This is a genomic window from Pseudomonas sp. HD6515 (assembly GCF_024971855.1).
Taxonomy (GTDB): Bacteria; Pseudomonadota; Gammaproteobacteria; order Pseudomonadales; family Pseudomonadaceae; genus Aquipseudomonas; species Aquipseudomonas alloputida.
On record NZ_CP079827.1, the window covers coordinates 3,566,700 to 3,681,370 of the forward strand.

At 63.7% G+C, this 114,671-nt stretch carries 102 protein-coding genes, 1 pseudogene and 1 riboswitch (2 of these 104 cut by a window edge); of the genes and pseudogenes, 52 read left to right on the top strand and 51 right to left on the bottom strand.

Annotated features, from left to right (window positions below; genetic code table 11):
- From KW568_RS16485 to KW568_RS16510, 6 genes are all read left to right on the top strand, one after another.
- On the top strand, positions 1–994 hold the final stretch of the coding sequence (locus KW568_RS16485; RefSeq protein ID WP_004574332.1) for a type VI secretion system Vgr family protein. 1,109 nt of this gene lie to the left of the window's left edge; only the last 994 of its 2,103 coding nucleotides appear in the window; the start codon falls outside the window, past its left edge; the stop codon is at positions 992–994.
- The gene (locus KW568_RS16490) at positions 991–1,566 is read left to right on the top strand and encodes a DUF4123 domain-containing protein (protein WP_003247981.1); all 576 of its coding nucleotides are present in this window, start codon (positions 991–993) and stop codon (positions 1,564–1,566) included. The genes KW568_RS16485 and KW568_RS16490 overlap by 4 nt, the downstream gene beginning before the upstream one ends.
- Complete coding sequence (locus tag KW568_RS16495; RefSeq protein ID WP_003247980.1) at positions 1,563–2,405, top strand: hypothetical protein; 843 nt, start codon at positions 1,563–1,565, stop codon at positions 2,403–2,405. The genes KW568_RS16490 and KW568_RS16495 overlap by 4 nt, the downstream gene beginning before the upstream one ends.
- A 94-nt stretch (positions 2,406–2,499) precedes the next feature.
- On the top strand, positions 2,500–4,269 hold the full coding sequence (locus KW568_RS16500) for a hypothetical protein (RefSeq protein ID WP_003247978.1): 1,770 nt from the start codon (positions 2,500–2,502) through the stop codon (positions 4,267–4,269).
- A 422-nt stretch (positions 4,270–4,691) separates the two neighbouring features.
- Positions 4,692–5,213, top strand: a complete 522-nt coding sequence (locus KW568_RS16505; protein ID WP_227743093.1) for a hypothetical protein — start codon at positions 4,692–4,694, stop codon at positions 5,211–5,213.
- A 3-nt stretch (positions 5,214–5,216) separates the two neighbouring features.
- Complete coding sequence (locus KW568_RS16510; protein WP_004574333.1) at positions 5,217–5,489, top strand: PAAR domain-containing protein; 273 nt, start codon at positions 5,217–5,219, stop codon at positions 5,487–5,489.
- A 245-nt stretch (positions 5,490–5,734) separates the two neighbouring features.
- On the opposite strand, the gene KW568_RS16515 is transcribed toward KW568_RS16510, so the two are convergent.
- The 20 genes from KW568_RS16515 to mnxG form a co-directional block, all read right to left on the bottom strand.
- Positions 5,735–5,971 (bottom strand): hypothetical protein, encoded by a 237-nt coding sequence (locus tag KW568_RS16515; protein ID WP_003247974.1) that lies wholly within the window; start codon positions 5,969–5,971, stop codon positions 5,735–5,737.
- Positions 5,972–6,039: 68 nt separating this feature from the next.
- Positions 6,040–6,891 (bottom strand): CsgG/HfaB family protein, encoded by an 852-nt coding sequence (locus tag KW568_RS16520; RefSeq protein WP_012052154.1) that lies wholly within the window; start codon positions 6,889–6,891, stop codon positions 6,040–6,042.
- A 34-nt stretch (positions 6,892–6,925) separates the two neighbouring features.
- A complete protein-coding gene (locus KW568_RS16525) occupies positions 6,926–7,339 on the bottom strand; it encodes a curli assembly protein CsgF (protein WP_003247970.1) in 414 nt (137 codons plus the stop codon).
- Entirely contained in the window at positions 7,336–7,737 is a 402-nt protein-coding gene (gene csgE / locus KW568_RS16530; protein ID WP_003247969.1) for a curli production assembly/transport protein CsgE, read from the bottom strand. The genes KW568_RS16525 and csgE overlap by 4 nt, the downstream gene beginning before the upstream one ends.
- Positions 7,734–8,261: a type II secretion system protein gene (locus KW568_RS16535; RefSeq protein WP_003247967.1), complete on the bottom strand. Its 528-nt coding sequence runs from the start codon at positions 8,259–8,261 to the stop codon at positions 7,734–7,736. The genes csgE and KW568_RS16535 overlap by 4 nt, the downstream gene beginning before the upstream one ends.
- On the bottom strand, positions 8,236–8,610 hold the full coding sequence (locus tag KW568_RS16540; protein ID WP_003247965.1) for a type II secretion system protein: 375 nt from the start codon (positions 8,608–8,610) through the stop codon (positions 8,236–8,238). Before KW568_RS16540 ends, KW568_RS16535 begins: the two co-directional genes overlap by 26 nt.
- A 5-nt stretch (positions 8,611–8,615) precedes the next feature.
- Positions 8,616–9,095, bottom strand: a complete 480-nt coding sequence (locus KW568_RS16545) for a type II secretion system protein (protein ID WP_003247963.1) — start codon at positions 9,093–9,095, stop codon at positions 8,616–8,618.
- A complete protein-coding gene (locus KW568_RS16550; protein WP_003247961.1) occupies positions 9,092–10,957 on the bottom strand; it encodes a secretin N-terminal domain-containing protein in 1,866 nt (621 codons plus the stop codon). The genes KW568_RS16545 and KW568_RS16550 overlap by 4 nt, the downstream gene beginning before the upstream one ends.
- Complete coding sequence (locus KW568_RS16555) at positions 10,954–11,460, bottom strand: hypothetical protein (RefSeq protein WP_004577512.1); 507 nt, start codon at positions 11,458–11,460, stop codon at positions 10,954–10,956. Before KW568_RS16555 ends, KW568_RS16550 begins: the two co-directional genes overlap by 4 nt.
- The gene (gene pilO / locus KW568_RS16560; RefSeq protein ID WP_003247957.1) at positions 11,460–12,023 is read right to left on the bottom strand and encodes a type 4a pilus biogenesis protein PilO; all 564 of its coding nucleotides are present in this window, start codon (positions 12,021–12,023) and stop codon (positions 11,460–11,462) included. Before pilO ends, KW568_RS16555 begins: the two co-directional genes overlap by 1 nt.
- On the bottom strand, positions 12,010–12,552 hold the full coding sequence (locus tag KW568_RS16565) for a hypothetical protein (RefSeq protein ID WP_004577513.1): 543 nt from the start codon (positions 12,550–12,552) through the stop codon (positions 12,010–12,012). Before KW568_RS16565 ends, pilO begins: the two co-directional genes overlap by 14 nt.
- Before the next feature lies 1 nt (position 12,553).
- A complete protein-coding gene (locus KW568_RS16570) occupies positions 12,554–13,333 on the bottom strand; it encodes a hypothetical protein (RefSeq protein WP_004577514.1) in 780 nt (259 codons plus the stop codon).
- Positions 13,317–14,999: a GspE/PulE family protein gene (locus KW568_RS16575; RefSeq protein WP_004577515.1), complete on the bottom strand. Its 1,683-nt coding sequence runs from the start codon at positions 14,997–14,999 to the stop codon at positions 13,317–13,319. Before KW568_RS16575 ends, KW568_RS16570 begins: the two co-directional genes overlap by 17 nt.
- A 60-nt stretch (positions 15,000–15,059) precedes the next feature.
- Positions 15,060–15,593 carry a response regulator gene (locus tag KW568_RS16580; RefSeq protein ID WP_017148304.1) on the bottom strand — a complete coding sequence of 178 codons (534 nt, stop codon included), beginning with the start codon at positions 15,591–15,593 and terminating at the stop codon, positions 15,060–15,062.
- Between the two features lie 249 nt (positions 15,594–15,842).
- Complete coding sequence (locus KW568_RS16585; RefSeq protein ID WP_004577516.1) at positions 15,843–16,484, bottom strand: SurA N-terminal domain-containing protein; 642 nt, start codon at positions 16,482–16,484, stop codon at positions 15,843–15,845.
- Between the two features lie 12 nt (positions 16,485–16,496).
- The gene (locus KW568_RS16590) at positions 16,497–17,987 is read right to left on the bottom strand and encodes an ABC transporter substrate-binding protein (protein ID WP_004577517.1); all 1,491 of its coding nucleotides are present in this window, start codon (positions 17,985–17,987) and stop codon (positions 16,497–16,499) included.
- Between the two features lie 194 nt (positions 17,988–18,181).
- Complete coding sequence (locus tag KW568_RS16595; protein WP_004577518.1) at positions 18,182–18,847, bottom strand: SCO family protein; 666 nt, start codon at positions 18,845–18,847, stop codon at positions 18,182–18,184.
- Positions 18,844–19,500 (bottom strand): SCO family protein, encoded by a 657-nt coding sequence (locus KW568_RS16600; protein ID WP_004577519.1) that lies wholly within the window; start codon positions 19,498–19,500, stop codon positions 18,844–18,846. Before KW568_RS16600 ends, KW568_RS16595 begins: the two co-directional genes overlap by 4 nt.
- Positions 19,497–21,473: a cytochrome D1 domain-containing protein gene (locus KW568_RS16605; protein ID WP_003247941.1), complete on the bottom strand. Its 1,977-nt coding sequence runs from the start codon at positions 21,471–21,473 to the stop codon at positions 19,497–19,499. Before KW568_RS16605 ends, KW568_RS16600 begins: the two co-directional genes overlap by 4 nt.
- Before the next feature lie 18 nt (positions 21,474–21,491).
- Positions 21,492–27,335 (bottom strand): manganese-oxidizing multicopper oxidase MnxG, encoded by a 5,844-nt coding sequence (gene mnxG / locus KW568_RS16610; protein ID WP_004577520.1) that lies wholly within the window; start codon positions 27,333–27,335, stop codon positions 21,492–21,494.
- A gap of 328 nt (positions 27,336–27,663) precedes the next feature.
- Between mnxG and KW568_RS16615 the strand changes: the two genes are divergently transcribed.
- Together KW568_RS16615 and KW568_RS16620 are read left to right on the top strand one after the other, a co-directional pair.
- Positions 27,664–28,737 carry an enoyl-CoA hydratase/isomerase family protein gene (locus KW568_RS16615; RefSeq protein ID WP_004577521.1) on the top strand — a complete coding sequence of 358 codons (1,074 nt, stop codon included), beginning with the start codon at positions 27,664–27,666 and terminating at the stop codon, positions 28,735–28,737.
- A gap of 16 nt (positions 28,738–28,753) precedes the next feature.
- On the top strand, positions 28,754–29,905 hold the full coding sequence (locus tag KW568_RS16620) for an acyl-CoA dehydrogenase family protein (protein WP_003247935.1): 1,152 nt from the start codon (positions 28,754–28,756) through the stop codon (positions 29,903–29,905).
- A 116-nt stretch (positions 29,906–30,021) separates the two neighbouring features.
- On the opposite strand, the gene KW568_RS16625 is transcribed toward KW568_RS16620, so the two are convergent.
- Positions 30,022–30,954 (bottom strand): LysR family transcriptional regulator, encoded by a 933-nt coding sequence (locus tag KW568_RS16625; protein WP_003247933.1) that lies wholly within the window; start codon positions 30,952–30,954, stop codon positions 30,022–30,024.
- Between the two features lie 124 nt (positions 30,955–31,078).
- On the opposite strand from KW568_RS16625, the gene KW568_RS16630 reads away from it, so the two are divergent.
- Positions 31,079–31,339 carry a DUF2790 domain-containing protein gene (locus tag KW568_RS16630; RefSeq protein WP_004577522.1) on the top strand — a complete coding sequence of 87 codons (261 nt, stop codon included), beginning with the start codon at positions 31,079–31,081 and terminating at the stop codon, positions 31,337–31,339.
- A gap of 1 nt (position 31,340) precedes the next feature.
- Here KW568_RS16630 and KW568_RS16635 read toward each other — a convergent pair whose 3' ends face one another.
- A complete protein-coding gene (locus KW568_RS16635) occupies positions 31,341–32,033 on the bottom strand; it encodes a tRNA (adenine(22)-N(1))-methyltransferase TrmK (protein ID WP_004577523.1) in 693 nt (230 codons plus the stop codon).
- 136 nt (positions 32,034–32,169) lie between these two features.
- On the opposite strand from KW568_RS16635, the gene KW568_RS16640 reads away from it, so the two are divergent.
- Positions 32,170–32,550 carry a RidA family protein gene (locus KW568_RS16640; protein WP_004577524.1) on the top strand — a complete coding sequence of 127 codons (381 nt, stop codon included), beginning with the start codon at positions 32,170–32,172 and terminating at the stop codon, positions 32,548–32,550.
- A 214-nt stretch (positions 32,551–32,764) separates the two neighbouring features.
- Positions 32,765–34,765 (top strand): U32 family peptidase, encoded by a 2,001-nt coding sequence (locus KW568_RS16645; RefSeq protein ID WP_259536519.1) that lies wholly within the window; start codon positions 32,765–32,767, stop codon positions 34,763–34,765.
- 458 nt (positions 34,766–35,223) lie between these two features.
- On the opposite strand, the gene KW568_RS16650 is transcribed toward KW568_RS16645, so the two are convergent.
- Positions 35,224–36,549, bottom strand: coding sequence for a sigma-54 dependent transcriptional regulator (locus KW568_RS16650; RefSeq protein WP_003247925.1), 1,326 nt, complete (start codon positions 36,547–36,549; stop codon positions 35,224–35,226).
- A 341-nt stretch (positions 36,550–36,890) separates the two neighbouring features.
- Between KW568_RS16650 and KW568_RS16655 the strand changes: the two genes are divergently transcribed.
- Positions 36,891–37,157 (top strand): hypothetical protein, encoded by a 267-nt coding sequence (locus KW568_RS16655; protein ID WP_003247923.1) that lies wholly within the window; start codon positions 36,891–36,893, stop codon positions 37,155–37,157.
- Between the two features lie 106 nt (positions 37,158–37,263).
- Here KW568_RS16655 and KW568_RS16660 read toward each other — a convergent pair whose 3' ends face one another.
- The 4 genes from KW568_RS16660 to cobW form a co-directional block, all read right to left on the bottom strand.
- Positions 37,264–37,854, bottom strand: a complete 591-nt coding sequence (locus KW568_RS16660) for a VWA domain-containing protein (protein ID WP_003247919.1) — start codon at positions 37,852–37,854, stop codon at positions 37,264–37,266.
- 77 nt (positions 37,855–37,931) lie between these two features.
- A complete protein-coding gene (locus KW568_RS16665) occupies positions 37,932–38,945 on the bottom strand; it encodes an ATP-binding protein (protein ID WP_004577135.1) in 1,014 nt (337 codons plus the stop codon).
- Position 38,946: 1 nt separating this feature from the next.
- Positions 38,947–42,708, bottom strand: a complete 3,762-nt coding sequence (cobN, locus tag KW568_RS16670; RefSeq protein WP_259536520.1) for a cobaltochelatase subunit CobN — start codon at positions 42,706–42,708, stop codon at positions 38,947–38,949.
- Positions 42,709–42,711: 3 nt separating this feature from the next.
- On the bottom strand, positions 42,712–43,779 hold the full coding sequence (cobW, locus tag KW568_RS16675) for a cobalamin biosynthesis protein CobW (protein ID WP_004577133.1): 1,068 nt from the start codon (positions 43,777–43,779) through the stop codon (positions 42,712–42,714).
- 99 nt (positions 43,780–43,878) lie between these two features.
- A riboswitch (cobalamin riboswitch) is annotated at positions 43,879–44,096 on the bottom strand.
- Between the two features lie 100 nt (positions 44,097–44,196).
- Between cobW and KW568_RS16680 the strand changes: the two genes are divergently transcribed.
- From KW568_RS16680 to KW568_RS16695, 4 genes are all read left to right on the top strand, one after another.
- Positions 44,197–44,349 (top strand): hypothetical protein, encoded by a 153-nt coding sequence (locus KW568_RS16680; protein WP_004577132.1) that lies wholly within the window; start codon positions 44,197–44,199, stop codon positions 44,347–44,349.
- Positions 44,346–44,708, top strand: a complete 363-nt coding sequence (locus KW568_RS16685; RefSeq protein ID WP_004577131.1) for a hypothetical protein — start codon at positions 44,346–44,348, stop codon at positions 44,706–44,708. The genes KW568_RS16680 and KW568_RS16685 overlap by 4 nt, the downstream gene beginning before the upstream one ends.
- A gap of 171 nt (positions 44,709–44,879) precedes the next feature.
- Positions 44,880–46,457 (top strand): ATP-binding cassette domain-containing protein, encoded by a 1,578-nt coding sequence (locus tag KW568_RS16690; RefSeq protein ID WP_004577130.1) that lies wholly within the window; start codon positions 44,880–44,882, stop codon positions 46,455–46,457.
- A gap of 136 nt (positions 46,458–46,593) precedes the next feature.
- On the top strand, positions 46,594–47,613 hold the full coding sequence (locus tag KW568_RS16695; RefSeq protein ID WP_003247906.1) for a branched-chain amino acid aminotransferase: 1,020 nt from the start codon (positions 46,594–46,596) through the stop codon (positions 47,611–47,613).
- A 752-nt stretch (positions 47,614–48,365) separates the two neighbouring features.
- Here the strand turns inward: KW568_RS16695 and KW568_RS16700 are convergent.
- The gene (locus KW568_RS16700) at positions 48,366–48,794 is read right to left on the bottom strand and encodes a multidrug/biocide efflux PACE transporter (RefSeq protein WP_004577017.1); all 429 of its coding nucleotides are present in this window, start codon (positions 48,792–48,794) and stop codon (positions 48,366–48,368) included.
- 92 nt (positions 48,795–48,886) lie between these two features.
- Between KW568_RS16700 and KW568_RS16705 the strand changes: the two genes are divergently transcribed.
- The 4 genes from KW568_RS16705 to KW568_RS16720 all read left to right on the top strand — a co-directional run bounded on the left by KW568_RS16705 (position 48,887) and on the right by KW568_RS16720 (position 54,844).
- A complete protein-coding gene (locus KW568_RS16705; RefSeq protein WP_004577018.1) occupies positions 48,887–49,741 on the top strand; it encodes a LysR family transcriptional regulator in 855 nt (284 codons plus the stop codon).
- 154 nt (positions 49,742–49,895) lie between these two features.
- Positions 49,896–51,641, top strand: coding sequence for a hydantoinase B/oxoprolinase family protein (locus tag KW568_RS16710; RefSeq protein ID WP_054889562.1), 1,746 nt, complete (start codon positions 49,896–49,898; stop codon positions 51,639–51,641).
- 13 nt (positions 51,642–51,654) lie between these two features.
- Positions 51,655–53,739, top strand: a complete 2,085-nt coding sequence (locus tag KW568_RS16715) for a hydantoinase/oxoprolinase family protein (RefSeq protein WP_003247897.1) — start codon at positions 51,655–51,657, stop codon at positions 53,737–53,739.
- Between the two features lie 148 nt (positions 53,740–53,887).
- The gene (locus tag KW568_RS16720) at positions 53,888–54,844 is read left to right on the top strand and encodes a helix-turn-helix domain-containing protein (protein ID WP_003247896.1); all 957 of its coding nucleotides are present in this window, start codon (positions 53,888–53,890) and stop codon (positions 54,842–54,844) included.
- A 59-nt stretch (positions 54,845–54,903) separates the two neighbouring features.
- Here the strand turns inward: KW568_RS16720 and KW568_RS16725 are convergent, their stop codons facing one another.
- The gene (locus KW568_RS16725; RefSeq protein ID WP_004577020.1) at positions 54,904–55,797 is read right to left on the bottom strand and encodes a DUF2950 domain-containing protein; all 894 of its coding nucleotides are present in this window, start codon (positions 55,795–55,797) and stop codon (positions 54,904–54,906) included.
- Positions 55,794–57,260: a DUF3300 domain-containing protein gene (locus KW568_RS16730; RefSeq protein ID WP_060538471.1), complete on the bottom strand. Its 1,467-nt coding sequence runs from the start codon at positions 57,258–57,260 to the stop codon at positions 55,794–55,796. Before KW568_RS16730 ends, KW568_RS16725 begins: the two co-directional genes overlap by 4 nt.
- Positions 57,261–57,505: 245 nt before the next feature.
- Here KW568_RS16730 and KW568_RS16735 point away from each other — a divergent pair, with 245 nt between their 5' ends.
- Together KW568_RS16735 and KW568_RS16740 are read left to right on the top strand one after the other, a co-directional pair.
- Positions 57,506–57,757, top strand: a complete 252-nt coding sequence (locus KW568_RS16735; protein ID WP_004577022.1) for a hypothetical protein — start codon at positions 57,506–57,508, stop codon at positions 57,755–57,757.
- Positions 57,758–57,838: 81 nt separating this feature from the next.
- Positions 57,839–58,558, top strand: a complete 720-nt coding sequence (locus KW568_RS16740) for a TorF family putative porin (RefSeq protein WP_003247889.1) — start codon at positions 57,839–57,841, stop codon at positions 58,556–58,558.
- Here the strand turns inward: KW568_RS16740 and KW568_RS16745 are convergent.
- Together KW568_RS16745 and KW568_RS16750 are read right to left on the bottom strand one after the other, a co-directional pair.
- The gene (locus KW568_RS16745; protein ID WP_004577023.1) at positions 58,555–59,427 is read right to left on the bottom strand and encodes a DMT family transporter; all 873 of its coding nucleotides are present in this window, start codon (positions 59,425–59,427) and stop codon (positions 58,555–58,557) included. The two genes, KW568_RS16740 and KW568_RS16745, sit on opposite strands and share 4 nt — an antisense overlap.
- Before the next feature lie 151 nt (positions 59,428–59,578).
- Positions 59,579–60,001, bottom strand: coding sequence for a RidA family protein (locus KW568_RS16750; RefSeq protein WP_003247881.1), 423 nt, complete (start codon positions 59,999–60,001; stop codon positions 59,579–59,581).
- Positions 60,002–60,190: 189 nt separating this feature from the next.
- Here KW568_RS16750 and KW568_RS16755 point away from each other — a divergent pair, with 189 nt between their 5' ends.
- A complete protein-coding gene (locus KW568_RS16755) occupies positions 60,191–60,517 on the top strand; it encodes a hypothetical protein (protein ID WP_003247879.1) in 327 nt (108 codons plus the stop codon).
- A 44-nt stretch (positions 60,518–60,561) separates the two neighbouring features.
- On the opposite strand, the gene KW568_RS16760 is transcribed toward KW568_RS16755, so the two are convergent.
- Both KW568_RS16760 and KW568_RS16765 read right to left on the bottom strand, forming a co-directional pair.
- A complete protein-coding gene (locus KW568_RS16760; protein ID WP_003247877.1) occupies positions 60,562–60,774 on the bottom strand; it encodes a PLDc N-terminal domain-containing protein in 213 nt (70 codons plus the stop codon).
- Between the two features lie 103 nt (positions 60,775–60,877).
- Positions 60,878–61,348: a hypothetical protein gene (locus tag KW568_RS16765; RefSeq protein WP_004577024.1), complete on the bottom strand. Its 471-nt coding sequence runs from the start codon at positions 61,346–61,348 to the stop codon at positions 60,878–60,880.
- Between the two features lie 161 nt (positions 61,349–61,509).
- Here KW568_RS16765 and KW568_RS16770 point away from each other — a divergent pair, with 161 nt between their 5' ends.
- The gene (locus KW568_RS16770; RefSeq protein WP_004577025.1) at positions 61,510–62,517 is read left to right on the top strand and encodes a GlxA family transcriptional regulator; all 1,008 of its coding nucleotides are present in this window, start codon (positions 61,510–61,512) and stop codon (positions 62,515–62,517) included.
- Positions 62,518–62,555: 38 nt separating this feature from the next.
- Here the strand turns inward: KW568_RS16770 and KW568_RS16775 are convergent, their stop codons facing one another.
- Together KW568_RS16775 and KW568_RS16780 are read right to left on the bottom strand one after the other, a co-directional pair.
- Positions 62,556–63,239, bottom strand: a complete 684-nt coding sequence (locus tag KW568_RS16775; RefSeq protein WP_004577026.1) for a TetR/AcrR family transcriptional regulator — start codon at positions 63,237–63,239, stop codon at positions 62,556–62,558.
- Between the two features lie 148 nt (positions 63,240–63,387).
- Entirely contained in the window at positions 63,388–64,284 is an 897-nt protein-coding gene (locus KW568_RS16780; RefSeq protein ID WP_004577027.1) for a hypothetical protein, read from the bottom strand.
- A 259-nt stretch (positions 64,285–64,543) separates the two neighbouring features.
- Here KW568_RS16780 and KW568_RS16785 point away from each other — a divergent pair, with 259 nt between their 5' ends.
- The 4 genes from KW568_RS16785 (at position 64,544) to KW568_RS16800 (ending at position 68,564) form a co-directional block, all read left to right on the top strand.
- Complete coding sequence (locus tag KW568_RS16785) at positions 64,544–65,524, top strand: aliphatic sulfonate ABC transporter substrate-binding protein (RefSeq protein ID WP_004577028.1); 981 nt, start codon at positions 64,544–64,546, stop codon at positions 65,522–65,524.
- A gap of 16 nt (positions 65,525–65,540) precedes the next feature.
- Positions 65,541–66,932, top strand: a complete 1,392-nt coding sequence (locus tag KW568_RS16790; protein WP_004577029.1) for an LLM class flavin-dependent oxidoreductase — start codon at positions 65,541–65,543, stop codon at positions 66,930–66,932.
- 106 nt (positions 66,933–67,038) lie between these two features.
- On the top strand, positions 67,039–67,875 hold the full coding sequence (locus KW568_RS16795; protein ID WP_003247865.1) for a bifunctional allantoicase/(S)-ureidoglycine aminohydrolase: 837 nt from the start codon (positions 67,039–67,041) through the stop codon (positions 67,873–67,875).
- A gap of 89 nt (positions 67,876–67,964) precedes the next feature.
- A complete protein-coding gene (locus KW568_RS16800; protein WP_004577030.1) occupies positions 67,965–68,564 on the top strand; it encodes an START domain-containing protein in 600 nt (199 codons plus the stop codon).
- A gap of 74 nt (positions 68,565–68,638) precedes the next feature.
- Here the strand turns inward: KW568_RS16800 and KW568_RS16805 are convergent, their stop codons facing one another.
- Positions 68,639–69,061, bottom strand: a complete 423-nt coding sequence (locus KW568_RS16805) for an Lrp/AsnC family transcriptional regulator (protein ID WP_003247861.1) — start codon at positions 69,059–69,061, stop codon at positions 68,639–68,641.
- Between the two features lie 187 nt (positions 69,062–69,248).
- Here KW568_RS16805 and KW568_RS16810 point away from each other — a divergent pair, with 187 nt between their 5' ends.
- The gene (locus KW568_RS16810) at positions 69,249–70,301 is read left to right on the top strand and encodes an ornithine cyclodeaminase (RefSeq protein WP_004577031.1); all 1,053 of its coding nucleotides are present in this window, start codon (positions 69,249–69,251) and stop codon (positions 70,299–70,301) included.
- 152 nt (positions 70,302–70,453) lie between these two features.
- On the opposite strand, the gene KW568_RS16815 is transcribed toward KW568_RS16810, so the two are convergent.
- From KW568_RS16815 to pobA, 3 genes are all read right to left on the bottom strand, one after another.
- Positions 70,454–71,335, bottom strand: coding sequence for a LysR substrate-binding domain-containing protein (locus tag KW568_RS16815; RefSeq protein ID WP_004577032.1), 882 nt, complete (start codon positions 71,333–71,335; stop codon positions 70,454–70,456).
- A gap of 44 nt (positions 71,336–71,379) precedes the next feature.
- The gene (ggt, locus tag KW568_RS16820) at positions 71,380–73,170 is read right to left on the bottom strand and encodes a gamma-glutamyltransferase (RefSeq protein ID WP_004577033.1); all 1,791 of its coding nucleotides are present in this window, start codon (positions 73,168–73,170) and stop codon (positions 71,380–71,382) included.
- A gap of 150 nt (positions 73,171–73,320) precedes the next feature.
- The gene (gene pobA / locus KW568_RS16825; protein ID WP_004577034.1) at positions 73,321–74,508 is read right to left on the bottom strand and encodes a 4-hydroxybenzoate 3-monooxygenase; all 1,188 of its coding nucleotides are present in this window, start codon (positions 74,506–74,508) and stop codon (positions 73,321–73,323) included.
- Between the two features lie 172 nt (positions 74,509–74,680).
- On the opposite strand from pobA, the gene KW568_RS16830 reads away from it, so the two are divergent.
- The 3 genes from KW568_RS16830 to KW568_RS16840 all read left to right on the top strand — a co-directional run bounded on the left by KW568_RS16830 (position 74,681) and on the right by KW568_RS16840 (position 76,952).
- Entirely contained in the window at positions 74,681–75,559 is an 879-nt protein-coding gene (locus tag KW568_RS16830; RefSeq protein ID WP_003247849.1) for a helix-turn-helix domain-containing protein, read from the top strand.
- Between the two features lie 75 nt (positions 75,560–75,634).
- On the top strand, positions 75,635–76,033 hold the full coding sequence (locus KW568_RS16835; protein ID WP_003247847.1) for a MerR family DNA-binding transcriptional regulator: 399 nt from the start codon (positions 75,635–75,637) through the stop codon (positions 76,031–76,033).
- Positions 76,034–76,052: 19 nt separating this feature from the next.
- A complete protein-coding gene (locus KW568_RS16840) occupies positions 76,053–76,952 on the top strand; it encodes a hydroxymethylglutaryl-CoA lyase (protein WP_003247838.1) in 900 nt (299 codons plus the stop codon).
- 532 nt (positions 76,953–77,484) lie between these two features.
- Here KW568_RS16840 and KW568_RS16845 read toward each other — a convergent pair.
- The gene (locus tag KW568_RS16845; protein WP_003247836.1) at positions 77,485–78,003 is read right to left on the bottom strand and encodes an MgtC/SapB family protein; all 519 of its coding nucleotides are present in this window, start codon (positions 78,001–78,003) and stop codon (positions 77,485–77,487) included.
- Between the two features lie 169 nt (positions 78,004–78,172).
- Between KW568_RS16845 and KW568_RS16850 the strand changes: the two genes are divergently transcribed.
- From KW568_RS16850 to KW568_RS16870, 5 genes are all read left to right on the top strand, one after another.
- Positions 78,173–78,412 carry a DUF3203 family protein gene (locus tag KW568_RS16850; RefSeq protein ID WP_003247835.1) on the top strand — a complete coding sequence of 80 codons (240 nt, stop codon included), beginning with the start codon at positions 78,173–78,175 and terminating at the stop codon, positions 78,410–78,412.
- Between the two features lie 121 nt (positions 78,413–78,533).
- Positions 78,534–79,937, top strand: a complete 1,404-nt coding sequence (ccoG, locus tag KW568_RS16855; protein WP_004577035.1) for a cytochrome c oxidase accessory protein CcoG — start codon at positions 78,534–78,536, stop codon at positions 79,935–79,937.
- Between the two features lie 50 nt (positions 79,938–79,987).
- On the top strand, positions 79,988–81,397 hold the full coding sequence (gene mapR / locus KW568_RS16860) for a GntR family transcriptional regulator MpaR (RefSeq protein ID WP_003247831.1): 1,410 nt from the start codon (positions 79,988–79,990) through the stop codon (positions 81,395–81,397).
- Between the two features lie 57 nt (positions 81,398–81,454).
- Positions 81,455–83,116: a PAS domain-containing sensor histidine kinase gene (locus KW568_RS16865; RefSeq protein ID WP_004577036.1), complete on the top strand. Its 1,662-nt coding sequence runs from the start codon at positions 81,455–81,457 to the stop codon at positions 83,114–83,116.
- Between the two features lie 62 nt (positions 83,117–83,178).
- Positions 83,179–85,245: a PAS domain-containing protein gene (locus tag KW568_RS16870; protein WP_003247824.1), complete on the top strand. Its 2,067-nt coding sequence runs from the start codon at positions 83,179–83,181 to the stop codon at positions 85,243–85,245.
- A 9-nt stretch (positions 85,246–85,254) separates the two neighbouring features.
- On the opposite strand, the gene KW568_RS16875 is transcribed toward KW568_RS16870, so the two are convergent.
- The gene (locus KW568_RS16875; protein WP_033726893.1) at positions 85,255–86,001 is read right to left on the bottom strand and encodes an SDR family oxidoreductase; all 747 of its coding nucleotides are present in this window, start codon (positions 85,999–86,001) and stop codon (positions 85,255–85,257) included.
- 729 nt (positions 86,002–86,730) lie between these two features.
- On the opposite strand from KW568_RS16875, the gene KW568_RS16880 reads away from it, so the two are divergent.
- Positions 86,731–87,909, top strand: a complete 1,179-nt coding sequence (locus KW568_RS16880; protein ID WP_004575311.1) for an integrase core domain-containing protein — start codon at positions 86,731–86,733, stop codon at positions 87,907–87,909.
- A gap of 310 nt (positions 87,910–88,219) precedes the next feature.
- On the opposite strand, the gene KW568_RS16885 is transcribed toward KW568_RS16880, so the two are convergent.
- The 5 genes from KW568_RS16885 to KW568_RS16905 all read right to left on the bottom strand — a co-directional run bounded on the left by KW568_RS16885 (position 88,220) and on the right by KW568_RS16905 (position 93,678).
- Positions 88,220–89,755: a DHA2 family efflux MFS transporter permease subunit gene (locus KW568_RS16885; RefSeq protein ID WP_004575310.1), complete on the bottom strand. Its 1,536-nt coding sequence runs from the start codon at positions 89,753–89,755 to the stop codon at positions 88,220–88,222.
- The gene (locus KW568_RS16890; RefSeq protein ID WP_003247813.1) at positions 89,752–90,945 is read right to left on the bottom strand and encodes an HlyD family secretion protein; all 1,194 of its coding nucleotides are present in this window, start codon (positions 90,943–90,945) and stop codon (positions 89,752–89,754) included. Before KW568_RS16890 ends, KW568_RS16885 begins: the two co-directional genes overlap by 4 nt.
- 30 nt (positions 90,946–90,975) lie before the next feature.
- Positions 90,976–91,449, bottom strand: coding sequence for a MarR family winged helix-turn-helix transcriptional regulator (locus tag KW568_RS16895; RefSeq protein WP_003247811.1), 474 nt, complete (start codon positions 91,447–91,449; stop codon positions 90,976–90,978).
- 180 nt (positions 91,450–91,629) lie between these two features.
- Positions 91,630–92,262: a response regulator transcription factor gene (locus KW568_RS16900; protein WP_014860281.1), complete on the bottom strand. Its 633-nt coding sequence runs from the start codon at positions 92,260–92,262 to the stop codon at positions 91,630–91,632.
- Between the two features lie 9 nt (positions 92,263–92,271).
- Positions 92,272–93,678 (bottom strand): sensor histidine kinase, encoded by a 1,407-nt coding sequence (locus tag KW568_RS16905; protein ID WP_033726412.1) that lies wholly within the window; start codon positions 93,676–93,678, stop codon positions 92,272–92,274.
- Positions 93,679–93,871: 193 nt separating this feature from the next.
- On the opposite strand from KW568_RS16905, the gene KW568_RS16910 reads away from it, so the two are divergent.
- The 3 genes from KW568_RS16910 to KW568_RS16920 all read left to right on the top strand — a co-directional run bounded on the left by KW568_RS16910 (position 93,872) and on the right by KW568_RS16920 (position 98,643).
- Positions 93,872–95,494, top strand: coding sequence for an acyl-CoA synthetase (locus tag KW568_RS16910; protein WP_003247805.1), 1,623 nt, complete (start codon positions 93,872–93,874; stop codon positions 95,492–95,494).
- 92 nt (positions 95,495–95,586) lie between these two features.
- Complete coding sequence (locus tag KW568_RS16915) at positions 95,587–97,356, top strand: acyl-CoA dehydrogenase C-terminal domain-containing protein (protein ID WP_004575308.1); 1,770 nt, start codon at positions 95,587–95,589, stop codon at positions 97,354–97,356.
- Positions 97,357–97,635: 279 nt separating this feature from the next.
- Positions 97,636–98,643 (top strand): FecR family protein, encoded by a 1,008-nt coding sequence (locus KW568_RS16920; RefSeq protein ID WP_004575307.1) that lies wholly within the window; start codon positions 97,636–97,638, stop codon positions 98,641–98,643.
- Positions 98,644–98,657: 14 nt separating this feature from the next.
- Here the strand turns inward: KW568_RS16920 and KW568_RS16925 are convergent, their stop codons facing one another.
- Positions 98,658–99,977, bottom strand: coding sequence for a Na+/H+ antiporter family protein (locus tag KW568_RS16925; RefSeq protein WP_004575306.1), 1,320 nt, complete (start codon positions 99,975–99,977; stop codon positions 98,658–98,660).
- Positions 99,978–100,545: 568 nt separating this feature from the next.
- Between KW568_RS16925 and KW568_RS31165 the strand changes: the two are divergent.
- The 8 genes and pseudogenes from KW568_RS31165 to KW568_RS16960 form a co-directional block, all read left to right on the top strand.
- A pseudogene (locus tag KW568_RS31165) lies at positions 100,546–101,511 on the top strand (HAMP domain-containing protein); the annotation flags it as partial.
- A gap of 102 nt (positions 101,512–101,613) precedes the next feature.
- Entirely contained in the window at positions 101,614–102,369 is a 756-nt protein-coding gene (locus tag KW568_RS31170) for a methyl-accepting chemotaxis protein (RefSeq protein WP_241792063.1), read from the top strand.
- Positions 102,370–102,464: 95 nt separating this feature from the next.
- The gene (locus KW568_RS16935) at positions 102,465–103,481 is read left to right on the top strand and encodes an ABC transporter substrate-binding protein (protein WP_004575303.1); all 1,017 of its coding nucleotides are present in this window, start codon (positions 102,465–102,467) and stop codon (positions 103,479–103,481) included.
- Entirely contained in the window at positions 103,478–104,326 is an 849-nt protein-coding gene (locus tag KW568_RS16940; RefSeq protein WP_003247791.1) for a proline/glycine betaine ABC transporter permease, read from the top strand. The genes KW568_RS16935 and KW568_RS16940 overlap by 4 nt, the downstream gene beginning before the upstream one ends.
- A 93-nt stretch (positions 104,327–104,419) precedes the next feature.
- On the top strand, positions 104,420–105,283 hold the full coding sequence (locus KW568_RS16945; RefSeq protein WP_004575302.1) for a LysR family transcriptional regulator: 864 nt from the start codon (positions 104,420–104,422) through the stop codon (positions 105,281–105,283).
- Positions 105,284–105,418: 135 nt separating this feature from the next.
- Positions 105,419–106,336 carry an AEC family transporter gene (locus KW568_RS16950; protein ID WP_003247787.1) on the top strand — a complete coding sequence of 306 codons (918 nt, stop codon included), beginning with the start codon at positions 105,419–105,421 and terminating at the stop codon, positions 106,334–106,336.
- Between the two features lie 34 nt (positions 106,337–106,370).
- Positions 106,371–106,982, top strand: coding sequence for a cell wall hydrolase (locus KW568_RS16955; protein WP_004575301.1), 612 nt, complete (start codon positions 106,371–106,373; stop codon positions 106,980–106,982).
- 206 nt (positions 106,983–107,188) lie between these two features.
- Entirely contained in the window at positions 107,189–108,040 is an 852-nt protein-coding gene (locus tag KW568_RS16960) for a CAP domain-containing protein (protein ID WP_004575300.1), read from the top strand.
- Position 108,041: 1 nt separating this feature from the next.
- Here KW568_RS16960 and KW568_RS16965 read toward each other — a convergent pair whose 3' ends face one another.
- On the bottom strand, positions 108,042–109,019 hold the full coding sequence (locus tag KW568_RS16965) for a GlxA family transcriptional regulator (RefSeq protein ID WP_004575299.1): 978 nt from the start codon (positions 109,017–109,019) through the stop codon (positions 108,042–108,044).
- A gap of 104 nt (positions 109,020–109,123) precedes the next feature.
- Here KW568_RS16965 and KW568_RS16970 point away from each other — a divergent pair, with 104 nt between their 5' ends.
- Positions 109,124–109,735, top strand: a complete 612-nt coding sequence (locus tag KW568_RS16970) for a LysE family translocator (RefSeq protein WP_004575298.1) — start codon at positions 109,124–109,126, stop codon at positions 109,733–109,735.
- Positions 109,736–109,782: 47 nt separating this feature from the next.
- Here KW568_RS16970 and KW568_RS16975 read toward each other — a convergent pair whose 3' ends face one another.
- A complete protein-coding gene (locus tag KW568_RS16975) occupies positions 109,783–110,982 on the bottom strand; it encodes an MFS transporter (protein WP_004575297.1) in 1,200 nt (399 codons plus the stop codon).
- Positions 110,983–111,088: 106 nt separating this feature from the next.
- On the bottom strand, positions 111,089–111,994 hold the full coding sequence (locus tag KW568_RS16980; protein WP_004575296.1) for a LysR family transcriptional regulator: 906 nt from the start codon (positions 111,992–111,994) through the stop codon (positions 111,089–111,091).
- Positions 111,995–112,111: 117 nt separating this feature from the next.
- On the opposite strand from KW568_RS16980, the gene KW568_RS16985 reads away from it, so the two are divergent.
- On the top strand, positions 112,112–112,462 hold the full coding sequence (locus tag KW568_RS16985) for a cupin domain-containing protein (protein WP_003247774.1): 351 nt from the start codon (positions 112,112–112,114) through the stop codon (positions 112,460–112,462).
- A 262-nt stretch (positions 112,463–112,724) separates the two neighbouring features.
- Positions 112,725–114,671: the 5' portion of a glucose/quinate/shikimate family membrane-bound PQQ-dependent dehydrogenase gene (locus tag KW568_RS16990; RefSeq protein WP_004575295.1), read on the top strand. 471 nt of this gene lie beyond the right edge of the window; the window shows 1,947 of its 2,418 coding nt (coding positions 1–1,947); its start codon is at positions 112,725–112,727; its stop codon lies off the right edge, out of view.

Sequence of the window (114,671 nt, forward strand, 5' to 3'; positions counted from 1 at the left end):
GCTGGTGCCCGGCCGAATCGAATGGCGACCCGCACCGCTGGACAGGCCTCGTATCGATGGCCCACAGATGGCTACCGTTGTCGGTCCAACCGGCGAAGAGATCTATTGCGACGAATGGGGGCGGGTCAAGGTCAGCTTCCCATGGGATCGGGAAAGCAACAACAATGAGTTCAGCTCCTGCTGGGTACGCGTGTCGCAAGGCTGGGCCGGGGGCAGCTGGGGCTCGATGGCCATCCCGCGCATCGGCCAGGATGTGATCATCCAATACGTCAACGCCGACCCCGACCAACCAATGATCACCGGACGCACCTACTGCGGGGATCAACTGCCGCCCTATGACCTGCCGGAACACAAGACCCGCATGACCATCAAGAGCCAGACCCACAAGGGCATTGGCTTCAACGAATTGCGATTCGAAGATGAACTGGGTCGCCAAGAAGTGTTCATGCATGCAGAAAGGGATATGAACACCAAGGTCAAGCACGACCAGACCCTCAATGTCGGTAACGACCGCGCCACTGCAACAGGCCGGGACCACACCACCAGCATTGCGCGTGACGAATCAATCGAAACAGGCCGGGACCGCCGCGATCATGTTCACCAGGACCGTTTCACCAGGATCGACCGCAACGACATCCACACGGTCGGTAACTCAAGCCGCACCAAGATCACCGCCGACCACAGCCTGAACATCGGCGGCGACCAGTCACTTGTCATCGAAGGCACGCGTGCCATTGAGGCCCGCACGGCGCAACGCCTGTTGACCCGGGCGTACATGCTTCAGGGTACGGAACGGATCCACATCCGTGGTCCGAGCGGCAAGATCATTTTCGATGCCGACGGCATCACCATCGAAGCGCCCAACATCCGCTTCAAAGGCAACGTCACCTACCAGACACCGGTACAGGCCCAACTCGATGCCATCGAAGCCGCTGTCCGCGAGGGCTCGCCGCTGATCGAAGAGTGCCCTTTTGCCGGTGAGGATGACGCATGAGCCTGCACCGCCAACTAACTGAGGGAAGCCTGTGCACGGGGACCGTGAACGCAAGCCTGTTCGTGCTTGCCGAAGCGTCGGCCAATCCGGACCTGCTGGGTAGGCTGGAGTTTCATGCCAGCCAACACCACAGCCTTTGGTATCTGGAATATGACGCCGGGTTGGAGAGGCATGCCCCAATACTCTTCCAACTGATCGCGGGCAGCGAAGTGGACGCGTGGCTAGGCGCACTGAAGGGGCGTTTCACCGGTACCGTGATCGAGGCCGCCTTGCCCCTTGAAGCGCTCGCACGGCACCTGCGCCGCTTTGGCAAAGCTCAGGCAGGACGACGTCGTTATTTTTTGAGGCTTGGTGACCCCCAATCATTAAGCCTGTACGTCGCCTCACTGACCTACCGCCCAGACATCCTGGGCCGGCTGTTCGACAACGGACGGGTACGCAGGCTCTACTTCCACGATGCGCGCACCGGGCTTGCGCTCGGCGCACAGCCGCTGTTTGAGCAAGCAGAACATGGCAGCGAACGGGAGGGCTGCCTGGCTTGGCTGCCACTGCGCCATGAGGTGTCGGGATGATTCTGCAAAGTCTGGATCTGGATGCACTACAAGGGGCGGTACTGTGGTCAACCAACCGCAGGCTGTCTGACTTCCTGCTAGAGACGTTGAATGGTTCGCTTCCACGCTTTCATACCCGCGGCGAGGATGTTCCTCCCTTCGTAGCCAAAGCGGGGGCGCTCGTCAGCAAAAACGGTTACACCTGCGGCAAGGAGTACAGCTTGCTCGTGCTCAGCCATTTATTGTTAGGCTTGGGGTGGTGGGCCGATCCCGCGTGCGAATCGGTGTGGTCAATCAGACAAGCACCTGGCCTCACCCAGAATGAGCAACTTGACCTGCTGACCATGCAGGCGGCAAATCACCGTTCACGGTGGGAGCGTCAGCTTACCCCCATGCACGACATCACACTGGGGATGTTGCGCTGGACCGACGACGACCGCGACCAAGACCGCCGGTGGCGATCGCTGGAACAACTGATGGCCCTGCGTGGCGTACCTGAAGACGCATATCATGCGTGCTATTGCCGCTATGAGTCGGATGCCTGCAGCCGCTATGCGCTGCCCGTCATCGACCACGTGGAGCTTAACGGAAACGAAATCCGCGCCTATCGCTATTACGGCAAACGGCTACCGCAGCCCTCCGACGACCTGCACAAGCTGTCCCAATTGTCCCGCAACCGAGTGCTGCTGCATGTCCTCCTGGCCATAGCATTCGGTCGTTACTTCTTCCTCAACCCTTTGTTCACTCCCTGGGTGAAGTCGCTGGAGGCCACCGACTCGCCCAGCGAGCGACGCCACGCGTTGGCAAGTCAACTTGCAGCTCATCAACAGGCACTCAAGGAGCCGAGCCCGCATGTTTGAATCATCTGCTTTACAAGCCTTGAGTCATGCCGCACTCAACGGAGCGCTACCCATTCCTCCAGACATTTGCGTGCCGTGCTCTCTTCCCGGTGCAATGTTTTCGCTCGACGGTGGTGATGGCTGCGACCAGTTACTGGGCATTCCGTCGCAGAACGGCGTTGGCCCCGCTTGGTTTCGCAACAACCCCTGGATCCGCGACCCAGTACGCAATCACCGCGACACCTTCCTCCAGCAAGTGCTGGAACATGCTGGCGATACGCTGGGCAATGCCTGGCTGGCAGATTTTTACGCCTTTGCCGCTCGCGAAAAGCTGCAATTGGTATGCATCGACGATGAAATCCGCCTGGACGAACTGGCCCCGCCAGTACTCGACCACATGGGCAAGCGCGACCAGCAAGGCTTCGGCTTCACCCTGCACAGCAATTTCCTGTTCACCGACCACAAGATCTACTTCGCCACCTTCACCCACGTAGAGTGGCGCGAAGCGCAACGGGAAGAATACATCGACGAGCACGGCACCCAGCGCATCAGTCCACCCTACACCTGGCACACACCCAGCGGCCTGTACCCAATCAACCTGGCCTGCGAACAGCTGGCCCGCCACTATGCCGAAGCCAAGGGCCGCGCACGCCTGTGGCAAGGCGTTATAGGTGCGGGCGAATTCGCCCTCGGGCTTCTGGCAGTCATCCCGGTGATGCGGGGTGTCAAGGGTGCCCTCACCCGCGGCCGCTATGCTTTCGTCGCCCTGGAAGCCGCCCTGGCAGCAGACGCCATGATCGATGGCAGCAGCCGCATGATCACCGGCGAAGGCCTGAGTATCGGCGAGCAGTTCTTCACCGACCTGGCGCGCCTGGCCGACCCAGGCACCGCCGAGGCACGTGGCAAGCAAGTGTTCATGGCCATCAACCTGGCCTTGCTGCTGCCGGCCGCCATGGGCGGCGCCCGCTGGCTGATGCACAAGCTGCGGCCTGGGAGTATCACTACCGTGCACCTGGACAACGCCGCACTGTCGCAAGAAGACGTCCGTCGCCTGGGCAACCGCAGCGCTGGCGAAGTCACCGTACTGGAAACCCGCATCCAGCGCCGCACCCGCGAAGGTGAGCTATCGGTCACTGCCCGCGAACTGCACTCGGTAGACCGCAATGCCAGCCAGGTCGCACTCGACGTGGTCGGCGGCAAGGCCGACTACGCCTTCATGGCCACCACCCTGCGTGACCGGCTGGTGGCACTGATCCAGCACAGCGTCGGCCCAGTGCGTATGGGCGGTAGCCTGACCCGCGTCGTCGCCGATGCCGGCGAAGAAGCCTTGGCAGCGGCCCTGGTCAGTCACTGGAAGGTCAAGCCCGAAAACATCCTCGGCATGAGTACCCACCCCTCCCGGCCCAGCCAGTTCGGCTTGAAGAACAAGAGCGACCAAGGCATCGACATGCTGGTGTACGTACCGCCTCCGCCTTCGATGACGGTACGAAATCCGACGACGCAGGAAATGCGCCATCACATTGATGGGCTGAAAGGCACGGCGCCGCTGAACGAGCTGAAGTTCGAGGCGGGGACGTTGTTGGTGATAGAAGTGAAGACGACCCTTGGAAAAAGCAGGACGCCTGGATTCCTGAACACACAAATGGCCGGCGGAAGTGCGAATGTGGAGCGTATACAAAGATTGATAGCACGAAGGAAGGGAGGCTGGAACATCGACAACCTGAAGGTAGCAATGCCTGAGATTGCAGCCAAAGCAACACATCTGCGCAATGCAATGAGCAGCGGAAAAATCTCATACCTTCACGCGCAGGTGTTTCTTGCTCCTAGCGGACAGCTAAACAAGGTTGCGGGCAACTCGACCGGAATTCAGATAAATACCTGGTGACGAAAATGGCATCAACCTCTAGATCTCGACTAACCAGTAGCCTCAGAAACATTCGCGATTGGGCATCATCTGACGCATCACTTGAAAGACGCAGAATCACTGATTACATACAAGGGAATGACAGCATCGCTATTGCCGCCGACGAAGTATTCAGGCTCGGCATGAATAGCATAGGAGACAGTCTACTCCAAGCCGCTGAAAACCCATACGCGAAAGCGCCCCAAACACTGGCTACGGGCATATTGAGGCTATTAGTAGGAAACAGCGTAATCATCGAGAATCTTAAAGGCACTTCCCGAACCGGCCTTGATGATCTGGATGGCATCACCCATGTAATGCTATGCGCCCTGGCAACCGGACAATTTACGGTGGTAGTACCTTGCCATGATGCAGTCTTCTCCGGCATTAACAATGGCTACGGTGTGAGAGATGGTCACAATCCACCGATTGGCACCACGCTACGTTACGCCGCCTTTGGCCTGAGCATCATCGGCGACTGGCTAGACAAACCGCTAGACCTCGACAAACACGCCCTGCCCCGCGACCCTGCCTGGGGCCAGCTGGTCGCTCACTGGCGCGAGCCCGACCCCGACAAGCTGATGCCGATGCTGGTCACCGCCTGCGATACCCACGTTGAACGCATCGCCCTGACTTCCCGCGAACTCGACTCCGGCAGCTTCGAATTCGGCTCGCCCTTTGAAGCCGTCTACCCTGCCGAAATCCTCGCCATTCTCAACCTGCGGCGCTCGATGGGCCTGCCAAACCCTTCCATCGACCACCCACTGATGAAGACGCCCTACGCTCAGCTGACCTGCCCGCCAGGCATGCGCTTCGAGCCGGATGAGTTACTGATGCGTTTCCTGGCTGCGGCCTGCAAGTATGATCCCGATGCCGTACCGGCTGGGCTTTACGAAGCCGTCGTGCAGAACAGTGCAGAGGATTGAGCGATGTCCAGAAAAGGCGCAATTCGCAAAGGCGACCCTCACAGTGGCGGAGGCCGGATGGGGGAAGGAAGCGGGATGGTTGTCAACGGGCGGCCGCAATGCATCCTTGGTGATCATGCGCCCTGCCCGCTTCATGGTGGGACATTTGCACTGGTATCTGGCGGTGATCGTGGTGTGCTGTGCAACGGTATTGCGTTGGTGTTCGAGCCGGCAGAGCTTGCGTGTGGATGCAGGGTTTCATCCACCTGCTCGGGACCTTACGCCAAAGATGAATGAGCGCGCAGCGGATCTTCGGGGCTTGTTCCACACATTGGTTTCGGGCCAATTAATCTTTTGCCAATGCGCCCTCACCTGACAATCAGCGGAGCAACCCTCGATATCGGATCGGACAAACGAGGCGGATAAAGATAACCACACAGAAGTGGCCGGACCGAAACAAGTGTGTGCGGGCTTGCCGCGCGGGCGGCATTCGATCTTACAGGCGACCAATCCCGATCGCCAAGCACCTGGACGCCCCGCCCTCAGTCCTGCACCGCATTCCCGCGCCCGGCCAACGGTTGCCTCTCAACCCCATCCAGCAACGCCTCCACCACCGCCTTGGCCGAATCCAACCCATGGTCATTGCTCAACAGCAGATCACGGCAGGTGCCCTTGGCCAGTTCCAGCGCCTTGAGGTTGGTCGCAAACGCCCCTTTCAGCAGCGTGGACAGGTGCACCAGCGCATCTTCGTAATCCACGCCCGAACGAACGGCGAACAACGGTGGATGGCTGCATTATCGCGACACAAGGCCCACACATCGACCGCGCAGGTGCCGTTGAATCTGCTTCAAGGCTGCTGATTCTGGCTCAAGAACTTGTCCACCGTGGCCTTGCCATCAGCTGGATCCCCCGCCACCTGCCACAACCGCCGCTCGATCCCCTGCGCCAGCAAGTGCCCCACCGCCGATTCAATCGCCGACAGCACGCACAACTGCGCCGGTTCATTGGTGGTATACCCCACCTCGGCTTCCAGCAGCTTCTTGAACTCGATGAACTTGAACACGCCGGCACTGCGCCCTACCGAGTAGATGGTCTTGCTGGTCATCACGTTGGCCAGCACCTGCCCGGTGCGCACGTCCACAGCGCGCAGGTTGACGGTGACCTGGTCCACCCGGTACTCGCGGGAGATGTCGATGCCCAGGTAGCGGGCGCCTTCGCCGCCGCTGCGCACGTTGGTGTCGTAGGCAATGATGCCGCCCTCCAACATCAGGTTGGCGGCCTGCAACGGTGGCAGCTCGCCCATGATGTTTTCCGCCACATCAGGCTTTTTCTGCGATGCGCGGATGATCTTGCGCTCGGTCAGCAGGTTCTGCAGCCCTTCACGCTCCAGCACCACGAACCAGCCGCTGGCACTCAGGGCATCCATCAACATGCTGGCCGCGCCTTGGGTGACGCTGGTGGAGAACGAGCTGGCCGGGGTCGGCTTGTACTGCCCGGTCTGGTCGCGGAAGCCATACACCACGGCCATCAGCCGGCCTTTGGGCCGTGGCATGTTGATCAGGTCGTAGTAGGTCGAGGCCCGAGGGGTCAGGGTCGGGGTTTCCGAGTCCTGTTCGGCCGACATGGGTTCGCGCAGGCTGCAACCACTTTGCAGGCCCAGGGCGGTGAGGATCAGCAGCGCGCTCAGCAGACGTTTCATGGTGTTCTCTCCCCAACATAAAAGCCCTTCCCTCTCAGGGGTTCAGGCCGCTGACCTCAATGATCGAAATTTCTCCTGTGGCACGATCGGTGACCTTGATGCTCAAGGCCCCGGAATCGTCGATGACGTCGATGAGAAACGCATCGGTCGCCATGCTGCCGGTGTTGCCGTTACTGATGTTGTCCAGCAACTGCGACAACATCCGCGACTCCAGCTGGTTGCTGAAGCGCTCAAGGGCCGTGGTGCCGGTAAAGGCCGAGGCGCGGTCCTTGAGGTCCGGGTCGTCGTAGTCGTTCTGCGCCTGGGCGTTGTTCAGCAGCCATGTGCCGTTCAACGGGTTGCCGCCAAAGGCCGGGTTGACCGGGGTGTACACCAGCTCGGTGGCCTGGGCAGCACAGGCGCTGGCCAGCAGGCAGGCGGCAATGCAACGGGGTATGCGGTGGTTCATAGCTCGTCCCTCTCCAAGTCGGTGGTGTCCTGTAGCAGGCGTTGCAGCTTGCGTTGAATGATCTGCTGCTTGACCAGGTCGGCAGCGGCGACGGCCTCGTCTTTGAGCTCGGTGGTATTGGGTGGCAGGAAGCGGCGGTACACCACTTCACGCTCGAACTCCACCGTCACCAGGCTGCCCCAGCGGGCATCGGGGCGTTCGCGTACCACCAGGTTGAAGTCCAGACGGCTGGTGGCACGCAGGCGGTCGGCGAAGTAGTAGTAAAAGTCGTGGCCAATGTGCGAGATGGTGTTGTCGACGATAAAACCCTGCATCTCGTCTTCAGCACCCGCCTTGGCGCAGGTAGTCACCCCAGCCATCAGCAGCAGGCTCAGGCACAGCGCAGTCAGGCGCTTCATGGCGTGTCTCCCGGGCCCGCATTCGTCTGCACACCGCGTGCACTTTCGGTAAAGGCCTGCTCGGCGACGAACTGCCAGTCGCTGTAGTGCTCCATCCCCTCGAACCCGCTCCATTCGGCGCTGAAGCCACTGCGCTTGAAAGGGGTGGCGTCCGAACGGCTGTAGACGCCAGTGATACGGCCGTCGATCGAGCGCAGCAGGCCCCATTCGTCGCTGTTGCTGATCGGGTCAGGGTAAAGCCTGCGAATGTGCCGTTTGGCCTGCGGGAAACGGTTGTCCTGCAGCAGGTCGGCCAGGTCTTGCGGGTACTGGGCCAGCCCGGGGGATGCGCGGTAGTAGCTGCGCAGGGCCTGGGCGTACTGGCTGCCGACCCACAGCAACTGGCGTTCGCGGTCGCGCTGGGCGGCGCTCGCCCAGATCGTGCCGGTGGCCGCCAGGGCCACGCTGCTGACCGCAATCAGCAGCAGCACACCCAGGTAGGTGAAGCCACCGTTGGCCTTACCATTCAGCGAAGAGGCTGCCATCACGCGCCCTCCCTGTGGCACCGCTCTTGATATCGGCCACGCCGCCCGCCACGCCCTCGGGGGGCGGCACCAGCTGCCAGGCATCGCTGCGCTCGGTGATCGGGTCGACCGGTGTGTTGCGCAGGTAACGTTGCTCCACCAGTTGTTCCAGCGAATCGGGGTAGTGGCCGGTATCACCGTAGTAGTGGTCCAGCGCTTCGCGCAGCACTGCCAGGCTTTGACGCAGGGTGGCCTCGCGCGAGCTTTCCAGGCTGTTGAAGTAGCGCGGCATGGCGATGGTCATCAGCGTGGCGATGATCGCCATCACCACCAGCAGTTCGATCAGGGTGAAGCCTTTGCTGCGTTTCATGGCTGTCACCATTGCCCGTAAGGGATATTGTTCAGGCCTTTGCCGCGGGCCCTGGAATACACGTCGAACACGTCTTCGCCATCGCGCGGGTTGTCGGGGCTGCTGTCGTAGGCGCGCAGGCCCCAGCCGCCTTCGTCTTCATCCTTTGCCGCCACCAGCGGGTCGTGCGGGATGCGCCGCAGGAAGTAGAACTTGGCGCCCTTGGCACTGCGCACATCGCGCACGCCCTCTACCAGCACCTGCAGGTTCGGCGGGTAGCCACTGCTGTCCACGCGCTTCTCGATGTAGCCGGCGTCGAAGGCCCGCTTGTAGGCATCGATGGCGTCGCGAATCTGGTACAGCGCCTCGCGCAGTTGCTGCTCCTTGCCGCGGCGTACCACCGTTTCGGTCAGCGGCGCGGCCATGCTGGCGAGCAACCCGAGCAGTGCCAGGGTCAGCACCACCTCGATCAGGCTGAAGCCGTGCATGCGACGCCGCGCGTTCATGGCCGTGGGCTCCCGTTGACCGGGGCGACCGCCATCTGGCTGTCCACGACCGGTTCATCGGTGGTCGGCGCATTACCGGGTACGTCCATCGGCGGCAGTGGCGCCATCTGGCGCACCTGCATGGCCGACTCGGTGCCCGTGGAAAACTCCATGTCCGACGGGCTCTGGTACGGCAGGTTACGTACGATGCGCGGGGTGATCGCCAGCACCAGCTCACTCTTGCTCATGTCGTCCTTGTTGCTGCCGAACAGCCGGCCCAGGCCCGGGATATCGCCAAGGCCGGGAATCTTGTTGCCACTGGCGTTGTGGTCGTTGCGCACCAGGCCGGCCAGCACCTGGGTTTCGCCGTCATGCAGGCGCAGGCTGGTCTGCGCGTTGCGGGTGTCGACCTGGACCGGGATGGTGCCCTGGCGGGTGGCCTCCAGCGGGGTGGCGTTGCTGACCTCGAGCGCCACCTTGATCGCCACTTCGTTGTTCAGGTGCACGGTGGGCTGCACTTCAAGCTTCAAACCGACGTCCAGGTAGGTGACGCTCTCGGTAATGACCGGCCCTTGGGTCGACGGCACCGAGGTGGCGCTGATGATCGGTACCCGCTGGCCGATGTGGATGCGCGCTTGCTCGCGGTTGCTGACGCGGATCACCGGGCTGGCCAGGGTGTTGATGTCTTTGTCCTGGGCGTTGATCTTGGCCTGCGGCGCCGGCGCAATGCTGATGCGGCTGGAATTGATGCCCTTGAGCTGGTCGAGCACGCTGACCGGGTTGCCATCGTCGTTCAGCACGCCGAAGGTGTTCGGCCATTGCAGGCCAAGGTCGAGGATGCGCGAGGTGGCCACCTCCATCACCTCCACTTCCAGCACCACCTCGGGGTTGGACTGGTCCTGCGACTGCAGCAGCTTCTCGGCCATGCGCACCGCGTCCGACGTGTCGCGCATGGTCAGGGTGTTGAGGCGCTCGTCAACGAACACGTCGCGGGTCTTGAGCATGGTCTTGACCATGTTCAACGCGGTATTGGCGTCGATGCTGGTCAGGTAGAACGTACGCATGACCAGTTCCTGGTAGTCCTTGGTCTTCTGCGGCGAATCGGGGTAGACCATGACGGTGTTGTCGTTGACGATCTTCTGGCGCAGCTGGTTTTGTTCCAGCAGCAGCGCTATCGCGTCCTCGATGCGCACCTCGCGCACGAAGATGGTGGCTTTCATGTCCGGGCGCAGGTCCTTGTCGAAGATGAAGTTGATGCCGGCCACCTGCGACAGCACTTCGAAGATGGTCTTCAGGTTGGCATCGCGAAACTCCAGGGTGACCGGCCGTTCGAGCTTGCTGCGTAATTGCGGGTACGGCTGCGCGGTGCGTGCCTGCACGTTTTCGATGTCGCTGCGCAGGGTTATGCCCTTCTGGTTCTGCGGGTCCAGACGCAAGACTTCGCGCATGTAACGTTCGGCACCGAACAGGTCGCCCTGGCGCAGCGCCGCCTGGCCAAGCGCTACGCGATCGTCCAGGGTGCGGATCAGCTCCAGCTGGCGAATGCCATCCTGGGCGCGGCGGTTGTTCGGCTCCAGGGTGAGCACCCGGCCATAGCCCATGCGGGCATTGGCGAAGTCATGGCGGACGCGGTCGCTGTCGGCCTGGGTAATCAAGGCCTCGACAGCCGCCTGGCGGCTGTGGGCCAGGGCGATATTCAGCTCTGTGTCACGCGGGTCGTCGCGCAGGGCCTCTTCCAGGCGGGCGATGCCGGCCTCGTACTGGCCCTCTTTCATCAACTGGTCGCTGTCCTGGCGAACCGCACTGGAGCCGCAACCGGCAATGGCCACGCACAGCGCCACGAGCAGAAACGGAGCAGGCTTGCACAGCTTTGACGACTTCATGGTGCGCTCCCGACAGACAAGGTCTGCGACTGGTGCAAAGGCAGGTAGACCAGGTTCAGCTCGCTGGCCGATACCCGATCGAGGCGATAGGTGTCTTCGATCACGTCGCCTTGGCGCACGACGTAGAGTTTTTCGCCGCTCTGCAGGAAGACCTGCAGGTCGTCGCGGTCCCCCATGCGGCCGATGAACTGGAAAGGCAGCTCCGGGGCCGTCGGGGCCGCGGCGACGACAGGTGCGGTCATAACCGGTTGTTCGGTGACCGTGGCCAGGGTTTTGGGTGGCGTCCATTGCTGGGTTGGGAACAGGTCGCGGGCGGCCTGTTCCGGCCCTTTCGCGGGTAAGCCCGCGCCGACCATGGACGCAGCGCTTTCTGTTGCAGGCGCGGGTTTACCCGCGAAGGCCGCGACGCCATCGTACTGGCCAAACCAATGGTCCGGTGCCCAGGCCAGCGCCGCGCTCACGCCAAGGAAGCCGGCCCAGATGACTGCACGTTGTGTGTTCATCATGACCTCGACAGGTAAAGGGTCATGCGCAGGCGGGCATTGAGCTCGCTGTCGCCGATGCGTTTGCGTTGCAGCTCAAGGTCTTCCAGCACCAGCGTCGGCAGTTGCTTGAGCAGGCCCTTGATAAAGCCGCGAATCTGCGGGTAGCTGCCGCGCACTGGCAGCACGATCTGGTAGCGGGCCAGCTGGGTCTTGGGGTCGATGCCCAGCGCGTATTCACCGCGGGCCAAGCTGATGCGCTCGGCGCTGGCCAGGCGGTACAGACGCTCGATCAGCTCGCTGGCCTGGGGCTGACCGGGCAGTTGCTGGCGCAGGCTGTCGAGGGCCTGCTGCTCGGGCTGGACCGCAATCTTCAGCTCACCCCGCTTGACACGCCCTACCTGTTCGCTGGCCTGCGCTTCGCTGGCGCGCAGTTCGCGTACGCTTTGCCATTGCGGCAGCACGCCGGCACACCCCACGCCAATGGCGAGCAGGCCTACGGCTACGGCAGCCAGGCCTACCGGGCCGACAACGCGCAGGCGCTCCTGGAGGATCAGGCGGCTGAACGATTCAAGGGCGCGCATGGCCGATCTCCCAGGTGGCGGTGAGGGTGAAGCGCACCGGGTGCTCGGGCCGCGCAGCGAGCACTTCGTGGTTGAGCAGCGACACGTCGCTGAGCTCGTCGCTGGCTTCCAGCCGCTGGTGGTACTGCAGCATCGCTTCGAGGTTGCGCGCCTCGGCGGCAATGCGCACCTGGCCCTTGCGCGCATCCGGCGTCAGACCGAGCAGCGCGACGTCGTCCTGCGGCATGGCTTCAAGCATGGCGAACAGTTGCTGCCAAGGGCGTTGCAGTTGCTGCGACACACTGCGCATTTGTGCCAGGCGCTCAGCCTGCTCCCGGCTGGCAGCGCTGTTCTTGGGTTGTGCGATGGCCGGGCGCCGCCCCAGTTGCAGTTCCAGGCTATGGACGCTGGCTTCCAGCGCCACGTGCTCGGTCTGCAAGCGTTGCTGCAGCAGCACCAGGCCGGCGACCATGGCGCTGGCAAGGACGAGCAGCGACCAAACCAACGGGCCGCTGCGCCGTGGCTGGAATTCCAGGTCGAGGCGGCGCATGTCAGGCCACCGCCCGCCACATGGCGCACAGCGGGTCGGCTTCGCTGGCCGGCTGGCACAATTGCACGGCCGCCAGTTGCGGCACGTCGCAGCGGCCCGGGGCATGCAGGTACACCCTCGGCAGGTGCTCGCCATACAGCTCACAGGTACGCTCGATCAGTGCTTGCAAGGCCTGGTCGCTGTCAGCGCAGCCTTGCGCCAGCACTTGCTGCCAGGCACCGCCGGCGGCCAGTAGCAATACACTGCGACGCGGCTCGGCCAGCACGAACAGGAAGTCACCCTGCTCCAGCTGTGACCAGCAACGGTTGTAGGCAGCCATCAGGTATGGCTGCACCGAGCGCAGGCTCAGGCGGCTTTCCCGGCCCAGTGCCTGCAGCCGCTGCAGCAAGGCTTCGGGCAGCGCCGTGGCGATGCGGGCGGCACCGGCAGGCTCCGGTGACAGCACGATGCGCCAGTCGTCCAACGGCTGCCCGTAGAGGTTTTCGAAGCAAGCGCGGGCATAGGCGTCCAGCTCGCGAGGGTGGCCGATGGCGTCACTCCAGGGCACCAGGCAGAAGCGGCTGTAGCGGGCCGACAGCAGCACCCGCAACTGGGCGCCACGTACCGCATGCTCGGCCAGCAGTGCGGCCAGCCCGTCGACAGCAGCATCCCAGGTCGGTTGGGTGGCGTCGCTGCTGAACGCGCGGCTGCCCAGCCATTGGTGGTGATTGTTGTGCCAGCGACCCAGGCCGACACCCTCGGCGCCCAATACGGCGCAGTAACGGTCAGATGAATGTGACACGGTTGATCTCCTCAAGGGTGGTACGGCCATCGCGGACCAGGTCCAGGGCCGAGGCTCGCAGCAGGCGCAGGCCGCGCTGGCAGGCAAGCGTCTTGATCTGCGCCAGCGGGCGGCGCTCCACGATCATTTGCCGCAGGTCGTCATCCAGGTGCAGCAGTTCGGCAATGGCACTGCGGCCGCGGTAACCACTGCCACGGCAGTGGCCGCAGCCCTTGACGCGGACGAACGTCCAGCCGGCCACCCCCTCGCGGGTCAGGCCTGAGCCATACAGGGTGTCGTCATCGTGTTCGCAGGGCGTGGCGCAGTGCGGGCAGGCCAGGCGAATCAGGCGCTGGGCCAGCACCGCGTTGAGCGCAGAAACGAAGCTGTAGGGGTCGACCTGCATCTGGCTGAAGCGGCCAATCACGTCGAACACGTTGTTGGCGTGGATGGTGGTGAACACCAGGTGGCCGGTGAGCGCCGATTGCACGGCAATCTGGGCCGTGTCGGGGTCACGGATTTCACCGACCAGGATCTTGTCCGGGTCGTGACGCAGGATCGAGCGCAGGCCGCGGGCGAAGGTCAGGCCCTTCTTCTCGTTGACCGGGATCTGCAGCACGCCGGGCAGTTGATACTCGACCGGGTCCTCGATGGTGATGATCTTGTCCACGCCATGGTTGATCTCGCTGATCATGGCGTACAGGGTGGTGGTCTTGCCGCTGCCTGTAGGGCCGGTAACCAGGATCATGCCGTAGGGTTCTGCCGCCAACCGGCGCAGGGCGCGCAAGGTCTCGTCGGCAAAGCCCAAGGCTTGCAGCTGCACGCCGCTGACCCGGTCGGACAAGTCCTGCTTGTCGAGCACCCGCAGCACGGCATCTTCACCGAAGATGCTAGGCATGATCGACACCCGAAAGTCGATTTGCCGGTCGCCCACGGCCACCTTGAAGCGGCCGTCCTGGGGCACGCGTTTTTCGCCGATGTCCAGCTCGGCCATGACCTTGATGCGCGAGATCACCTGGTCGGCGAAGGCGCTGCCACTGGCCTTGCCGGCACCGTTGAGCACGCCGTCGATGCGGTACTTGATGGTCAGGCCCTGGCCGGTCATGCCCAGGTGGATGTCGCTGGCGTGCAGCTTGAGGGCGTCGTACAGGGTGGAGTTGACCAGCTTGACCACGCGGCTCTGGTCTTCGCTGATACTGGCCAGCGACAGGCGTTGCAGCGGGTCGCTTTCGCTGCTGGCGTCGGCGTCGTGGTCAAGGGCATCGACTGCGTGGAAGCTTTCTTCATGACGGGCCAGGAAGGTGGCCAGGTCGGCGGCGTGGGCCAGGTAAAGCGGCGCGCCTTGCAGTACGTCGTCGATCCAGGCCAGGCGGGCGTGGTCGAAGGGGTCGGCGAACACGCCCAGCAGTTGGCCGCCTTGCTCGATCAGCACACATTCGCGCTTGAGGCACTGGGCCAAGGCCAGCTTGTCGAAGCGTGGGGTGCTGGCCAGCAGGCTGTGGCTGTCGAGTACCGGGTAATGCAGGGTCAGGCCAAGGCGCCGGGTGAAGGTTTGGGGGGTGTCGCAGGCCAGGCGTTCCAGGCAGTCGAGCAGGCGCTCGTCAGTGGCTTGCAGACGGGCCTGGGCCAGGAGGTCGCGGGGGTAGGCGCATAGCGCTTCCGGGGTTGCATCGAATGCTTCTGGCATGGCCTGCGACTCCGCTCAGGGGCGCGTCGCAGGCTGGCTCGGCCAGGGGTGCGGGCGCCGCTATTCCCCTGTGAGCAGTTGATCGTCGTCGGGCCCTGGTGGCTTGGCGCCATTACGGCGGCGGTCGGCCAACACCCAGCTTCCATCGTACAACTGCAGGGGGAACGATTCGTTCCTGTTCTGGCGTCGTTCGACGAACCCTTCGGCCGGGTTGTCCGTGGCCCTGCGCCGGCGCTCGATGCCCAGCAGGTCGAAGATCGCACGCGCCAGCTCCATCAGTGGGAACGGCTTGAACAGGACGTGACTCACACCGAGTTCGGCGGCCCGCTCACGCACCTCGACGGTGGGGTGGGCGGTGATCAGCACGAAGTGGCATTGCCTGTTCTTGCGTACAGCCTCCAGAACCTGAAAACCTTCCATGTCGGGCAGGCGGTAATCCAGCACAACTACTTGCGGTGCCAGGCTATCAGCCTGTTCGATACCACTGGCACCGTCGTGGGCAACATGAACTTCCAGGCCTTGCGCCTGCAGATACGCTTGCAGGTTCTGCGCAAGAGTCTGTTCGTCATCGACTACCAATACTCTGTTCACCAAGGTCGACTCCCCAATACTGCCCGGTTCCCCGGTCTGCGAAGTGCGCCCTTGTAGAGACTTGAGCAGGCTTCGTGCCAGGCGTGAATAGTCATGTTGCACCACTGTAAGCCACTGATTTTACTAGGGTGCTGGCCAGCAACCCACCTACGCTGAGCAGGCGCACCCACCCTGTTCCCCACAAGCGGGGAAAATGATGGCACATTGCCAAACCCTAATTCCCCAGCATTGGGGCAAGCGCCATCAACGGCCTCAGTCAGCGATCTCCACTTTAGCGGACTCGCGCAAACGTTGGCGCACGGATTGGCGCGCCTGCGCCTCCCGCTGCCCGATGAGCGTTGCCCTGGCCAAGGCCAGACCGTGTTCGCGTATGACCGATGGATTATCACTTTGGTTCTGCGCTCCTTGCAGTCTCTGCTGGTTGGCATCATAAAATGCCTCCACTTCGCCCTGGCTCGGCGCGTCGACTGCGCTGAGCAGGGCGTACACTTGTTGGGCCGCCATCTCATGCCGGGTGTACTCAGTGTACTGCGCCCTGTCGAAGCCCGCCTCTGCCAGTCGCCTTTCGAATAACGCCGGGCTGCCAAACGCCGCTTCTATCTCGCCAACCTGTGCCGACACGTGTTCATCGCTGACGGCAATGCCTTGGCGTTGCGCTTCCTGCCACAACAACTCCTTGTCGATCAGCTCGTCCAACGCTTGGTCACGCAGGCGTTTGTACAGGCCTGGGTTGCGGATGCTAGTCACCGCTCGCCCCTGGGCGTCCAGGTACTCGCTGAAGTAGCGCTCCAGGCGCATCAACCCGATCTCGACACCATTGACCCGCGCCGCTGGCACATCGGCCCAGCTCACGCTGGTCAGCACCAGCAACAGGCACAACCACACGATCCGCATGACAACCTCCGCTCAAGGGCTGACCGGCACTGGCCGGTAGGGGGTGACCGCAGTAAAGCGTGGCCCGGGCAGGGCCACCGCCACCACATGGGCACCTGCCATGCCCTGGCGGCGACCAGGGCCAAAGCCCAGTGCCGGGGTCAGGCCGGTGGGCACATCGTGCAAGCCTTCGAGCGCAGCGATCAGTTGCTCGCGGCTGGCATCCCGTCCAATCTGCTTCAGCGCTTCGCTCAGCAGGCGCAACGCGCACAGCGTATTGACCTGCAACGACACCTGGCGCGGGTCCAGGCCCTGGCGCTGCTGCAGCCCGGCGAGCGTTGCCTGGCCTTGCTCGGTCCAGTCCTCTGGCACGTAGGGGTAGGCCAGAAACAGCCGCTGCGACCACTGCGCCGGCAAGCGCGCCACAGCGCCGGCTACCTGACTGGAAGCGGCGAACAGGTAGGGCTCGCGGCCCGCCACCTGCAACGCCGCCGCCAACTCGGCAAAGGCCTGGGCGCGGCCAAGGAAGACGATGCCCTGCCCGTCCACCGCCTGGCCGTCGAACGCCTGGATAGCGGGTGGCACCCAGCCCTGCTGTCGTAAACGCTCGCGCACCTGCTCGGCCAACGCGGCGTGTTCGTTACCGGCATACACCACGCGTAACTCATCCGGCGCCAAGCCCAGCGCCACACGGGCATGGCCTGCCAGGCTCAGCAATTGCTCGGGCAAGCCGGGCAGCGGGTCGAAGATCTGTGCGCTGCCGCCGCTGCGCGGGGTACTGCCGACCATCGGCACGTTCTGTGGCGCCAGCAAGGTCGTCAGGCGCTGGTCGAGCATGGGCGCCAATGGCGCGATCAGGGCGAACACTCGCTTTTGCTCGAGCAACTGTTGCAAGGCGCGTTCGGCACTGACCGGGTCGGAGCCTGGGTCAAGCACCACCAGTTCCAGGCGCCGCCCGTGAATGCCGCCTTGCTGGTTGAGTTGACCCACGCCGTCTTCCAGCACGGCGCGCACCACCTGCCCGGCTTCAGCCAGCGGACCGCTCGCGGGCAGCAGGGTCCCAAGGCGCAGCACGCCCTCTTCCACACCAGGGTCACGTTCTTCGGCCAAGCGTTTGAGATAGGCGGTGAGGTTGCGCTGGTCGGCCAAGGTCAACTCGAAGCGTGGCATGGCCGGGTCGAGGCGATTGCCAGCCGGGTCGATACCCTGCTGGATGGCCCGCGCCAGGCTGCTGTCGGTGTAGGCCGGGTAGCGGCGGCCGTTGGCCTCGCGCGGGCCCTGGCCGAGTGCCAGGCGTTGCCAGTCGAGGCCGGGGGGGCGAACACCGCCTTCGGCACGGCCACGGCCGTCGCTGCCATGGCAACTGGCGCAGGGCAGCACGCTGGCGGGGACTGTGATGTCACTGGCGCCGACCCGGGCTTGCAATTGAGCGTCGCTACTGGAAACGCCCTCGCGGTAGAGGCGTTTGCCGGCTTGTTCGTGGTCGGTCAGGCCCAGGGCCAAGGCTGAGGTCGAAGATGCCATGCCAAGCACGCATGTGAGCCATATCGCAAGCCCTGTGGGCGCGGCCTTGTGTCGCGAAAGGCGCGCGCAGCGCGCCCCTCTTTCTGCGCGTGAGCTGCCACTGCCGGGGCTGCTGCGCAGCCCTTTCGCGACGCAAGGCCGCTCCCACAAAAGCGGATGCCACAGAGGCCAATTCCCCAGGCGGCCCATGATACTCACCGACCGGCCAGCGGCTGGGTCAACAGTTGCATGCGCTGGGCAATCGCCACTGGTGGTGCATCCGGGCGAATCTTGCTCCAGCGTTTACCTGCAACATCACCGGCAATCAGCTGCGTCGAATGCTGCTCGGGACTCGGCAGGAACTGCCCTATACGGCCAAGCACCAGGTCGACATTGGCCTTGTCACCGGTCAGGAACAACCAGTTCGGCCCATCCACCCCTTGCTTGGCGGCGAACGCCTTCAGCGCCTCGGGGGTGTCGTTCAGCGGGTCACTGCTGATCGACACGAAGGTCACCTGGGCGGCCAGGGCTGGCCCCATGGCCTCGCGCACCTCGCGCAGCTTGCGGGTGATCAACGGGCAGGCATCGGTGCAATGGGTGAAGATCACGTTGAGCATCACCACCTTGTCCTTGAGCACGTCACTGTAAAAGCGCAGCTCGCGGCCATTCTGGTCCTTCAGCACGGTGTCGGTGAACCAGGTCTTGGCGTCGCGTGTACCGCCACCACTGGCCATCGCCTGCGGTGCTGGCTGCGGCTCGGGGGGTTGCGGCGCATGGCCTTCGTGGGCGAACGCCACCGACGTGAGGATCCACAGGCAGCCACCCAGTACCAGCCAGTCGAATGCGCGCATGCCAGCGCGGTGGGAGGTTGCAGTGCTCATGGTTGCACCTCGTGATGGTCGGCAATGGCGGTGCTCTTGGCATGTACCCGGCGCGCACTGAGGCGGTTGATTTCTTCGATCAATACGCCCGGGTCGGTGAAGCCGTAGTAACGCGTCCAGTGCCCGCTACGCCCGTCACCCACCAGTATCAGCGGCGGGTGCTGGCTGAGGTCGGCGTTGAAGCTGCCCAGCCCCTTCAGGGTTTCGGTGATGGCGTACGGGGTACCGGTCAGCCAGCTCCAGCCCGGCCCTTTCTGGAATGCCTTGGCATAGTTTTGCAGGCGCTTGGCGTCGTCACGCTGAGGGTCGACACTGATCGACACCAGGCGAACCTCCTCGCCTACCCGGCCGCCCAGCTGCTGCTGGACCTTGCCCATGATCGACGACACCACCGGGCATACCGTGGTGCAGCTGGTGTAAATGAAGCCCATGACCACCAGATGGTCACCCACCAGGTCTTTCTCCAGGCGTACCGGCATGCCTTCCTGGTTCAGCAGCGACACATCGGCAAAACGCACACTGGCCTTTTCCTGATGCGCCGCCGGGGGCTGCCCGGCATGGCCGTCATGCGCGTGACCGGCGTGGGCCATGGCCAGGTGGCTGGCGAATGCCAGGCTCAGGGCCAACAGTGTGCAAGCAGGCTTGGCGTTCATCGCACATTCCTCACGTCAGTCTGGGAGGCGTTGGTTGCAGCAGCCGGCAGAACGCGCAGGCTGGTGTAGTTTTCTTCGGCAAACTTGCGCCCCAACGAGGGCGACTGCACATGCAGGTACCAGGCGCCGGCCTCAGGCAAGTTCAGCGCTGCCTGGTAGACCCCCTCGCCCACCTCTTGCAGCTGCAGGTTGCGCGGCATCGACGATGGCGCCAGGAAGTAGCGCAGGCTCAAGTCGTTCAGGCCCAGGCGCGGCTGCCCGTCATCACCGACAATCCGTACCCGCGCGGTGAAGTCGCTGTGCTGCGGCAGCGGCTGGTCGAGGCCGATGAACTCGGCACGCGCACCTTTACGTTTGCTGGCATCGCTCCCTGCGGCCACTTCGGTACTGAAGCAATGAATGATTTGCGGCTGGTTGAGCAGGAAGGCAACGTCGAACTTGCCGGCGGCGGGCAGCTTCACCGTCGAGCCATACACCCCGGGGGCCACTTCGCGCAGGCTGCGGTCAACGACGATGGCGGCGCGGGCCTGGTGGCCGCGGTTGTTGTAGCCGGACATCGGTGCATTCATGCCTTCGGCATAGAAGTAGGTGGTGTTGTCCACCGGGTTGACCACGAACACCGAATTGTCATCACGCGATACCGACAGCCCCTGGGCCAGTGGCAGGTCGCCGGCCTGGCGCGGCGCTGCGGGGCCAGCCTCGAAGCCTTGCACGATGGGCGCACGCCCCTCGCCCAGGCTGGCCAGATTGATCATGCTCACTTTCGGCGAGGCCAGGCCACGCACATAGGCATAGCCTTTGGTGAACGTCAGCTGGTACGGTTCGGCCGCCACCGGAATGCGGTGGATCAGCTTGTCGGTACTGGCGTCGATGACCAGGGCCTGGTTCTCCAGGGTATTGAGCACGATGCCGTAGCGGCCATCATGGCTGAAGCGCATCGGCCCCAGGCCCTGTTCGGCCTGGACCGTGTGGCGCAACTGATGGCTGCGGGCATCGAACACCCGTACGCTGCCCTCCTCGCCATCGACCACGTACACGGCCTGGGACAGCGCCGAATAGCTGACCGACAGCGGGTGCGGGCCTACCTTGATGGTCTTGGCCAGGCGCATTTCCGGGATGTCGATGACGCTCAGGGTGCCGCTGTCGCGATTGCTGACATAGGCATAGCGCGAGTCGGCGCTGAAGGCGATTTCGTGGTGCCCGGTACCGGTGTTGAAGTGCTTCATGGCGCTGCGCCCCGGCACGTCGATCACTGTTACCCCGCCTTTGCCCGGGTCGCTGCTGTTGTTGCCAACCCACAGCCGATGCTGGTCCGGCTGCAGGGCCACGCGCAGCGGCTGGTCGCCGGCGTCCAGGTCGGCCACGCGGGTGAAGGTTTCGGTATCGATCACCGAGACCTTGCCCCGCTCGGGTATCGACACGAAAACCTGCTTGTCGTCGCTGGTGGCCGCCCAGTCCATGGGCCGCCCTGGCAGCTCGATGCGGGCCATGGTGCTGGTCACGCCCCCCACCGACACCGTCGGGTCGATCACTGTCAGGCTGGCGTCATTGTTCAACATCAGCAAGAAGTAGCTGTTCAGGTCGAGCAGCGGCCGGGCCCCGATGCTGCTCTTGAGAAACAGCGCGACCCGCGCCTTGCAGCTCTGCTCGCGGTCCCCGGCCGGGGCCGACTGCGCCGGGTCGATCCACGCCCCCGGGGCCATGCCCGACAGCGGTTGGCCACTGGTCTGGTCGCTGAGCTTGAAGCGGATGTTGGCGAAGCCGCCCTCCTTCAGTTCGCCGCCGGCCAATGGCCGGGCCTCGAACTCCACGTTCACGCCGTCCCGGCTGAGCCGGTGCAAGGCCTGCGAGCCGCCCCGTTCCTGCAACAGCTCGCGCGGGTCGCACCATAGCTTTTCGTACGCCACGCCCAGGCCAATCAGCGCTACCCCTAGCACTACCCCCAAGTAAGCAGGGCGAGTCTTTTTGTTCATGCTCGCGTTCCCCTTCCGTCACTGCGCCGGGGCCGTTGCCGGCGGCGCTTCGTTGGTCACCCGCAAGATCCCCCACAGCCCCGAGAGGTTGCCGTAGGCGGCGTAGTCGCGGAACAGGTAGTCACCCGTCACCGCGTTGGCACCGCCGGCACTCGGCAACATGAAGCTGAAGTGCGCCGCTGGCAGCACGCTTTCCTGCGCGCCGATGTACATGGCCATCGGGTTGTAGCCAAAGCGCACCGAACCGATACCAGGCAGGCCAATCGGGTAACCGTCCGCATCGCTCTTCTCGGCCTGGTAGTTGTGCAGTGGCCATACGTGCCCGTCCAGCTGGTAGACCATGCCGCGGCTGCCACCACTGGGCATCACGATATGGTTGCGTACCGGTTGGCCAGGCTTGGCGTACAGCACCGGGGTTTGCGGGTCGCCACCGACCAGGGCGTTGGCGTAGGCCATGTGGGCGTTGGGTACATCACCAAAGCCCAGGCCATTGGCGCGGCCGAATGGCGAGTCGGGCGCCATGCCGAAGCGCAGCCACAACGGTTCGGTCTTGTAGTTGACCGCCATGTTGCCGTTGTCTTGCGGGTCACCGGCAGCACCGTTGCCTTCGGTATTGATGCCTTCTACCGGACGACCATCGGCCCAGCGCATGTTCAGCGCGCGCTGCCACACCGTGACGAAGTCGCGGTAGTCCGGCTGGCCGCTGACCTTCACCGTGGCCTGGGTACGGGTAGCAGTATCCTCGGTCCAGGTGGCGGTTTGCGGCAGGATGCTCATGGCGCCCACCAGACCTTTTTGCGGCTGCTTGATGAAGTCTGACGGGGTCAGGTTGAGGCCGCCGAACTCGATAGGCGTGGTGTTTATGTTGTCCACTGTGCGGCCCAGCTGCGACACCGGTTTGCCTTCACGCTCCAGGTGGCCGGCGTAGTACTGGTACTCCTTGGTCGGGTAAGCGCCGCTGGTGCCGGCACGTGGTGGCACGGTCTGCACCGGGTTCAGGCCAACGTTGGCACCGTCTGACTTGGTGATGTCGTAGGCCAGCAGTTGCGCATGCAGGCCCACGTGGCTGGACGGCCGCATCAGGTTGTTGGCAAAGGCGGTGGAGCCTTCGCTGTCGAAGCGGTCACGCTTGACCACGTTGTGCATCACTGCAGTGCTCGGCAGGTCTGGCATCACCAGTGGCAAGCGGTTCTCCAGGGTGATGCTGATGCAGTCGCCGGCATTGGCGCGCAGTACCAGCGGCTCTACCGGGACACCCGCCTTGAGCTTGCCGGTGGTGGCATCGAGGTCAGCCTTGCGCACGTACAGGATCGCGGTCGGGTCATGCAGCGGCGCACTGTGGCCACCGATGGTGAAAGGCTCCCCATCTTCGGGGTCTACCCCGCTCACCAGCGGGATGGCGGTTCTACGGCTGTTGAACACCAGGGTGCCGCCGTTGGCCTTGAGCGCGCCACCGACATGCTGGCCGACGCCCGCCGGGTCATTGATGCTGACGCCGTTACGGTTTTCGAGGATGTCGTTGGCCAGCGCTGCTACGATCTCGTAGCTGCGCTTGACCGTGGTGCGGGTACCGATGCCGTTCGGGTTGGCCGTGGTTTTCGGGCAGATGCCGTTGAAGTTCACGGTGTTGCGCATGGCCACCGGCTGCGGGTTGTTGGGCAGCGGGAACAGGTCGGCACGCTGCGCGGTGTAGTTGCGCATGATGCCCCAGATACCGTTCCAATAGCCCTCCAAGGCCGCGTCCAGCGAGTACAGGTAGTCGCCGTTGGTGGCTGCCGAACTGGAGATCATCGACACCGGCGCCATGAAGCCCAACTGCTCGGAGATGCCGATCATTTGCGACGACTTCCAGCCCGAGTTGGAGCTGTTGCCGAAGCCAGAACCGTTCTGCAGCCATTTCACGCCGTGCAGGGTGACGTTGTGCTCCTCTTCATGGCCACCGGCGTGCATGCGCAGGCGCACGTTGTCGCCGGAATAGGTGCGCAGCAACGGGGTGAACGGGTCGCCCGGCTCGGCGCCAGCCGTGTTGACATGCGGCGGGAACAGCGTAGTGCCGCCGGTAGGGCCGACTGCCGAGGTAATCGCCGATGGCGACAGGTTCATCGCCGGGATGGCGCGGTCGGTACGGGTTTGCAGGGCATAGCTGAGGTCGCCGGCCAGGCCGTCGGCCTGCATGCCACGCTTGCCGTCCGGGCCGACCTTGTTCGGGTCATACACGCGCAGGGCCAGCGGCTCGTTGCGGTAGTTGACGACGAACATCCCCGGGTCATCCACCGAGATCGCCTGCGGGCATGGCCGGCTTGGGCAGCCCGGGTTGAGACCGCCGCGTTTCTCGACGATGGCTTCGAGCAGGTTCGACGCCTTGCCGCGCACGGGCGGGTTGATGGCGTAGCGGAAGCTGTCGGCTGTGGCCGGGTACGACTGGGCATTGGGAATGCCGTCCGGCCCTGCGCCTACGTACACCCCGGCTTCATAGGCATGCTGGAAGTCACTGTACTCCAGGAAGAACTCGCGGTAGCTGTCGTTCTTGCCGTCGCCATCGTGGTCGCCGGTCTGGATCACCGCCTGCCACGAGGTCGGGCCGCCGTCCTGGCGCGTGGCCGGGTTGTACAGCTGCTCGCCGGTTTCGGCGTGGTACCAGGTGGAGCCGGCCGGTTCGGCCAGCACGGTGGCATACAGGCCCAGTTGCTGGTGAGTCGATGGGCCAAGGTGGTCATGGGTGAAGATGGTACCCAGGCCGCGGTCGACGTTATGCACGTTCACCAGCGGGTCTGCGAACCAGCGCTGCATCGCGGTACGTGCGCCCAGCCAGTCGGCGCGACCAAAGCGGCCGAAGTACGGGTGCTGCCTGGCTTTCGGGCAGGCTGCGGTGCCTTCGCGGCTATCCCCTTCAGTGCAGCCATTGTAATTACGAATGGCCTCTACGCGCTCGACCACGCTACCGGGCGAAAGTATGCCGTCTTCGTAGTTCCAGCCGTTGGCCGAGCCGTCGGCAGCGGTCAGGTCCCACTTGGGCAGGTGGATGTGCTGGCCGATCACGTCGGTCGGGGTGCGCACCTGGTAATCGTCCATCTCATAGATGTTCGGGATCAGGTTGGTGTGCTGGTACATCGCGCAGTCGAAGGTGTTCATGCGCATCACCAGCGGCTCTGGCGGGCGCTGCTTGGTAATGACCGGCCAGGCGTCTTCCCACAGGGCAATGATGCGTGCCTGCGGGAAGTGGTAGCCCACTTTGTTGTACACCGCGTCGAACTGGATGTTGGCCCCTTTGTAGATGCGGGGGCGGTCGGCAGTGAAGGCCGAGGCGCCACGGAAGTTCACGCCCGTCAGGCTCTCTCCACTGTTGAACTCCCCAACCCCGGAAGACTGGGTCAGGCGTTTTCCACGGTCATCCATGCACGGCTCGTAGTACGGCGCACCTGCAGTCGGCAACGCGCCGTTGGTGCGGAACGCCTTGGCCACCGGCTGGCTGCCGGGGATCAAGGCATAGCTGGGGTGTTCAGCCATGGCGTGGAACTGCATGGCGGCCTGCTCGACATCGGTGCCCTCTTCCGGCAGGTAAATGGGCTTGGCCTTGTGCACGACCTTGGTGAAGTCCAGTTTGGTGGTGGTGGTCTCCGCCACGCCACCGGCGGACACACCGTCCAGTGCATGGCGGCCAAGGCCGCCGTCCCAGCCATCGACCTGGTTCGCATCCAGGTTGGCCCACAGGGCTTTACCACTGTCTTTCAGTTGCCGGGCCAGGGCCGGGTCGAGCATGTCCAGGGGCGGGGTTGGCGGGCGGTTGCCCACGCTGCTTTCCATGCCGCCGATCCAGAACGGGTAGCCTGGGTTTTTCAGCGTGCCGTCGGCGTTGCGGTTGGCCTCGGTGCGGTCGACCAGCGCCAGCGAGCCCACGGCCTTGCGCACGGGCGCCTCGCTGGCGTGGTCGTCATCATCCTCGTCTTCGTGGTCATCATCGTTGGCAGCAACCAACGCTTCGGAGAGCTTGGGCACGACCACGACTTTGCCGGGCATGGGCGCCATGGCCTTGCCAGGCAACGGCACGATGGCCGGAATCGGCGTACCGGCAACGATCTCGCCATCGGGCAGGGCCCGGGCGCCAGCGGCCGGCTTACCGCTACGCAGGGCGAACGGGGTACTGTGGAAGCCATTCTCGCCCTGCCCGCTCACCTCCAGCCGCGTGCCTTCCTCGAACACGTCATGTACCCGCCACATGGCCCACATGCCCTGGGCGAAGTGCGGGTAGAAGTGACAGTGATAAATGGCATCGCCGGCAACGCGGTTGCGGTTGCCCGAACCACCGTTGGCGATTTCGTAGGTGTAGCCGACGCCGGCGCCGATGCCTTGGGCATCGATGTAGTCGGAGTTGTCGTCATTGGGGTTGAACAACCACTGATGGCCGTGCAAGTGGAAGATGTGCTGCTCGTGCCCGTTGTGGGTGTTGCGGAACTTGGTGAAGTCACCGATATAGCTGTGGTGCACGTTGGCAGGCTCTGAGGGGTAGAGGGCCATGCTGGCCTTGACCCCGACGGCGCTGGCCGGCGGCACCTCGCCCGGGCGGATGTGTTCCAGGCCGACGTTGGCCGGTACATCCACCAGGGTGCCTATATCGCCGACCGTGTGGGCGCTGAGGAAGAACTCCTCATAGGCACACGACAGGCAGTCGTGCATCGGGCCCACCCCCAAGCGGTTGGCCACCACTTCGGCACCCATGCCACCAGAGCCGTAATTGATCATGAACGAATCGCGCGCCGGCTCCAGCACGTGGCCCATCACCGGGTCGGCCCAGTAGCCAGGGAAGGCCTGGGTACCGGCAACCTCGTCGGCGAACTGCGAGGCGAAATCACGGAATGCTTCCAGTCGGTTGGGCAGCGCCGGGTTGCGTTTGCCCACGCTTTCCAGCGGGTAAGTGGAACTGGGGAAGCTACCGTCAGGGTTGGGCCCCATGACGATGGCATCGGTTTCGCTGCTGATGATCTCGTTGCCGTTGACCATGGCAATGATCGGTTTGCCGGCCTTGCCTTCGGCGATCCACGGTTCGACCTGCGGATAACGGGCTTCGTAGTCGATCACGGGCTGGCCGGTGGCGGTTCGCCCCGTGGTGGCCAGGCGCATTTCTTCTTCAGTGAGGGTGTTGCGGTAGGTACGGCCCAGTTTGGGCACGACCACCACCTGGCCGAACAGGCCGTTGGAGACGTTGCCCGCCGTGCCCTCGCCGCCGAACGTAGCGGCTTTGCTGGTGGCGGCGAAGGCCCCTTCGCGCTCGGCATACAGGGTGTAGCTGCGGGTGCTGCCGGGGCTGACGAAGAAGTTGCCGTTACGCCCGGTATAGGCGGAAATATCGGCAATGCTGTTCACCGCCTGCATCCCGTTGACCTGGAAGCCGACCATGCGCTCGGCCACCTGTTCGTCGGCGACAAAGCCTTCGCCGCCTTCGTTTTCAACCTCCGGCCCCTCTGCCTCACCCTCGGGCTCTTCAGCCTCGATACCGTGCTTGTTGGGATTCGCCTTGTAATCCAGCAGGTTGGTCAGGTTGACCGTCAGGCAGTCACCGACCGCCACGCGCAGCACGATAGGCCGCGGGCGCTTGTCCGGGCGCAGGGTGACCTTGCCCGGTACCGCGGCCCCGCCCTTGCTGAGGGGGACCTGCTTGTCGTCCACCACGTCCTCACGAAGGGCAAACATCATGCCGTTGGCGTTTTGCGCGCCAAGGCGGTTGAACATCAGTGGCTGGTCCAGTGCCACCACGTTGGCGACCAGGGTGCGCTGGCACTGCACAGCCGCCTCGCTGGTTGCTTCCCAGCCAAGCAAGGCCAGTACAAGTGATGACAGGATGGGGCCTTTGAGTGGCGTCGACATGCTGCACCTCCGGGACACAGGATCTCTGCCGGGAGCTGGAGCAAGGTGTGTGCCAGAAGAAAAATCCAATATTAATCAATAACTTGTACGATCAACCGCAACGGATTGGGGAGGATCCCCCAGCAGGTTCCCCCGAATCGGGGGACGAAATCCCGTGGGGGCAAAGGCTGCTCCACAGGCGCGCGCTGGCCTCACACAAGGTAAAAACGCACGGTACCCTTGCACAATTGTCGATTGTGCAAGGCAAATTCGCATGCCAGGATCCTGCGATCCTCCAGCGAACTCCAGACTTCACTTGGAAAATCAATAACAAAGCAGGGAGAACGCAATGACTGCACACGCTCATACCCCGGCAGCAACCGACCATGTATTGGCCGAGGTCCGCAACCAGATCGGCCACCTGACCCTGAACCGCCCAGCCGGTCTCAATGCCCTGACCCTGGACATGGTGCGCAGCCTGCGTCAGCACCTGGACCAGTGGGCCGACAACCCGCAGGTACGCGCCGTGGTCCTGCGCGGCGAAGGCCCCAAGGGGTTCTGTGCCGGTGGCGATATCCGCTCGCTGTACGACAGCTTCAAGGCCGGCGACACGCTGCATGAAACCTTTTTCGTCGAAGAGTACGCCCTCGACCTGGTCATCCACCGCTACCGCAAGCCAATACTGGTGATGATGGACGGCTTCACCCTCGGGGGCGGCATGGGCCTGGCCCAGGGCTGCGACCTGCGCGTGGTCACCGAGCGCAGCCGGCTGGGCATGCCCGAGGTCGGCATCGGCTACTTCCCGGACGTGGGCGGCAGCTACTTCCTCTCGCGCATCCCCGGCGAGCTGGGCATCTACCTGGGTGTCAGCGGTGCCCAGATCCAGGCGGCCGACGCCTTGTATTGCGGCCTGGCCGACTGGTACCTGGCCAGCGATCAGCTCGCTGCCCTCGACCGGGGCCTCGACCAGCTCGACTTCAGCGACCACCCGCTCAAGGACCTGCAAAACCTGCTGGCCAGGCTCGGCACCCAGACACTGGATGATGCGCCACTGGAAAAGCTGCGCCCGGCCATCGACCACTTCTTCGCCCTGCCCGACCTGCCAGCCATCGTCGAGCAACTGCGTGCGGTGAGCCTCGGCGACAGCCACGCCTGGGCGGTGGCCACCGCCGATCAGCTGGAAACCCGCTCGCCTCTGGCCATGGCGGTTACGCTGGAGATGCTGCGCCGGGGGCGCGAGCTGGGCATTGACGACTGCTTTGCCATGGAACTGCACCTGGACCGCCAGTGGTTCCAGCACGGCGACATCATCGAAGGCGTGCGTGCCCTGATCATCGACAAGGACAAGCAGCCCCGCTGGAACCCGCCGACCCTGGCCGCGCTGCAAGGCCAGCGGGTCGAACAATTCTTCGAAGGCTTGTGAGCCCGGGAGTACACAGATGCAAGACCTCGAACTGAGCGAAGAACAGATCATGATCCGCGACATGGCCCGGGACTTTGCCCGTGGCGAAATCGCACCCCATGCCCAGGCTTGGGAAAAGGCCGGCTGGATCGATGATGGCGTGGTGCGCAAGATGGGCGAACTGGGCCTGTTGGGCATGGTGGTGCCCGAGGACTTCGGCGGCAGCTACACCGACTATGTCGCCTATGCCCTGGCCGTGGAAGAGATCGCCGCCGGCTGCGGCGCCACCGGGGCGATGATGAGCATCCACAACTCGGTAGGTTGCGGCCCGCTGCTGGCCTACGGCACCGCCGACCAGCAACAGCAGTGGCTGCCACGCCTGGCCAGCGGCGAGGTGATTGGCTGCTTCTGCCTGACCGAGCCACAGGCCGGCTCCGAGGCGCACAACCTGCGCACCCGCGCCGAGCTGGTGGATGGCCAGTGGGTCATCAACGGTGCCAAGCAGTTCGTCAGCAATGCCCGCCGTGCCGGCCTGGCGATCGTCTTCGCAGTGACCGACCCGGAGCTGGGCAAGAAAGGCCTGTCGGCGTTCCTGGTGCCCACCGACAACCCTGGGTTCAAGGTTGATCGCAGTGAGCACAAGATGGGCATTCGCGCCTCCGATACCTGCGCAGTGACCTTCGACAACTGCCGCATTCCTGCCGCCAATATCCTCGGTGAGCGTGGCAAGGGCCTGGCCATTGCCCTGTCCAACCTCGAAGGCGGCCGTATCGGCATTGCCGCCCAGGCCTTGGGCATCGCCCGCGCCGCATTCGAAGCGGCGCTGGTCTACTCGCGTGACCGCATACAGTTTGGCAAGCCGATCAACGAACACCAGAGCATTGCCAACCTGCTGGCCGACATGCAGGTGCAGGTGAACGCCGCACGTTTGCTGATCCTGCACGCCGCCCGCCTGCGCAGCGCCGGCAAGCCGTGCCTGTCGGAAGCGTCACAGGCCAAGCTGTTCGCTTCGGAGATGGCCGAGCGGGTGTGCTCGATGGCCATCCAGGTGCATGGTGGGTACGGCTATCTGGAAGATTACCCGGTGGAGCGCTACTACCGGGATGCGCGGATTACCCAGATCTATGAAGGGTCGAGCGAGATCCAGCGCATGCTGATTGCACGGGAATTGAAAAACTATCCGCTGTAACGCAAAGGCAACGCGGTTCTTGGGGGCGCGGGCGACGCTGTGGCTGGCACCGGCTTTGCCGGTGTTCGCGGGCGCGCCCGCTCCCACAGGAATGTCACCGCGGCAAACTTCTCGCCTCAGCGCCAATACCGCGCGTCATCCACCACCCTGGCATGCCCCTCGAACAGCGCCGGCAACTGCTCCTTGAGGTAGTCGATCCAGGTGCGCACCTTGGCGTCCAGGTAGTGGCGTGACGGATACATCGCATACAGCGCACTCTCCCTCAACCGATACGGTGCCAACAACCGGCGCAAGCGCCCCTGCTCGATCGCCTCGCTGGCGGTGTAGAACGGCAGCAGGCCAATGCCCATACCCAGCTCGCTGGCCACCAGCATGGCGTCGGCAACGTTGGTGGAAAAACTGTCATTCGGCGCAATCACGCACTGGTCAACCCCTTGCGGGAACACCCAGTCGCCTTCGTACATCGGGTAAGCCATGCGCAGGCAGCGATGGCCGTGCAAGTCTTCGGGGCGCTCCGGTACACCGTGGGTATCCAGGTAACCGGGGGCCGCGCAGGGGATGCTGAAAATGTTGCCCAGCGGCACAGCGATCAGTTGCGAATCCGGCAGCGCACCGTCCACGGTGATCACCACGTCATGCCCTTCTGCCAGCGGGTCGGGGTTGCGCTGCGACAGCGTCAGCTCGATCACCACTTCCGGGTATAGCGTGTTGTAGCCGGCCACCAGCGGCATCAGCAACAGCCCCATGCCGTGCGGGCAGTGCAAACGCAGATGGCCGCGAGGCGTGAGGTGCGCCCCTCGCGCTTCGCCCACGGCTTCTTCGGTCAGCAGCATGATCTGCCGTGCACGCTCCAGAAACCGCTCACCCGCCTCGCTCATGCGCAAGCGCCGGGTGGTGCGGTGCAGCAGGCGGGTCTGCAGCTGGTTCTCCAGCTCGGCAACGATGCGCGAAACCTGCGCTGCAGAAATATCCAGAGCATTGGCAGCTGCAGCGAAGCTGCCACATTCCACCACACGGGTGAAGGTACGCATGGCATGCAGCATGTCCATGAAGGTGTGCTCCTTTCTTTGTCTTATTCTTGCGTTACAGGCAGGAATCTATCACGGTTTAGCCCATTTATTGTGGATGACCAATGAATAGATCATTAGCCATCCATTAAAAAAGGAGCCTGTCATGAAACGCTCGATCACTGTCCTTGCCATTGCCGCTGCCTTCGCCTCGTTCGGTGCTTTTGCCGATGCCGGCAACAACCAGCCAGTCAGCAGCCAATATGAATACGGCATGCCGCTGGACGTGGCCAAGGTCATCTCCATCACACCGGCCAGCAACGCAGCCGACTGCCAGGTAGGCACCGCACACATGGTGTACGTCGACCATCAGGGCCAGAAGCGCGAAATCGACTACCGGGAAATGGGCAACTGCTCGCAGCAGTGAGTCAGGCCAGCACCTGGGTGATCCAGCCCACCTGCTGATTGAAATCGTCGATCTTCGCCTGAGGCACCGCATCGCGGGCCCGCTGGAAATTGGCCAGGGTCTGCTGCTTCTGCCGCAGCATGCGCCGCCACTTGACCACAAACGCCTCGCTTTTCTCCTGCATCAACACGGGGCCGAAGTACAGCTGTTCAGCGCTATACACCCCCCTGCCCGGCTCGGCGACGATGATCTCGTAATCGAAGCGGTTTTCCCGTAGCAGCTCTTCGCTGACGATCTGGTAACCATTGCCCGCCAGCCACTGGCGCAGTTCGCGCTCACCGCCATTGGGCTGCAGTACCAGGCGCGTGACGCCGCCAAGGCGCTGCTTGCCGGCTTCGAGTATCTCGCACATGGTGTCGCCGCCCATCCCGCAGATGCTCACCACCGAGATACGGTCTTGCGGCTCGACCGCTGCCAGCCCATCGGCCAGGCGCACGGTTACCTGCGCTTGCAGGCCGTTTCTGCGCACATTGCGCTGGGCCGAGGCGAACGGCGTCTGTGCCACTTCACCCGCTACCGCGGCCTCGAGCACGCCACGCAGCATCAAGGCCACCGGCAGGTAGCCGTGGTCCGAGCCAATGTCGGCCAGGCGCGCGCCCTGTGGCACATGGGCGGCCACACGCTCCAGGCGCCTGGACAAAGTCTGTTCGTTCAACGTAAACCCCTGGTTTTGCAATCGCCTGCGATTCTGACGGCGAACGCCGCGCATTTCAAACGCCGAGGCACCCTCGACCGGGCAGGTGCGCTCGCGTAGGCTTGCCGTTTTCCTTCCGTTGCAAGGCAGACACACCATGGCACATGCAGACATCATCTACACCCCGGACCCGGACGCCGAGTCGATTTCCTCGGACGTTGCCGAGTACAACGGCGTGCTGGTCACCACGCAAATCCCGACCCACGCCGACGGCAGCCTGGAACTGGGCGGCATCGTCGAGCAGAGCGAATGCACCCTGCAGGCGCTGAAAGTGGCCCTGGAAAAGGCCGGCAGCGGTATGGACCGCGTGCTGCACCTGACCATCTACCTGACCGACATGGCCGACCGCGCAGCGTTCAACGAGGTGTACCAGCGCTTCTTCAGCAAGCCCTGGCCGGTGCGTGCGGCGGTGGGTGTGGCTTCGCTGGCCTTTGAAGGCATGCGTGTGGAAGTGACGGCGATGGCTGCCAAGCGCTGAGCTGCGCTTGTTGGGGTGCGCAGCGCCCCCAACATCGTTGACTGACTGCAAGATCGCCGGGGCCGCTCTGCGGCCCTTTCGCGACGCAAGGCCGCTCCCACAGTTGCGCGTACCCGCAGCCAATCCCGCACCTCTCGGCACCCCAATGATGCCGCCAGCCCGTTTCACCGCTACAATGCCCGCCTAAACCGTGACAGCCCGAAAATATAACGACATGTCCCTTCCAAAGAATCACCTGGAACTGCTCAGCCCTGCCCGTGACGTGGCCATCGCCCGTGAAGCGATCCTGCACGGCGCTGACGCCATCTATATCGGCGGCCCGAGCTTCGGCGCGCGCCATAACGCCTGCAACGAAGTCAGCGATATCGCCGAGCTGGTCGAGTTCGCCCATCGCTACCATGCACGCGTGTTCACCACCATCAACACCATCCTGCACGACAACGAGCTGGAACCGGCGCGCAAGCTGATTCACCAGCTGTACGATGCCGGCGTGGACGCGCTGATCGTGCAGGACCTTGGGGTGATGGAGCTGGACATCCCGCCGATCGAGCTGCATGCCAGCACCCAGACCGACATCCGCACCCTGGAACGGGCCAAGTTCCTCGACCAGGCCGGGTTCTCGCAACTGGTACTGGCGCGGGAGCTGAACCTGCAGCAAATTCGCGCCATCGCCGCCGAAACCGATGCCGCCATCGAGTTCTTCATCCACGGCGCGCTGTGCGTGGCATTCTCTGGCCAATGCAACATTTCCCATGCGCAGACCGGCCGCAGCGCCAACCGTGGTGATTGCTCGCAAGCCTGCCGCCTGCCCTACACGCTGAAAGATGACCAGGGCCGCGTGGTTGCGTTCGAGAAACACCTGCTGTCGATGAAGGACAACAACCAGACCGCCAACCTGGCTGACCTGGTCGATGCCGGCGTGCGCTCGTTCAAGATCGAGGGCCGCTACAAGGACATGGGCTATGTGAAGAACATCACCGCCCATTACCGCAAAGAGCTCGATGCCATCCTTGAAGACCGCCCTCAGTACGCCCGCGCGTCCAGCGGCCGTACCCAACACTTCTTCCTGCCCGACCCGGATAAAACCTTCCACCGCGGCAGCACCGATTACTTCGTGACCGACCGCAAGGTCGATATCGGCGCCTTCGACTCGCCAACCTTCACCGGCCTGCCGGTGGGCGTAGTGGAAAAGGTCGGCAAGCGTGACATGCAAGTGGTCACCGACGTACCGCTGACCAACGGCGACGGCCTCAATGTGCTGGTCAAGCGCGAAGTGGTGGGCTTCCGCGCCAACATCGCCGAACCGCGTGGCGAGTTCGAAGAAGACGGCCAGAAGCGCTACCGCTATCGCGTCGAGCCCAACGAAATGCCCGAAGGCCTGCACAAGCTGCGGCCCAACCACCCGCTGTCGCGCAACCTCGACCACAACTGGCAACAGGCCCTGCAACGCACCTCCTCCGAACGCCGGGTCGGCGTGGAGTGGCACGCTGTCCTGCGCGAGCAGCGCCTGATGCTTACCCTCAGCAGTGAAGAAGGCGTGAGCGTGCAGGTGGCCCTGGACGGCCCATTCGGCGTAGCCAACAAGCCGCAGCAGGCACTGGAGCAGTTGCACGACCTGCTCGGCCAGTTGGGCACCACCCTGTACCACGCCGACCGCATCGAACTGGATGCCCCGCAGGCGTACTTCATTCCCAACTCGCAGCTCAAGGCCCTGCGCCGCGAAGCCATCGAGGCACTGACTGCAGCACGCGTGCAGGCGCATCCGCGTGGCGGGCGCAAGGCCAAGACCACGCCACCGCCGGTGTACCCCGAGTCGCACCTGTCGTTCCTGGCCAACGTATACAACCAGAAGGCCCGCGACTTCTACCACCGCCACGGTGTGCAACTGATCGATGCGGCCTATGAAGCGCATGAAGAACACGGCGAAGTGCCGGTGATGATCACCAAGCACTGCCTGCGCTTCTCCTTCAACCTGTGCCCCAAGCAGGCCAAGGGCGTGACCGGCGTGCGTACCAAGGTGGCACCGATGCAGCTGATTCAGGGTGACGAAGTGCTGACCCTGAAGTTCGACTGCAAGCCGTGCGAGATGCATGTGATCGGCAAGATGAAGAGCCACATCATCGACCTGCCGACCCCGGGCAGCGCGGTGGCCCAGGTGGTGGGGCATATCAGCCCCGAAGACTTGCTCAAGACCATCCCGCGCGGACCGCACTGAGTTCGCCGGGCAGGGCCTCTTCGCGGCTAAACCGATGCGTGTCCACCCCCGGTGTAGGAGCGGGTTTACCCGCGAATACGGTAGCCGCGACAACGGTGAACGGCGGGTGGACATTGGCCAGCAGGCCCGGCCCTTTCGCGGGTGAACCCGCTCCTACATAGGCTTGTGCTTCCCCTGTAGGAGCGGGTTCACCCGCGAATACGGTAGCGGCGACAACAGTGAACGGCCGGTGGACATTGGCCAGCAGGCCCGGCCCTTTCGCGGGTGAACCCGCTCCTACGCAGGCTTGTGCTTCCCCTGTAGGAGCGGGTTTACCCGCGAATACGGTAGCCGCGACAACGGTGAACGGCGGGTGGACATTGGCCAGCAGGCCCGGCCCTTTCGCGGGTGAACCCGCTCCTACGCGGGCTTGTGTAAGAGCGGCTTCAAAGAACAGCGCAAGCGTACCTCAGCAGCGCTCAGCGTATCTGGTGCTTGTGCAACAACCGATAGAACGTCGGCCGTGAAATGCCCAGCACCTTGGCCGCCACGCTCAGGTTGTCGCTGTGCCGGTTGAGCACATCGCACAGCGCCTGGCGCTCGGCGCGCTGCTTGTATTCTTCCAGCGTGCCCAGCGGCTGTTGTTCCGGGTCGAGCAGTTGCAACCCCAAGTCCTGCGCCTCGATCTGCCGCCCTTCGGCCAGCACCAACCCGCGGCGCACGCGGTTGGCCAGTTCGCGCACATTGCCCGGCCAGTCATGCCGCCCCATCGCCGCCAGGGCATGGTCGCTGAACGACCGTGGCCGACGCCCGGTCTCCACACTGTAGAAATGGGCAAAATGGTTGGCCAGCATCGACAGGTCACCATGCCGGTCGCGCAACGGCGCGGTCACCACCTGCAAGACGTTCAGGCGGTAATACAGGTCTTCGCGGAAACGCCCTTGCTCGATGGCCCGCTCAAGGTCCACATGGGTGGCCGCCAGCACCCGTACATCCACCGGTATGGGCTGGCTGCCACCCACGCGCTCAATGTGCTTCTCTTGCAAAAAACGCAGCAAGTTGGCCTGCAATTCCAACGGCAGGTCGCCGATTTCATCAAGAAACAATGTGCCGCCATCGGCCGCTTCGATACGCCCGGTCTTGCGCTGGTGGGCACCGGTAAAGGCGCCCTTCTCATGGCCGAACAGTTCGGACTGGATCAAGTGCTCGGGGATCGCCCCGCAGTTGATCGCGATGAACGGCTGCTCGCTGCGTTGCGACTGACGGTGCAAGGTGCGCGCCACCAGCTCTTTGCCGGTGCCGCTCTCCCCGCGGATCAGCACAGGCGATTCGGTGGGTGCCAGTTTACCCAGCAACTTGCGCAACTCGCGGATAGGCCGGCTTTCGCCGAGCAACTCATGGGTTGCCTCATCGACCTTGATGGCCCCCTTGCCGCGCAAGCGCGCCATGCCGAAGGCCCGGCCCAGGGTTACCTGCACGCGGGAGACGTCGAACGGCAGGGTATGGAAGTCGAAAAACCACTCACACACAAAATCACCGAACGCCGGCATGCGCAACTGATCGGCGCTGAGCACGGCAATCCATTCGGTGTTGCTGCGCTTGATCATGTCCTTGACCGCGTCCGGGTGCCTCAGGTGCGAAGCCTGCAAGCGCAATAGCCCGACATCGCACGTGTGGTCCAGCGCAGCCCCGAGCATACAGCTGTCCACATCCCAGCCTGCGTTGCGCAGGCCAGGTAACAAGCGGTGGCAATCGTCGCAGGGGTCGACGATAAGCAAACGGCGTTGAGCGGCAGGCTGCTGCATGACCGATCCTTGGCGCCAGTTTTTGGTTTTTTGAAGTAAAACAGCAAGTTGTGGCGCCCGTTTAACAGTAGCAACGAAGTTGACGGTTCCCAGTACCGTCTGTCTGCCGAATCATTTTTTTACAAACCGCCACGGGAATTTTCGCACTTTATCGACATCACATGGCGGCGCAGGCAAGAACAGCGTCGACCCTGAAAAAAAATTTACAGCCAATGTGTGACTTACCCACGAACAACGAGCATCAGTAGACATAACCCCGCGCTGCACTTCGCGATCAATGAGGCGACTTTGAAGCAACGCGGACTTCACTTCGATGTTTGGGACCATAGAGAGACCGAACCATGAATGCCCCGCTCCGTGTCAACGAAGCACTGCTCATTGCCGACCACGCCTTCGAACCTTTCCAGTGCGTAGCCTGGGATGCACCCAACGGTACTGGTGAACTGAGCCTGGCAGTGATCGACCGGACCAGCACCCGCATCGGCGCCAAGCAAGTGTCGTCGCGCATCTACTCCGACCCGGCCCAGTGGGCCAGCCTGATCGAAGAAGTGCGCGCCGAATTGTGTGAAAAGGGCTACGACCTGCAACCGTGGTCGATGCCGAAGTAATATTGGCCAGCACAACAAGTGCGTGCATGGTCACGCACTTGTACAACTTCTCTGTTGCTGTTGTGGCAACTTTCCCAATTGCGACAACGTGTCGCAACCTGCCAGTTCAATCCACCACCTTGAATTGTTGCAAGTGCTGGTAATCAGCCAGCAATTGTTCTGCCAGACGCTGCGCGCGTCCCAGGCGCACGGGCGCCAGTTCCATATCGACCAACAACGTGGCGCATGGCATCGGCTGCACGGTATTGCTGTGCTGCAGGCGACCGTCGGTGAACACCAGGCAACGCAAGGCCTCTTGCGGATGGGCTCGCTGCCGCGCCTGTAGCCAGTGCCGCGCCTGTTCCAGTGCGGCGATCAGCGGCGTGCCCCCACCTGCTCCCAAGGCCTGCAGCCAGGGTTGCAAGGCAGCGGATGCCTTCAGCCCGTGGCGCTGCCACTGTGGTGTGCGCCCGCTGGCAGTCAGCAGGGCCAGGCGGGCGCGTTGTCGATAGGCTTGGTCGAACAATGCCGCCAGCAGCCCTTTGGTCTGTGCCAGCGCCTGATGGCGCCGGGTTGAAGCCGAGGCATCGACGATCACCAGCCACAATTCTGCCGGCCTGCCTTGGCGCTGCTGCCAGCACAGGTCCTGTCGCTGGCGTGGCCGCCCTTTGAGCAAGGTCGGCAGCCAGGCTACCCGGCCGGCCGCCGCATTTCGCACGAGGCCACGGCGGGTACCGTTCTGCTTGCCTATGCCCGTTCTGGCATCCGCCCCGTTGGCTGGTGGCTGGGGGATGCTCAGGGCTTTTTTGCCCAGTTCGGCACCTCGCGGCGGGCGCCGCTGGCTACCGGCTGTGCCGGTAATGCCCCCCAGTCGCCCTGCCCACCCTGTTCGCCCGGGTTGCCGGCGCCGGGCTGCTGGTCAGGCGGCTGTGGCGCCGACGGCGGGCTGGCCTGGGGCGTCATACGGCGGCGATGGCGCAGGGCGAATTCGGCCACCGCCTCGACATCCACTTCTTCGATAGCTGCAGCCCCACGCCAGGCACAGTGGGCGCGCGCAGCGCGCAGCCACACCAGGTCGGCGCGCAGGCCGTCCACGCCGGCGGCGTAGCAGCGCTCGGTAATCCAGGCAAGCGCCTGGTCATCCAGGGCAATGTCGGCCAAGGCCTGGCGCGCCGCGTGGCAGCGCTCGCGCAGTTGCGCCTGGGCCTGGGCCCAGTGTGCGCAGAACGCCTGAGGGTCACTGTCGAAGGCCAGACGGCGGCGAATGATCTGCTGCCGGGCCTCGGGCTCCGGCAAGCCCTCCAGCGCCACGTTCAAGCCGAAACGGTCGAGCAACTGCGGGCGCAGTTCGCCCTCTTCCGGGTTCATGGTGCCGATCAGTACGAAGCGGGCGCTGTGCCGATGCGAGATACCGTCACGTTCGATACGGTTTGTGCCGCTGGCAGCCACGTCAAGCAACAGATCGACCAAGGTGTCGGGCAGCAGGTTGACTTCATCGACATACAGCACACCGCCGTCGGCCTGGGCCAGCACGCCCGGGGAAAACTGCGCCTTGCCCTGCCCCAGCGCGGCATCCAGGTCGAGGGTGCCGACCAACCGCTCTTCACTGGCGCCCAATGGCAAGGTGACGAACGGGCCTTCGCCAAGCAGGTCGGCCAGGCCACGGGCCAGGGTGCTCTTGGCCATGCCACGCGGCCCTTCGATCAGCACACCACCGATCCTGGGGTCGATGGCGGTCAGGCACAGCGCCAGCTTGAGGTCGTCTGCACCGACCACGGCCGCCAGCGGAAATTGTACGGGTTCACTCATTTCAAGCCTGTTCCTCGCCATCGAGCAGTTGGTCCTCAAGGGCTTCGCGGTAGTCGCCCGGCGCCTGCCACAAGCCGCGCTGCTGGGCCTCCAGCAGGCGCTCGGTGAGGTCGCGCAGGGCCTCGGGGTTGTGCTCGCGCATGAAATCGCGGGTTGCCGGGTCGAGCACATAGGCATCGGCCAGCCCCTGGTAATGATGGTCGTCGATCAGGTGCGTGGTGGCGTCGAAGGCGAACAGGTTGTCGACTGTCGCGGCCATCTCGAAGGCCCCCTTGTAGCCGTGACGCTTGACCCCGTCGATCCACTTGGGATTGAGCGCACGCGCGCGGATCACCCGGTTCAGTTCTTCCTTGAGGGTACGGATGCGCGGTCGGTCGGCCTGGCTGTGGTCGCCATGGTAGCTGGCCACCACCGCCCCGGACAGGGTTTCCGAGGCCGCCAGCATGCCGCCCTGGAACTGGTAGTAATCGTTGGAATCGAGCAGGTCGTGCTCGTGGTTGTCCTGGTTCTGCAGCACCGCCTGCACCTTGGCCAGGCGCTGGGCGAACTGGGCGCGGGCCGGGGTGCCGTCGTCGCTGCCGCCGTAGGCATAGCCGCCATGGTTGAGGTAGACCTCTGCCAGGTCGTCGCGGCTGTGCCACAAGCGCCCGTCGATGGCGTTCTGCACCCCGGCACCGTATGCGCCGGGTTTGGCACCGAACACCCGCCAGCCAGCCTGACGTGCAGCCTGCTCGGCATCCACGCCTTGAGCCTGCAGCGCGGCCCGCTCGCTGCGCACGCGGGCAGCCAGGGGGTTGAGGTCGTCAGGTTCGTCCAGCGCGGCCACGGCCTGCACGGCGGCGTCGAACAGGCGGATCAGGTTACCGAAGGCATCGCGGAAGAAGCCGGAAACGCGCAAGGTCACATCCACCCGCGGGCGGTCGAGCAGGCTCAACGGCAAGATTTCGAAGTCGTCGACGCGCTGGCTGCCGGTGGCCCAGACAGGCCGCACGCCCATCAGCGCCATGGCCTGCGCGATGTCGTCGCCGCCGGTGCGCATGGTCGCCGTGCCCCACACCGACAGGCCGAGCTGACGCAAGTGATCGCCGTGGTCCTGCAGATGGCGCTCGAGGATCAGGCTGGCCGAGGCGAAGCTCAGGCGCCAGGCTGTGGTGGTGGGCAGGTTGCGCACGTCCACCGTATAGAAGTTGCGGCCAGTGGGCAGCACATCAAGGCGCCCTCGGCTAGGCGCACCACTGGGGCCGGCGGGCACGAAGCGCCCGGCCAGTGCCGCCAGCAGGCCATGCATTTCAGCCGTGCCGCAGGCGTCAAGGCTGGGGGCTACCGCTTCACACAGGGCCTGCACTACAGCGTGCACCGGTTGCCACTCACTCAGGTCGGGTAACTGTGCCGTGCCCTCCAGTGCCTGCCCGATCACCTGAAGTGCCAGCAGCTCAATGCGCTCGCGGGTGTCGCCACAGGTGCGCCAAGGTTCATTGCTCATGGCCTGCAGCTGTTCAGGGCGTATGCCCTGCCACGGCTGCCCAAGGTCGCAATCGAGCGGGTCCCAGCCCGGTATCAGTGCTTTGGCCAAAGCCCGCAGCAGGCTGGCATTACCGCCACGGCCGTCGCCACGCTCGACCCGCAACAACGCCAGCAGCGTATCCAGGCGTAGCCGCCCTTCAGGTGACTGACCAAACACGTGCAGGCCATCGCGAATCTGCGACTCCTTCAGGTCGCACAGGTAGGTATCCAGGCGCGGCAGCCAGAGCGCCGCATCGTCCAGTTGCCCTTCCAGTTGCAACTCACGGTCGATGTGGTTGGCCTTGACCAGCTCGAGGATGTCACGCTGCAACTCGCGGGCACGTCGAGGGTCGAGCAACTGCGCTTCATAGAACTCGTCGGCCAGTTGTTCCAGGTGGCGTAGCGGGCCATAGGTTTCGGCACGGGTCAGCGGCGGCATCAGGTGGTCAATGATCACCGCCTGGGTGCGGCGCTTGGCCTGGGCACCCTCGCCCGGGTCATTGACGATAAACGGGTAGATGTTCGGCAGCGGACCCAGCAGCGCGTCCGGCCAGCACTGCGCCGACAGCCCGACGCCTTTGCCCGGCAGCCATTCGAGGTTGCCATGCTTGCCAACGTGGATCACCGCATCGGCGGCAAATGCGTGACGCAGCCAGAAATGAAATGCCAGGTAGCCATGCGGTGGCACCAGGTCAGGGTCGTGATACACCGCGCTAGGGTCGACCTGGTAGCCCCGCGCCGGCTGGATACCGACGAAGGTCAAGCCAAAGCGCAGGCCGGCAACCATCAGCCGGCCGCTGCGGAACATCGGGTCCTGTTCGGGTGGCCCCCAGCGTTCCAGTACTGCCTGGCGGTTGGCCTGCGGCAGGCGCTCGAAGGCCACCTGGTAATCGGCCAGGCTCAGGCTCTGGGCACAGGGACGCTGGTCGAGATGGTCGAGGTCGTTGGTCACGCCACCGAGCAGCTGGTGGATCAGTTGCGTACCGCTGCCCGGCAACTCGGCCAGCGGATAGCCTTCGGCCTGCAGCGCCTTGAGGATGTTGAGTGCGGCAGCGGGCGTGTCCAGGCCGACGCCATTACCAATGCGGCCATCCCGGGTCGGGTAGTTGGCCAGCACCAATGCCACGCGCTTCTGGGCATTGGGCAGGCGGGCCAGCTCGACCCAGCGGCGGGCCAGCTCGGCGACAAAGTCCATGCGCTCGGGGTGGGCGCGGTAGCAGACAACGTCGGACTGGCTGCGCTCGCTGCGCCAGGCCATGTCCTTGAAGCTGACCGGGCGCGTGATGATGCGCCCGTCCAGCTCCGGCAATGCAATGTGCATGGCCAGGTCGCGCGCGCCCAGGCCCTGCTCGCTGGCTTCCCAGCCAGGCTGGTTGTCCTGCGCACAGATGGCCTGCAGCACCGGGATGTCGCGGCGAAACGGGCGCAGGTTGGGGCGCTCGGGGCTGGACAAGGCGAAACCGGTGGTATTGACCAGCACTTCGGCGCCGACCTCGTCCAGCCAGGCTTCGACCTGTTCCAGGCAGGCGCTTTCCTTGAGGCTGGCCACGGCGATCGGCAACGGGTTCAGGCCGGCAGCCTGCAGGCGCTGGCAGAACACGTCGATGAAGGCGGTATTGGCCGCTTGCAGGTGCGAACGGTAGAACAGCAGCGGCGCCACTGGCTGCTCGGGGTGCCAGTGCGGGTACCAGTCCTCGAGTGTCGCGCTGCCCTTGGCGGGGTGATAGACCGCCGTGCGCGGCAAAGGCTGCGGCTCGTCCCAGGCATAGTCGCGGCCCAGCCATTGGCTGGCCAGGCAGTTGAACAGGTTGATGGCGTTGGCCTTGCCGCCCTGGCGCAGGTAATGCCAAAGCCGCTCGGCCTGCTCACCGCGGACGTTGCCCAGGCGGGTCAGCTCCGGGTCCGGGCGGTCATCGCCCGGCACCAGAATCAGCTGCACGCCACGGGCGGCCAGCTCGACCAGTTGTTCGACACCATAGCGCCAGTAACCAACGCCACCGTGCAGCGACACCAGGATGACCTTGGCGTGGCGCAGCACCTGGTCGACATACAGGTCGACCGAGGCATGGTTCTGCACCTGCATCGGGTTGGCCAGGCGCAGGCTGGGAAAGTCTTCGGGCAATTGCTCGGCGGTGTCGGCGAGCAAGGCCAGGTGTGAATCGCCGCTGCAGAGAATCACCAGCTCGGCGGGTGTCTGGCCGAGGTCGGCAATGCTGTCATCCGGTACGAAACCACCGGGCTGGGTCCGCAGCAGGTGCATGGGTCAGGCGCCCAGTGCCTGGCGCAGGCGCGCTTCCAGCTGGGCAGCATCGAGGTCCTGGCCGATCAGCACCAGGCGGGTGATGCGCGGCTCATCGGCGCGCCAGGCGCGGTCGAAGTGCTTGTCGAAACGGGTGCCCACGCCTTGTACTAGCAGGCGCATCGGCTTGCCCGGGATGGCGGCGAAGCCTTTGGCGCGCAGGATACCGAACTCCACCACCAGCAGGGTCAGCGCATCGAGCAGCAGGCTTTCGTCGGCTTCAGGCAGGTCGATTGAGATAGAGTCGAAAGCGTCGTGGTCATGATCGTCATGATCGTCGCCATCGTGGTGCGAATCGTGGTGGGTTCGGCGGCCATCGATATGCGCCTCGGACTCGGCACCCACGCCCAGCAGCACCTCCAGTGGCAGCTTGCCGCTGCTGGCCTCGATCACTTTCACCGCCGGCGGCAGTTCTTCGGCCACCTCGGCACGCACCTTGGCCAGGCCTTCGGCGTCGATCAGGTCGGCCTTGTTCAACACCACCAGGTCGGCGCTGGCCAACTGGTCAGCAAACAGCTCATGCAGGGGCGATTCATGGTCCAGGTTAGGATCGAGCTTGCGCTGGGCATCGACCTGGTCCGGGTAGGCAGCAAAGGTGCCGGCGGCCACGGCCGGGCTGTCGACCACGGTGATGACCGCATCGACGGTGCAGGCGTTACGGATTTCCGGCCACTGGAACGCTTGTACCAATGGCTTGGGCAGGGCCAGGCCGCTGGTTTCGATGAGGATGTGGTCGAGGTCGCCACGGCGGGCCACCAGCTCGCGCATCACCGGGAAGAATTCTTCCTGCACGGTGCAGCACAGGCAGCCGTTGGCCAGCTCGTAGACGCGGCCGCTGGCTTCTTCTTCGGTGCACCCGATGCTGCACTGCTTGAGGATCTCGCCATCGATGCCCAGTTCACCGAACTCGTTGACGATGACCGCAATGCGGCGCCCCTGGGCGTTGTCGAGCATGTGGCGCAGCAAGGTGGTCTTGCCCGATCCGAGGAAGCCGGTGACGATGGTGACGGGGAGCTTGGCCAGTGTTTTCATGTCGCATTGCCCTTGGCAGTGTGGCGCGGGCATGCAGGACGACAGCCGCAGGCCAGGCCGGCCGGGCTTGTTCGCCACCGGATCACCCCGCCCGGTTGAAAGTCGAAAACGTGACGAGGCAGGTCTCCTGGCTTGCACCGTTCCATGTCCCCGTTCAGTCGAACAGCGGGCTGGCGGGATGACGCCTTCCCGCGCGCTGGCGCAGTGGCTGTGTCGATCCGTTGTCGGTGCTTACAGTTGCGGGGGCAGCCGCGGCTTGTACCGCGTTCCCGTCTTAGCTTCGGCCAGGCCGAAGAACCTCGAAGTGGGCAAGGCTACGCAGTGGCTGGCGGGTGGTCAACCATTGCTGCCGGCTGGTCGACCATAAGGGGAGCAACTGCGCTACAGTGGCACCTTTTCAACGGACAAGGACGCCCCATGCCCCTCGCCCCCGCCCTACCGGTACTGCGTATGTTCTCGGCCGACAAGGCCAAGGCTTTCTACCTGGATTGTCTGCAGGTGCAGGGGCAGGCCCCGTTAGACAACCACCTGCGCTTTTGCCAGCAGATCGATGACGAGGCCAACCCATGAAGGCACTGGGCAAACGCGAAATAGGCCGCCTGGAGCGGGAGTTGGTGGCATGCCTGACCGATGCCTGCGAAACCGCCAAGGCGGAGATTGTCGGCTTCTGTTGGCTAACCCATCGCCTCAACCCGGAGGACTTTCCGAGCAGCCTGCGTATTACCTGGGTATTCGAGCAAGAGGCCGACAAGGCAGCGGCCGTGGTCGGTGATGCGAAGGCGCGCATGCTGGCACTTACCGCTCTGGCGCTGGAGCAAGCCGGCATTGAGCTGGACCATCCGGCCTGGCATGTACGATTCGACAGTGAAGAAGCCTGCGCGCACGGCCACGGCGGAGACTGGGCCAAGCGCTTGCAGACGCAGCGCTGAGCCCCAACCGGCAGCCGGTGCTTTACCCGGCCCCAGACGGTCCGTTAGGCTACGCATTCTCTAAATGACGAGGTGTTCGTCCAATGCGCCATTGATGCCGCCGTCCGTTCGACGGCCAGTCTTCAGCCTCCGGTTCGTTCCGGAGATGTCGCGGCATTTGTGGAGTTGTGCATGACGAACACGTCGATTCTGACGCTGGACAGCGTCTCCTTGGCCTTGCCTGATGGCAGGCCGCTGTTTAGCAACCTCAACGAAACCTTCGACCAACGCCGCACCGGCCTGGTCGGGCGCAATGGCGTGGGCAAAAGCCTGCTAGGGCAGATTCTTGCCGGCCGGCGTGAACCGAGCAGCGGCCATTGTCGGCGCCTCGGGCCTGTCCATTTGCTGGACCAGCAAGTCATCGCGCGCAGCGCCACGCTGGCCGACCTGGCCCAAGTGGGGCCGGTGATTGCGGCGCTGGAGCGCATCGAGCAAGGCAGCATCAAGCCCCAGGATTTCGACACCGTTGGCGAGCGCTGGGATATCCGCGAGCAATTGCAGCTGCAGCTTGAGGGCCACGGGCTGGGTCAACTCGACTGGCGCGAGCCCGCACGGACCCTGAGCGGTGGCCAAGCCATGCGCGTGGCACTGATTGGCGCGTGGCTCAGCGATGCCGATTACCTGATCCTCGATGAGCCAAGCAATCACCTGGACAGCAACGCCCGTGCCCAGCTGCTGAGCATGATCGAAGCCTGGGACCGTGGCTTGCTGGTGATTAGCCACGACCGCAGCCTGCTGGCGCACATGGCACGCATTGTCGAATTATCCAGCCTGGGCTTGCAGGCCTACGGTGGCAACTACAGCCTCTATAGTGCGCAAAAAGCCAACCAGACGGCGCAGGCGCAGCAGCAACTTGCCCGGCTGAAGCAGGAGCAGCAACGCCAGGCCCGTGAACTGCAGCGCCAACGCGAAGACCTGGAGCGCCATCAAGCCCGGGCCGGGCGCCAAGCCAAGCACGCCAACCAGGCCAAAATCCTGGTCGACCGCAAGCAGGAGCGCAGCCAGGCCACTGCTGGCAAGCAGCGCCGCGACCATCGCGATGCTCGGCAAACGCTACTGGGCAAAGTGCGTGACGCCGCCCGCGAGGTGGAGCAAGACAGCGCTATTACCTTGCACGCGCCCACTCCTCAGCGTCATCCGGGCCGAGAGGTCTTGGCCTTGCAGGCACTTTGCTTGCCCCATGGCACCCGCAAAGCACTTGACCTGCGCTTGTGCCTGGGCCAGCGCGTAGGGCTGATCGGCGCCAATGGCAGTGGCAAGTCCACCCTGCTCAGGCTGCTGAATGGGGAATTGCCAGCATCGCCCGACAATGTGCGCCTCAGTGGCGAGACCGCCCTACTCGACCAGCACTGCAGCACACTGGCAGGCAACCGCAGCGTGCTCGAACACCTGCGCCAAGCCAACCCGACGCTGGCCCAGGGAAAATTGCGCAGCCGCCTGGCGCAACTGGGCCTGGATGCAGCCCGTATCGAACTGCCCAGTAGCCTACTGAGCGGCGGCGAGCGTATGAAGGCGGCGCTGGCCGCCGTGCTGTACCGCGAACGGCCGCTCGATCTGTTGCTGCTGGACGAACCCGGCAACCACCTGGACCTGCCATCGCTGACAGCCCTGGAAGGTATGCTTGGGCAGTTTCGCGGGGCGCTGATAGTGGCGTCCCATGATGCGGTATTGCTGGAAAACCTGGCGCTGGATGAGTACTTGCTGTTGTAGACACCGAAAAAAAAGCATCGCAGCCTATCAATTCGTGACTGGCCGTTCCCGATCCGCCAAGGATGGTTTAAGGTGGCATGGTGCGCATATAACAGCAGCCCGAGCGATCGGGCACTTGCAAGACAATGAGGGTGTCATGAGCAACGAAAGCATTAATTGGGACAAGCTGGGTTTCGACTACATCAAGACCGACAAACGCTACCTGTCCGTATGGCGCAATGGCGAGTGGGACAAGGGCACCCTGACCGAAGACAACGTACTGCACATCAGTGAAGGCTCCACGGCCCTGCACTACGGCCAGCAGTGCTTCGAAGGCCTGAAGGCCTACCGTTGCAAGGACGGCTCGATCAACCTGTTCCGCCCGGACCAGAACGCGGCCCGCATGCAGCGCAGCTGCGCACGCCTGCTGATGCCGCACGTGCCGACCGATGTGTTCATCGAAGCGTGCAAGCAAGTGGTCAAGGCGAATGAAAAGTTCGTGCCACCGCACGGCAAAGGCGCCCTGTACCTGCGCCCGTTCGTGATCGGCACCGGCGACAACATTGGCGTGCGCACCGCCCCCGAGTTCATCTTCTCGGTGTTCGCCATCCCGGTTGGTTCGTACTTCAAGGGCGGCATGAAGCCGCACAACTTCCAGATTTCCAGCTTCGACCGTGCTGCCCCACAGGGCACCGGCGCGGCCAAGGTCGGTGGCAACTACGCTGCCAGCCTGCAGCCGGGTGCTGAAGCGAAGAAGGCCAACTTCGCCGACGCCATCTACCTCGACCCGCTGACCCACACCAAGATCGAGGAAGTCGGTTCGGCCAACTTCTTCGGCATCACCGCCAACAACGAGTTCGTCACCCCGAAATCGGCCTCGGTACTGCCCGGCATCACCCGCCTCTCGCTGATGGAACTGGCGCAATCGCGTCTGGGCCTGACCGTGATCGAAGGCGATGTCGAGATCAGCAAGCTGGACCGCTTCGTCGAAGCCGGTGCCTGCGGCACCGCAGCCGTGATCACCCCGATCGGCGGCATCGAGTACAACGGCAAGCTGCACGTGTTCCACGACCTGGAGAAGGTCGGCCCGGTTACCCAGAAGCTCTACAACGAGCTGACCGGTATCCAGAGCGGCGATGTAGAGGCACCGGCAGGCTGGATCGTCAAGGTCGCCTGAGGCGCATCAGCTGTATGAAAACGGGGCATGCCAGCGATGGCATGCCCCGTTTTTCATGGGTTTATACGGCCACCTTGAGCGGTTGTACCCGCAAAGCAGGCGACGCGGGGCATGACACCGGCTGCGCCCATCCCCCACATGTGTCCACCACCGTGGTAGGAGCGGGTTTACCCGCGAATACGGTGGTGGCGGCGACGGTGAACGGCGGGTGGAAATTGACCAGCAGGGCCGGCCCTTTCGCGGGTGAACCCGCTCCTACGACGGCCTGCGCCCAACCACCGACCTGTGCCCCCCCATGGTAGGAGCGGGTTTACCCGCGAATACGGTGGCGGCAGCGACGGTGAACGGCGGGTGGAGATTGGCCAGCAGGCCCGGCCCTTTCGCGGGTGAACCCGCTCCTACGACGGCCTGCGCCCAACCACCGACCTGTGCCCCCCATGGTAGGAGCGGGTTTACCCGCGAATACGGTGGCGGCGGCGACGGTGAACGGCGTGTAGAGATTGGCCAGCAGGCCCGGCCCTTTCGCGGGTGAACCCGCTCCTACGGCGGCCTGCGCCCAACCACCGACCTGTGCCCCCCATGGTAGGAGCGGGTTTACCCGCGAATACGGTGGCGGCAGCGACGGTGAACGGCGGGTGGAAATTGGCCAGCAGGGCCGGCCCTTTCGCGGGTGAACCCGCTCCTACGACGGCCTGCGCCCAACCACCGACCTGTGTCCACCTCCGATCAGTGAACCGCGCCAGGTGGCAGAATCATGCCAGGTGCCGCTGCACCAGCAGGTGCCGGGCTTTGTCGAACGCCCAGTTGTAGACCACGGTGTAGGGCAGGATGATCACGAAGAAGCCCAGCTCCACCATGAACGCCTGCAGCAGCGAAATCTCCAGCATCCAAGCCGCCACCGGCAGGCACCACACCACCAGGCCGGCTTCGAAGCCAAGACCGTGCACGAAACGCGTACTGGCCTTCCAGTTGATGCGTTCGGTTTGCACCCAGCGATCAACCAGTGCGTTGTAAACCATGTTCCACAGCATGGCGATCACCGACAGGGTCACCGCCAGCGCGCCCGCCGTTGCCAACGACTTGCCCATGATCCAGGACAGCAGCGGCGCACACAGCAGTACCGCAAAAACTTCATAGCCAACGGCGTGGACCAGGCGTTCGGTGAAAGACACGTTTTTCATTGCACATTCCATCCATTGCGGGAGTCGTGCTTCCCATTTTCTTTGATAGAACTGATACTCGCGACATAGCTACCATCGGTTTTATCAATACCATGCGTTACTCTCCCGAAGCTCTGGTCGCCTTTACCGAAGCCGCCTCACTCGGTTCGTTTTCTGCGGCGGCGCGCAAGCTGCGCAAAAGCCAGTCCACTGTCAGCATCGCCATCGCCAATTTCGAGGCCGATATCGGCTGCCCACTGTTTGACCGCAATGGCCGCCACCCCACGCTCAATGAGGCGGGCAGGCAGGTGCTGAGCCATGTCGAAGCAATTCTCGATGCCAGCGCCCAGCTCGATGCGCTGGCAGTGCGACTGGCGCAAAATGTCGAGGCGCTGGTATCTGTGGTGATGTCGGACAGCTACAGCGTAACGTTCCAGGGGGCGGTGATGACTCGTTTCGCCCAGCACTACCCCCATACCGAGCTACGCTGCGGCCCGGCGGAGGACGCTGATGTGATCGAGATGATCCAGCAGGGCCTGGCCCATGTCGGCATCCTTGCCACTCAGCCCGGCTACCCCGCCGACGTGGCCGTGGCGCGCTTGCCGGAGCAGGCAGAGTTCGGCGTGTATGTCGCCAGCGAGCATCCGCTGGCGAGCCTGGCGCAGGTACAGGCGCAGCATCTGGAGAACGCCCGACAGCTGTATATCAAGACCTATGCCCCCAGCCTGCACCATGGCCGTGGCCAAGCGTGGTCGGCACCGGATTACCTTACCCTGCTGGAGTTCGCCGTGCGCGGGTTTGGCTGGGCCGAACTGCCCAGGGCGCTGGTTAAACGGTTTGGCAACGAGCTGGTGGAGTTGCAGATAGCGGGTTACCCCCGGCGGGTGGATATGGATGTGGCCTGGTCGAGCCGGCGTGCCTTGGGGCCGGCCGGGCAATGGCTGGTGCGACAGATGTTGGGGCAATAGTTGTGTCGCCTGCCCGAACTTGAAGTGCGCCCAGACACAACAACCGGTACACCCAGCGACAAGCCTTCCCCCCACCCCGCCCCTTAGCCTGTCACCACGCGCCGCCCCGCTGCGGCACGCACCCAAAAAGCACAAGAACAAACGTTGGTGACCTATGCAGACAGTAGATCCGATCACCCTTGCGGTTGTCCGGGGTGCGCTGGAGACAGCGCAACGCGAAATGACCCTGACCCTGGAAAAGACCGGGCGCTCCAGTGTGTTCAACCTGGCACACGACTATTCCAACTCGCTGTTCGACCACTTGCCGGAAATGATCCTGCAGGGCCAGGACATTCCCATCCACCTGGGCTCGCTGATACCGGCCATGAAATGCGTGGCCGAGTTCTTCGGCGACGACATCGCCGAAGGCGACGTGATCTACCACAACGACCCCGCCTACAAGGGCAGCCATATTCTCGACTGCTGCATGTACAAACCGGTGTATTACCAGGGCGAGCTGGTGTTCTGGACCGTTTGCAAGGGCCACCTGACCGACATCGGCGGCCCGGTGCCGGCGGGCTACAACCCCGATGCCAAGGAGATCTATGCCGAGGGCCTGCGCATTCCACCGGTCAAGCTGTGGGAAAAGGGCAAGCGTCGTGAGGACGTGATCAACTTCATGCTCACCAACATGCGCGCCCGCCCTTATCAGGAAGGCGACCTCAATGCCCAGTATGGTGCCTGCAAGGTCGGCGAGCGGCACCTGCTGGAGCTGCTGGACAAGTACGGCGTGGCACAGGTGCGTGCCTGCATCGCCGAACTGAAGAACATGGCCGACCGACACATGCGGGCGCTGTTGCGCGATGTGCCGGATGGTGACTACAGCGGCACCGCCGTGCTCGAAGATGCCGGCCACGGCCTGGGCGAACTGGCCATCACCGCCCATGTGCAGATCCGTGGCGACCAGGCCCATGTGCGCATCGAAAGCCCGCCGCAGGTGCCGTACTTCATCAATTCCTATGAGGGCAACTCGGTATCCGGGGTTTACCTGGGGCTGATGATGTTCGCCCAGGTGGCGCCGCCTTACAACGAAGGCCTGTATCGCTGCGTAACGGTCGATGTCGGCCCCAGGGGTACGCTGTGCAATGCCGAGGAACCCGCGCCCCACGTCAATTGCACCACCACGCCGATGGAAACCCTCGCCGATGCCGTGCGCACGGCACTGGAACAGGCCTCGCCACAGCGGGTAACGGCCTCCTGGGGGCATACCAGCGGCATCAACATTGCCGGCCGCGACCCGCGCAACGGCAATAGCGAGTACGTGACGATGGTGCTGGCCTCGATCATTTCCGGTGCCGGTGCCAACAAGGTGATGGATGGCTGGCACGCCTGCGGCCCGCTGTGCTGCTTCGGGGCGCTGATGAGCGGTGATATCGAGCTGCTCGAACACGCTTATCCGGTGCTGATCCACCGCTACAGCCTGATGGCCGACAGTGGTGGCGCCGGTGAGTTACGCGGGGGTTCGGGCACCCGCCTGGAGATCGAGCCCCTGGACCACGCCATGACCGTGGTCGGCTTCGGCGAGGGCCGCCAGTTGCCCACCGCTGGTGCCGCCGGGGCTCGCAATGCCCTGCTCGAGCCCAAACTGGGCCGGCTGATCCATCGCCATGCCGATGGCCGCGAAGACCACTACACGCAGAACCCTATGCTCACCCTGCAGCCCGGCGAACGCATCATCAACATCAACCCAGGGGGTGGTGGCTACGGCGACCCACTGCGCCGTCGGGTCGCAGCAGTACTGGAGGACGTGCGCAACGGCCTGGTCTCGCCACAAGGCGCAGCCCTGGAATATGGCGTGGTCCTCGATGCCGATGGCCAATTGGACGAAACAGCCACCCACCTTGCCCGCGCCCCGCGCTAACCGGAGAACACGCATGCGTAACCAATATCGCCTGGGCGTAGACGCCGGCGGCACTTTCACCGATTTCATCCTGGCCGATCGCGACGGCGGCGTGCAGCTGTTCAAGGCCCCCTCCACGCCGCAGGACGGCACCTTGGCCATTCGCGCTGGCCTGGCACAGATTGCTGACGCCACCGGGCGCAGCCCGGCCGAACTGATCGCCAACTGTGACCTGTGCATCAACGGCACCACCGTGGCCCTCAACGCGCTGATCGAGCGCACCGGGGTCAAGGTGGGCCTGCTGTGCACCGAGGGGCACGAGGACAGCCTGGAAATCCGCCTGGGCCACAAGGAAGAGGGCCACCGCTACGACGCCCACTACCCGCCGGCACACATGCTTGCCCCACGCCACCTGCGCCGCCCGATCGGTGGCCGAATCCTTGGCGATGGCCGTGAGCACAGCCCGCTGGACGAAGCCGCCATCCATGCCGCCATCGACTACTTCCGTGCCGAAGGCGTGCAGGCCGTGGCCATTTCCTTCCTGTGGTCGGTGCGCAACCCCAGCCACGAACAACGGGCCGCCGAACTGGTACGGGCTGCCCTGCCCGAGGTGTTCGTCTGCACCGGCTGCGAGGTGTTCCCGCAGATTCGCGAATACACCCGCACCTCCACCACCGTGGTCAACGCCTACCTCAGCCCGGTAATGGCACGTTACGTGGCGCGCATCGACAGCCTGTTTCAGGCACTTGGCGCACAGCAGCCAGTACGCTACTTCCAGTCCAATGGCGGGTTGGCGCCCGGGCACCTGATGCGTGAGCGCGCCGTCAACGCGATCAACTCCGGTCCGGCCTCAGCGCCACAAGCCGGGCTGGCGGTAGCGAGGCCGTTCGGGATCGACAACGTCATCACCGTGGACATGGGCGGCACCTCGTTCGACATCACCCTGACCAATGGCGGACGCACCAACTTCAGCAAGGACGTGGACTTCCTGCGCCAGCGCATCGGCGTGCCGATGATCCAGGTGGAGACCCTGGGTGCCGGCGGTGGCTCCATCGCCCACCTGGACGAGTTTGGCATGCTCCAGGTCGGACCGCGCAGCGCCGGCGCCATGCCTGGACCGGTGTGCTACGGCAAGGGTGGCCGCGAACCCACGGTCACCGACGCCAACCTGGCACTTGGCTACCTGCCCGACGGCGCACTGCTGGGCGGCAGTATCCGCCTGAACCGCCAGGCCGCGCTGGACGCCATCCGGAGCACGATCGCCGAACCGTTGGGCATCAGTGTGGAACGCGCGGCATTCGGCATCACCACCCTGGTCAACCTGAACATGGTCAACGGCATCCGCCGCGTATCGATCGAGCGCGGTCACGACCCGCGTGACTTCGCCCTGATCGGCGCAGGCGGTGCGGCGGGCATGCACGTGGTGCGCCTGGCCGAAGAAATCGGCATGCACACCGTGCTGATCCCCAAGGTGGCCTCGGGCTTGTGTGCGTTCGGCCAGATCCTGTCCGACGTGCGCTACGACCAGCTCACCAGCCTGTCGATGCGACTGGACGCCGGGCACGTCGACCTGGCGCAACTCAACCAGACCCTCACCGAACTGCGTGAGCAAGGCCTGGCCAACCTGCGCGAAGACGGTTTTGGCGACCAGGCCAGCAGCTGCCACTACACCCTGGAGATGCGCTACCTGGGGCAAATTCATGAGTGCAGTGTGGACCTGCAGCAGCACAGCCTGGACGAGGCAGGGCTGGCCGCGCTGGTCAGCCGCTTCCACAGCCGCCACCAGACCCTGTACTCGTACAGCGAACCCGACAGCCCGGTGGAGCTGGTGAACCTGGAGTGCTCGGTGATCGGCCACCTGCCACGCCCGCCGCAACCCGAGCTGCAGGGGCCGGCCGAGCCCCCCGCCCCCACCGCGCAATCCGTCCGCCCGATGCTGTTCAGTGCCGACGGTGAATGGCAGCCCACACCGGTGTTCAACGGTAACCACCTGTTGCCAGGGCAGACCGTGCATGGCCCCTGTGTGATCGAGGAAGACACCACCAACATTGTCCTGCCACCCGGCTGGCAAGCTCGCCTGGAGCCTTCGGCCACCTACCGAGTGACACGCGGGGGTTGATCTTGCGGTCGGCGCGCGCCGATCATGGGCCTGACAACCGCCCGGCAGTTTTGCGCTGCCGGGCGGTTTTTACAATAACAAGAGCTGCTTGAGTAGCTTGCCTGCAGTTCCTTTTTTCAATGCTGCCCTCTTTGAAAAAGGACCCACCATGCCCACAGAACTCTCGACCCACGGCTGGCCACAGCCTGAACGCCAGGCACGCTGGGCCGAAGCCATCAGTGACACCTATTTCCCACTGAGCCTTGAATTTGCTGCCGGACAGCCATTCGATGGCCACCTGCAGCGCTGGAGTACGCCGAGCACGCCGCTCAGTCTGTCGCGCCTGCGGTCCAGCCAGCTGGGTTACTCGCGCAGCAACGCGCATATCGGCCAGGACCATGAAGCGTTCTACCTGGTGACCGTACCGCATGGCAGCGAGGTGCACTTCGAACAGGACGGCCACCAGATCAGTTGCAGCCCGGGCGGTTTCATCGTCGAGCGCGGCGATGCACCCTACCGCTTCCACTACGGCACGCAGAACGACTTGTGGGTGCTCAAGCTGCCCGAGCGTGCGCTCAAAGCCAACCTGCTGGGGCACAAGCGCTATACCCGGCATTGCTTCGATGCCCGTCAGGGCCTGGGGCGCATCTTCGTCGAGCAACTCGACCTGTGTGCCCGCCATTTCGACACCAGCCCCCCGGCAGCCCGGCATCTACTGCTGGAACAGGCCTCCGCCACCCTGCTGCTGGCCTTGCAACAGGATGAGCGCGTGCTGGGCAGCGAAGGCAGCAACCTCAGCACCCTGCACCTGACGCGGGTCGAGCAGTACGTGCAGCAAAACCTGGGTGACCCCGAGCTGTCGCCACAAACCATCGCCAGCGCCTGTGGGCTGTCGCTGCGTTATCTGCACAAGTTGTTCGCGATCACGCCCTACACCCTTGGCGAGTGGGTACGCCGTCAACGCCTGGAGGCCGTGCACCGGCAACTGCTTGACCCGCATTGCCACCTGGCGATCGGCGAACTGGCATTTCGCTGGGGCTTTGCCGATCAGGCGCAGTTCACCCGGGCATTTCGCCAGCAGTATGGGTGCACGGCGAGCGAGGTGCGGGCTACGCGTGCGCACTGATCACAACAACGGAAAATGGCCCGCTTCCACAGGGGCACCGTCGCGTTGGCTTGGCGGGCTCAATCCCCCGCCACCACATCCACCACTTTCCAGCTGTCGTCCGGGTCAAAGCGTTTCATCTCCTTCGCCAGCCTGTCGCCATGCGGCCCGAGGTCTTTCTCGAACACTTGGCCGTCATGGCTGATCATGAAGCTCATCACCCCGGTGTCGTCGTACTTGGCCGGCCAGGCGACCATGGCGAAGCCACGGCTCATCTGGTTGCCGATCAGGTAGCTGTAGGCACCGCCCGGGGCGGATGGGCCCTGTGCGTCCAGGATGCGGAAGTGGTAGCCATACCAGGCGTCACCGACCACATCCTGGCCGAACAGCGGGCCCAACGGGCTGACGTCACCGTCGCCATCGTCATCCCAATACAACCCGTCATGCTTGCCCGGCTCGCTGAAAATCTTCTGTGCGTACTCCAGCGCACCATCTCCGTTGTGGTCCTGGGTGGCGTAGTCCATTTGCGCATCGTGATAGGCCAGCAGCGACTGCAGAACACCCAGCTCGTTGCGCCCGATGCGACGGACGCGGATTTCGGCACTGCCCGCCTTGAGGTCGAAGCGCCAGCCCTGGCTGCTTCTGGTCAGCGGTATGGGCAAGGTCCAGTGACCGGTGCCCACCGCCAGGATGGCCTTGCCCTCGCCTGACATGTCGATGCTGTGCTGTGCGCGATACTGCTCGAGAAAGGTATCCACATCGCTGCGTTGCACACCACCGCGCGGTATATAGGTGCGCCAGTCATCGCCCAGCAACTGGGCCAGGCGGGCTTCATCAGGTTTTTCCTGGCCCAGCGCCGCGACAAAGGCTTCCACGGCCTTCTCCGGCGTTGGGAAGGCTTGCTGGGCGGCGGCCATGAACGACCAGGCCAAACCTGCCGTCAGCAGCAATGCAGCCAGTGTTGGGCGCTTCATCGACGGCCTCCTGCGCCGCGACGCGCGGGCGCACTGGGCCGGGAGATCGGGTGCCCGGCGGCACGAGACGCACCGGGCCGCTGAGCGAACGACTGGCTGGTATGGCCGCGGTTGGCCTGCACGCTGGTGCGCGACGGCGAGCGCACACCGTCGAAGGCATTGTTGCGGGCACGGCCTGCCGTATTGGCAGGACGGCTCTGCGCCGGCTGCCGCACCTGGCCGTCGCCCTGCCGGCGTTGATTGGCCAGGTTGCCGTTCTGCTGGCGGCCTTGGTCATTGCGGGTTTCCTGCCGACGGTCAGTCGCCCGCGCGCCATCATCGCGGGACGGCATGCGGTTGCCGTCAGGATTGCCTGCCTTGGCCTCGCGCATTTGCTCGCGGGCCTGACGGTTACTGGTAGCCGGCCGTTCGATACCTGCGCGGTCCATCGATGCCCGGGCTTTGTCTCGGGCCTGGGCCCGTTGGGCGTCGTCGCCGCGGAACGCGGTGCGCTGAGTGGCACCGTCCAGCTGGCGGCCGTACTGCTGACGGCTGCGAGAATCGCGGTATGGCACCCCGTCGCGGTTGGCGGCATTGTGCTGCCATTTGTTCTGGTTGTTGGTGATGCGGTTGTTGACGTTGAGGTTGTTGTAGCGGTTGACGTCAATGTCGATGTCATTGTTGTCCCAGTCGCAATCGCCCCACAACGAGGCGACGATCGCCACGCCGGTACCGAAGGCCAGGCCGGCCACCAGCGCGGAACCGGGGTAGTACATGGGCGGCGGCGGGTAATACACCGGCGGCGAGGCCGGGTAGGCCCACGTACCATAGGTGGTGGTCGGGTTATAGCTGGGCACATACACCACTTGCGGGTCGGCCGGCGCGATGACGATGGTGGTGGGCGGGCTGCTGGCCGCTGCCCCTTGGGTGCTACTGCCGCTTGCGGCTGGCGCCGGTGCAGGTGCGGTCTGCACGGTGACGTGCTGGTACTGGCTGCTCTGCAGATTGCCGGCGGCCTGCGCCTGGTGGCGCAAACGCTGCACGCTGCCCATGACATCATCGGGCTGGGCTAGGAAAGCATCGCCCAGGCGCTGCACCCAGACCGGGTCCTGGCCAAGCGTTGCCAGCACCTGCGGGAAGGCCACCAGTGCCTGTACGCTAGGGTCCCAGGGCTGCTTGGCCACTTGCCTGACCGCATCGTCGCCGGTGGCCTTGGGGTTGGCCTTGGACCAGGTCACGGCTTCATTGACCTGCCCCGGGTAGGTTGACGCCATCAGCACCTGAGCCAGCAACTGATCAGGGTACAAGGCAATGGGGGCCAGCATCTGGTCCAGTTGCTCCTGGGAGAACACCGGGTCCTTGGCCACGGGCGTGGCAGCGGATGGCGCCGGATCCGGCGCGGGCACGTCTTCGGCCAGCACCAGGCCCGGGGCAGCGCTCAGGCAAAGCAGTGCCGACAGGACAGCAAACAATGGCATGCGCATCGCTTATCCCCACAAGGTCAGACCGCGTGGGTTAAGGGTAGCAATGGCGGTGCTTTTGACCAGACGAGGGGACGCAAACTTTTCGCGCTTCAAAGGCGGGATGGTTGATGCGTTCGAGCCTATAGGTGGACTTCGCCGGAACCGTCGATAGTCACTATCGAGCAGGGCAATTTCTACCGAACGCTGTGGCCGCATAACCTAGCGTCATCCCCACGATGCCTCCTAGACTGCCCTGGAGCTAACCGATGAATACCTTGGCCCGCCACCTGTGCGCCACCCTTGCCGTTTTTGCCATCGCCGTGATCAGCGGCTGTGCCAGCCACCCTGAACTGCGCCCGTACACCGCCGAGGAAACCCGCCAGTTGCAACTGGAAGCCTTACAGCGCCGCGGCCTGTCGCTGGACAATTACGAGCAGCAACGGCGGGTGATCCTGCGTGCCGGTAACCTGCCTGTCGTGACCGAGGCTGCCGACGCTGAACCTTCGACCAAAGGCTGAACGGGCTAGCCGGCGGTTCCCTCCCTCCACTTGCGCAGGTATCCTCTACCGCTCAACCGCAAGCCTTCCAGGACGGAGACCATGATCAGGCCCCTTCTGTTGCTGAGTGCTGCGCTGCTTTTAAGCCCCGCGTCGCAAGCCCAGCAGATGAAACGCCAACTGGGCGATTTCGACTTCACACTCGGCACCACCCCCTCACGCAGCATGGCGCAAGGGCTTATCTCACCCAGTGCCGTTGGCGCATTCCATGGCGGGCTCGACCTCAGCCACCCCAATGGCTGGTACCTGGGCCAGTACGCCCCAAGCATGGGCGTCACCCCTGACTCGACCCTGCGCCTGGACAGCTACCTGGGCTACAAGCACCATTTCGACAGCAGCCTGGGCTACGAGGTAGGGCTGATCCATTACAGTCAGCCCAATATCGCAGGCCCCGACAGCTACGCCCTGTATGGGGGGATTTCGGTGCTGGGCAGCCGCTTCGGCGGGGCGCTGCGCGACAACCCCGACAACCGCACGGGCACGCTGTTCGCCGACTTCGGCCATCTGCCGATGTTCGACGTCGACTTCACCGTCAAGCTCGCCCACCACCGCCTGGGCACGCCGTTCACCATTGGCGATGGCAGCCAGGTGAATACCTTTTCCGATTGGTCACTGGAGCTGTCGCGGCCCTGGCTGGGCATCGACCTGAACCTGATCTACAGCAACTCCAGCCTGAGTGGCGCGAGCTGCGATGCCTATTCGGGCATCAATACCTATTGCGACAGCGTGGTCACGCTCAAGGCCCAGCGCAGCTTTTTTTAACGGCGCGGCGCCAGCGCCAGGGCAATACCGCCCAACACCACCACACAGGCGATCAACAAACGCAACGACACCGACTCGCCGATCAGGGCAACCCCGCCCAGTGCGGCAATCACCGGCACGCTGAGCTGCAGGGTCGCCGCCTGTTGCGCACTGATCTGCCGGACCACGCCATACCAAACGGCATAGCCTGCGCCAGAAGCCAGCACACCGGAACCCAAGGCATACAACAAGCCAAGTGGCGTGAGGTGCGGGCCGGCCCCCAGCAACAGCATCGGTAGCAGCAGCACCAGGCACGGCAAGCTGCGGGCGAAATTGCCGGCAGTGTCGGCCAGCGGCCTGGGCGAGCCTTTGCCCAGTAGCGTATACACCCCCCAGGCCACACCGGACAGGGCCATCAGCAATGCACTGGCCAACGGCGGCGCGGACACGCCGGGCAACAGCAGCACCAGCAGGCCGGCAAAGGCGATCAGCATGCCCAGCAGCATGCGTACCGTGATGTGTTCGCCCCTGTACCACGCAAAGCCGAACATGGTGATCTGCACGGCACCGAACAGCAACAACGCCCCCACCCCTGCCCCCAGTTGCAGGTACGCCGCAGAAAACAGGAACGCGTACAGGAACAGGGCCAAGCCGCCCCACCAACTGCCGCCCATGGTGTGCACCGGGCTGCGCAGGCGAATCAGCAACAGCAGAAACAGCGCACCACTGGCCAGGCGGACCATGGTGAAGGACACCGGGTCGATGGCCCCGTCCTTCAGCGCCAGCCGGCAGAACACCGAGTTGGCGGCAAACGCCACCAGGCTGAAAAGGGCAGGCCAGAGCCAGGCGCTGGTCTTGCGGTCAGTAAGCGTGGTCGTGCCTGTACTCATGGTGTGGTCACCTCTGAGTGGGATTGTTGTTATAGCGGCATTTAGTCAGGACCGGCACCGATATACAAGGAAGAATCCACCGTGGAGGATGGCACCGGCTACGCCGGTGTTCGCGGGTAAACCCGCGCCTACGGGCGACCGCGCCGGCTTCTCAGGTTTTGAGCAAGACGGCGGCTACTGCTTCGATCTCCACCAGCATGCCGTCCAGCGCCAGCCGGGGCACCGGTATCAGCGTGCAGGTCGGTTTCATGTGCGCCCCCCAGGCCCTGTCGGCCTCGGCCACCCATTGGTGCAGGCGCGCTTCGGAGTGCTCGACAATCAGCAGGGTCAGCTTGAACACCTGGGCCAGGCTTGCACCTTTCGACGCCAGGGCCCGCTCCAGGTTGGCCAATGCCTGCCGGGCCTGATCGGCGAACACGGGTGACAACTGGCCCTGGCTATCCTCCCCACCCTGACCGGCGATGAACAGCAGACGGCTGTCAGCGCGCACTTCGGCGACATGGGAGTAGGCGTTGCCACTGGGGTCGTAGAGGCCTTCGGGGTTGCTTAGCTGGAATGCGCTTGATGGGGTCACGACAAGCCCTTGCTCGGTTGGAAGAGCGTCGGAGTATCGGACCTTAAGTTAACTCGAGGTCAAGCCTGAAGTAGGACATTTCGTACAAGGCATCGTCATGTTGGAACCAAGCGTGTGTTTGCGCAGCGGCTGTCAGGCCTTAGATTGCAAAGCCCGGCATGGAGGCCTTTAACCAACAAGGAAAAACCGATGAGCAAATTTGATTTTCAGCTGGCCTATACCATCAAGCCGCACAGCGCTCCACGCGATGAAACCGATGCGGCACAGGCACGTCTGCACCTGCGGGAAAAGCTCGGCCTGGACACCGTCGAGCACATTGAAACCACGCTGCTTGGCATGATCACGCTCAATGGCACCACCCTCGCTGACCGCAAGCGGGAAGCTGAAAAGCTGGTCCGCGATTACATCCATGACGCGCTCAAGGAACTGCGCGTACTGTCCACCGTGAAGTTCTACGGCTGCCTGATGGTGGACGGGCTGGGGCCAGCCATGCGTTTCGACATCCTGCCCAAATGACCCTCGACGGCCTCAGGCGCCCCCGCGCCCGAGGCCGCAAACCGTCATTTTTCCTGCAGCACCGCCCTGCCCTTCACCGCCCGCGGCCCGCGCCAGGCCCAGAACAGCAAACCGGGGAAAGGTGCGTAGACCACGAAGACGATCCACAGCATCTTGCGCTCGGCGCGCCGTTCACTGCCGATGATGTGCCAGATGGCCCAGATCTCCAGCAGAATGACCAAGGCTGCGATGATGATCCAGATCGTACCGATTTCCATGAGCGCTCTCCCAATGGCATGTATTGGGTTGGGTTGCTGCAAGCGCTGAGGGTTCAGATTGATTTGACTCACCGCTCCTCTTTGCAGGCGCGGCGAAAAGGCCTTATTGCCGTGGTGCATTCTCCAGCGCAGCCTTCAACGCCGCTGCATCGGTGAACGCCCGCTGGCTGACCAGCACGCCCTGCTGCAGTTGTAACCACTGCACCTGGCCCTCCTGCCCGGGGTAACGGCTGGCCACTCGCCCATCACGGTCGAGCAGCACCCGGTAGCTGTAATCGCGCATGGCCGGGACAGCGAAGAGTTTGCTGATCAGCGCAGGCATGCGCTGAATGTCGGCCACGAATACAGCCGCGCGTGCTTCCAGGTAGCCCTTGGGCTGCTCGGCCAGTGCCGCCTTGACCAGCTTGGCACCGTCCATATCGCGCGCCACCAGCAGTATCTGCGTGTCGGCAGCAAGGCTGTAGGCCTGGTCGTACTGGTCGAGCAGTGTGAACGGGGCAAGCTTGTCGCCCTGCTCCAGGGCGTTGGCCAGCAACGGCAACAGGCTGAGCATCACTACAGCGGCATATCTCATCAGGGGCATCCTCAATGACGGGAGGTCAGCATAGCGGTAAAGCGCCAGGACAGGCAGGTTTGCCTGAACACGACCTGTAATACGACACAGCCACCCGGGAGATTGTCTTTCCTCCGGGCACCGTCCACACTCTGCGGGCCAGCCAGGAAGCGGAGTTCAGAGTGCCCACGCCACGCCAGTTCAGCCAAAAGACCAGCACCAGCAACATGCTACGGCTCAAAACAAGCAGCGCCAATGCCCAGGCGCCCTATCGGGTCGACTTCATCCTGCTCGAACACTTCTCGATGGCCAGTTTCACGGTGGCCATGGACGTACTGGTCACGGCCAACCTGCTACGTGCCGACAGCTTCCGGTTCACCCCGCTGTCGCTGGACGGCGACCGGGTGCTCAGCGACCTGGGGCTGGAACTGGTGGCCACCGAGCTGTCCGCCGCGGCGCTGAAGGAGCTGGACCTGTTGGTGGTCTGTGGCGGCTTGCGCACACCACTCAAGTACCCGGAACTCGATCGCCTGCTGGACGATTGCGCGGCCCACGGCATGGCCTTGGGCGGCTTGTGGAACGGCGCCTGGTTCCTTGGCCGTGCCGGGGTGCTGGACGACTACGGTTGCAGCATCCACCCCGAGCAACGTGCCAGCCTGTCGGAGCGCAGCCCGCAAACCCGCATCACCCCGGCCAGCTTTACCCTCGACCGTGACCGCCTCAGCGCCGCCAGCCCCAATGGCGCCATGGAGCTGATGCTGGGCCTGGTACGCCGGCTGTATGGTGATGGCCTGGCCGAAGGCGTCGAGGAAATCCTGTCATTCTCCGGTGCGCGCTACCGCCAGGTGGGTCCTGGGGCGAAGAAGTCCATGAGCCTGCACCTGCGCACCATTGTCGAGCTGATGGAGAACAACCTCGAGGAAACCCTCAGCCTCGACCAGTTGGCCGCCTACAGCGGGCGCTCGCGGCGGCAGATCGACCGCCTGTTCCAGGCCCAGCTGGGCACGTCGCCCCGGCGCTATTACATGGAGCTGCGCATCACCAAGAGCCGCCGGCTGCTGCAGTATTCCGACCTGTCGGTGATGGAAGTGGCAGTGGCCTGCGGGTTTGTCTCGGTGTCGCACTTCAGCAAGTGCTATGCGGCGTATTTCGGCTACCCGCCGTCGCGCGAGCAACGGCTGGGCGAGTGACCGAGGCCCTTTGAGCCAGCCCAGGCGCTCGAGCAATCTCAGGTACGAGGCTCGAGCTGGATATACCGCAACACCGCATCACAGATCATGGCTTTGTGGCGCAGCTTTATTTGCTCATCAGACAGGTCGATCTGGAAGATCTCGCCAAAGGTATGGCGGTTCGACACCCGGTAGAAGCAGAACGAGCTCATCAGCATGTGCAGGTCGATGACCTCGATGCCGGCGCGGAACACGCCTTCCTGAACGCCACGGCGCAGGGTGTTGCCCAGGGCCTCCAGCACCAGGCTGCTCATTTCGCGAATGGCCGGCGACTGCTTGACGTACTCGCCATAGTGGATGTTTTCGGTGCAGATGATGCGCACGAAATCGACGTTGCGGTCATGGTGATCGAAGGTGAACTCCACCAGCCGGCGGATCGCCTGCTCAGCCGGTAACGACTCCAGGTCCAGGCTCTGTTCGGTCTTGCGGATATCCCCGTACAACTTCACCAGGCACTCGCAATACAGCTGCTCCTTGCTGCCGAAGTAGTAGTAGATCATGCGCTTGGAAGTGGCGGTGCGTTCGGCGATGGCGTCGACGCGGGCGCCGGCCAGCCCTTGCTGAACGAACTCGTTGATGGCGGCCTGGAGGATGTCCTCGCGTGTTTTCTCAGGGTTGTTCTTGCGCGTTTTGCGCACCCCTTCGGTTTCAGGCTGGCCGAGGCCGACTACGGAATCACTCATACCCACTCACAGGCTGTTTATTGGAATGCCGGGATTATCCGTTAGCGCGGCCATGCAGGGAAGCACGCTGTTGGTCGGGTAGCCATGATGCCTTGGGCTCAAGCAGCGCGGTCAGCCTGCGGGCACTGATCATCAGCCAGGCGCACAGTCAGTTACGCTGGGCAGTCGCAGTCGCAGTCGCGGGCGCCGGCGCGGGCGTCAGGCGCAGCACGCGGTTACGCCCACCTTCAGCGAGCAGATAACCCCCGATACCATCGGCGATAATCGCCTGCGGAGCCTTGAGGAAAGTCAGCACCGTTTGCTGGCTGCCATCGGCATCGATGCGCAGCAGGCGCGCACGGTGTGTGTTGTCCTCGCTGATCCATAGGCCACGTTGATCACAATACAAGAATGTAGGGTTACGCAGACCGTCGACCACCACCGGGTCGCTGCCATCGTCGGACAGGGAGCGGACCCTGCCATTGGCCTTTTCGGTGTACAGCAGGCGGCCGTCGCTGCAGCGGGTCAGGCCTTCGGTTTCGGTCAGGCCGGACCGCAGTACATCCAGCTGCCCGCTGCTCCAGTCATAGCGCATCAGGCGACCATTGCCCTTGCGGTCTTCGATGGCATAAAGATAGTTGCCTTCGTTCCAGAGGCCTTGCACGCTCTCGCCGTCGAACAGCCGGGTGACCTGGCCATCGCGGGACAGGCTGACAGGTGCCAGGCCACCTTCCTGGCTGAACACCCAGCCGCCCTGCGCCGCGACCATACCGTCGGGCTTGGACAGGTTATCGATCAGCACGACGCGCTCGCCCGTAGCCGTGATCTTGAGGATGCTGCCCCGGCCGTCATCCAGTTCACGGCTGACCAGCAGGCTGCCATCCGTTTGCGGTAACAGCGAGGCGGCTTTGGTTACGTCGCGATGCAACACCTCAACATCCCAGCCGGTAGCGGCCTGAACCGGGTAGAAACTCTGCCACGCGAAGAAGCCCAAGGTGGCCGCGAGCAGGCCGGAGGTAGCAGTCAAGGCGATGCGGGCGCTGCGCTTGCGCAGGATGTGCGGCATGAAGGGGCTCCTCGGAATCGTTGCGGATCCTAGCAAGCGAATGTGAAAAAAATGTCGAAAGCTGCACAAACGGGTGCTGCAGGACCCGCCGATCTCAGCCCATGGCGCCTCCAACAACGATAGGCACCCCGCTACTAAAAACAAAAGGATATAAAAATAACTAAACAATCTAACAAACTGGAATATATAAATTGAAAGCCAAACGCCACCTCCTTAGTCTGGGCAGATCGCCTCTCACCCGATTCAAGGAGCAATGCCTATGCCCAAACATGCCTTCTCCCCATTACGCCGTCTGCTGATCGGCGGTTTACTGGCCAGCGTCGCCAGCGCCCTGCTGCCCTGGTCCGAAGCCATTGCCGACGACGCCAGGACACTGCGCATCGGCTACCAGAAATTCAACAGCATCAACATCCTCAAAGGCAGCGGCGCCCTGGAAAAGGCCCTGGCACCGCAAGGTGTGAAGGTCAGCTGGCATGAGTTCGCCGCAGGCCCCCAGCTCCTGGAGGCACTGAGCACCGGCGCCATCGACCTCGGCCACGCAGCCGATGCCCCCTCGGTGTTCGCCCAGGCCGCCGGCAAGCCTGTGGTCTACCTGGCCGCCGAACAACCCTACCCACGCGGCATTGGCCTGGTCGTGCGCGAGCAGGACCACCTGGCCAGTGTGCAGGACCTGAAAGGCAAGCGCGTGGCCACCGGCCGCGGCTGGAATGCCCAATACCTGCTGGCCGTAGCCCTGCAGCAGGCTGGCCTCAGTTACAAGGACATTACCCCCGCCTACGTCAACAATGCCGCCGATGCCGTGGCCGCCCTGCAATCGGGCAGTGTGCAGGCCGTGACCCTGTGGGACCCGTTCCTCGCCGCCGCAGAAAGCCAGCCAGGGTTGAAAAACCTGCGCGACGGCAGCGGCCTGTCCAACAACCGCACCTTCTACCTGTCCACAGCCCGCTATGCCGACGAGCACCGTGCACTGCTGAAAACCTTCTTTGCCGAGCTGGGCAAAGTCAGCCAGTGGGCCAACGCCAAGCCTGCCGAAGTGGCCGCGCTGCTGGCACCGCAGCTGGGGATCAGCACCCAGGTGCTGGAAGTGGCCAGCGAACGGCGCAACTACAACGCCGTCGCTATCACCCCGCAGATCGTTGCCGAACAACAGAAGCTGGCGGACACCTTCCAGGGCCTGGGCCTGATTCCACGCAAGCTACAGGTGGCCGAAGCGGTCTACCCGGCTTCTGTGTTGCCTTGAACGGAGCGCGCTGACCATGCCTCGCCCGATCCGCTTCAACGCCTTCAGCATGAACGCTGCCAGCCACCAGTCCCCTGGGCTGTGGCGCCATCCGCGCAACACCAGTGTGGCGTTCAACCGCCTGAGCTACTGGACCGACCTGGCCCGCCTGCTCGAACGCGGCCTGTTCGACGCCCTGTTCATCGCCGATGTGCTGGGTATCTACGACGTCTATCAAGGCAGCCCGCAAGCCGCCCTGCGCGGTGGCGTGCAGGTGCCGGTCAATGATCCGCTGCTGCTGGTGCCGGCGATGGCCGGGGTGACCGAGCACCTGGGTTTTGGTGTCACCTTTTCGCTGACCTACGAACACCCCTACCCCTTCGCCCGGCGCATGTCCACGCTCGACCACCTGAGCAATGGCCGGGTCGGCTGGAACATCGTCACCGGGTATCTGGACAGCGCTGCGCGCAACCTCGGCCTGGCGCATCAACTGGGCCACGACCAACGCTATGACCTGGCCGAGGAATACCTGCAGGTGCTGTACAAGCTGTGGGAGAAAAGCTGGGACGACGACGCTGTGCTGCTGGAGCGTGAAAGCGGGCGCTATATCGAACCCTCGCGGGTACACCCGATCAACCATGTGGGCGAGCACTTCCAGGTGCCCGGCATGCACCTGTGCCAGCCGTCGCCGCAACGCACCCCGGTGTTGTTCCAGGCCGGTGCGTCGGCACGCGGCCAGCAGTTTGCCGCACGGCATGCCGAATGCGTGTTCATCAGCGGGCCGACGCCGACGGTGCTGCGCCGCTACGCCGACGGCATCCGCCAGGCCTGCGAAGCGGCCGGGCGTGGCCGTGACGAAGTGCTGATCTACGCCCAGGCGCTGTTGATTGTCGCCCCCACGCGGGAAGAAGCCGAGGCCCGCTTTAACGACTATCGCCGCTATGTCGACCTGGACGCTGCCCTGGCGCTGCTGTCAGGCTGGACCGGTATCGACTTCGCCGGCCTCGACCCCGATGCACCGATCGAGTACGTCGAGAACGATGCTGGCCGTGCTGCCCTGGCAGCCTTTACCGCCGCCGACCCCACTCGCCGCTGGACCGTACGCGAAGCCGCCGAGTTCGTTGGCCTGGGCGGTCGCGGCCCCGTGCTGATCGGCGCTGCCAGCGAGGTGGCCGACCAGCTGGAAACCTGGCTGGACCATACCGGCATCGACGGTTTCAACCTGACCTACGCCGTGCAACCGGACGACCTGGCCAATGTGGTCGACCAGCTGGTGCCCGAGCTGCAACGGCGCGGCCGCTACCCGCTGAGCTACACCGAGGGCCCCCTGCGCCACAAGCTGTTCGGCCGCGGCGGCAAGCTGCCCGAACGGCACGTTGGGCGCCAGGTCAGCATTCAGCGATCAAATACCGGGTATTCCAACATTTAATTTGTGGATGCCACGCACTCGACCCTATTCTGTGGCCACATCCCCTGCGCCGCACCGGCCGGTGCGGTTCAAGGCATGGGGAGAGAACAACAAGTCGAGATCGTCCATGTCGAACCATTCGTACTTCGCCCCCCACGGTGGGCACCCGGCTCAAACCGAGCTGCTGACTGACCGTGCCATGTTCACCGAAGCCTATGCCGTCATCCCTAAAGGCGTGATGCGTGACATCGTCACCAGCCACCTGCCCTTTTGGGACAAGATGCGCATGTGGGTCATCGCCCGCCCGCTAACCGGTTTTGCCGAAACGTTCTCCCAGTACATCGTCGAGCTGGCCCCGGAAGGCGGCAGCGAGCGCCCTGAGCTGGACGCCGATGCGGAAGCCGTGGTGTTCATCGTCGAAGGCGAACTGGACATCACCGTCGAAGGCAAACACCACACCCTGGTTCCTGGCGGCTACGCCTTCCTGGCCCCGGGCGCCGAGTGGAGCCTGCGTAACAACAGCAAGTCCAACGTCACCTTCCACTGGCTGCGCAAGCACTACCAGAAGGTTGAAGGCCTGGACGTACCGGAATCCTTCGTCACCCACCGCGACAACGCCACCGTCATCGAGATGCCGGGCACCGAAGGCCGCTGGAAAACCACCCGCTTTGTCGACATGGCCGACATGCGCCACGACATGCACGTGAACATCGTCACCTTCCAGCCCGGCGGTGTGATTCCGTTCGCAGAAACCCACGTGATGGAACACGGCCTGTACGTGCTGGAAGGCAAGGCAGTTTACCGCCTGAACCAGGACTGGGTCGAAGTGGAAGCCGGCGACTTCATGTGGCTGCGTGCCTTCTGCCCGCAAGCCTGCTACGCCGGCGGCCCAGGCAACTTCAGCTACCTGCTGTACAAGGACGTGAACCGTCACGTACACCTGACGCTGAACCCTAAGCGCTAAGCCCAGGCTGATGCCCGCAAGCCCGCCAACCTGGCGGGCTTTCTGTTTGCCGCACATACTGAAATACCCACCCCTGCAGGGTACCGGCCATGAACCGCTGCCTGCTGCTCGCGGCCTTGCTGCTGTGCGCCTCTGCCCTGGCCGCCGATGACTGGCACCTGGCCTACGACCGCGAAGGCATTCGCGTGTACCTGAAAGATGCAGGCGACTCGCCCTACCAGCAGTTTCGTGGTGTCAGCACCATGAAAGCCAGCGTGCGTACGCTCACTGACCTGCAGGATAACCTGCGGGTGGCCTGCAAGTGGCTGTACGCCTGTGACCAGATGCGCCTGCTGGATGTGGAGGGTGACAACACCTGGGTGTACCTGACCACTCAGCTGCCTTGGCCGGCGAGGCCACGGGACATTGTGCTTAAAGTGACCAGCGAACGCCTGGTCGACGGTACCCTGGTGCGCCACCTGAGCGCCGATCCCGATAGGATCCCCAGGGTTGACGGCCTGATCCGGGTAGAGCACCTGAGTGGCGTGTGGCAGATGAGACCGCTGGGTGACCGCGTGACCGAGGTGACCTACCAGTTGCAGGCCGCCCCTGCCGGGGATGTGCCGGGGTGGCTGGCCAACCGGTTTGTAGTGGATACACCGGTGGTGACGTTGCGTACGTTGCGAGCGGTGGCTGAGCGCCAACCTTGAAGTGCCGCCAGGCCGCAGACCGACTGCAGCAGGGCCAGCAGCTTTTCATGCAATACCCCTCTCTGGCTCAGCGGTCACATCTTGTAGGTCGACAGCAGGATGCTGGTCTCGGTGTTCTCGATATGCGGGATCGAGCGGATGGTGTTCAGCGCCCGGTCGAACGCTTCGAGGGTGTCGGCGCGCAGCTCTGCCATCAAGTCCCAGCGGCCATTGGTGGTGTGGATGGCCACCACATTGGGATGCCCGCGCAGCGCGTGCTTGACCTCTGCGGCATGGTGGCCGCTGATGCCGATGCTGGTGATTGCCCGCACCCCCTGGTCCAGCGCATCGGAGCGCAGACGCACCGTATAACCGATGATCACACCCTGCTCTTCAAGCCGGGTGATGCGGTTATGCACCGTTGCCCTGGCCACCTTCAGCTTCTTCGCCAGGGTCAGCACCGGGGTACGTGCGTTGTCCCGCAACAGTGCAATCAGTTCCCGATCGATCGTGTCCATAAGCCTGCCAAATAATCAGATTGCTACGTTGGGTTGGCAGATTGTCCAGAAGCCTGACAAAACTGACAACCTGTATGCTTCCGATTGGCGCAACCTGTCATCAAAATGTTCATGCGGCTTCACTTCGATAATCTCAAGCGCTTACCCCGCACTGCTGGGCAAGCGCACAATAAAAAGGTGCAAGAGCATGACGTATTTCATTGATGTTCCAACCATGTCGGACTTGGTGCATGACATTGGCGTAGCGCCGTTTATTGGCGAGCTTGCCGCTGCCCTGCGGGACGATTTCAAACGCTGGCAGGCGTTTGACAAGTCCGCGCGCGTTGCCAGCCACTCGGAAGTGGGCGTGATCGAACTGATGCCGGTCGCCGACAAAAGCCGCTATGCCTTCAAATACGTCAACGGCCACCCGGCCAATACTGCACGCAACCTGCATACGGTGATGGCCTTCGGTGTACTGGCCGATGTCGACTCCGGTTACCCGGTGCTGCTGTCCGAACTGACCATCGCCACCGCCCTGCGCACCGCAGCGACTTCGCTGATGGCAGCCCAGGCACTGGCCCGCCCGAACGCGCGCAAGATGGCGCTGATCGGCAACGGCGCGCAAAGCGAATTCCAGGCCCTGGCCTTCCACAAGCACCTGGGCATCGAAGAAATCGTCGCCTACGACACCGACCCGCTGGCCACCGCCAAGCTTATCGCCAACCTCAAGGAATACAGCGGCTTGACCATCCGCCGGGCCAGCTCGGTAGCCGAGGCAGTGAAAGGCGTGGACATCATCACCACGGTAACGGCCGACAAGGCCTACGCCACCATCATTACCCCCGACATGCTGGAGCCCGGTATGCACCTGAACGCCGTGGGCGGTGACTGCCCAGGCAAAACCGAGCTGCACGCCGATGTGCTGCGCAACGCACGGGTGTTCGTCGAGTACGAGCCACAAACCCGTATCGAAGGTGAGATCCAGCAGCTGCCGGCGGACTTTCCGGTGGTCGACCTGTGGCGCGTGCTGCGCGGTGAAACCGAGGGCCGCCAAAGCGACAGCCAGATCACTGTGTTCGATTCGGTGGGCTTCGCCCTCGAAGACTACACCGTACTACGGTACGTACTACAGCAAGCCGAAAAGCGCGGGATGGGTGCCAAGATCGACCTGGTGCCGTGGGTTGAGGACGACCCGAAAGACCTGTTCAGCCACACCCGAGGCCGCGCTGGCAAAAGCCGCATCCGACGGGTTGCCTGACATTGAATCGGTTTAGTCGAACGTGTGGGAGCAGGCATGCCCGCTAAGCAGGCTGCACGGTGCATGGCACGGGCTTAGCCCGTGCTCGCCGGAAAAGCCCACAGTGATCGCACTGGCGTTGGGTCGTGTTCAAGCGCATTTCCCACTGACCGTCAGATCCCACCGCCCGCCAGCAACTGCGTCATCACCTCAGCCAACGCCTTGACCATCACATCCGCCGTCGGCCGGTGCACGATGACGATCTCATAGCTGTCGACCTCCGGCAGCCCTTGCCCGGCCCCCAGCACCCTGTGCTCGCTGGTGGCCGCCCTGGGTGGCAGCAGGCTGATACCCATGCCATCGGCGACCGCAGCCTGGATGCCACTGAGGCTGGAACTGGTAAAGCTGATGCGCCAGCGCCGCCCCATGCCTTCGATGGCGTTGATCATGTCCTCGCGGTACAGGCCGCGTGGCGGAAAGGTGACCAACGGGATCGGGTCCAGCTCGAAGGCAGGCGTGTGTGCGCTGTCGATCCACTGCAGACGCTCTGGCCAACAGGCCACGCCCTCACGGCTGTTGCGTCGCTGCTTGAGCAGCACCAGGTCAAGTTCGCCATTGTCATAGGCCTGGCTCAGGTCACGGCACAAGCCGCTGGTCACTTCGAGCTTCACCTGTGGGTGCAGCCGGCTGAATGCCGACAGCGCATTGGTGGTACGCCCGCCCACGAAGTCCTCGGGCACACCAAGCCGTACCGTGGTGCCCACCATCGCCCCGGCCAGGGCTTCAAGCATCTGATCGTTCAGGGCCAGCATGTGCCGGGCATAGCCGAGCAAGGTCTGCCCGGCGTCGGTCGGCAGCACATCACGGTTGCCTCGCACCAGCAGGCGGTGGCCAACCATGTCTTCCAGGCGGCGCACTTTCTGGCTGATCGTCGACTGGGTCGAATGCAGCCGCGCGGCAGCGGTGGTGAAGCTGCCGCAGTCGGCCACCACGACAATGGCGCGCAGCAGGTCGAGGTCGAACAGAGCCCTATTCGATTTCACGCTGATAGACATCTAGATATTCAACGACTGAATGGCAAGTCTGCGTTCTATCACGGCTAGTCACCGAGGGCCACTCCTTCCCGCCGAGGATCGGCACCGCCTGACCAACCCTCGCCGCTGCGCTGGATGATCTGCATGCCGCTGGTCATGGTCATCGGTGTCACCTCATGGCCCCAGGCTGCCAACTGGCGGATCAGCGCCGGGCTGCTCAGCCCTGCTTCCACTTCGGTGCCGGCATTGCGGCTGCCGAAGTTGGGCAGGCCCGCGGCCTGTTGCGGGTCGAGCTGCCAATCCAGCAGGCCGACCAGTGCCTTGTTCACGTAACCGATGATTTGCGAACCACCCGGCGAACCGACGCTCGCGACAAACTCGCCCGTGGCACGCGAGAACACCAATGTCGGCGCCATGGCCGACAGCGGCCGTTTGCCCGGCTGCACCCGATTGGCCACAGGCTTGCCGTGCTCGTGGGGGATGAACGAGAAGTCGGTCAGCTGATTGTTGAGCAGGAAGCCCTTGACCATCAGGTGCGAGCCAAATGCGGCCTCCACCGAGGTGGTCATGGCCAGGGCCTGGCCGCTGTCATCCACCGCACTGAGGTGAGAGGTGGAGATGCGCAGTGGCGAGCGGTCGGGCGCAAGCGCCAAGTCCGCTCCTTGCGGCTGGCCCGGGCGGGCGCGCTTCATGCTGTGCTCGCCGATCAGCGCCGCGCGGCTGGCCAGATAAGCAGAATCGGTCAGGGCCTTGACCGGGACGGGCACGTAGTCATTGTCGGCCAGGTACTGAGCGCGGTCGGCGTAGGCCAGGCGCTCGGCCTCGGCGATCAGGTGCACGGCCAAGGGCGGGGCTTCCAGGCGGGCCGGGGACGAGGTGACCAGCGGTCGCAGCGCTGCCAGGTCGCGTTGCGGCGCGGTGCGCTGCACGGCTTCGAGCAGGCCCAAGGTCTGCAGCACAGTCACCGCACCCGAGGAGGGTGGCGGCATGCCGCATATTTGCCAGGCCTTGTAGGGACCGCACAACGGCTCGCGCTCCTTGGCCTGGTACTGCTGCAAGTCCTGCAGCGACAGATACCCGGCATTGGCATGGCCACGCACCGTGGCGACGATGGCTTCGGCCATTTCACCGCTGTAGAACACCTCGGGCCCCTGTGCGGCGATCTGCTCCAAGGTATGGGCCAACTCAGGGTTGCGCAGGATCGTACCCACGGCCAACGGCCTACCCTGTTCATCCAGGAAGTAACGGGCCATTGCGGGTGAACGGGCAATGTAGGGGTCCCCGGCCAGTAGCGTGTGCAGGCGCTCGGAAACCGCGAAGCCGTTGCGTGCCAAGGCGATGGCCGGGGCGAACAGGTCGTGCCAGGGCAACTTGCCGTGCTGCTCGTGGGCCTGTTTCAGGGCACGCAGCACCCCGGGCACGCCCACCGAACGCCCACCGATCTGCGCCACCCGGAACGGCATGGGTGTGCCATCGGCTTGCAGGAACAGTTTTTCCGTCACCGCCGCAGGTGCTGCCTCACGCCCGTCGAATGCCTGCACGCGCTTGCCATCCCAGTACAGGATGAACGCCCCGCCACCGATCCCACTGGACTGCGGCTCGACCAGTGTCAGCACCATTTGCATGGCGATGGCGGCGTCAATCGCACTGCCGCCGGCACGCAACATCGCCCGGCCCGCTTCACTGGCCAGCGGGTTGGCTGCGGCAACCATGTGCCGGCTGGCGTGCACCGGCTGCAAACCGCTGCGGTAGCCGGAGGCCAGTTCCGGTGGCGTGGGCAATACCTGGTCGGCGCCGGCCCAGTTACTGGTAACCAGCAGGCACAGAGCGCCGATCAGCGGGGTGGGATATTTCATCGTCATGCATCCTGCCATCACCTATTCAGCGAAGCACTGTCGGTCATACACAGTCTCGACTTCAAGCCTTGGTGTAATTACCGGCAAGCCATTCGCTGACCAATGCAGCCCTCGCTCCCTGCATGAGTGCCAGGTTTGCGCAATGACGGATCAGGTCACTTCTTCGAACGGCAGCCCCACATAGTTCTCGGCAATGTTCACCAGCCCCGCCGGCGAGGTCAGGAAGTACTCGCGGTCAGCTTCCTGCATCTTCTGGTCCCAAGCGTCCTTGTGGCTACCGAAGTCATGCAGCAGTTGGGTCATGAACCAGCTGAAGCGCTCGCCCTTCCACACGCGGCGCAGGGCCAGCGGCGAGTATTGCGCAAGCAGGTCGACGCGCCCTTCGTGGTACACCTTGACCAGAATGCGGTACAGGTAGTTGACGTCCGAGGCCGCCAGGTTAAGGCCTTTGGCACCCGTAGGGGGGACGATGTGCGCCGCGTCACCCACCAGGAACAGGTGACCATACTGCATGGGTTCGACCACCAGGCTACGCAGTGGCGCAATGCTTTTTTCCAACGCGGGGCCTGTGACCAGGTCCGCCGCCACCTCGGCGGGCAAACGGGCTTTCAGTTCGTCCCAGAAACGCTCGTCAGACCACTCCTCGACCCGATCCTGCAAAGGTACCTGCAGGTAGTAGCGGCTGCGTGTTTGCGAGCGTTGGCTACACAACGCGAAACCGCGCACATGGTGGGCGTAGATCAGCTCGTGATTGACCGGCGGTGTGTCCGACAGCAGGCCCAGCCAGCCAAACGGGTAAACCCGTTCATACTGCTTCAGCACGCCCTCCGGGATGCTCTGCCGCGAGATGCCGTGGAAGCCGTCGCAGCCGGCGATATAGTCGCAGTCAACCCGCTGCACCCGGCCATCCTTTTCGAACGTCAGGTAGGGCTTCTCGCCTTTCAATTCATGCGGCTGAACGTTGGCGGCTGAATAGATGATCGGCGCACCACTGGCTTCACGGGCCCGCATCAGGTCACGGGTGACCTCGGTCTGGCCGTAGACCATCACCGTCTTGCCACCGGTCAGCGCCTTGAGGTCCAGGCGTTGACGGCGCCCGCCAACCAGCAGCTCGACCCCCTCGTGCACCAGGCCTTCACGGTCCATGCGCTCGGCCACGCCGGCCTCGCGCAGCAGGTCGACCGTGCCTTGCTCCAGCACCCCGGCGCGGATGCGGCCTAGTACGTACTCGGCGGTCTGGCGTTCGACGATGATGTTGTCGATACCGGCCTTGTGCAGCAGCTGGCCCAGCAGCAGGCCAGACGGACCTGCACCAATAATTGCAACCTGAGTTTTCATTGTTGTTGTCTCTGTTCGGACGATACCGGCCTGGGACTGGCAGCGGGGCGGCATCTGCTGTTAGGGTTTGCCATTGCATTTTTACTGGCAGAAAACGCCGTTTAAGTGTGCTATTCCATAAAAAACCTGCACTTTTACGAAAAGCGTTCGATTAACGGACAGGCCAACCCAGATGAAATCCACCCTCCCCGGCGTTCCGTTGTTCAAGCTGTATGGCGAAAATCAGGCCTGGCCCGGCACCGACCTGCTGCACTGCGAGTCGATCCCGGCACGCAGCCGCCTGCATCACTGGGAGATCAAGCCGCACCAGCATGCCGAGCTGTTCCAGCTGCTGTATGTACAGCGTGGCCAGGCCCAGGTGGAGATCGAGGGCGTGCGCAGTGCCATCGGCGAAGCGGCGATCCAGGTCGTGCCACCGATGACCGTGCATGGCTTTCGCTTCAGCGCCGATATCCAGGGCTATGTCCTGACCTTTGGTACTGCCCTTGTAGCGAACCTGGAACAGCGCCTGGGCGCGCCACTGACGGTGCTGGCACAGCCTGCGTGTTATCCGTTGGGCCATGACCGCGTGCACCTGCGCAGCCTGGTCGACACCTTGCAGCGGGAGTACCAAGGCAATGCCCCGGCACGCGCCGCGATGCTGGAAGCGTTGGTGACCGCGCTGATGGTGTGGATCAGCCGCCGTCAGCAGCAAGGGCAGGCACCGCGTAACCGTGATGAACGTGACCGCCTGTTGCTGGGGCAATACTTGCGCTTGGTCGAAGCGCATTACCGCGAGCATCTGTCGGTTGAAGACTTTGCCGCGCGGCTGAATATTCCGAGTTTGCAACTGAACCAGCTGTGCCGGGCACTGAGCGGTCAGACTGCATTGCAGGTGGTGCACCAGCGGTTGTTGCTGGAGGCGCGACGCAACCTTATTTACACGCGGATGAGCATTGGGCAGTTGTCGGATAGCCTGGGGTTTACCGACCCGACCTACTTCGCCCGGTGGTTCAAGCGCTTGAGTGGGCAAACGCCCAATGCGTATCGCAGATCAGGGTTGTCGGAATAATCCTTGGCGGCCTCTTCTTGACGTATACGTCAACCTGCCCTCAGGATATCCGCATACCCCACGCCGAGCCCGAGCATGAGCACTCAGACCTACAGCATCTCCGACCTGTCCCGCGAACTGGACATCACCACCCGCGCTATCCGCTTCTACGAAGAACAGGGCCTGCTCAGCCCTGAGCGTCGTGGCCTGGAACGTATCTACTCACCGCGCGACAAGGTCAGCCTGAAGCTCATCCTGCGCGGCAAGCGCATTGGCTTTTCCCTGGCCGAGTGCCGCGAGTTGATCGAACTGTACGACCCCACCAGCGGCAACCTCAAACAGCTCAACAGCATGCTGGCGAAGATTGCCGAGCGCCGCGCCCAGCTGGAGCAGCAGATGCTGGACATTCACCAGATGCAACTGGAACTGGACACCGCCCAGGAGCGCTGCGAACAAGCCCTGGCCGCCACCCTGAACAACAAAGACAACCGCTGAACGCCACAGGAAACCCGCCATGTCCTTGCCCAAACACGTCCGCCTGGTCGAAGTCGGCCCCCGCGACGGCCTGCAGAACGAAGCCCAGCCCATCAGCGTCGCCGACAAGGTACGCCTGGTCAACGACCTCACCGAAGCGGGCCTGGCCTATATAGAAGTGGGCAGTTTCGTGTCCCCCAAGTGGGTGCCACAGATGGCCGGCTCTGCCGAGGTATTCGCCGGCATCCAGCAGCGCCCCGGTGTGACGTATGCCGCACTGGCGCCGAACCTGCGCGGTTTCGAGGACGCCCTGGCTGCCGGGGTCAAGGAAGTAGCGGTGTTCGCTGCCGCCTCCGAAGCGTTCTCGCAACGCAACATCAATTGTTCGATCAGCGAAAGCCTCAAGCGCTTCGAACCCATCATGGACGCTGCGCGCAGCCACGGCGTGCGCGTGCGCGGGTATGTGTCATGTGTGCTTGGCTGCCCTTACGAGGGCAAGGTCAGCGCCGAGCAGGTGGCCCCGGTGGCCCGCGCCCTGCACGACATGGGCTGCTACGAGGTCTCGCTGGGTGACACCATTGGCACCGGCACCGCAGGCGACACCCGACGCCTGTTCGAGGTGGTGTCGGCCCAGGTACCGCGCGAGCAGTTGGCCGGACACTTCCATGACACTTACGGCCAGGCCTTGGCCAACGTCTATGCCAGCCTGCTCGAGGGCATCAGCGTATTCGACAGCTCGGTAGCCGGGCTGGGCGGCTGCCCTTACGCCAAGGGTGCTACCGGCAATATCGCCAGTGAAGACGTTGTGTACCTGCTGCAGGGGCTTGGCATTGAAACCGGCATCGACCTGGGCCGGCTGATAGCCGCCGGCCAGCGCATCAGCGGCGTGCTGGGCCGCGACAACGGGTCGCGGGTAGCACGGGCGTGCAGCGCACAATAGGTCACACCGGTGTCACATTGGTGTGGGTGAAGTGTTACCTCCCGCACATTTCACAGCAAAAAATCGGGTAACAGGGAAACAAATCGGCAGAATTTCAGGCTGGGCGGTGTCGACAAAAATTCTTAAATCATTGATTTTAAAGGGTTTTTAAAAGTTGGCACGCACCCTGCTATATCTCTGGTACAAGAACAAAAAAAACGCGATACCCAATAAAAACAACAGGTAACGGCTCTGACATAACAAGAACAACACGGCAGAGGCGTAGCAAGCAGATTTTTTTGGAGTCGACACGCTTTTCAGGGGTTCGCCCCGCGGTCTGGCACAGAACAATAAAACTACCTCAAGGTAGCGGCAGCCAGGTTCGGATCAGCAATGATGAAAGCAGGTCAGCGCTCAAAAAAATACGTTTGCTCTTGACCCCGCATGGGGGTCGCCCGCAACACCAGGACAAGCCGACAAAAACAACAAAAGGCCGGTCCCAATAATAAAAAAAGAGCAGGCAACAACGCTTTGAGGGGAGCTTCGGCTCCCCTCAGTGCTTCCTGCCCTCTTCCTCCTTCTGCTTCTCCTCATCTTGTCCTTCGACCTTCTCCACCAGCAACGGCATCGTGCCCAGTACCAGCAGGGCCAGTACCGTGCTGATCAGCGCCGTGGCTTCGCGCCCCATGCCAGCCGCCGTGCCAATGGCAGCCGTCATCCATAGCCCGGCAGCGGTCGTCAGGCCCTTCACATGGCTGGTGTCCTGGCCGTTACCCTTCAGAATGGTACCCGCACCGAGAAAACCGATACCGGCAACGATGCCCTGGATCACCCGACTGAGTGCCTGTTCATCGGCCCCCGCCATACTGGGCGCCAGCACGAACAGGGCGGCCCCCAGCGACACCAGCATGTGGGTACGCACCCCGGCAGACTTGCCCTTGTGTTCGCGCTCGAAGCCCAGTACTGCGCCGAGCACAGCAGCCATCAGCAAGCGCACAAGGATTTGCGTGACCTCGCGCTCATCGGTGACATCGGCGAATTCCGCCTGGATTGCTTGCCAGATGACGTCCATCGCAGTTGTGTCCCCTGCTTGAGCTTCATGAATCCGCCCGCCACGTCAGCAGGCCTGCCCTCTGCAAGGTTGACCGTCACACGTACTGCAAAGTGCCGCTCAGCTTGCTGATGCAGCAACTGGCCCCTGACCGCGGTCCACCCTGTAATCACCCCGGGAGGACCCCACCATGCCCATTGAAATCGACGAAACCACCCGCCGCTGCACACTGATCGGCGAAGGCCTGCGCATCGAGGGCGAAGGCCCGGATATCGAGATCATCACCGACGAACAGTTGCGTATGTCGGTGGCCATACTGGCCGGCCAACGCGTGCCCATTACCGAAACCGAGGCCGATGCACTGACCGTGGCGGGTGCGGTGGATAGCCGCAGGCATCTGAAGGCCAGCGCGCCAGGCTCGGTGATATGAGGCTTGGCGGGGCCATGCGGCAAATCTGATATGGTTTTTATCGTAAAATCTGAACCTGTGCTGATAACAGCTTCAGCGCCATAGTGCTCATGCCTGATCGAGGCCTGATGAGCACCGAACCATGAACGATAGAATCCCTTTTACAGAGATCGCCACCGCCCCAGCCAACATCCAAGCGCGACGCACCGACAGCGGCATCCAGACCCGCAGCTTTACCGGGCTTTACCGTAACCTGCGCATCGGCTTTGCCGGCGCCCTGTTCGTACTGTTCTTCGGCACGGCCTGGCTGAACTGGAACGGCCGCCAGGCCGTACTGTGGGACCTGGGAAACAGCAAGTTCCACATCTTCGGCGCCACCTTCTGGCCACAGGACTTCATCCTGCTGTCGGCGTTGCTGATCATCTGTGCCTTTGGCCTGTTCGCCATCACCGTCTACGCCGGGCGCGTCTGGTGCGGTTACAGTTGCCCACAAAGCACCTGGACCTGGCTATTCATGTGGTGCGAAAAGGTTACCGAGGGGGACCGCAACCAGCGCATCAAGCTGGCCGCGGCGCCCTGGAGCCTGAACAAACTGGCCCGTCGCACGCTCAAACACAGCCTGTGGTTGGCCATTGGCGTGCTCACGGGGCTGACCTTCGTCGGCTACTTCACCCCGATCCGGCCACTGGCCGCAGAATTGCTCACCTTGCAACTGGGCGGTGTGGCACTGTTCTGGGTGCTGTTCTTCACGGCCGCTACCTACATCAATGCCGGCCTGCTGCGTGAAGCGGTGTGCCTGCACATGTGCCCGTATGCGCGCTTCCAGAGCGTGATGTTCGACAAGGACACCCTGGCGGTCGCTTACGACCCGCGTCGTGGCGAGGCCCGTGGTCCGCGCAAGAAAGGCAGTGATGTCGGTGCCCAGGGACTGGGTGACTGCATCGATTGCACCCTGTGCGTGCAGGTGTGCCCCACCGGCATCGACATCCGTGATGGCTTGCAGATGGCTTGCATCGGCTGTGCCGCGTGCATCGACGCCTGTGACGGGGTAATGGACAAGATGGGTTACGCCCGCGGCCTGATTGGCTACAAGTCCGAGCACAGCCTGCAAGGCGGTACCACGCACTGGCTGCGCCCGCGCCTGTTGGGCTACGCTGCCGCACTGCTGGTCATGATCGGGGCACTGGTGGTGGCCCTGCAGATGCGCCCGATGGTATCGCTGGATGTGATCAAGGACCGCGGCCTGTTCCGTGAAAACGCCCAAGGCCAGATCGAGAACATTTACCTGCTCAAGGTCATCAACAAGACCGAACGTACCCAGCACTATCAATTGCGCCTGCTGGACGCTGACGGTTTCACCCTGCAGGGCAGTAGCGCACTGGTCATCCCAGCTGGCGAAATGAGCGAACTGCCGGTGTCGGTGGCAATGCTCGCCGAGCGCCCGACCAGCAGCTCGCAGGCGCTGAGCTTTGAAATCAGCGAGCGTGACGACCCCGCTATCCGCAGCGTGGCGCATAGTCGCTTCGTCGCCCCCATGAACCGCTGATCCCTTACACTCACGCCACCTTGCCTGCCAGGCTTGAACAGAAGGCCAGAATGAAACGCTACGAACGCTTCGCCGATGACATTGCCGAACTGATCCGCTCCGGGGTGCTGGGCCCCGGCCAGCGCGTGCCGTCCGTGCGCTACGCCAGCCAGACCCACGGGGTCAGCCCGTCTACCGTGTTCCAGGCCTATTACCTGCTGGAACGCCGCGGGCTGATCCGCGCCCGGCCGCGCTCCGGGTATTTCGTCAACGCCCACGTGCCGCGTCAGTTCAGCGAGCCGCAGGCGCTGCAGCCGGTGAGCGAGTCTACCGATGTCGACGTCAGCGCCTTGGTATTTTCGATCCTCGACTCGATCAAGGACCCCAACACCATTGCCTTCGGCTCAGCCTTTCCCAGCCCTGAGCTGTTCCCGCTGCAACGCCTGTCGCGCTCACTGGCCAGTGCCAGCCGCAGCATGGACCCGCGCATGGTGGTGACCGATCTGTCCCCCGGCAACCCGCAGCTGCGCCGGCAGATCGCCCTGCGCTACATGGTCGGTGGGCTGATGCTGCCGATGGAAGAGCTGCTGATCACCAACGGCGCACTGGAGGCCCTGAACCTGTGCCTGCAGGCCGTGACCCAGCCGGGCGACCTGGTCGCCATCGAGGCCCCGGCCTTCTATGCCTGCCTGCAGGTGCTGGAGCGGCTCAAGCTCAAGGCCGTGGAAATCCCCGTGCACCCGCGCGAGGGCATGGACCTGGGGGTGCTGGCGCAGACCCTGGAAAAGCACCCGGTAAAGGCCGTGTGGTGCATGACCAATTTCCAGAACCCGGTGGGTGCAAGCATGCCGGAGGCCAAGAAACAGGCCTTGGTGGAGTTGCTGGCGCGCCATCAGGTGCCGTTGATCGAAGACGATGTATACGCCGAGCTGTACTACTCGCAACAGGCGCCCAAACCCGCCAAGGCCTTCGACACTCAGGGCCTGGTCATGCACTGCGGCTCGTTCGCCAAAAGCCTGGCACCGGGCTATCGCATTGGCTGGGTGGCCGCCGGGCGCTTTGCGCAGAAGATCGAGCGGTTGAAACTGATGACCTCCCTGTGTGCCTCCATGCCGGCTCAGGCGGCCATCGCCGACTACCTGCAACACGGCGGCTACGACCGCCACCTGCGCAAGCTGCGCTACGCGCTGGAGGGCCAGCAGGCCAACATGCTGGCAGCCATCGCCCGCCACTTCCCGGCGCAGACACGGGTCAGCCAGCCCTCCGGCGGCTACTTCCTGTGGCTGGAACTGCCCGAGCAGATGGACGCCCTCAAGCTGTTCCACATGGCCCTGGCCCAAGGCATCAGCATCGCCCCTGGGCCGATCTTTTCGCCCACCCGACGCTTTGGCAATTGCATCCGCCTGAACTACGGCAGCCCCTGGCATGACGGCGCCGAACAGGCCATGGAAACCCTCGGGCGGATCATTCGCTCGTTCTGATAGCGAGGGGCCCGAGGGGCGACTATAGTTGCTCGATCCGATCATCAGGCCTTCGTCATGCAGCCAGATACGCTTGCGTCCTTTGCCCAATTGCAAGCGCGTGTCGCAGAACTGGAAGCACGGCTGGCAGAGCGCGAAGACAGCGTCCAGGCGCATGACAGGCTGCTTGGAGAACTGCTCGACAACAGCCCAGCCAACGTGTTTGCTGCCGACCGCAGGATGCGCCTGTTGGCCATCAATCGCACGGCGCGCGAAACCTTCGAACGTTACCGAGGCTTCGTGCCGCAGATTGGCGACTACGTACCCCAGTTCCTGACCGATCAACCCGACATCATGGGCCGCCTGGCCCCGATATGGCCGCGCATACTGGCAGGGGAAGCGTTCATCGACACCGTCACCTTCGGGCTGGACGACGCACCACGCCACTACGAAATTCGCTACCACCCGTGGCTCGATGCTCAGCAGCGAATTCAGGGCGGCTACCTGTTCGCCTATGACATCACGCAGCGCGTGACCGAACAGGAACGCCTGCAGCAGGCCGAAGAAGCACTGCGCCAGGCGCAGAAGATGGAGGCGGTCGGCCAGTTGACCGGCGGGATTGCCCATGATTTCAACAACCTGCTGGCCAGCATCCTTGGCGCCCTGGAACTGGCCGGGCAACGTCTGGTGCAGCAACGCCTGGCGGACACCGCGCAGCTGCTTGAACTCAGCCGGCACAACGCCCAACGCGCCACAGCCTTGGTGCAGCGCTTGCTGGCATTCTCACGGCAGCAGACGCTGGTCCCGCAACGGGTCGATGTGCAGCAACTGGTGGCCGGTATGCACGACCTGATCAGCAGCTCCACCGGCCCCTATGTCGACTACCACGACCAGACACATGCCGGACTATGGCCTATCCGAATAGACGCACAGCAACTGGAAAACGCGCTGCTCAACCTGTGCATCAACGCCCGTGACGCCATGCCGCTTGGCGGCACCTTGAGCATCGGTTGCGCCAATGTCGAAGTGCAAGGCGCCGAAGCCAGACAGCGGGGCCTGGCCACTGGCCAGTTTCTGCGTATCCGCGTTGAAGACACCGGCATGGGCATGTCCAAAGCAGTGATGCAGCGCGCCCTTGAGCCCTTCTTCACCACCAAGCCGCTCGGCCAGGGCACTGGCCTTGGGCTGTCGATGGTCTACGGCTTTGTGCGGCAATCCGGTGGCCAGCTGGTCATCGATAGCACGCCTGGCCAGGGTACGGCCATCAACCTGTATCTCCCCTGCGATGAAAGCATCGCCGCCGCTTCACCCAGCCCCCACGTCGAGGGGCCTGCGCCTGCGGCCTCGCTTCAGCAGCGCGCGTGCAGGGTGATGCTGGTGGAAGACGAGCCGGCCCTGCGCCTGGTCATGCTGGAGGTATTGATAGATCAGGGCCATGAAGTTCAGGCATTCGAAGATGGCCGGCAGGCATACAAGGCCTTGCGGGAAGCCCCTGCACCGGACTTGCTGATCACCGATGTCGGCCTGCCTGGGGGTATCGATGGCTACCAACTCGCGGACGCCTGTCGAAGTATTGCCCCCCATGCAGCGGTGCTGCTGATCACAGGCTATGACCTTGCGCACAGTACGGCAAAAGTGCGGCCCGACCGGTGCACCGAACTGCTGGCCAAGCCATTCGATCTTCAAGCACTTGCCCAGGCGCTTGAACGGCTGCTGGGGAGCACCGCCCAGTCACCCTGAGTGGCTATTCGCCTGCAGGTGAACACGTTAAAGTCAGGACTTTTCATTGGCCGGACGCAGGCATGCCTTCTCGTGATCTGAACTCACTGCGCCAACAAGTCGAAGACCTCCAGCGACAGAACACACTGCTGGAGCAACGGCTTGCAAGCCACCAGGCGCACGACCAGGACTTCTATCGCTCACTGTTCGACACCATGGACGAAGGCTTCTGCATCATCGAGTTCTTCGATGGCCCCCATGGCCCCCTGAGTGACTACGTGCACGTGCTGGCCAACGCAGCCTATGCCAAACACGCCGGCATCCCCAACGTGGTCGGGCAAAAACTGCGCGAGATGGTGCCCGATGAGGCGGATGACTGGGTGGCCCGCTATGGCGCGGTGCTTCGCACCGGCGAACCGCTGCACTTCGAGCAGGAACTGATTGCCACGGGCCACGTGCTGTCGGTGACCACTTTTCGCATAGAACCTGCCGAGAAACGCCAGGTAGCGGTACTGTTCAAGGATGTCACCGAACGCCGGCGTGCAGAGCAGGCCCTGCAGCGCCTGAACGAAGAGCTCGAACAACGGGTGAATGCCGCACTGGCGGAGCGACGCTTGTTTGCCGAGCTGGTCGATCACAGTGTGGTCAATGTGCATGTGATCGACAAGGACCTGCGCTGGCTGGCTGTCAATCGCCAGGCCAGGCATGACTTCCACCTGCTGTACGGGAGGACACCCGAAATCGGCGACTACCTGCCCGGGTTGTTCGAGGATGGCACCGCCGGCCAGACGCCTGTTCTGCCGATGTGGCAGCGCGCCCTGGCAGGCGAGCAGTTCATCGAGATCGGCACCTTCGGCAAGCCCCCCGCGCTGCGCCATTATGAGTTGCGCTTCAACGCCTTGCGCGACCCAGAAGGCGAGGTACATGGCGCGTTTCTGTTCGCCTATGACATCAGTGAGCGAGTACAGGAGCAGGAACGCTTGGCCAAGGCCGAAGCGGCGCTGCGCCAGGCACAGAAGATGGAAGCCGTAGGCCAGCTCAGTGGCGGCATAGCCCACGACTTCAACAACTTGCTGGGCGGCATCCTGGGCGCCCAGGAGCTGATGCGGCAACGCCTTGAGCAGTCACGCTTCGACGCCCTGGCACCCTTGCTGGAGCTGTCCAGCAGCGCGGCGCAGCGGGCCTCTTCGCTGGTGCACCGGCTGCTGGCCTTCTCCCGCCAGCAGACCCTGCAACCCTGCTCCACGCAAGTGGCCACCTTGGTGGCCGGCATGGAAGACCTGCTGCGCCGCACCATCGGCCCGGCGATTACCCTGAGCAGCCGCTTTGCCAGCCAGCTGTGGCCGACCTTCATCGACCCTCCCCAACTGGAAAGCGCCTTGCTCAACTTATGCATCAACGCGCGCGATGCCATGCCTGCCGGTGGTGTGATCGAGATCATTGGCGACAACCTGCAGCTTGACGACGAGCAGGCCATGGCACTGGAACTGCCGGCCAGCGAGTTCGTGCGGCTGAGCATCGTCGACAACGGTAGCGGCATGTCGGCTGAAGTTGTCGAGCGCGCAGTCGAGCCGTTCTTCACCACCAAGCCGATGGGCCAGGGCACCGGCCTGGGTTTGTCCATGACCTATGGCTTCGTGCGCCAGTCGGGTGGGCAATTACGGGTGCTGTCGGTGCCTGGCGAGGGTACCCGCATCGAGCTGCTGTTACCCCGCCACCACGAGCAAGCCCAGGCGCCAATCAGCAAACCTCCGCGCGCGCTCTTGCAAAGAAGCAGCGAGACTGCAAAACGCATTCTGTTGGTTGAAGATCAGACGGCCTTGCGCCTGGTGATTGGCGAAGTGTTGGAAGAGCTGGGCTATCGGGTGGACGCCTTCGAGAACGGTCCGTCTGCCCTCACCCACCTGCAAAGCGGCGAACGGCCAGACTTGCTGCTGAGCGATGTCGGCCTGCCTGGCGGCCTGAATGGCCGCCAGGTAGCCGAACGCTGCCGTGAGCGCTACCCGGACCTCAAGGTGCTGTTGATCACCGGTTACGATGAGAGCGCGGCGCTCAGCGACGGCCAACCGCTGCAAGGTACGTTGGTGTTGACCAAGCCGTTCGAACTGGAAGCACTGGCAGAGCGGGTTCGCGAGCTGCTGGAACCTTGAGGGGCGCGCTCAGCGCCCGCCGCCCAGGTCGATGAAACTGCCGGTGGCATAGGAGGCTTTGTCCGAGAGCAACCAGAGGATGGCCTCGGCCACTTCCTCGGGATACCCTCCTCGGCCCATGGGCAAGCCAGGTTCAAGCTTGCTGACGCGATCCGGGTCGCCAGAAAGCGCATGGAAACCGGTATGGATATACCCCGGTCGTACGCCATTGACGCGCACGCCCTCGCCTGCCACTTCTTTGGCCAGGCCGATGGTGAAGGTGTCGAGCGCGCCCTTGGAGGCGGCATAGTCGACATATTCGTTGGGCGAACCCAGGCGTGCGGCGACCGATGATACGTTGACGATGGCCCCGCCTTGCCCGCCATGCCGGCGCGCCATGCGCAGCAGGGCGTGCTTGGCGCAGAGCATGGGGCCGACGACGTTGGTCTTCATGACGTTCAGCAGACGGAACTCGGACATGTTCTCGACCCTGCTCTGCTGGCCGATGGTGCCGGCGTTGTTGACCAGTGCGGTGACCGGGCCGAGCTCATCGTCGACGCGCAGGAACAGCTGGATGATTTCATCTTCGACGCTGACGTCGGCACGCACCGCGATGGCCTCGGCGCCCAGGGCGCGGACCTGGCTGAGGATGGCTTCGGCGGCCTGGTCATCGGCATGATAGTTGATGCAGATGCGGTAGCCCTGGCGGGCGGCCAGCAGCGCAGTGGCGGCGCCGATACCGCGGCTGCCGCCGGTGATGACAATGACGTTCTCCATGGGTTTGCCAATGGTTTGGGGAAGGGAGCATCGACAATAGGCGAAATGGCGCTGCGTTGGAATGACGAAGATCAGCACAGCCAACCCTCTGCTGTTGATGTGGCTGTTGATCTGGCTGTTGATCTGGCTGTTGATCTGGCTTTTGATCTTGATCTTGATCTTCGCGACTTCAGGAGGCCGAACGCAGGCCTTGCGGAGGCAGGTGACGGGCATGGATGCCCGTCAAGCGCTGAGGCCCCAGGATGGGGCCTTCGGCGCGGTCCTGCCGGGAGCAAGGCCGGAGTGAGGGAACCCCGGAGCGCAGCGCAGGGGCCGGATGATGGGAGCGCAGCGTTTTTTGGTTACTTTTTGTCGCGTTTGACAAAAAGTGACTCGCCGTAAGGGCGAAAAGGTGAGTCAGCGTCGCCATCGCGAATGGACTGTTCGCTGAGTCAAAACAGACGAATTTGCTTCTTGCTTCTTGCTTCTTGCTTCTTGCTTCTTGCTTCTTGCTTCTTGCTTCCTGCTTCTTGCTTCTTGGATGTGGGCATTCACATCGAGTAGGTATTCATTCACGCAGGTGGCGCACAGTCACCTTTCCGCCCTTACGGCGGGTCACTTTTTGTCAAACGCGACAAAAAGTAACCAAAAAACGCTGGCTGGTATGACTCACCCACATAGGTTACAAATCAGTTCACGCACATAGGTAACAGTCTTTAACTGGCAAGGTCGGTTTTCGAGGATCTGACCATGCCTTGGCGAGAGCTGAAACCTATGGACCTGAAAATGCTTTTCATCGCGGATTACCTGCAAGGGCCGCCCAGCTTCAGCGCCCTGTGCCAGGCCTATGAGATCAGCCGTAAGACCGGCTACAAATGGGTCGAGCGATATGAGAAAGAGGGGCCTTCGGGGCTGGAAGAACGCAGCCGCCGCCGGTTGACGCAGAACTGGGTCGTCCCCGCTGCAGTTCGCGAAGCCATCATCGAACTGCGCAGTCGAGGCGAAACGGAACCTGGTCCGAAAAAGATCCAGGCTGCGCTGCAGGAGCGCTTCCCTGATCAGGCGCCGCCTTCTAAGACAGCGATTTACAACATCCTCAAGAAGGCCGAGTTGGTCAACCCACGCCGTTTACGTCAGCGTGTAGCGGTCTACCCCAAGCCACTGGAGAAGGCAGAGTCGCCTAACCAGCTGTTCAGTGCTGACTACAAGGGCCAATTTCTGACAGGCGCAGGCGTCTGGTGCTATCCACTAACGATCATGGATCACGCCAGCCGCTTCCTGCTCGCCTGCCACAGCATGCCTAATACCAACCTTCTGGAAACGCAGGCCGTTTTCACCCAGGTGTTTCGGGAAAATGGCCTGCCTGAGCGTATTCGTACCGATAACGGTGTGCCGTTTGCCAGTAAAGGACGTGCAGGACTTTCTCAGCTGTCCATCTGGTGGCTGCGTCTAGGCATCATTCCTGAGCGCATTGCACCTGGAAGGCCTGAGCAAAATGGCCGCCACGAACGCATGCATCGGACACTCAAAAGCACGCTGCCATCACCGCCGGCAGTGGCCTGGGAAGCTCAACAGCGGCATTTTGATCGCTTTCGACAACACTACAATTACGAGCGCTTGCATGAAGCACTGAAACAGAAAACACCGGCGTCTTGCTACCAGCCCTCACCACGCCCATTCCCTGAAAAACTTCCTGAGATGACCTACCCCAGCCATGTCGAGAGTTTACCGGCGGATAGCTGCGGCATCATTAACCGCCGTGGCCTGAGGATCTACGGAGGTTACGTGCTCAAGCACCAGACCATTGGGCTGGAGCAAGTCGGAGATGGCATTTGGGATGTTATTTTCGGTCCCATCATCCTTGGTAGAGTCGATGTGCGGGATGCCACTGATGGTTATGTAACACTCCAGGTGTTGTCACCTATGTGAGTGAACTTTTGTGTAACCCATGTGGGTGACCCGTACACTGGCTCCTGTCATCCGGCCCCTGCGCTACGCTCCGGGGTTCCCTCGCTCCGGGCTTGCTCCCGGGAGGACCGCGCTGCAGGCCCCATCCTGGGGCCCAGCGCTTGACGGGCATCCATGCCCGTCACCTCCCTTCGCAAGCCCTGCGCTCGGCCTCCTGAAGTCGCAATCCGCGGCGCCTGGGCTATCGCGCGCTTAGAAGCAAAATCAAAAGCCGAAGCGAGAGCGAGAGCGAGAGCGAGAGCGAGAGCATCGGGACCTTGCCTTGTTTAGCTCAATGCCCCGCCGATGCCGGGCCCGCCTTGGCGGTAAAGGGCGGCTTGGCGAACCACACCAGCAGAATCAACCCGGCAAACACCCAGCTCATCAAGGTGAAGTAATCCACCGTCGACATCATGTAAGCCTGCCCGTTGAGTATCTGCTCCAACTGCGCATAACTCTGCGGGCTGGCCCCGCCCAACTGCTCGAGGGTATGCCGCGTCGTCGGGTCGAACTGGCTGATGTGCTCGCTCAGGTAGGCATGGTGCTGATCCGCCCGACGAATCCAGATCCAGGTGGTCAACGAAGCCGCAAAACTCCCGCCCAAGGTTCGCAGAAAAGTCGCCAGCCCCGAACCGTCGGCAATCTGGTGCGGCGGCAGGTCAGACAGCAGAATGCTCAAGGTCGGCATGAAGAACAACGCCACGCCAATCCCCATGAACAACTGCACCAAGGCCACGTGCTGGAAGTCCACCTCGCTGGTGAAACCGGCCCGCATGTAGCAACTGGTGCCAATCGCCAGGAACGCCAACCCAGCCAGCACCCGCAGGTCGAAACGGTGCGCATATTTGCCCACGAACGGCGACATGATCACCGGCAGCAAACCGATCGGCGCCACCGCCAGGCCCGCCCAAGTCGCGGTATAGCCCATCTGCGTCTGCAACCACTGCGGCAGGATCAGGTTGATACCGAAGAACCCGGCATACCCCCCGACCAGCACAATGGTGCCAATGCGGAAGTTGCGGTGCACAAACAGGCGCAAGTTGACCACCGGGTGCCGGTCGGTCAGTTCCCAGATCACGAATACCGCCAGGAACACCACCGAAATCAGGCTGCCGACAATGATGAACGACGACTCGAACCAGTCCAGATCGTTGCCCTTGTCCAGCACTACCTGCAAGGCCCCGACGCCGATAATCAGGGTCAGCAGGCCAATGTAATCCATCGGCTGGCGGCTGGTGACCACCGGGCGCGTGCGCATCTGCTGGCGCACCACGGCAGCTGCAAACAGGCCGATGGGCACGTTGATGAAGAAGATCCATGGCCAGCTGTAGCTATCGGTAATCCAGCCCCCAAGAATCGGCCCGGCAATCGGCGCCACCACCGTGACCATCGCCAGCAGCGCCAGTGCCATCCCCCGTTTTGCCGGGGGATAGACAGCAATCAGCAGGGTCTGGGTCATCGGGTAAAGCGGCCCGGCGACCACACCCTGCAAGACGCGAAACCCGACCAGCTCGGGCATCGACTGGGCGATACCGCACAGGAACGAAGCCAGCACGAACAGCAGCGTGGCCCAGATGAACAGTTTCACTTCACCAAAGCGCCGGCTCAGCCAGCCGGTCAGCGGCAAGGCGATAGCGTTGCTCACCGCGAACGAGGTGATGACCCAGGTGCCTTGCTCGTAGCTCACCCCCAGGTTGCCGGAAATGGTCGGCAGGGCCACGTTGGCGATGGTGGTGTCCAGCACCTGCATGAACGTCGCGAGCGACAGGCCGATGGTGGTCAGCAGCAGACTTGGCGGCGTGAACTGGGCAGCGGCGTTGTTGCTCATCGTTGCGCCGTCTTGCCGGTTGCACTGTTCTCGTGAATCAGCCGGGCGATCAGGTTGTCGGCTTCGATCATCTGGTGGTCATACACCTGGGTGGTGTAGCTGGCCTTCTGCGGTGGCTGCTGGGCCAGGGTCGGGCCGCTCTGGTCATGCAGGTCGACTTCAACCACGGTGGACAGGCCAATACGTAGCGGGTGGTCCTTGAGCTGGTCGGGGCTGAGGTGGATGCGCACGGGTACTCGCTGGACAATCTTGATCCAGTTACCGGTTGCGTTCTGCGCCGGCAGCAAGGCAAAGGCGCTGCCGGTGCCCGCCCCGAGGCTGTCGACCGTGCCGCTGTACTTGACCTCGCTGCCGTACACATCAGCGGTGATTTCCACCGGCTGGCCGATGCGCATCTCTCGCAGCTGGGTTTCCTTGAAGTTGGCATCGATCCACACCTGATCCAGCGGGATGACCGCCATGGTCGCGGTGCCCGGCTGCAGGCGCTGGCCCAACTGGACGGTACGCTTGGCGACGTAGCCGGTGACCGGCGCGACCAATGTGGTGCGGGCGTGGTCGAGGTAGGCCTGGCGCAGGTCGGCAGCTGCAGCCATGACATCGGGGTGCGAGGACACCACGGTGTCGTCGACCAGCGCGCTGCTGGTGCTGAGCTGTTGCCGCGCGCTGTTGACGGCGGCCTGGGCAACGCTCAGGTCGTCGCGGGCATGGGACAGTTCTTCGGCGGCAATCGCACCGCTGTCAGCCAGCACCTTGCGCCGGTTGAAGTCCTGCTGCGCCTTGCGCAGTTCGGCTTGGCGCGTTTCCAGTTGAGCCTTCAGCGAGTCGACGTTGCTGTACAGCCCGCGCACCTGCCGCACGCTGCGTGCCAGCTTGGCTTCGGCGGACTGCAAGGCCACTTCGCTGTCGGCCGGGTCGAATTGCAGCAACACCTGGCCGGCGTGGACCAGGTCGCCGTCATCGGCCCCGATGCTGATAACGGTGCCAGCGACCAGCGGGGTGATCTCCACCACGTTGCCGTTGACATACGCATCGTCGGTGCTTTCGTGCCAACGCCCGACAATGCTGTACCAGGCCCAGGTGCCGACCCCTGCCAGGATCAGCAGCAACAGCAGGCCAAGCAACCAAGCCTTGCGCTTGCGCGACGGCTCGGGCGAGACGGAGGGAGTCGGGGTGTCTGCGGGAGTGGCCATGACAATACCTTGGATAATTCGTTACAGGGTTCAACGGTCGCCGAAGCGGCGGATCGTCAACGGGTCGCCAGCACCGAGCAGCACCTTGGCCAGCAGGCCTTCCAGGGTCTTGAGCTCCTCTGGTGCCAGCACGCCGCACAACTCGTTCATGGCGGCGGCGCCAATTTCCGGCAGGCGGTTGGCCAGGCGCTGGCCGTCGGCGGTGAGTGCCAGGCGCACCTGGCGACGGTCGTCGGCGCAGCGGTTGCGCACGATCAGCTCCTTCTGCTCGAGGCGGTCGAGCATGCGGGTCATCGATCCGCTGTCCAGGCCCAGGTAACGGCACAGTTCGGCCGGGGTATCCACCTGGTACTGGGTGACGATGATCAGCACTTTGAACTGCGCGGCGGTGACGCCCTCTGACTCCAGGTGCCAGTCAAGAATGCGGTCTTTGAGAATCGCAGCACGGCCAAGCAACATGCCGATGGCGCAGGTCTGGAAGTTTTCGGGAGAGAAATGGGCCATCGTCGACTGCTCAGTTAAGTGTGTAGAAATATTACTGCCTAGGCAGTGAATGTCAAAGCTTTCATTAGCTAGCTATGAAATAGTGGGTGTTTTCTGGCTGTCACACCGCCCCCAGCAGGCGCGCATTGCGGCCCATTGCGACACACAACGCCGCCCCTGCCAGGGGCTACGTAAAGGCGGCTACCGCGCTCGCAGGCCCAGCGCCTCCACCGCCCCGCAAGCAATCGCCATCCCCACCAGCTCTGCGAGGCTGCCTGCCTGCAACCGCTTCATCACCCGGCCTCGGTACAGGTCCACCGTTTTGACGCTGATGCCCAACTGCTCGGCAATCTCGCGGTTGTTCAACCCTTGGGCCAACGGTACGAAGACGTCTCGCTCACGCGGCGTCAGGCCGTCGATGCGCGCCTGTACCAAGGCCAGCGCCTGATCGCCCTCTCGCGCCAGCCCGGCGTGCTCCAGCGCAGCCTGAACGCTGTCGAGCAGCAGCTGGTCGTTGTAGGGTTTTTCGATGAAGTCGCAGGCGCCGGCCTTGAACGCCCGCACCACGATCGGTACATCGGCATGACCGCTGACGAAGATCACCGGCACCATCAGGCCACGCTCGCGCATCGCCTGCTGCACAGCCAACCCGCCCAGCCCCGGCATGCGCACATCCAACAGCACACACGCGGGCCCATCATCGACGCAGGCGTCGAGAAACGCCTGCCCGCTGGCGAATGGCAAGGCTTGCAGGCCCACCGACTGCAGCAGCCAGACCGTAGAGTCGCGCATACCCTGGTCGTCATCGACCACATACACTTTTGCTTGCAACACTGCCTCCCCTTATTCCCTGCTGACCGCCAGCCGGCAGCACAGTACCAGACCGCCGTTGTCACCCGCCCGCGCCCACAGGCTGCCACCGAAGCCTTCGATCAGGCTGCGGCTCATGCTCAAGCCCAAGCCCAGGCCGTCGGCCTTGCTGGTGGTAAACGGCGTAAAGATTTCATCCAGCCGCTCCGGTGCCACGCCCGGGCCCTGGTCGGCGACCTCGACCAGCACCCCATCGCCATCGCGCGCCGCGCAGAGCAGGATACGTGACGGTCGCTCACCCTGCTGCTCGCGATTGGCATCGATGGCATTGCGCAGCAGGTTGAGCAGCACCTGCTCCAGCAGCACCCGGTCGGCATACACCAAGGGCAGTTGAGCGCTCATGCGAAGTTCCACCTGCACCTGGTCCCGCGCGGCTTCCCAGGCGCACAGGCGCATGGCTTCGCCGGCCAGCTCGGCCACGTCCAGTGCCTGCAGGCGGCGCGGTTCCTTGCGCAGAAAGGCACGCAGACGGCGGATCACTTCGGCGGCATGGGTGGCCTGCTCGCTGATACGCTGCAGGCCCTGGCCAATCCGCTCGCGCGCCTGGGGATCACGTTCCAGGCCCTGCAGGTAACGCTGACTGGCGTTGGCATAGTTGACCACCGCGGCCAGTGGCTGATTGATCTCGTGGGCGATGCCCGAGGCCAGCTCGCCCAAGGTCGCGAGGCGGGCACTGTGCGCCAGGCTTTCCTGCGCTTCGATGCGCAAGGTGATGTCGCGGGACACGCTGACCACCTCCACCACCGCGCCGGTGTAGGTCTCGCGGATCGCCCGGCTGGCAATTTCGAACCAGCGGTAGTCACCTGTCGCCTGGCGTACCCGGCAGGTCATCGTGTGGTAGCCGTCCTGGTCCAGCGCGGCCGCGGCCTGGCGCAGTACCTGACGCCGCTCGCGCGGATGCAGCAGGGTATGTACAGGCATGCCACGCAGCTGCTCGGGCCACAGGCCGAGCAGGCGGTAGGCTGCCGGTGAGGCATCGAGAAAGCGGCCATCGGGGCTGTGCCGGGAAATCAGGTCGGTGGTGTTTTCGATGATCAGCCGATACAGGCGCCGGGCGCGGCTGGCTTCGCGTGCGCCATGGCGCTCTTCGCTGGCATCGCGGCAGCGGCCCAGCACCTGCTGGCCCTGGTTGTCCGGCATGAACGTCCACAGCACGATGCGTTCGCCGACCTGCACTTCCACATCGCTGATCGCCCGATGCTGGCGCAGACAGGCACGCACCAGGGCCGCGCAATTGGCCGGCAGCCAGCAAGCCAGCTCAGGCCCTTCGGCGACCCAGGCCTGCAGTGCCGGGTTGAGTGCCAGCGGGCTTGCATCACTGGCCAGTAACAGACTGGGTTGTGGGTCTTTGGCGAGCAAGGGGTAAGCAGTGTCATCCACAGTAGGCGGCCTATTTTTATAGTAGTTTTACTATATTGCTATAGTCGATATTCCTAATACCATAGCGACTCGCGTAAAACTGCGACAGAGGGGGCGGCCCACCGTCCGCCCCCTGCACCCTGAACAGAGCTAACAATCAGCCATCGGGGGCCAGGTGCACAGGCTGCGTCTGCCTCCCTTACAGGATTACCGCATGTCGATCTATGCCCAGGGCCTGATGCCCGCTGCCGTCAACCATGTCGCCCTCACCCCGCTGAGCTTCATCGAACGCACCGCTGCCGTGTACGGCAACTACCCGGCCGTCATCCACGGCGCCATCCGCCGCAACTGGCAAGAAACCTACCAACGCTGTCGGCGCCTGGCCAGCGCCCTGGCCGGCCGTGGCATTGGCCGTGGCGACACCGTGGCAGTGATGCTGCCCAACACCCCGACCATGCTCGAGGCGCACTTCGGCGTACCCATGACCGGTGCCGTGCTCAATACCCTGAACGTGCGCCTGGATGCCGAGGCTATCGCCTTCATGCTGCAGCATGGCGAGGCCAAGGTGCTGATCACCGACCGCGAGTTCCATGCGGTCATCGAAGGCGCTCTGGCACTGCTTGAACACCCGCCGCTGGTGGTTGATGTGGATGACCCGGAGTACGGCGAAGGCCGCGCGGTCAGCCAGCTGGACTATGAGGCCCTGCTCAACGAAGGCGACCCGGAATTTGCCTGGGAATGGCCCGATGACGAGTGGCAGGCCATATCGCTGAACTACACCTCCGGCACCACCGGCAACCCCAAGGGCGTGGTCTACCACCACCGTGGTGCCTACCTGAACGCCCTGGGCAACCAGATGACCTGGGCCATGGGCCACCGCCCGGTGTACCTGTGGACGTTGCCGATGTTCCACTGCAACGGCTGGTGCTACCCCTGGACCATCACCGCCCTGGCCGGCACCCATGTGTTCCTGCGCCGGGTCGACCCGCAGAAGATCCTGACCCTGATCCGCGAGCACAAAGTCAGCCACCTGTGCGGTGCGCCGATCGTGCTCAACGCGCTGGTCAACATGCCCGAGGCGGCCAAGGCAGCCATCGAGCACCCGGTGCAGGCCATGGTCGCCGGCGCCGCTCCACCGGCCAAGGTCATCGGCGCCGTGGAAGAAATGGGCATCAAGGTCACCCACACCTACGGCCTGACCGAGGTTTATGGCCCGGTGACCGTGTGTGCCTGGCATGACGAATGGGACGCGCTTTCGCTGGAGGAGCGTGCACGCATCAAGTCTCGCCAAGGCGTGCGCTACCCGACCCTCGATGGCCTGATGGTCGCCGACCCGCAAACCCTTCAGCCAGTACCCCGCGACGGCAATACCCTGGGCGAAATCTTCATGCGCGGCAACACGGTGATGAAGGGTTACCTGAAAAACCCTGAAGCCACCGCCGAAGCCTTCCGTGGCGGCTGGTTCCACACCGGCGACCTGGCCGTGTGGCATGCCGACGGCTATATCGAGATCAAGGACCGGCTCAAGGACATCATCATTTCCGGTGGCGAAAACATCTCCACCATCGAGGTCGAAGACGCCCTGTACAAGCACCCGGCAGTGCTGGAAGCCGCCGTGGTGGCACGCCCGGATGAAAAATGGGGGGAAACCCCGTGCGCCTTCGTTGCACTGAAGCCGGGCCGAGAGGACACCCGTGAAGCCGACATCACCAGTTGGTGCCGCGAGCACCTGGCCGGGTTCAAGGTGCCGAAGACCGTGGTGTTCGGCGAGCTGCCCAAGACCTCGACCGGCAAGATCCAGAAGTACGTGCTGCGCGACCGGGCCAAGGCCCTCTGATGCCGTAGCCGCCCCCCTTCAGGCGCAGCACACGGCTGCGCCTGAAGGTTCAGCGCACGCCCAACCCTCCCTCACTATTGCAAGAGCTGCCGATGACCACCTATTCCGCCCCCCTGCGCGACATGCGCTTCGTCCTGCATGACGTGTTCAACGCTTCAGGCCTGTGGGCCCGACTGCCCGCCCTGGCCGAACGCATCGATGCCGACACTGCCGACGCCATTCTCGAGGAAGCATCAAAAGTCACCTGCCAGCTGATCGCCCCGCTCAGCCGCAACGGTGACGAGCAAGGTGTGTGCTTCGACGCAGGCCAAGTCACCACCCCCGAAGGCTTTCGCGAGGCCTGGAACACCTACCGCGAAGGTGGCTGGGTCGGCTTGGGCGGCAACCCGGAACACGGCGGCATGGGCATGCCAAAGATGCTCGGCGTGCTGTTCGAAGAGATGCTCTACGCGGCTGACTGCAGCTTCAGCCTGTATTCGGCATTGAGCGCAGGCAGTTGCCTGGCGATCGATGCCCACGCCAGCGAAGCGCTCAAGGCCACTTACCTGCCACCGCTGTACGAAGGCCGCTGGGCCGGCACCATGTGCCTGACCGAACCCCATGCCGGCACTGACCTGGGGCTGATCCGCACCCGCGCCGAGCCTCAGGCCGATGGCAGCGTGCGCATCAGTGGCAGCAAGATCTTCATTACCGGCGGCGAGCAGGACCTGACCGAGAACATCGTCCACCTGGTGCTGGCCAAGCTGCCGGATGCGCCCGCCGGTGCCAAAGGCATATCGCTGTTTCTGGTCCCCAAATTCCTGGTCGAGGCCGATGGCCGCCTGGGCGCGCGCAATGCTGTCCATTGTGGCTCGATCGAACACAAGATGGGCATCAAGGCCTCGGCGACCTGCGTCATGAACTTTGACGGTGCCATCGGTTACCTGGTGGGCGAACCGAACAAGGGCCTGGCAGCGATGTTCACCATGATGAACTACGAGCGCCTGTCCATCGGCATACAGGGCATCGGTTGTGCCGAAGCCTCCTACCAGAGCGCCGCCCGCTATGCCAACGAGCGCCTGCAGAGCCGCGCAGCGACTGGCCCGCAGGCACACGACAAGGTGGCCGACCCGATCATCCACCATGGTGATGTTCGGCGCATGCTGCTGACCATGCGCACCCTCACCGAAGCAGGTCGGGCGTTCGCCGTCTACGTTGGCCAGCAACTGGACGTGGCGCGCTATGCCGAGGACGCTGGCGAACGCGAGCATGCCCAGCGCCTGGTGGCACTGCTGACACCGGTGGCCAAGGCATTCTTCACCGACAACGGTCTGGAAAGCTGCGTGCTTGGCCAGCAGGTGTATGGCGGTCATGGCTACATCCGCGAATGGGGCCAGGAGCAACGGGTGCGAGACGTGCGCATTGCGCAAATCTATGAAGGCACCAACGGCATTCAGGCCCTTGATCTGCTGGGGCGCAAGGTGCTGGCCGACGGTGGTCAGGCGTTGGCCAGCTTTGCCAGCGAAGTGCGGGCCTTCAGTGTGGATGCGCCCTTGCACCGCGAGGCCCTGCAGGCGAGCCTGGCGCGGCTCGAGGCCACCAGCAGCTGGCTGCGGGCGCAGGCTGGCGAGGATGCCAACCTGGTCAGCGCGGTAGCCGTTGAGTACCTGCAGCTGTTCGGGCTGACGGCCTATGCGTACATGTGGGCGCGGATGGCGGCGGTGGCGCTGGCCAAACGTGATGAGGACGAGGCGTTTCATGGTGCGAAGCTTGCCTGTGCGACGTTCTATTTCCAGCGGGTCTTGCCGCGGGGGTTGGGGCTGGAGGCGAGCATTCGGGCCGGTAGTGGCAGCCTTTATGGGCTAGAGGCCGCACAGTTCTGACCGGTGTGTCACTGACGCGCTTGTTGCAAGGGCAGCCGTGTGCTGCGAAGAGGGCCGGTACAGGTTACCGAATCGGTACTGCAAACACTGACCTCTTCGCCGCACCAGGCCGCCCCGGAAGCGATTGCAGACATCGTCTTTTGCCCGCGAAGGGTTCTCAAACGCTGAAAAACCGTGGTCAATCCGACGAAAAACCGGCACAACTGATAGTCATTCGCCATTACATTGGTTCTCGGGAGCCCTCTCGCAAGGGTAGAATGCGCAAAACCCGGAGCCGCAATGAACCACGACCGCCTCAATCCCAGCCCAGACGATGCCATCACCGACGCCGCAGCGCATTGGTGCATGCGCCTGCACGCCGACGATTGCACGCAGGCCGAGCGTGACGCATTCGCTGGCTGGTTGGCGGCCGACCCGCGGCATGCCGAAGAATATCAGGCGATGCTGGAAATCTGGCAAACAGCCGACCTGCTGCCGCGTAGCGCCACCGTCATCGACTTCAACCCACCCGCCAAACACGCCGCCCGCCCCCGCAACTGGCGGCCGCTGGCGTCTGCTGCGGCCATCGCCCTGGCAGTGCTGCCGCTGGCCGGCTGGATGGGGTGGGAACAGGGCTGGTTGCCCAACCACTACCAGCACGTCGAAGCCGGTGACCGCATGCAGACCGTGGAGCTCAGCGACGGCAGCACGGTACAGCTCAACCTGCACACCGAGCTCACCTTCCTCAACTACAAGGACCAGCGCCAGGTCACGCTCAAGCGCGGCGAGGCGTTCTTCAAGGTGCGACACGACAGCAGCCACCCGTTCATCGTGCGTGCAGGCAGTGGCCAGACCCGGGTCACCGGCACCCAGTTCAACGTGTGGAAGTACCAGGACCAGGTGAAGGTCACCCTGGTGGAAGGTTCAGTGCTGGTGTCCAGTGAGGGCAATGCCGGTGGCTACCGCCTTGGCCCTGGCATGCAGGCCAGCTACCACAAGGGCGACTTCGAGCCGCAGCTGGAGCAAAGCGACGACTATGGCAACAGCCTGGCATGGCGCAGCGGCAAGCTGGTGCTCGACAACCTGAGCCTGGAACAGGCGCTGCCGGTGATAAACCGCTACCTCGACGCCCCGCTGCGACTGGCCGATGCCAGCACCGGCCGCATTCGCATCAGCGGCATCTACAACACCCGTGAGGTGGGGCGCCTGGTCAACAACCTGCCCAAAGTCCTGCCGGTCTACCTGACCCGCAGCAAGGACGGCAGCACCGTGCTCAATCGCATCTCGCCGCCGCCCGACAAGGGCTGACGCCCTCCCCCGCCTTACAAGGTCATCGCCGCCAACCAACCGAACGCCAGCAGCGGCAGGTTGTAATGGATGAAGGTCGGCACCACGGTGTCCCAGATGTGGTGGTGCTGGCCATCCACGTTCAGGCCCGAGGTCGGGCCCAGGGTCGAGTCCGAGGCCGGCGAACCTGCATCACCCAGCGCACCGGCAGTACCAATGATGCACACCGTGGCCAACGGGTCGAAGCCCAGTTGTACGCACAGTGGCACGAAAATCGCCGCCAGGATCGGCACGGTGGAGAACGACGAGCCGATCCCCATCGTCACCAAAAGGCCTACCAACAGCATCAGCAGGGCACCGACGCCCTTGCTGTGGTCGATCCACTGCGCCGAGGTTTCCACCAGGCTCTTCACCTCACCGGTGGCCTTCATCACCTCGGCAAAACCGGACGCGGTAATCATGATGAAGCCGATCATGGCCATCATCTTCATGCCTTCGGTGAACAGGTCGTCGGTCTCTTTCCACTTGACGATGCCCGACAGCGAGAAGATCAGGAAACCGACCATGGCACCGATGATCATCGAGTCCAGCAACAGCTGGACAATGAAGGCTGCCGCGATCGCCAGCCCGGCCACCAGCAAGGTCAGCGGGTTGTACTGCACGCTCACCTGCTCCACCTGCTGGATCCGCGCCAGGTCGTAGTCACGCTTCTTGCGGTAGCTGATGAACACCGCCACCAGCAGGCCGACGAGCATGCCGGCAGCCGGGACGGCCATGGCGTGGGTGACGTTGACGCCGCTCACATCGACACCCGCGCGGGCCACATTGGCCAACAGGATCTCGTTGAGGAAGATGTTGCCGAAGCCCACCGGCAGGAACATGTACGGGGTGATCAGGCCAAAGGTGATCACACAGGCGATCAGCCGGCGGTCGATACGCAGGCGCGTCAGCACGTACAACAGAGGGGGTACCAGCAGCGGAATGAAGGCAATGTGGATGGGCAGGATGTTCTGGGACGACACGGCCACCACCAGCATCAGGCCGATCATCAGCCATTTGACCTTGCCGCCCTTGGCGTCGTCCTGCCGGTCGATCATGACCAGGGCGCGGTCGGCCAGCGCATGGGCCAGGCCAGACTTGGCGATTGCCACGGCAAAGGCACCCAGCAGTGCATAGGACAAAGCCACCGTGGCACCACCGCCGAGGCCACCGTTGAAGGCCTTGAGCGTGCCTTCGATGCCCAGGCCGCCCACCAGCCCACCGGCCAGGGCGCCGATGATCAGGGCGATGACCACGTGCACGCGGGACAGGCTGAGTATCAGCATGATGCCGACCGCGGCGATCACTGCATTCATGGTTGGCTTACCTCATTACGACAGAAAAAAGCGCGAACTCTGAAGCAGTAGGCGGCAGATGTCAAAAGCGCCTTGATGCGGGGCATTAGTGGCGGTCAAATTTAAATTGAATGTTTGAATAAAGAAAAAACGGCAGGGGCCGATATTGAGGGAGGCAGCGAGGTGCCTGGCCGCAGCGCTTTGGCACCTCCCGGCCCCACCGCAGATAAAGCCATAACCCTTAATGCCAAAAAAGGGATCCGCCCCCATGCCTTTGCGACAACTTTCCATCCAGTGGAAGATCACCCTGCTCGCCGGTCTCTGTCTGGCCGCTATCGTCACCTTGCTCGTCGGCCTGTCGCTGTACCGCATGGATCACAGTTCGGACCTGGTCAAGGCCAGCAGCATGCAGATGCTGACCGAGGCGGCGCAGTCGCGTATCGAGTCACAAGGTGAAGTGCAAGCGCTGAACATTCGCCGCCAGTTCATGGATGCCTACCAGTACGGCGCCGGCTTCGCCCGTCAGGTGCTGTTCCTGCGCGAGCAGGCCGAAAAGCGCTTTCTCGATGCCTTCGACCTGCGCGAGGACATGACCCGCCAGGTACGCGCCGCACTGCAAGCCAACCCCGACCTGCTCGGCCTGTCACTGGTGTTTGAGCCCAATGCCCTGGACAACAAGGACAGCCTGTTTGCCGGCAAGGCAGCATTGGGCAGCAACGAAACCGGGCGCTTTGCCCTGTACTGGTCGCAGCCACGCGCCGGCCAGTTGACCTCGATGGCCCTGCCCGAACATGACATGGCCAACACCGAGATCGGCCCCAGCGGCCAGCCGGCCAACACCTGGTGGGTATGCCCACGCACCTCCGGCAAGGTGTGCGTGGTAGAGCCGTACTTCTACGACATCGATGGCCAGCAGGTGCTGATGACCAGCATCGTGTTCCCGCTGGCGGTCAACGGCAAGATCATTGCCACCCTGTCCATCGACATCAACCTCAATAGCCTGCAGGCGCTGAGCCAGGAGGCCAGCCGCAGCCTATATGAAGGCCGCACCACGGTCGGCATTCTGACCCCGGTCGGCCTGCTGGCCGGCTACAGCGCCGATGCCAGCAAGCTGGCCCAGCGCTTTGACCAGGTAGACCCGGTCAAAGGCGCCGAGCTGGTGCGCAAGCTGGCCGATGGCAAGCTGACCATCCTCCACGACCGGCAGCGCTTGAAGGTGCTGGCGGCATTCCGGCCAATCCCGGACGCCCAGCCCTGGGGCGTGTTGCTGGATGTGCCGGAAAACGCCCTGACCGGGCCGGCCGAAACCCTGAAGCAGGAACTTGACGCGCTCAATACCAGCGGCACCTTGCTGGAACTGAGCCTGGGCCTGGCCGCCGCCATTGTCGGCCTGCTGCTGGTATGGCTGATGGCCCGCGGCGTTACCCGGCCGATCCTCGGCGTGGCCGCCATGCTCAAGGACATTGCCAGCGGCGAAGGCGACCTGACCCGTCGCCTGACCTACCAGAAACAGGACGAACTGGGCGAACTGGCCGGCTGGTTCAACCGCTTCCTCGACAAGTTGCAGCCAACCATCGCCGAGGTCAAACGCTCGGTGCAGGCCGCCCGAGGCACGGCCGACCAGTCCTCGGCGATTGCCACTGAAACCAGCGCCGGCATGGAGCAGCAGTACCGCCAGGTCGACCAGGTAGCCACCGCCTCCCATGAAATGAGCGCCACCGCCCAGGACGTTGCCCGCAGCGCCGCCCAGGCTGCGCAGGCGGCGCGCGATGCCGACCAGGCCACCCGCGAGGGCTTGGCGGTAATCGACCGCACCACCAGCAGCATCGGTGCCCTGGCCGCCAACATGAGCGACACCATGGCCGAAATAGAAGGCCTGGCGCAGAACAGCGAGAAGATCGGCTCGGTACTGGAAGTGATCCGCTCGATCGCCGAACAGACCAACCTGCTGGCACTCAACGCTGCCATCGAAGCTGCCCGCGCCGGAGAGGCCGGCCGTGGCTTTGCCGTGGTCGCCGATGAGGTGCGCAACCTGGCCCAGCGCACTCAGGAGTCGGTGGAAGAAACCCGTCAGGTCATCGAAGCCCTGCAGAACGGCACCCGCGAAGTGGTCGGCGCCATGGACCACAGCCACCGCCAGGCCCAAGGTGGCGTGGAGCAGGTCGGCCAAGCCGTCACGGCATTGCAGCGCATTGGCCAGGCGGTGACGGTGATCACCGACATGAACCTGCAGATCGCCTCTGCCGCCGAGGAGCAAAGCGCGGTAGCCGAGGAAATCAACAGCAACGTGGCGACCATTCGTGATGTCACTGAATCCCTGTCAGGCCAGGCCAACGAGTCGGCGCGGGTCAGCCAGTCGCTGAACAGCCTGGCCAACCAGCAGCAAGCGCTGATGGACCAGTTCCGCGTCTGAAGCGAACGGGGCCACGCCAGTGGCCCTGAAACTGACAAAACCTCGTCGTCTACACTTGCCCCCACCGCCAAGGCATGGCGAACGACGAGGTTCACATGAAGAGCATTTCAACGCTGCTGGCCGGGCTGCTGTTGACGGTGGGCCTGGCCAGCACCGACAGCGCCACATCGGCAGAGCAACCTGCGCCTATCCATTTTGGTGCCATCGGCTGGGAAAGCGGCGCCCTCACCACCGAGATCCTGCGCCTGATCGTGGAGCGCGGCTACGGCTACCGCACCGACACCCTGCCTGGCAGCACGGTCAGCATGGAGGTGGCCCTGGCGCGCAATGACCTGCAAGTGATCGCCGAGGAATGGGCCGGGCGCAGCCCTGCCTGGGTCAAGGCCGAACAGGCCGGCCAGGTGTTCGCACTGGGCGATACGGTCAAAAATGCAGAGGAAGGTTGGTGGGTACCGGCCTATGTGATCGAGGGCGATGCCGCACGCAACCTGAAGCCCGTGGCGCCTGAGCTGCACAGTGTCGAGGACCTCAAGCGTTACCCGCAGGTATTTTCTGACCCCGAATCGCCCGGTAAAGGGCGTTTTCTCAACAGCCCAAGCGGCTGGACGTCTGAAACCGTCAACAGCCAAAAGCTCAAGGCCTATGGCCTGGATGGCCTCTACAACAACTTCCGCAGTGGCTCCGGCGCCGCGATGGACGCCGAGATCGGTTCGGCTATCCGGCGCGGCAAACCTGTGCTGTTCTACTACTGGAACCCGACCCCGCTGATGGGGCGCTACAAGCTCATCCGGCTGGAAGAACCCCCGTTCGATGCCCAGGCCTGGGCCACCCTCACCGACCCCGCCAACCCCAACCCGAAAGGCAGCCGCTCGCTGCCGGCAAAGTTGTCGATCGGCGTGTCCAAAGCCTTTCGCGAAAACTACCCAGACTTGGTCAGTATGTTCGAACAGGTCAACCTGCCCATCGATCGCCTGAACAAGGCCCTGGCCGTCATGAGCGAAAAACGCACACCCGCGCGCGAAGCCGCCCTCACCTTCCTGCGCGATCACCGCGAGGTGTGGAAAGCCTGGCTGCCGGCGGACATCGCCGCCAAGGTCGAGGCCAGCCTGTGAGCAGCGGTTTCCCGCAGACCCTGCAGTTTTCCTTTGCCGACAGCATCAACCGCCTGGTCGACGGGTTGGTATTGAACTACGGCGACCACCTGCGCAGTTTTTCTGACCAGTTGCTGCAACTGCTGGTCGGCCTGGAGAACCTGTTGCGTCTGTTGCCTTGGTGGCTGTTGTTGTTGCTGGTGGGTCTGCTGGCCTGGCACGCCAGCCGCAGCCTGCTGCGCAGCGCCGTGCTGGTCGCGCTGCTGGCCTTGATCGGTATGCTCGGGCTCTGGGACAAGCTGCTGCAGACCCTGGCCCTGGTGCTGGTCAGTACCGGCCTGTGCGTACTGGTGGGTGTACCGCTGGGCATCCTGCTGGCCGCCCGGCCACTGGCCAGGCGGCTGCTGTTGCCGGTCCTCGATGTGATGCAGACGCTACCTGCGTTCGTTTACCTGATCCCGGTGCTGATGCTGTTTGGCCTGGGCAAGGTGCCTGCCGTGTTCGCCACGCTGATCTACGCCCTGCCGCCGCTGGTGCGGTTGACCGAGCTGGGCTTGAGCCAGATCGACCCCTCGTTGCTGCAGGCCGCACACGGCCTTGGCGCAAGCCGCTGGCAGCGGTTGCGGCGCATCGCCCTGCCCCTGGCGCTGCCGAGTATCATGGCCGGGCTCAACCAGTCGGTCATGATGGCCTTGTCGATGGTGGTCGTGGCGTCGATGATCGGCGCCCGTGGGTTGGGTGAGGATGTGCTGGCGGGGATCCAGACCTTGAATGTTGGCCAAGGGATGGAGGCCGGGCTGGCAATTGTCGCCCTGGCCATGGTGATCGACCGGATCAGCCAGGCCTATGGGCGTAGCAGTCGCTGAGCCGTATCGGCAAGGCCTGGGAGCAGCCTTGTGCTGCGAGAGGGCCGGGCCCGACAATATGCCTCTGTCAGCTGAGAACCGGACCTCAACCGCATGTCCCTGAAAGCCCTGCGCACCTTGGTGACCATCGCCCGCCACGGCACCTTTGCCCGCGCCGCCGACCTGCTCAGCCTCACCCCCTCGGCGGTCAGCCTGCACATCAAAACCCTCGAAGACGAACTGAAGGTGGCCTTGTTCGACCGTAGCCGCAGGCAGGTGGTGCTGACCGAAGCCGGCCAGTTGGCGGTGGCCCGCGCCGAAAGCCTTCTGGCTGCCTATGACGAACTGGCCGATGCCCTGGCCAGCGGCCCAAGCCTGCGCGGCCGCTTGCGCCTCGGGGCGATCCACACGGTGCTGGCGCGGCGCTTGCCCAAGGCGCTGGTGTGGATCAAGGCCCATCACCCGCAGCTACACATCAGCGTGGCCTCGGGCATGTCGGCGGAGCTGGCGCGGCGCGTGGAAGACGGTGAGCTCGATGCGGCGATCACCACCGAACCGGTCAGCCCTTACCCGCAGAACCTGGACTTTACACCGCTGTTCGAGGACCGTTTCTGGGCCATTGCCAGCCCTGAGCTGGCCGGGTATAGCGTGCCGCAGTTGCTGGCCAGCCAGCCATTCCTGCGCTTCGACAAGCGAGCCTGGGCCGGCCGGCAGATCGAGCAGGAACTACGCCGCCAGCAGGTGCAGGTGAGCGAACTGATGGAACTGGACAGCCAGGAAGCCCTGGCGCGCATGGCGGTGATGGGCCTGGGCGTGGCGGTCATCCCCATGGCAGATGACGACCTGCAACGCTTGCCACCCGCCACCTGCCTGCCGTTTGGCGAGCCGCAGCTGACCCGGCGGGTGGTGTTGCTGGAGCATGAAAAAAGCCAGCGGCGGCATTTGAGTGCGGTGTTGAAGACCGCCCTGGAAGCCTGACACCAGGCTGCTCCAAAGCGCGATCTGCACCCACCAACATGCATTTTTCCTCAACGGTCACTGAAGAAAACAACGTTTTTACAGATTGATCCGCCCCCGTAGTCTGTGCACGTACCCGACCACGGAATGCTGACCATGCTGCACTTGCTGCTGACCACCCTGCTCCCCATCATTCTGCTGATAGCGCTGGGTACCTTCCTGCGCCTTCGCGGTTTTCTTGCCGAGAGCTTCTGGCCTGGCGCCGAGCGCCTGAGCTACTACGTCCTGCTGCCGTCGCTGTTCCTCCATGGCCTGGCCACTGCCAACCTCGATGGCATACCGGTGCTTGGCATGGCCGGCGCACTGATGCTCTCGACCCTGGCCGGTGCCGTATTGCTGATGCTGTATCAGGGCGCGGCGAACCATGAGGGTGCCGACTTCACCTCGGTGTTTCAGGGCGGTATCCGCTTCAACAACTACATCGGTGCCACCCTGGCTGCGGGCATCTACGGCAGCGCCGGGATTGCCCTGGCGGCGGTGGCCAACGCTGCCATCGTGCCCTTGGTCAACCTGCTCTGCGTGCTGGTGTTTGCCCGCTTCAGCGCCCGTCACAGTTCGCCCGCCACAGTGCTTCGGGCGATCTTCGCCAACCCGTTGATCGTCGGCTGCGCAGGGGGGCTGGTGCTACGGGCCACGGGGCTGGGCTTGCCGGCCGGTATCGACGCCACGGTCAAGGCCTTGGGCCAGGCCGCACTGCCTTTGGGCCTGCTGTGTGTCGGCGCTGCCCTGGGCGGCGCCAGCCTCGGCCAGCAGGTACGGCCGCTGATGGCAGCATCGACGTTCAAGTTCCTGGTCATGCCACTGACCACCTGGGGCGTTTGCCGGCTGCTCGGCCTGAGTGGCCAGGCAGCGGTGGTGGCGGTGTTGTTCCAGGCGCTGCCAACCGCTTCGTCATCTTATGTCATGGCCCGGCAAATGGGCGGCAATGCGCCACTGATGGCCACCCTCATCGCCCTGCAGACCGTGGCTGCGGCCGCCACCCTGCCTTTGGTATTAATGCTTACGCTTGGCTAGACTGAAATTCTGCCCACTGCCTGGTAATGTGCCCATGCGCCTTCACTTGATGCTGATCGGCTTGACCTCGGCCCTGCTCGCAGCCCCCCTGTATGCCGCTGATCCAGCCAAAGCCGCCGTTGCCGAGGACAAGGCCGCAGTGCTTGAAGAAAAGGTCGTCGAAGATGCGCCGCCCCCCAGGAAGGCAGAGAAACTGACCCCAGGCGAAACGCAGGCAGTGGACCCGGCTGGCCAGGCGCCGCTGGATGACAGCATCACCTGCCTGGCACGTACCATCTACTGGGAAGCCAAGGGCGCCGACGCCAAAGACATGACCGCGGTGGCCAGTGTGGTGCTCAACCGCCTGGGCCACGATGGCTTTCCCGACACCATCTGCGCGGTAGTCAAACAGGGTGTGGAGACCAAGGCCTGTCAGTTCTCATGGTGGTGTGACGGGCGCCCGGACCAGGTCGAGGAACCGCAACGCTACGACATTGCCAAAGAGATCGCACGCAAGGCGCTGAACCAGCAGTTGAAAGACCCCACCGGCGGCGCATTGTACTTTCACGACCGCACGGTGCGCCCCGACTGGGCGAAGGCTTATCGCAAGACCGCGCAGACCACCCACTTCCTGTTCTACAAGCCGAACCAGGCGTTGGCCCATTGACGCGTAAACGGCTGACAACGCCGGCCCGATGCGAATGACTGGCACCTGACCGCACTTTTCCACGGGCCTGGGGTCTACTCCCTCTTTTGCCGCCAGTAACGATTGCCGGTGTTTTCATTGCCTTGCACGACCTCGGGCCAAAAGCCCCGGGCTTGTGTAGGATGAGCAGCGCACACCACGACGCTGCCAGTCATAGGGAGATCCACATGCGCGTCCTGACATCCGTTGTCGCCTTGTCACTGGGCCTGGTCGTTTCGACCGGGGCGCTGGCAGCCACCGGCGAAGAGGCGCAGTTGATCGATTCGATCAATGTCTACCGCAGCAAGGCCCAGCCCTGCGGTGGCGAGGCGTCGTTGGAACTGCCGCCGCTCAACAGCGACACACGCCTAGCGCTGTCGCCAGAGGGCACCCGCGACCTGCAACAGGCCATGACCCGCGCCGCCTACCCCATGGTCAGCGTCCAGGCCATCAGCCTGTCGGGGCCACGCGACGCACGCGCCGCCATGCATGCCATCGAGGAAAGCTTCTGCCAGGTGGTGCTCGACCCGCAATTCGTCGATATCGGCGTCAGCCAGGAGGGCCGCGACTGGCGCATCGTGCTGGCACGGCCGCTGCTCAGCGGCCGCCTGGGCGACTGGCAGGCCGAGGGACAGAAGGTGCTGCAGGAGGTCAACGCCGCGCGCAAGGTGCCACGGCAATGCGGTGGCCAGCCGTTTGCCGCCGCCCCGGCACTGAGCTGGAGCACAGTGCTGGCGGAGGTCGCCGCCAACCACACACGGGCCATGGCCAACCAGAACTTCTTCGACCACATCGACAAAGATGGCCGCACACCCGGTGACCGGGCGGAACTGGCCGGGTACCTGTACCAGCAGATCGGCGAAAATATCACCGCCGGGCGTGACACCGCGCAAAAGGTCGTCAACGGCTGGCTGGACAGCCCGGGGCACTGCGCCACGCTGATGAATCCGGACTTCCGTGAATTGGGCGCTGCCTATGCGATAGACCCCAAGAGCGATGCAGGGATCTACTGGACAGGGTTGTTCGGGACGCCGCAGTAGATCACGTGAGCGGGTAATGACCTGCACGCAACTGCAGGGCCGTACACCCAAACCGACGCCGCACGCACTTGCCAAGGTAGCTGGCATCACCCAGGCCCACCTCATCGGCAATCTGCGCCAGGCTGTGGCTGGAGTTGAGCAAACGCCAGCGCGCCTGCTGCAAGCGCATCTCCAGCCACCAGGCCTTGGTGCTCATGCCGTGGCTGGCCTGGAACTGCCGGTCCAGTTGACGCCGGCTGATGCCCAGTTCTGCGGCCAGTTGCTCCACGGCCAACGGTGTGCCCAGGTGATGACGCATCAGTGCTTGCGCCCGTTGCACCTGGCGCCCCTGACCAGCACCCAGCTCCAGCGAGCGCAAGGCGTGACGGCTGTCGCGGGTCTCGTCCACCAGCATGTCAGCCAGCCCTTTGAGCGCACGGGTTCGCCCGCAAGCGCGTGACAGTAGTGCAACGGCCAGGTCTATGGCGGCAGTGCCACCGGCGCACGTGATGCGGTTGCCATCGATGCAGTACAACTGCTCGCGCAGCAGCTGCAACTGCGGAAAAGCAGCACGAAACTCGGCTTCGTGACGCCAGTGCACCACCACCTTGTGCCCCTGCAGCAGGCCGCAGGCAGCCAGCAGGAAGGCGCCATTGTCGACCCCCACCAGCTTGACTCCCGCCTTGGCGGCCTGCCTGAGCAACGCCTGGTAACGTGGCGCCAGCGCCGCGGTGGCCATGGCACTGCGACCGCCGAACACCACCAGGTAGTCGAAAAGGGCGAGGTCGAGCTGATCGGCAATGGCCTCGACCTGCAGCACCGCGCCACTGCTTGACGGTACCGGCTCAAGGCTGAGCCCCGCCACTGTCCAGCTGCAATAGCGTTGCTGGCTGTAGTCCTCGTCGTCGGCGCTGAAGCGCAATTTGTCGAGAAAGGCGCCAAACGGCAGCAGGGCAAAATCCGGTAACGGCATGATCAGCAAGCGGATGTCGGGCGGCATGAAACCACGTCCAGAAAAGACTCTTGTATGACCAGATAATACCCTTTCAGCTTGAGCGTTGCGCCATAGACTGTCGCCCTCTCTCGAACAAGGCAGTTTTCAACATGGCACTGGATACCTGGCTCATCTACCTGCTGGCCAGCATCGGCCTGTCGCTGACCCCGGGGCCTAACAGCCTGTTGGCATTGACCCATGGCGCGCGCTATGGCGCACGGCGAACGCTGTTCACCATCGTGGGCGGGGTATTGGGTTTCAGCGCCCTCATCGCCTTGACCATGTTCGGCCTCAGCGCACTGCTCCAAACCTCGGCGGCGGTGCTGGGCGTCCTGAAGTGGGTGGGCGGGGCTTATTTGATCTGGCTGGGCATTCAACTGTGGCGCAGTCCAGGCCTGCAGCTGGAACTGACCGCGCACAGCGCGCGGCTGGGCAATGCCGGGCTGTTTCGCCAAGGCCTGCTTTCGGCCATGGCGAACCCCAAGGTGCTGCTGTTCTATGGTGCCTTCCTGCCGCAGTTCATCGACCCACAGCGAGGGCTGGTGCTGCAATTTGCGGTGATGGCCGCGACCTTTGCCAGCGTCGAGTGCCTGGTCGAATACCTGCTGGCGCGCCTGGCGTTTCGCATTCGACCATGGCTGGCCAAGGGTGGCAAAGGTTTCAATCGCTGCTGCGGGAGCCTGTTTGCCTTGATTGGCCTGGCGCTGCCGCTTGGCCGATAGCGGGCCCGCGAACACGGGTGAAACCCGTGCCACCACCGCGTAACGGTTCAACCCCGGCGTGCTTTGAGTAGAAACACAACCAGCGCCACACCCGGCAACCCCGCCCCCACCAGTGCCACGCCATGCCAACCAAACTGGCTGAACAGCGCACTGGCCACCGCCGACCCCAGCGCCCCGCCGAGGAAGATGCTGGTCATGTACACCGCATTCAGCCGCCCGCGGCTGGCAGGGTCCAGTGCGTACACTTCACGCTGGCCGATGACCATGTTCATCTGCACCGCAAAGTCCAGCAACACGCCGGTAAGGCCCAGGCCAATCACGCTGTATCCCGGCACTGTCAGCCCCAGCAACAAGGCCGCCGGCGCCAGCAGCAGCGCCAGCAGCGAGCCGGCCCGGGCATGCCCGGCATCGGCCAGGCGGCCGGCCATGGGCGCAGCAACGGCACCCACCGCGCCGACAAGGGCGAACACAGCGATCTGGCTCTGTGACAGGCCATGCTCACCGGCAAGCGCCATCGGCACCGCCGTCCAGTAAAGGCTGAACGCTGCAAACATCAATGCCTGGTACAACGAACGCTGGCGCAACAGCGGATAACGACGCAGCAGTGTGAGCAGCGACAGCATCAGCCCGGCATAGCTGGCTTTGTGCTCGGGCCGCCGCTGCGGCAAGGTCAATGACAGCAACAGGATGATCGCCAGCATTACCCCGGCGGCGCCAATGAACACCGCACGCCAGCCGAAGTGGTCGGCCACCACGCTCGACAGCGGTCGCGCCAGCAGGATGCCCAGCAGCAAGCCGCCCATGATGTTACCGACCACACGACCACGCTGCTGTTCCGGCGCCAGATGCGCCGCCAGCGGGATAAGCATCTGCACCGACACCGAACTGAAGCCGATCAGCAATGCATAACCCAGGAACAGCTGACCCTGGCCACTGCTGCTGGTGCCCGCCAGCAGCAGGCTGACGCAGGCCAGGACCGCGGTGGCCACCATCAGGCGGCGGTTTTCCAGCAGGTCGGCCAGCGGCACCAGCAATAACAGGCCCAGGGCATAGCCCAACTGCGTGAGCGAAACGATGAGGCTGGCATGCTCGGTGGACAGCCCCAGGTCGGGGGCGATCAGCCCGACGATGGGCTGGGCGTAGTAGATGTTGGCGACGATCGCGCCGCAGCAGAACGCCAGCAGCACTACCAGAGCCCGGCTCAGGCTGGCGGCGGCCGGTTGCGCTGTCGCAAGGGAGGGGTTCATGCGAAGTTCCTCGACAAGGGGTGGGTATATGTCGGCCACCTTACCCATGGACGTCAGCGCCGAGAATCCCGCGGTGGCGCAATGCGGCTTTGCGCGCTGCGCAACACTAGTGACCGTGTATGAGCAAATTTTCGCAAAAGTCGATGAATGCGTTGACTCGCCGTGAGCCCCGGTGGTTGGGCATATACAAGGCGTTGATGCTGTTATTGGCCATGCCAGGGCTGGCCTGCCAGTCGGGGAAGACCCGCTGCAGGCGCCCTGCCAACACATCCTCGCGTACCAGCCAATCGGCCAGCAGTGCGATACCACTGCCTGCCAGTGCCGTTTCACGCAACATGTCGGCATTGGCGCTGCGCAGGGGCCCACTTACGTCCAGTTCCAGGCTGTCCTGGCCACAGGTCAGGCGCCAGGGGCGCGCCTTCTGCCCATAGCGAAAGCGCAGGCAGGCATGGTCAAGCAGCTCCCGGGGATGCTGCAGTGGCTCACGCCCGGCCAGGTAAGCCGGGCTGGCCACCAGCCAACGCTGAAAACGGCCGAGCCGGCGGCACACCAACTCGTCATTAGGCGAGGGGTCGCCCAGGCGAATCGACAGGTCATAGCGCCCGTCAAGCAAATCGTCCAGCCGGTCACTGAGGTCGATGTCCAGTTCCAGCGCCGGGTGCTGCGCCAGGAATGGCCCCAGGTGCGGGGCGATGACCCGCCGGCCGAACTCCACTGGCAGGCTCAGGCGCAGTACACCCACAGGCTCCTCGCCGCGATCGGCGATGCTGGCATCCGCCTCGTCCAGTGCTTCAAAAATGCCCCGTGCCCGCTGGTAGTAACGGGCGCCGGCCTCGGTCAGGCTGACCTGGCGCGTCGAGCGGTTGAGCAAGGTGGCGCCCAGCGACGCTTCCAGGGCATCGACCAGACGTGTCACCGACGATGTCGCCAGCCCTAGCCTGCGCGCGGCAGCAGAAAAGCCTTGGGCATCGACAGTGGCCACGAACATTTTCATCGCCAGCAGCTTGTCCATGTTCAGCCCGTCTTCCAAAACTCGGAAAGTTCTTACAAACAGCCGGGCGGGTCAAGCCGCGCGCGTCAAGGCGATTGCGTCCATAGTGGAATCACCCCATTTCCAAGGAGGCTTACCATGACCCTGAACAACCTGCTGACCGCCCTGCCGCCCTGCGATCCCGCCAGCGCCGAACGTGTCGACGAATTGCTCAGCCGCCCGGGCATCCGCGTGGAGCGTATCGTCTCCAGCGGGCAGGCCAGCCCACCCGGCTTCTGGTACGACCAGGCCGAAGGCGAGTGGATCATGTTGCTCAGTGGTGCTGCCGCCCTGCGTTTCGAGCACGAGCACCACACCCGCCTGCTGGCGCCGGGCGATTGTCTGGACATCCCCCCGCACGACCGCCACCGCGTGGAATGGACCGCACCCGGCACGGCCACCATCTGGCTCGCGGTGTTCTATAGCAGCAGCACCCCATGGCCGGCCTGAAGGGGCCATGCCGGCCCGTGCACAAGGCGCAGTTGTCCCTTCGCCGTGCAAGGTTGGGCTTACGACCAAAGCATGAATACAAATCGAAGAGGCATCATAAACGCCCCGTTCAATGCGTTTTTCAGCACATTATCTATACTTTTAGCCACATCTTCGTAAGTTCAGCCCTGCGACAATCAGCCTCGCTCAATTATGTACCAACTTGTTAATTAGCAAGCTAAGGGCTTAAACTGCGCGCATTCCACCTGCTGAGATCCCTGGCATGAAAGAAACACCGCGCGCCTCTGGCGCCACACACTTCATCCTGGTCGGCCTGGGCGTGATCATCGCCCTGCTCGGCCTCCTCCTCGCTGCTGGCGGCGTCAAGCTCGCCGGTCTGGGCGGTTCCTGGTACTTCCTGATCGGCGGCTTGGCCATGGCCATCGCCGGTGTCCTCATTGCTCGCCGCAAGAAGGCGGGCGCCTGGCTGTATGCCGTGTTCCTGGTCGGTACTGCCATCTGGGCACTGATCGATGCGGGCCTGGTGTTCTGGCCGCTGTTCTCGCGCCTGTTCATGTTCGGCGCAATCGGCATGGTCGTGGCCCTGGTCTACCCGCTGCTGGCGCGTGCCAACGGCGCCAGCGCCGGGCGCGGAGCGTACGGCGTAGCCGGGGTAATGGCCGTGGTACTGGTGATCGCGGTCGGCAACATGTTCGTTGCCCACCCAAGCGTCGCCCCCACCGGCAAGGGCCCGGGCATGACCCCGGTCGAAGCCGGCAAGGAACAGAAAGACTGGGCCCACTACGGCAACACCGAAGGTGGCAGCCGCTTCGCCGCGCTGGACCAGATCAACCGTGACAACGTCAACAAGCTGAAAGTGGCCTGGACCTACCACACCGGCGACGTCGCGATCAGTGACGGCAACGGTGCCGAAGACCAGCTCACCCCGCTGCAGATCGGCAGCAAGGTGTTCATCTGCACCCCGCACAACAACCTGATCGCACTCGATGCCGACACAGGCAAAGAGCTGTGGAAGAACGAAATCAACGCCCAGTCCAAGGTCTGGCAGCGCTGCCGTGGCATGGCGTACTTCGACGCCACCGCCGCCATCGCCCAACCGACCCAGCCGAACAGCTCGCCGGTCACCGGCGGTACCGTACCGGCTGGCGCCAACTGCCAGCGTCGCCTGCTGACCAACACCATCGATGGCCGCCTGATTGCCGTCGACGCCGACACCGGCGAGTTCTGCCAGGGCTTCGGCAACAACGGCCAGGTCAACCTGATGGCCGGCCTGGGTAACGTGCCAGACTCCTACTACCAGCTGTCTTCGGCACCGCTGATGGCCGGCACTACCGTAGTGGTCGGCGGCCGTGTTGCCGACAACGTCCAGACCGATATGCCAGGCGGCGTGATCCGCGGCTTTGACGTGATCACCGGTGAAATGCGCTGGGCCTTCGACCCGGGCAACCCGGAAGACCGCCAGGCTCCGCAGGGCGACAAGACCTACGTGCGCAGCACCCCGAACAGCTGGGCACCGATGTCCTATGACCCGGCGATGAACACCGTGTTCCTGCCGATGGGCTCGTCCTCCACCGACATCTACGGTGTTGAACGCAGCAAGCTGGACCACACCTACGGCGCTTCGGTGCTGGCCCTGGATGCCGCCACCGGCAACCAGAAGTGGGTGTTCCAGACGGTGCACAACGACCTGTGGGACTTCGACCTGCCGATGCAGCCGAGCCTGATCGACTTCACCAAGGACGACGGCCAGTCGGTACCTGCGGTGGTGATCGGCACCAAGGCCGGGCAGATCTACGTGCTCGACCGTGCCACCGGCAAGCCGCTGACCCAGGTCGACGAAGTACCGGTCAAGCCAAGCAACATCCCGAACGAGCCGTACTCCCCTACCCAGCCCAAGTCGGTGGGCATGCCGCAGATCGGCGCGCAGACCCTGACCGAATCGGACATGTGGGGCGCCACCCCGTATGACCAACTGCTGTGCCGCATCGACTTCAAGAAGATGCGCTACGACGGCCTGTACACCGCGCCGGGTACCGACCTGTCGCTGAGCTTCCCGGGTTCGCTGGGTGGCATGAACTGGGGCAGCATTTCTACCGACCCGGTACATGGCTTCATCTTCGTCAACGACATGCGTCTGGGCCTGTGGATCCAGATGATCCCGTCGCAGAACAAAGGTGGCGCGGCTTCCGGTGGCGAAGCACTGAACACT

Excerpts from the sequence above, each read along its gene's own strand:
- KW568_RS16490 (WP_003247981.1), top strand. The coding sequence starts at position 991 with ATGAGCCTGCACCGCCAACTAACTGAGGGAAGCCTGTGCACGGGGACC.
- KW568_RS16495 (WP_003247980.1), top strand. The coding sequence starts at position 1,563 with ATGATTCTGCAAAGTCTGGATCTGGATGCACTACAAGGGGCGGTACTG.
- KW568_RS16500 (WP_003247978.1), top strand. The coding sequence starts at position 2,500 with ATGTTTTCGCTCGACGGTGGTGATGGCTGCGACCAGTTACTGGGCATT.
- KW568_RS16510 (WP_004574333.1), top strand. The coding sequence starts at position 5,217 with ATGTCCAGAAAAGGCGCAATTCGCAAAGGCGACCCTCACAGTGGCGGA.
- KW568_RS16520 (WP_012052154.1), bottom strand. The coding sequence starts at position 6,891 with ATGAAACGTCTGCTGAGCGCGCTGCTGATCCTCACCGCCCTGGGCCTG.
- KW568_RS16525 (WP_003247970.1), bottom strand. The coding sequence starts at position 7,339 with ATGAACCACCGCATACCCCGTTGCATTGCCGCCTGCCTGCTGGCCAGC.
- csgE (WP_003247969.1), bottom strand. The coding sequence starts at position 7,737 with ATGAAGCGCCTGACTGCGCTGTGCCTGAGCCTGCTGCTGATGGCTGGG.
- KW568_RS16535 (WP_003247967.1), bottom strand. The coding sequence starts at position 8,261 with ATGGCAGCCTCTTCGCTGAATGGTAAGGCCAACGGTGGCTTCACCTAC.
- KW568_RS16540 (WP_003247965.1), bottom strand. The coding sequence starts at position 8,610 with ATGAAACGCAGCAAAGGCTTCACCCTGATCGAACTGCTGGTGGTGATG.
- KW568_RS16545 (WP_003247963.1), bottom strand. The coding sequence starts at position 9,095 with ATGAACGCGCGGCGTCGCATGCACGGCTTCAGCCTGATCGAGGTGGTG.
- KW568_RS16550 (WP_003247961.1), bottom strand. The coding sequence starts at position 10,957 with ATGAAGTCGTCAAAGCTGTGCAAGCCTGCTCCGTTTCTGCTCGTGGCG.
- KW568_RS16555 (WP_004577512.1), bottom strand. The coding sequence starts at position 11,460 with ATGAACACACAACGTGCAGTCATCTGGGCCGGCTTCCTTGGCGTGAGC.
- pilO (WP_003247957.1), bottom strand. The coding sequence starts at position 12,023 with ATGCGCGCCCTTGAATCGTTCAGCCGCCTGATCCTCCAGGAGCGCCTG.
- KW568_RS16565 (WP_004577513.1), bottom strand. The coding sequence starts at position 12,552 with ATGCGCCGCCTCGACCTGGAATTCCAGCCACGGCGCAGCGGCCCGTTG.
- KW568_RS16575 (WP_004577515.1), bottom strand. The coding sequence starts at position 14,999 with ATGCCAGAAGCATTCGATGCAACCCCGGAAGCGCTATGCGCCTACCCC.
- KW568_RS16585 (WP_004577516.1), bottom strand. The coding sequence starts at position 16,484 with ATGCGGATCGTGTGGTTGTGCCTGTTGCTGGTGCTGACCAGCGTGAGC.
- KW568_RS16590 (WP_004577517.1), bottom strand. The coding sequence starts at position 17,987 with ATGGCATCTTCGACCTCAGCCTTGGCCCTGGGCCTGACCGACCACGAA.
- KW568_RS16595 (WP_004577518.1), bottom strand. The coding sequence starts at position 18,847 with ATGAGCACTGCAACCTCCCACCGCGCTGGCATGCGCGCATTCGACTGG.
- KW568_RS16600 (WP_004577519.1), bottom strand. The coding sequence starts at position 19,500 with ATGAACGCCAAGCCTGCTTGCACACTGTTGGCCCTGAGCCTGGCATTC.
- KW568_RS16605 (WP_003247941.1), bottom strand. The coding sequence starts at position 21,473 with ATGAACAAAAAGACTCGCCCTGCTTACTTGGGGGTAGTGCTAGGGGTA.
- mnxG (WP_004577520.1), bottom strand. The coding sequence starts at position 27,335 with ATGTCGACGCCACTCAAAGGCCCCATCCTGTCATCACTTGTACTGGCC.
- KW568_RS16615 (WP_004577521.1), top strand. The coding sequence starts at position 27,664 with ATGACTGCACACGCTCATACCCCGGCAGCAACCGACCATGTATTGGCC.
- KW568_RS16620 (WP_003247935.1), top strand. The coding sequence starts at position 28,754 with ATGCAAGACCTCGAACTGAGCGAAGAACAGATCATGATCCGCGACATG.
- KW568_RS16625 (WP_003247933.1), bottom strand. The coding sequence starts at position 30,954 with ATGGACATGCTGCATGCCATGCGTACCTTCACCCGTGTGGTGGAATGT.
- KW568_RS16630 (WP_004577522.1), top strand. The coding sequence starts at position 31,079 with ATGAAACGCTCGATCACTGTCCTTGCCATTGCCGCTGCCTTCGCCTCG.
- KW568_RS16640 (WP_004577524.1), top strand. The coding sequence starts at position 32,170 with ATGGCACATGCAGACATCATCTACACCCCGGACCCGGACGCCGAGTCG.
- KW568_RS16645 (WP_259536519.1), top strand. The coding sequence starts at position 32,765 with ATGTCCCTTCCAAAGAATCACCTGGAACTGCTCAGCCCTGCCCGTGAC.
- KW568_RS16650 (WP_003247925.1), bottom strand. The coding sequence starts at position 36,549 with ATGCAGCAGCCTGCCGCTCAACGCCGTTTGCTTATCGTCGACCCCTGC.
- KW568_RS16655 (WP_003247923.1), top strand. The coding sequence starts at position 36,891 with ATGAATGCCCCGCTCCGTGTCAACGAAGCACTGCTCATTGCCGACCAC.
- KW568_RS16665 (WP_004577135.1), bottom strand. The coding sequence starts at position 38,945 with ATGAGTGAACCCGTACAATTTCCGCTGGCGGCCGTGGTCGGTGCAGAC.
- cobN (WP_259536520.1), bottom strand. The coding sequence starts at position 42,708 with ATGCACCTGCTGCGGACCCAGCCCGGTGGTTTCGTACCGGATGACAGC.
- cobW (WP_004577133.1), bottom strand. The coding sequence starts at position 43,779 with ATGAAAACACTGGCCAAGCTCCCCGTCACCATCGTCACCGGCTTCCTC.
- KW568_RS16680 (WP_004577132.1), top strand. The coding sequence starts at position 44,197 with ATGCCCCTCGCCCCCGCCCTACCGGTACTGCGTATGTTCTCGGCCGAC.
- KW568_RS16685 (WP_004577131.1), top strand. The coding sequence starts at position 44,346 with ATGAAGGCACTGGGCAAACGCGAAATAGGCCGCCTGGAGCGGGAGTTG.
- KW568_RS16690 (WP_004577130.1), top strand. The coding sequence starts at position 44,880 with ATGACGAACACGTCGATTCTGACGCTGGACAGCGTCTCCTTGGCCTTG.
- KW568_RS16695 (WP_003247906.1), top strand. The coding sequence starts at position 46,594 with ATGAGCAACGAAAGCATTAATTGGGACAAGCTGGGTTTCGACTACATC.
- KW568_RS16700 (WP_004577017.1), bottom strand. The coding sequence starts at position 48,794 with ATGAAAAACGTGTCTTTCACCGAACGCCTGGTCCACGCCGTTGGCTAT.
- KW568_RS16705 (WP_004577018.1), top strand. The coding sequence starts at position 48,887 with ATGCGTTACTCTCCCGAAGCTCTGGTCGCCTTTACCGAAGCCGCCTCA.
- KW568_RS16710 (WP_054889562.1), top strand. The coding sequence starts at position 49,896 with ATGCAGACAGTAGATCCGATCACCCTTGCGGTTGTCCGGGGTGCGCTG.
- KW568_RS16715 (WP_003247897.1), top strand. The coding sequence starts at position 51,655 with ATGCGTAACCAATATCGCCTGGGCGTAGACGCCGGCGGCACTTTCACC.
- KW568_RS16720 (WP_003247896.1), top strand. The coding sequence starts at position 53,888 with ATGCCCACAGAACTCTCGACCCACGGCTGGCCACAGCCTGAACGCCAG.
- KW568_RS16725 (WP_004577020.1), bottom strand. The coding sequence starts at position 55,797 with ATGAAGCGCCCAACACTGGCTGCATTGCTGCTGACGGCAGGTTTGGCC.
- KW568_RS16730 (WP_060538471.1), bottom strand. The coding sequence starts at position 57,260 with ATGCGCATGCCATTGTTTGCTGTCCTGTCGGCACTGCTTTGCCTGAGC.
- KW568_RS16735 (WP_004577022.1), top strand. The coding sequence starts at position 57,506 with ATGAATACCTTGGCCCGCCACCTGTGCGCCACCCTTGCCGTTTTTGCC.
- KW568_RS16740 (WP_003247889.1), top strand. The coding sequence starts at position 57,839 with ATGATCAGGCCCCTTCTGTTGCTGAGTGCTGCGCTGCTTTTAAGCCCC.
- KW568_RS16745 (WP_004577023.1), bottom strand. The coding sequence starts at position 59,427 with ATGAGTACAGGCACGACCACGCTTACTGACCGCAAGACCAGCGCCTGG.
- KW568_RS16755 (WP_003247879.1), top strand. The coding sequence starts at position 60,191 with ATGAGCAAATTTGATTTTCAGCTGGCCTATACCATCAAGCCGCACAGC.
- KW568_RS16760 (WP_003247877.1), bottom strand. The coding sequence starts at position 60,774 with ATGGAAATCGGTACGATCTGGATCATCATCGCAGCCTTGGTCATTCTG.
- KW568_RS16765 (WP_004577024.1), bottom strand. The coding sequence starts at position 61,348 with ATGAGATATGCCGCTGTAGTGATGCTCAGCCTGTTGCCGTTGCTGGCC.
- KW568_RS16775 (WP_004577026.1), bottom strand. The coding sequence starts at position 63,239 with ATGAGTGATTCCGTAGTCGGCCTCGGCCAGCCTGAAACCGAAGGGGTG.
- KW568_RS16780 (WP_004577027.1), bottom strand. The coding sequence starts at position 64,284 with ATGCCGCACATCCTGCGCAAGCGCAGCGCCCGCATCGCCTTGACTGCT.
- KW568_RS16785 (WP_004577028.1), top strand. The coding sequence starts at position 64,544 with ATGCCCAAACATGCCTTCTCCCCATTACGCCGTCTGCTGATCGGCGGT.
- KW568_RS16790 (WP_004577029.1), top strand. The coding sequence starts at position 65,541 with ATGCCTCGCCCGATCCGCTTCAACGCCTTCAGCATGAACGCTGCCAGC.
- KW568_RS16795 (WP_003247865.1), top strand. The coding sequence starts at position 67,039 with ATGTCGAACCATTCGTACTTCGCCCCCCACGGTGGGCACCCGGCTCAA.
- KW568_RS16800 (WP_004577030.1), top strand. The coding sequence starts at position 67,965 with ATGAACCGCTGCCTGCTGCTCGCGGCCTTGCTGCTGTGCGCCTCTGCC.
- KW568_RS16805 (WP_003247861.1), bottom strand. The coding sequence starts at position 69,061 with ATGGACACGATCGATCGGGAACTGATTGCACTGTTGCGGGACAACGCA.
- KW568_RS16810 (WP_004577031.1), top strand. The coding sequence starts at position 69,249 with ATGACGTATTTCATTGATGTTCCAACCATGTCGGACTTGGTGCATGAC.
- KW568_RS16815 (WP_004577032.1), bottom strand. The coding sequence starts at position 71,335 with ATGTCTATCAGCGTGAAATCGAATAGGGCTCTGTTCGACCTCGACCTG.
- ggt (WP_004577033.1), bottom strand. The coding sequence starts at position 73,170 with ATGAAATATCCCACCCCGCTGATCGGCGCTCTGTGCCTGCTGGTTACC.
- pobA (WP_004577034.1), bottom strand. The coding sequence starts at position 74,508 with ATGAAAACTCAGGTTGCAATTATTGGTGCAGGTCCGTCTGGCCTGCTG.
- KW568_RS16830 (WP_003247849.1), top strand. The coding sequence starts at position 74,681 with ATGAAATCCACCCTCCCCGGCGTTCCGTTGTTCAAGCTGTATGGCGAA.
- KW568_RS16835 (WP_003247847.1), top strand. The coding sequence starts at position 75,635 with ATGAGCACTCAGACCTACAGCATCTCCGACCTGTCCCGCGAACTGGAC.
- KW568_RS16840 (WP_003247838.1), top strand. The coding sequence starts at position 76,053 with ATGTCCTTGCCCAAACACGTCCGCCTGGTCGAAGTCGGCCCCCGCGAC.
- KW568_RS16845 (WP_003247836.1), bottom strand. The coding sequence starts at position 78,003 with ATGGACGTCATCTGGCAAGCAATCCAGGCGGAATTCGCCGATGTCACC.
- KW568_RS16850 (WP_003247835.1), top strand. The coding sequence starts at position 78,173 with ATGCCCATTGAAATCGACGAAACCACCCGCCGCTGCACACTGATCGGC.
- ccoG (WP_004577035.1), top strand. The coding sequence starts at position 78,534 with ATGAACGATAGAATCCCTTTTACAGAGATCGCCACCGCCCCAGCCAAC.
- mapR (WP_003247831.1), top strand. The coding sequence starts at position 79,988 with ATGAAACGCTACGAACGCTTCGCCGATGACATTGCCGAACTGATCCGC.
- KW568_RS16865 (WP_004577036.1), top strand. The coding sequence starts at position 81,455 with ATGCAGCCAGATACGCTTGCGTCCTTTGCCCAATTGCAAGCGCGTGTC.
- KW568_RS16870 (WP_003247824.1), top strand. The coding sequence starts at position 83,179 with ATGCCTTCTCGTGATCTGAACTCACTGCGCCAACAAGTCGAAGACCTC.
- KW568_RS16875 (WP_033726893.1), bottom strand. The coding sequence starts at position 86,001 with ATGGAGAACGTCATTGTCATCACCGGCGGCAGCCGCGGTATCGGCGCC.
- KW568_RS16880 (WP_004575311.1), top strand. The coding sequence starts at position 86,731 with ATGCCTTGGCGAGAGCTGAAACCTATGGACCTGAAAATGCTTTTCATC.
- KW568_RS16885 (WP_004575310.1), bottom strand. The coding sequence starts at position 89,755 with ATGAGCAACAACGCCGCTGCCCAGTTCACGCCGCCAAGTCTGCTGCTG.
- KW568_RS16890 (WP_003247813.1), bottom strand. The coding sequence starts at position 90,945 with ATGGCCACTCCCGCAGACACCCCGACTCCCTCCGTCTCGCCCGAGCCG.
- KW568_RS16895 (WP_003247811.1), bottom strand. The coding sequence starts at position 91,449 with ATGGCCCATTTCTCTCCCGAAAACTTCCAGACCTGCGCCATCGGCATG.
- KW568_RS16910 (WP_003247805.1), top strand. The coding sequence starts at position 93,872 with ATGTCGATCTATGCCCAGGGCCTGATGCCCGCTGCCGTCAACCATGTC.
- KW568_RS16915 (WP_004575308.1), top strand. The coding sequence starts at position 95,587 with ATGACCACCTATTCCGCCCCCCTGCGCGACATGCGCTTCGTCCTGCAT.
- KW568_RS16920 (WP_004575307.1), top strand. The coding sequence starts at position 97,636 with ATGAACCACGACCGCCTCAATCCCAGCCCAGACGATGCCATCACCGAC.
- KW568_RS16925 (WP_004575306.1), bottom strand. The coding sequence starts at position 99,977 with ATGAATGCAGTGATCGCCGCGGTCGGCATCATGCTGATACTCAGCCTG.
- KW568_RS31170 (WP_241792063.1), top strand. The coding sequence starts at position 101,614 with ATGGAGCAGCAGTACCGCCAGGTCGACCAGGTAGCCACCGCCTCCCAT.
- KW568_RS16935 (WP_004575303.1), top strand. The coding sequence starts at position 102,465 with ATGAAGAGCATTTCAACGCTGCTGGCCGGGCTGCTGTTGACGGTGGGC.
- KW568_RS16945 (WP_004575302.1), top strand. The coding sequence starts at position 104,420 with ATGTCCCTGAAAGCCCTGCGCACCTTGGTGACCATCGCCCGCCACGGC.
- KW568_RS16950 (WP_003247787.1), top strand. The coding sequence starts at position 105,419 with ATGCTGCACTTGCTGCTGACCACCCTGCTCCCCATCATTCTGCTGATA.
- KW568_RS16955 (WP_004575301.1), top strand. The coding sequence starts at position 106,371 with ATGCGCCTTCACTTGATGCTGATCGGCTTGACCTCGGCCCTGCTCGCA.
- KW568_RS16960 (WP_004575300.1), top strand. The coding sequence starts at position 107,189 with ATGCGCGTCCTGACATCCGTTGTCGCCTTGTCACTGGGCCTGGTCGTT.
- KW568_RS16965 (WP_004575299.1), bottom strand. The coding sequence starts at position 109,019 with ATGCCGCCCGACATCCGCTTGCTGATCATGCCGTTACCGGATTTTGCC.
- KW568_RS16970 (WP_004575298.1), top strand. The coding sequence starts at position 109,124 with ATGGCACTGGATACCTGGCTCATCTACCTGCTGGCCAGCATCGGCCTG.
- KW568_RS16975 (WP_004575297.1), bottom strand. The coding sequence starts at position 110,982 with ATGAACCCCTCCCTTGCGACAGCGCAACCGGCCGCCGCCAGCCTGAGC.
- KW568_RS16980 (WP_004575296.1), bottom strand. The coding sequence starts at position 111,994 with ATGGACAAGCTGCTGGCGATGAAAATGTTCGTGGCCACTGTCGATGCC.
- KW568_RS16985 (WP_003247774.1), top strand. The coding sequence starts at position 112,112 with ATGACCCTGAACAACCTGCTGACCGCCCTGCCGCCCTGCGATCCCGCC.